The sequence below is a fragment of the Mycobacterium sp. PDNC021 genome (assembly GCF_048282635.1).
Taxonomy (GTDB): domain Bacteria; phylum Actinomycetota; class Actinomycetes; order Mycobacteriales; family Mycobacteriaceae; genus Mycobacterium; species Mycobacterium llatzerense.
This window is the reverse complement of sequence record NZ_CP182502.1, coordinates 1,315,248-1,428,700: the sequence shown is the minus strand read 5'-3', so window position 1 is coordinate 1,428,700 and position 113,453 is coordinate 1,315,248. Positions and strand designations below refer to the sequence as shown.

The 113,453-nt window shown below is 66.7% G+C and carries 108 protein-coding genes, 4 pseudogenes and 2 riboswitches (2 of these 114 cut by a window edge); of the genes and pseudogenes, 56 read left to right on the top strand and 56 right to left on the bottom strand.

Annotation, left to right across the window (positions count from 1 at the left end; genetic code table 11):
• Positions 1–606, bottom strand: partial view of a cytochrome P450 gene (locus ACNO8X_RS06615; protein ID WP_260936472.1) — the beginning only. The gene continues 642 nt to the left of window position 1, outside the view; the window shows 606 of its 1,248 coding nt (coding positions 1–606); it begins with the start codon at positions 604–606; its stop codon lies beyond the left edge, outside the window.
• A gap of 156 nt (positions 607–762) precedes the next feature.
• Here ACNO8X_RS06615 and ACNO8X_RS06610 point away from each other — a divergent pair, with 156 nt between their 5' ends.
• The 3 genes from ACNO8X_RS06610 (at position 763) to ACNO8X_RS06600 (ending at position 4,070) form a co-directional block, all read left to right on the top strand.
• Positions 763–1,914, top strand: coding sequence for a steroid 3-ketoacyl-CoA thiolase (locus ACNO8X_RS06610; protein ID WP_418004651.1), 1,152 nt, complete (start codon positions 763–765; stop codon positions 1,912–1,914).
• A gap of 16 nt (positions 1,915–1,930) precedes the next feature.
• Positions 1,931–2,425: a nitroreductase family deazaflavin-dependent oxidoreductase gene (locus tag ACNO8X_RS06605; RefSeq protein WP_418004650.1), complete on the top strand. Its 495-nt coding sequence runs from the start codon at positions 1,931–1,933 to the stop codon at positions 2,423–2,425.
• Positions 2,426–2,726: 301 nt separating this feature from the next.
• Entirely contained in the window at positions 2,727–4,070 is a 1,344-nt protein-coding gene (locus ACNO8X_RS06600) for a histidine phosphatase family protein (protein WP_418004649.1), read from the top strand.
• A 61-nt stretch (positions 4,071–4,131) separates the two neighbouring features.
• Here the strand turns inward: ACNO8X_RS06600 and ACNO8X_RS06595 are convergent, their stop codons facing one another.
• Together ACNO8X_RS06595 and ACNO8X_RS06590 are read right to left on the bottom strand one after the other, a co-directional pair.
• Positions 4,132–5,037 carry an SDR family oxidoreductase gene (locus ACNO8X_RS06595; protein WP_418004648.1) on the bottom strand — a complete coding sequence of 302 codons (906 nt, stop codon included), beginning with the start codon at positions 5,035–5,037 and terminating at the stop codon, positions 4,132–4,134.
• A gap of 13 nt (positions 5,038–5,050) precedes the next feature.
• Positions 5,051–5,815, bottom strand: a complete 765-nt coding sequence (locus tag ACNO8X_RS06590; RefSeq protein WP_043984577.1) for an SDR family oxidoreductase — start codon at positions 5,813–5,815, stop codon at positions 5,051–5,053.
• A gap of 57 nt (positions 5,816–5,872) precedes the next feature.
• Here ACNO8X_RS06590 and echA20 point away from each other — a divergent pair, with 57 nt between their 5' ends.
• From echA20 to ipdC, 4 genes are read left to right on the top strand one after another with little or no spacing between them, the layout of a single operon-like run.
• Positions 5,873–6,628 carry a (7aS)-7a-methyl-1,5-dioxo-2,3,5,6,7,7a-hexahydro-1H-indene-carboxyl-CoA hydrolase gene (echA20, locus tag ACNO8X_RS06585; protein ID WP_043400318.1) on the top strand — a complete coding sequence of 252 codons (756 nt, stop codon included), beginning with the start codon at positions 5,873–5,875 and terminating at the stop codon, positions 6,626–6,628.
• A 1-nt stretch (position 6,629) separates the two neighbouring features.
• Positions 6,630–7,529: a CoA transferase subunit A gene (locus tag ACNO8X_RS06580; RefSeq protein WP_418004647.1), complete on the top strand. Its 900-nt coding sequence runs from the start codon at positions 6,630–6,632 to the stop codon at positions 7,527–7,529.
• Positions 7,526–8,278 carry a cholesterol ring-cleaving hydrolase subunit IpdB gene (ipdB, locus tag ACNO8X_RS06575; protein ID WP_418004646.1) on the top strand — a complete coding sequence of 251 codons (753 nt, stop codon included), beginning with the start codon at positions 7,526–7,528 and terminating at the stop codon, positions 8,276–8,278. Before ACNO8X_RS06580 ends, ipdB begins: the two co-directional genes overlap by 4 nt.
• 5 nt (positions 8,279–8,283) lie before the next feature.
• Positions 8,284–9,354 (top strand): (3aS,4S,5R,7aS)-5-hydroxy-7a-methyl-1-oxo-octahydro-1H-indene-4-carboxyl-CoA dehydrogenase, encoded by a 1,071-nt coding sequence (gene ipdC / locus ACNO8X_RS06570; RefSeq protein WP_043400327.1) that lies wholly within the window; start codon positions 8,284–8,286, stop codon positions 9,352–9,354.
• 60 nt (positions 9,355–9,414) lie between these two features.
• Here ipdC and ACNO8X_RS06565 read toward each other — a convergent pair whose 3' ends face one another.
• Together ACNO8X_RS06565 and ACNO8X_RS06560 are read right to left on the bottom strand one after the other, a co-directional pair.
• Entirely contained in the window at positions 9,415–10,002 is a 588-nt protein-coding gene (locus ACNO8X_RS06565; protein ID WP_418004645.1) for a UbiX family flavin prenyltransferase, read from the bottom strand.
• Positions 9,999–10,496, bottom strand: a complete 498-nt coding sequence (locus ACNO8X_RS06560) for a TIGR02444 family protein (RefSeq protein ID WP_418004644.1) — start codon at positions 10,494–10,496, stop codon at positions 9,999–10,001. The genes ACNO8X_RS06565 and ACNO8X_RS06560 overlap by 4 nt, the downstream gene beginning before the upstream one ends.
• A gap of 99 nt (positions 10,497–10,595) precedes the next feature.
• Between ACNO8X_RS06560 and ACNO8X_RS06555 the strand changes: the two genes are divergently transcribed.
• The 4 genes from ACNO8X_RS06555 (at position 10,596) to ACNO8X_RS06540 (ending at position 15,953) form a co-directional block, all read left to right on the top strand.
• Positions 10,596–12,047, top strand: coding sequence for a UbiD family decarboxylase (locus ACNO8X_RS06555; protein WP_418004643.1), 1,452 nt, complete (start codon positions 10,596–10,598; stop codon positions 12,045–12,047).
• An 8-nt stretch (positions 12,048–12,055) separates the two neighbouring features.
• Positions 12,056–13,687, top strand: coding sequence for a UbiD family decarboxylase domain-containing protein (locus tag ACNO8X_RS06550; RefSeq protein ID WP_418004642.1), 1,632 nt, complete (start codon positions 12,056–12,058; stop codon positions 13,685–13,687).
• A 339-nt stretch (positions 13,688–14,026) separates the two neighbouring features.
• Entirely contained in the window at positions 14,027–14,860 is an 834-nt protein-coding gene (locus ACNO8X_RS06545) for a lysophospholipid acyltransferase family protein (protein ID WP_418004641.1), read from the top strand.
• Between the two features lie 100 nt (positions 14,861–14,960).
• Positions 14,961–15,953 (top strand): FUSC family protein, encoded by a 993-nt coding sequence (locus ACNO8X_RS06540; protein ID WP_418004640.1) that lies wholly within the window; start codon positions 14,961–14,963, stop codon positions 15,951–15,953.
• A 34-nt stretch (positions 15,954–15,987) separates the two neighbouring features.
• Here ACNO8X_RS06540 and ACNO8X_RS06535 read toward each other — a convergent pair whose 3' ends face one another.
• A complete protein-coding gene (locus ACNO8X_RS06535; RefSeq protein WP_418004639.1) occupies positions 15,988–17,247 on the bottom strand; it encodes an HNH endonuclease signature motif containing protein in 1,260 nt (419 codons plus the stop codon).
• A gap of 83 nt (positions 17,248–17,330) precedes the next feature.
• Positions 17,331–19,634, bottom strand: coding sequence for an FdhF/YdeP family oxidoreductase (locus ACNO8X_RS06530; protein WP_418004638.1), 2,304 nt, complete (start codon positions 19,632–19,634; stop codon positions 17,331–17,333).
• A 93-nt stretch (positions 19,635–19,727) separates the two neighbouring features.
• Between ACNO8X_RS06530 and ACNO8X_RS06525 the strand changes: the two genes are divergently transcribed.
• Positions 19,728–20,624 carry a LysR family transcriptional regulator gene (locus ACNO8X_RS06525; protein WP_418004637.1) on the top strand — a complete coding sequence of 299 codons (897 nt, stop codon included), beginning with the start codon at positions 19,728–19,730 and terminating at the stop codon, positions 20,622–20,624.
• Here ACNO8X_RS06525 and ACNO8X_RS06520 read toward each other — a convergent pair.
• From ACNO8X_RS06520 to ACNO8X_RS06510, 3 genes are read right to left on the bottom strand one after another with little or no spacing between them, the layout of a single operon-like run.
• On the bottom strand, positions 20,621–21,583 hold the full coding sequence (locus tag ACNO8X_RS06520; protein WP_418004636.1) for a cation diffusion facilitator family transporter: 963 nt from the start codon (positions 21,581–21,583) through the stop codon (positions 20,621–20,623). The two genes, ACNO8X_RS06525 and ACNO8X_RS06520, sit on opposite strands and share 4 nt — an antisense overlap.
• A 20-nt stretch (positions 21,584–21,603) precedes the next feature.
• On the bottom strand, positions 21,604–23,136 hold the full coding sequence (locus tag ACNO8X_RS06515; RefSeq protein ID WP_418004635.1) for a WS/DGAT/MGAT family O-acyltransferase: 1,533 nt from the start codon (positions 23,134–23,136) through the stop codon (positions 21,604–21,606).
• Between the two features lie 30 nt (positions 23,137–23,166).
• Positions 23,167–23,979, bottom strand: a complete 813-nt coding sequence (locus ACNO8X_RS06510; RefSeq protein ID WP_418004634.1) for an SDR family NAD(P)-dependent oxidoreductase — start codon at positions 23,977–23,979, stop codon at positions 23,167–23,169.
• A gap of 107 nt (positions 23,980–24,086) precedes the next feature.
• On the opposite strand from ACNO8X_RS06510, the gene ACNO8X_RS06505 reads away from it, so the two are divergent.
• Both ACNO8X_RS06505 and ACNO8X_RS06500 read left to right on the top strand, forming a co-directional pair.
• Positions 24,087–24,662, top strand: a complete 576-nt coding sequence (locus tag ACNO8X_RS06505) for a QsdR family transcriptional regulator (protein ID WP_418004633.1) — start codon at positions 24,087–24,089, stop codon at positions 24,660–24,662.
• A gap of 49 nt (positions 24,663–24,711) precedes the next feature.
• Positions 24,712–24,942: a hypothetical protein gene (locus ACNO8X_RS06500; RefSeq protein ID WP_418004632.1), complete on the top strand. Its 231-nt coding sequence runs from the start codon at positions 24,712–24,714 to the stop codon at positions 24,940–24,942.
• A gap of 79 nt (positions 24,943–25,021) precedes the next feature.
• On the opposite strand, the gene fadA6 is transcribed toward ACNO8X_RS06500, so the two are convergent.
• From fadA6 to ipdE1, 9 genes and pseudogenes are all read right to left on the bottom strand, one after another.
• Positions 25,022–26,176 carry a steroid 3-ketoacyl-CoA thiolase FadA6 gene (gene fadA6, locus ACNO8X_RS06495; RefSeq protein ID WP_418004631.1) on the bottom strand — a complete coding sequence of 385 codons (1,155 nt, stop codon included), beginning with the start codon at positions 26,174–26,176 and terminating at the stop codon, positions 25,022–25,024.
• 44 nt (positions 26,177–26,220) lie between these two features.
• A complete protein-coding gene (locus ACNO8X_RS06490) occupies positions 26,221–26,823 on the bottom strand; it encodes a TetR/AcrR family transcriptional regulator (RefSeq protein ID WP_418004630.1) in 603 nt (200 codons plus the stop codon).
• A gap of 143 nt (positions 26,824–26,966) precedes the next feature.
• Entirely contained in the window at positions 26,967–28,490 is a 1,524-nt protein-coding gene (locus ACNO8X_RS06485) for a DUF4153 domain-containing protein (protein ID WP_418004629.1), read from the bottom strand.
• Entirely contained in the window at positions 28,487–29,509 is a 1,023-nt protein-coding gene (locus ACNO8X_RS06480) for an ATP-binding protein (protein ID WP_418004628.1), read from the bottom strand. The genes ACNO8X_RS06485 and ACNO8X_RS06480 overlap by 4 nt, the downstream gene beginning before the upstream one ends.
• Positions 29,506–30,171 carry a response regulator transcription factor gene (locus ACNO8X_RS06475; RefSeq protein ID WP_418004627.1) on the bottom strand — a complete coding sequence of 222 codons (666 nt, stop codon included), beginning with the start codon at positions 30,169–30,171 and terminating at the stop codon, positions 29,506–29,508. Before ACNO8X_RS06475 ends, ACNO8X_RS06480 begins: the two co-directional genes overlap by 4 nt.
• Before the next feature lie 579 nt (positions 30,172–30,750).
• A pseudogene (gene ipdF, locus ACNO8X_RS06470) lies at positions 30,751–31,248 on the bottom strand ((5R,7aS)-5-hydroxy-7a-methyl-1-oxo-2,3,5,6,7,7a-hexahydro-1H-indene-carboxyl-CoA reductase); the annotation flags it as partial.
• A 159-nt stretch (positions 31,249–31,407) separates the two neighbouring features.
• Positions 31,408–32,649, bottom strand: a complete 1,242-nt coding sequence (locus tag ACNO8X_RS06465) for a CaiB/BaiF CoA transferase family protein (protein WP_418004626.1) — start codon at positions 32,647–32,649, stop codon at positions 31,408–31,410.
• Positions 32,650–32,713: 64 nt separating this feature from the next.
• Complete coding sequence (ipdF, locus tag ACNO8X_RS06460) at positions 32,714–33,502, bottom strand: (5R,7aS)-5-hydroxy-7a-methyl-1-oxo-2,3,5,6,7,7a-hexahydro-1H-indene-carboxyl-CoA reductase (protein ID WP_418004625.1); 789 nt, start codon at positions 33,500–33,502, stop codon at positions 32,714–32,716.
• Positions 33,502–34,650, bottom strand: coding sequence for an acyl-CoA dehydrogenase IpdE1 (gene ipdE1, locus ACNO8X_RS06455; RefSeq protein ID WP_418004624.1), 1,149 nt, complete (start codon positions 34,648–34,650; stop codon positions 33,502–33,504). Before ipdE1 ends, ipdF (ACNO8X_RS06460) begins: the two co-directional genes overlap by 1 nt.
• Before the next feature lie 90 nt (positions 34,651–34,740).
• Between ipdE1 and ACNO8X_RS06450 the strand changes: the two are divergent.
• The 6 genes and pseudogenes from ACNO8X_RS06450 to ACNO8X_RS06425 form a co-directional block, all read left to right on the top strand.
• A pseudogene (locus tag ACNO8X_RS06450) lies at positions 34,741–34,890 on the top strand (hypothetical protein); the annotation flags it as partial.
• Positions 34,891–36,015 (top strand): acyl-CoA dehydrogenase family protein, encoded by a 1,125-nt coding sequence (locus tag ACNO8X_RS06445; RefSeq protein ID WP_418004623.1) that lies wholly within the window; start codon positions 34,891–34,893, stop codon positions 36,013–36,015. It begins immediately after the preceding pseudogene.
• Between the two features lie 15 nt (positions 36,016–36,030).
• On the top strand, positions 36,031–36,996 hold the full coding sequence (locus ACNO8X_RS06440) for an acyl-CoA dehydrogenase family protein (RefSeq protein ID WP_418004622.1): 966 nt from the start codon (positions 36,031–36,033) through the stop codon (positions 36,994–36,996).
• Positions 36,997–36,998: 2 nt separating this feature from the next.
• Positions 36,999–37,937, top strand: coding sequence for an acyl-CoA dehydrogenase family protein (locus tag ACNO8X_RS06435; protein ID WP_418004621.1), 939 nt, complete (start codon positions 36,999–37,001; stop codon positions 37,935–37,937).
• Between the two features lie 25 nt (positions 37,938–37,962).
• Positions 37,963–39,129: a pyridoxal phosphate-dependent aminotransferase gene (locus ACNO8X_RS06430; protein WP_418004620.1), complete on the top strand. Its 1,167-nt coding sequence runs from the start codon at positions 37,963–37,965 to the stop codon at positions 39,127–39,129.
• A gap of 78 nt (positions 39,130–39,207) precedes the next feature.
• Complete coding sequence (locus ACNO8X_RS06425) at positions 39,208–40,023, top strand: hypothetical protein (protein WP_418004619.1); 816 nt, start codon at positions 39,208–39,210, stop codon at positions 40,021–40,023.
• Position 40,024: 1 nt separating this feature from the next.
• On the opposite strand, the gene ACNO8X_RS06420 is transcribed toward ACNO8X_RS06425, so the two are convergent.
• From ACNO8X_RS06420 to hsaA, 4 genes are read right to left on the bottom strand one after another with little or no spacing between them, the layout of a single operon-like run.
• Entirely contained in the window at positions 40,025–41,356 is a 1,332-nt protein-coding gene (locus ACNO8X_RS06420; protein WP_418004618.1) for an MFS transporter, read from the bottom strand.
• 7 nt (positions 41,357–41,363) lie between these two features.
• Positions 41,364–41,933: a 3-hydroxy-9,10-secoandrosta-1,3,5(10)-triene-9,17-dione monooxygenase reductase subunit gene (hsaB, locus tag ACNO8X_RS06415; RefSeq protein ID WP_418004617.1), complete on the bottom strand. Its 570-nt coding sequence runs from the start codon at positions 41,931–41,933 to the stop codon at positions 41,364–41,366.
• Between the two features lie 11 nt (positions 41,934–41,944).
• Entirely contained in the window at positions 41,945–42,847 is a 903-nt protein-coding gene (gene hsaC / locus ACNO8X_RS06410) for an iron-dependent extradiol dioxygenase HsaC (RefSeq protein WP_418004616.1), read from the bottom strand.
• 15 nt (positions 42,848–42,862) lie between these two features.
• The gene (gene hsaA, locus ACNO8X_RS06405) at positions 42,863–44,053 is read right to left on the bottom strand and encodes a 3-hydroxy-9,10-secoandrosta-1,3,5(10)-triene-9,17-dione monooxygenase oxygenase subunit (protein ID WP_133763993.1); all 1,191 of its coding nucleotides are present in this window, start codon (positions 44,051–44,053) and stop codon (positions 42,863–42,865) included.
• 154 nt (positions 44,054–44,207) lie between these two features.
• Between hsaA and ACNO8X_RS06400 the strand changes: the two genes are divergently transcribed.
• From ACNO8X_RS06400 to ACNO8X_RS06390, 3 genes are all read left to right on the top strand, one after another.
• Positions 44,208–45,269, top strand: a complete 1,062-nt coding sequence (locus ACNO8X_RS06400) for a 2Fe-2S iron-sulfur cluster-binding protein (RefSeq protein ID WP_418005799.1) — start codon at positions 44,208–44,210, stop codon at positions 45,267–45,269.
• 22 nt (positions 45,270–45,291) lie between these two features.
• Positions 45,292–45,864 carry a hypothetical protein gene (locus ACNO8X_RS06395; protein WP_418004615.1) on the top strand — a complete coding sequence of 191 codons (573 nt, stop codon included), beginning with the start codon at positions 45,292–45,294 and terminating at the stop codon, positions 45,862–45,864.
• Between the two features lie 161 nt (positions 45,865–46,025).
• On the top strand, positions 46,026–47,015 hold the full coding sequence (locus ACNO8X_RS06390) for an IS481 family transposase (RefSeq protein ID WP_418002682.1): 990 nt from the start codon (positions 46,026–46,028) through the stop codon (positions 47,013–47,015).
• Position 47,016: 1 nt separating this feature from the next.
• Here ACNO8X_RS06390 and ACNO8X_RS06385 read toward each other — a convergent pair whose 3' ends face one another.
• Positions 47,017–47,493, bottom strand: coding sequence for a hypothetical protein (locus ACNO8X_RS06385; protein WP_418004614.1), 477 nt, complete (start codon positions 47,491–47,493; stop codon positions 47,017–47,019).
• Between the two features lie 83 nt (positions 47,494–47,576).
• On the opposite strand from ACNO8X_RS06385, the gene ACNO8X_RS06380 reads away from it, so the two are divergent.
• Positions 47,577–48,194 carry a TetR/AcrR family transcriptional regulator gene (locus ACNO8X_RS06380; RefSeq protein WP_418004613.1) on the top strand — a complete coding sequence of 206 codons (618 nt, stop codon included), beginning with the start codon at positions 47,577–47,579 and terminating at the stop codon, positions 48,192–48,194.
• 10 nt (positions 48,195–48,204) lie between these two features.
• Here the strand turns inward: ACNO8X_RS06380 and ACNO8X_RS06375 are convergent, their stop codons facing one another.
• The gene (locus ACNO8X_RS06375) at positions 48,205–49,209 is read right to left on the bottom strand and encodes a bile acid:sodium symporter family protein (RefSeq protein ID WP_418004612.1); all 1,005 of its coding nucleotides are present in this window, start codon (positions 49,207–49,209) and stop codon (positions 48,205–48,207) included.
• Positions 49,210–49,280: 71 nt separating this feature from the next.
• On the opposite strand from ACNO8X_RS06375, the gene ACNO8X_RS06370 reads away from it, so the two are divergent.
• Entirely contained in the window at positions 49,281–50,135 is an 855-nt protein-coding gene (locus ACNO8X_RS06370; protein ID WP_418004611.1) for a LysR substrate-binding domain-containing protein, read from the top strand.
• A gap of 75 nt (positions 50,136–50,210) precedes the next feature.
• Here the strand turns inward: ACNO8X_RS06370 and ACNO8X_RS06365 are convergent, their stop codons facing one another.
• Positions 50,211–51,548 carry a hypothetical protein gene (locus tag ACNO8X_RS06365; RefSeq protein WP_418004610.1) on the bottom strand — a complete coding sequence of 446 codons (1,338 nt, stop codon included), beginning with the start codon at positions 51,546–51,548 and terminating at the stop codon, positions 50,211–50,213.
• A 171-nt stretch (positions 51,549–51,719) separates the two neighbouring features.
• Between ACNO8X_RS06365 and ACNO8X_RS06360 the strand changes: the two genes are divergently transcribed.
• On the top strand, positions 51,720–52,610 hold the full coding sequence (locus ACNO8X_RS06360; RefSeq protein ID WP_418004609.1) for a helix-turn-helix transcriptional regulator: 891 nt from the start codon (positions 51,720–51,722) through the stop codon (positions 52,608–52,610).
• Here the strand turns inward: ACNO8X_RS06360 and ACNO8X_RS06355 are convergent.
• On the bottom strand, positions 52,607–54,724 hold the full coding sequence (locus ACNO8X_RS06355; protein ID WP_418004608.1) for an acyl-CoA dehydrogenase family protein: 2,118 nt from the start codon (positions 54,722–54,724) through the stop codon (positions 52,607–52,609). The two genes, ACNO8X_RS06360 and ACNO8X_RS06355, sit on opposite strands and share 4 nt — an antisense overlap.
• Before the next feature lie 255 nt (positions 54,725–54,979).
• Between ACNO8X_RS06355 and kstR the strand changes: the two genes are divergently transcribed.
• On the top strand, positions 54,980–55,585 hold the full coding sequence (kstR, locus tag ACNO8X_RS06350) for a cholesterol catabolism transcriptional regulator KstR (RefSeq protein WP_197063849.1): 606 nt from the start codon (positions 54,980–54,982) through the stop codon (positions 55,583–55,585).
• A 3-nt stretch (positions 55,586–55,588) separates the two neighbouring features.
• The gene (gene otsB, locus ACNO8X_RS06345; RefSeq protein WP_418004607.1) at positions 55,589–56,332 is read left to right on the top strand and encodes a trehalose-phosphatase; all 744 of its coding nucleotides are present in this window, start codon (positions 55,589–55,591) and stop codon (positions 56,330–56,332) included.
• Here the strand turns inward: otsB and ACNO8X_RS06340 are convergent.
• The gene (locus ACNO8X_RS06340) at positions 56,329–57,429 is read right to left on the bottom strand and encodes a LacI family DNA-binding transcriptional regulator (RefSeq protein ID WP_418004606.1); all 1,101 of its coding nucleotides are present in this window, start codon (positions 57,427–57,429) and stop codon (positions 56,329–56,331) included. The genes otsB and ACNO8X_RS06340 overlap by 4 nt on opposite strands.
• Positions 57,430–57,526: 97 nt before the next feature.
• Between ACNO8X_RS06340 and ACNO8X_RS06335 the strand changes: the two genes are divergently transcribed.
• From ACNO8X_RS06335 to ACNO8X_RS06325, 3 genes are read left to right on the top strand one after another with little or no spacing between them, the layout of a single operon-like run.
• On the top strand, positions 57,527–58,426 hold the full coding sequence (locus ACNO8X_RS06335; RefSeq protein ID WP_418004605.1) for a metal ABC transporter solute-binding protein, Zn/Mn family: 900 nt from the start codon (positions 57,527–57,529) through the stop codon (positions 58,424–58,426).
• A gap of 20 nt (positions 58,427–58,446) precedes the next feature.
• Positions 58,447–59,259 (top strand): metal ABC transporter ATP-binding protein, encoded by an 813-nt coding sequence (locus ACNO8X_RS06330; RefSeq protein WP_260936327.1) that lies wholly within the window; start codon positions 58,447–58,449, stop codon positions 59,257–59,259.
• Between the two features lie 4 nt (positions 59,260–59,263).
• Entirely contained in the window at positions 59,264–60,094 is an 831-nt protein-coding gene (locus ACNO8X_RS06325; RefSeq protein ID WP_418004604.1) for a metal ABC transporter permease, read from the top strand.
• Here the strand turns inward: ACNO8X_RS06325 and ACNO8X_RS06320 are convergent.
• Entirely contained in the window at positions 60,081–60,884 is an 804-nt protein-coding gene (locus tag ACNO8X_RS06320; RefSeq protein WP_418004603.1) for a sulfurtransferase, read from the bottom strand. The genes ACNO8X_RS06325 and ACNO8X_RS06320 overlap by 14 nt on opposite strands.
• 24 nt (positions 60,885–60,908) lie before the next feature.
• Here ACNO8X_RS06320 and ACNO8X_RS06315 point away from each other — a divergent pair, with 24 nt between their 5' ends.
• From ACNO8X_RS06315 to ACNO8X_RS06295, 5 genes and pseudogenes are all read left to right on the top strand, one after another.
• Complete coding sequence (locus ACNO8X_RS06315) at positions 60,909–61,667, top strand: LamB/YcsF family protein (RefSeq protein WP_418004602.1); 759 nt, start codon at positions 60,909–60,911, stop codon at positions 61,665–61,667.
• Positions 61,667–62,602: an MBL fold metallo-hydrolase gene (locus ACNO8X_RS06310; RefSeq protein ID WP_418004601.1), complete on the top strand. Its 936-nt coding sequence runs from the start codon at positions 61,667–61,669 to the stop codon at positions 62,600–62,602. The genes ACNO8X_RS06315 and ACNO8X_RS06310 overlap by 1 nt, the downstream gene beginning before the upstream one ends.
• Positions 62,545–63,723: pseudogene (locus ACNO8X_RS06305) on the top strand (SLC13 family permease); the annotation flags it as partial. The gene ACNO8X_RS06310 and the pseudogene ACNO8X_RS06305, both read left to right, overlap by 58 nt.
• A 22-nt stretch (positions 63,724–63,745) precedes the next feature.
• Positions 63,746–64,153, top strand: coding sequence for a nitroreductase family deazaflavin-dependent oxidoreductase (locus ACNO8X_RS06300; protein WP_418004600.1), 408 nt, complete (start codon positions 63,746–63,748; stop codon positions 64,151–64,153).
• A gap of 90 nt (positions 64,154–64,243) precedes the next feature.
• Positions 64,244–65,800, top strand: coding sequence for a purple acid phosphatase family protein (locus ACNO8X_RS06295; protein ID WP_418004599.1), 1,557 nt, complete (start codon positions 64,244–64,246; stop codon positions 65,798–65,800).
• Here the strand turns inward: ACNO8X_RS06295 and rlmB are convergent.
• Genes rlmB through carD form a run of 4 tightly spaced genes read right to left on the bottom strand, consistent with a single transcriptional unit; the run spans position 65,797 to position 69,152 of the window.
• On the bottom strand, positions 65,797–66,738 hold the full coding sequence (gene rlmB, locus ACNO8X_RS06290) for a 23S rRNA (guanosine(2251)-2'-O)-methyltransferase RlmB (RefSeq protein WP_260936306.1): 942 nt from the start codon (positions 66,736–66,738) through the stop codon (positions 65,797–65,799). The genes ACNO8X_RS06295 and rlmB overlap by 4 nt on opposite strands.
• A 2-nt stretch (positions 66,739–66,740) precedes the next feature.
• Positions 66,741–68,150 carry a cysteine--tRNA ligase gene (gene cysS / locus ACNO8X_RS06285; protein ID WP_418004598.1) on the bottom strand — a complete coding sequence of 470 codons (1,410 nt, stop codon included), beginning with the start codon at positions 68,148–68,150 and terminating at the stop codon, positions 66,741–66,743.
• Between the two features lie 19 nt (positions 68,151–68,169).
• A complete protein-coding gene (gene ispF / locus ACNO8X_RS06280; protein WP_071288447.1) occupies positions 68,170–68,643 on the bottom strand; it encodes a 2-C-methyl-D-erythritol 2,4-cyclodiphosphate synthase in 474 nt (157 codons plus the stop codon).
• Between the two features lie 20 nt (positions 68,644–68,663).
• Entirely contained in the window at positions 68,664–69,152 is a 489-nt protein-coding gene (gene carD / locus ACNO8X_RS06275) for an RNA polymerase-binding transcription factor CarD (protein ID WP_043400059.1), read from the bottom strand.
• A 358-nt stretch (positions 69,153–69,510) separates the two neighbouring features.
• Between carD and ACNO8X_RS06270 the strand changes: the two genes are divergently transcribed.
• From ACNO8X_RS06270 to disA, 3 genes are all read left to right on the top strand, one after another.
• Positions 69,511–70,107 carry a hypothetical protein gene (locus ACNO8X_RS06270; RefSeq protein ID WP_192830171.1) on the top strand — a complete coding sequence of 199 codons (597 nt, stop codon included), beginning with the start codon at positions 69,511–69,513 and terminating at the stop codon, positions 70,105–70,107.
• A 50-nt stretch (positions 70,108–70,157) separates the two neighbouring features.
• The gene (gene radA, locus ACNO8X_RS06265; protein ID WP_418004597.1) at positions 70,158–71,552 is read left to right on the top strand and encodes a DNA repair protein RadA; all 1,395 of its coding nucleotides are present in this window, start codon (positions 70,158–70,160) and stop codon (positions 71,550–71,552) included.
• A 72-nt stretch (positions 71,553–71,624) separates the two neighbouring features.
• Entirely contained in the window at positions 71,625–72,704 is a 1,080-nt protein-coding gene (gene disA, locus ACNO8X_RS06260; protein WP_197063852.1) for a DNA integrity scanning diadenylate cyclase DisA, read from the top strand.
• Between the two features lie 2 nt (positions 72,705–72,706).
• Here disA and ACNO8X_RS06255 read toward each other — a convergent pair whose 3' ends face one another.
• Together ACNO8X_RS06255 and ACNO8X_RS06250 are read right to left on the bottom strand one after the other, a co-directional pair.
• The gene (locus ACNO8X_RS06255; RefSeq protein WP_043400068.1) at positions 72,707–73,504 is read right to left on the bottom strand and encodes a hypothetical protein; all 798 of its coding nucleotides are present in this window, start codon (positions 73,502–73,504) and stop codon (positions 72,707–72,709) included.
• Between the two features lie 119 nt (positions 73,505–73,623).
• Positions 73,624–74,241 carry a carbonic anhydrase gene (locus tag ACNO8X_RS06250; RefSeq protein ID WP_043400125.1) on the bottom strand — a complete coding sequence of 206 codons (618 nt, stop codon included), beginning with the start codon at positions 74,239–74,241 and terminating at the stop codon, positions 73,624–73,626.
• A 37-nt stretch (positions 74,242–74,278) separates the two neighbouring features.
• On the opposite strand from ACNO8X_RS06250, the gene ACNO8X_RS06245 reads away from it, so the two are divergent.
• Both ACNO8X_RS06245 and ACNO8X_RS06240 read left to right on the top strand, forming a co-directional pair.
• Positions 74,279–75,166, top strand: a complete 888-nt coding sequence (locus tag ACNO8X_RS06245) for an A/G-specific adenine glycosylase (RefSeq protein WP_418004596.1) — start codon at positions 74,279–74,281, stop codon at positions 75,164–75,166.
• Between the two features lie 104 nt (positions 75,167–75,270).
• On the top strand, positions 75,271–75,621 hold the full coding sequence (locus ACNO8X_RS06240; RefSeq protein WP_260936283.1) for a hypothetical protein: 351 nt from the start codon (positions 75,271–75,273) through the stop codon (positions 75,619–75,621).
• On the opposite strand, the gene ACNO8X_RS06235 is transcribed toward ACNO8X_RS06240, so the two are convergent.
• Positions 75,618–76,592 carry a GlxA family transcriptional regulator gene (locus ACNO8X_RS06235; RefSeq protein WP_418004595.1) on the bottom strand — a complete coding sequence of 325 codons (975 nt, stop codon included), beginning with the start codon at positions 76,590–76,592 and terminating at the stop codon, positions 75,618–75,620. The genes ACNO8X_RS06240 and ACNO8X_RS06235 overlap by 4 nt on opposite strands.
• 72 nt (positions 76,593–76,664) lie before the next feature.
• Here ACNO8X_RS06235 and ACNO8X_RS06230 point away from each other — a divergent pair, with 72 nt between their 5' ends.
• Complete coding sequence (locus ACNO8X_RS06230) at positions 76,665–76,865, top strand: hypothetical protein (RefSeq protein ID WP_043400075.1); 201 nt, start codon at positions 76,665–76,667, stop codon at positions 76,863–76,865.
• Here the strand turns inward: ACNO8X_RS06230 and ACNO8X_RS06225 are convergent, their stop codons facing one another.
• Positions 76,866–77,624, bottom strand: a complete 759-nt coding sequence (locus tag ACNO8X_RS06225; RefSeq protein ID WP_418004594.1) for an alpha/beta fold hydrolase — start codon at positions 77,622–77,624, stop codon at positions 76,866–76,868. It lies immediately after the preceding gene.
• 87 nt (positions 77,625–77,711) lie between these two features.
• On the opposite strand from ACNO8X_RS06225, the gene mhuD reads away from it, so the two are divergent.
• Together mhuD and ACNO8X_RS06215 are read left to right on the top strand one after the other, a co-directional pair.
• The gene (gene mhuD / locus ACNO8X_RS06220; RefSeq protein WP_043400081.1) at positions 77,712–78,029 is read left to right on the top strand and encodes a mycobilin-forming heme oxygenase MhuD; all 318 of its coding nucleotides are present in this window, start codon (positions 77,712–77,714) and stop codon (positions 78,027–78,029) included.
• On the top strand, positions 78,004–79,353 hold the full coding sequence (locus ACNO8X_RS06215) for a serine hydrolase (protein ID WP_418004593.1): 1,350 nt from the start codon (positions 78,004–78,006) through the stop codon (positions 79,351–79,353). The genes mhuD and ACNO8X_RS06215 overlap by 26 nt, the downstream gene beginning before the upstream one ends.
• Here ACNO8X_RS06215 and ACNO8X_RS06210 read toward each other — a convergent pair.
• The 5 genes from ACNO8X_RS06210 to ACNO8X_RS06190 all read right to left on the bottom strand — a co-directional run bounded on the left by ACNO8X_RS06210 (position 79,337) and on the right by ACNO8X_RS06190 (position 83,501).
• On the bottom strand, positions 79,337–79,993 hold the full coding sequence (locus tag ACNO8X_RS06210; protein WP_418004592.1) for a (2Fe-2S)-binding protein: 657 nt from the start codon (positions 79,991–79,993) through the stop codon (positions 79,337–79,339). The two genes, ACNO8X_RS06215 and ACNO8X_RS06210, sit on opposite strands and share 17 nt — an antisense overlap.
• A complete protein-coding gene (locus tag ACNO8X_RS06205) occupies positions 79,990–80,541 on the bottom strand; it encodes a TetR family transcriptional regulator (RefSeq protein ID WP_418004591.1) in 552 nt (183 codons plus the stop codon). Before ACNO8X_RS06205 ends, ACNO8X_RS06210 begins: the two co-directional genes overlap by 4 nt.
• A gap of 65 nt (positions 80,542–80,606) precedes the next feature.
• Positions 80,607–81,074: a DUF4334 domain-containing protein gene (locus ACNO8X_RS06200; protein ID WP_418004590.1), complete on the bottom strand. Its 468-nt coding sequence runs from the start codon at positions 81,072–81,074 to the stop codon at positions 80,607–80,609.
• A gap of 83 nt (positions 81,075–81,157) precedes the next feature.
• The gene (locus ACNO8X_RS06195; protein WP_418004589.1) at positions 81,158–82,051 is read right to left on the bottom strand and encodes a mycobacterial-type methylenetetrahydrofolate reductase; all 894 of its coding nucleotides are present in this window, start codon (positions 82,049–82,051) and stop codon (positions 81,158–81,160) included.
• A gap of 34 nt (positions 82,052–82,085) precedes the next feature.
• The gene (locus ACNO8X_RS06190) at positions 82,086–83,501 is read right to left on the bottom strand and encodes a short-chain fatty acyl-CoA regulator family protein (protein WP_418004588.1); all 1,416 of its coding nucleotides are present in this window, start codon (positions 83,499–83,501) and stop codon (positions 82,086–82,088) included.
• 119 nt (positions 83,502–83,620) lie between these two features.
• Here ACNO8X_RS06190 and prpD point away from each other — a divergent pair, with 119 nt between their 5' ends.
• The 4 genes from prpD to ACNO8X_RS06170 are packed head-to-tail and all read left to right on the top strand — an operon-like array spanning position 83,621 to position 90,546.
• Positions 83,621–85,126, top strand: coding sequence for a 2-methylcitrate dehydratase PrpD (prpD, locus tag ACNO8X_RS06185; protein ID WP_418004587.1), 1,506 nt, complete (start codon positions 83,621–83,623; stop codon positions 85,124–85,126).
• The gene (prpB, locus tag ACNO8X_RS06180; protein WP_418004586.1) at positions 85,123–86,043 is read left to right on the top strand and encodes a methylisocitrate lyase; all 921 of its coding nucleotides are present in this window, start codon (positions 85,123–85,125) and stop codon (positions 86,041–86,043) included. Before prpD ends, prpB begins: the two co-directional genes overlap by 4 nt.
• Positions 86,040–87,158, top strand: coding sequence for a bifunctional 2-methylcitrate synthase/citrate synthase (locus tag ACNO8X_RS06175; RefSeq protein WP_418004585.1), 1,119 nt, complete (start codon positions 86,040–86,042; stop codon positions 87,156–87,158). Before prpB ends, ACNO8X_RS06175 begins: the two co-directional genes overlap by 4 nt.
• A gap of 7 nt (positions 87,159–87,165) precedes the next feature.
• Positions 87,166–90,546, top strand: a complete 3,381-nt coding sequence (locus ACNO8X_RS06170; RefSeq protein ID WP_418005798.1) for a pyruvate carboxylase — start codon at positions 87,166–87,168, stop codon at positions 90,544–90,546.
• A 12-nt stretch (positions 90,547–90,558) separates the two neighbouring features.
• Here the strand turns inward: ACNO8X_RS06170 and ACNO8X_RS06165 are convergent, their stop codons facing one another.
• Both ACNO8X_RS06165 and metE read right to left on the bottom strand, forming a co-directional pair.
• Complete coding sequence (locus tag ACNO8X_RS06165) at positions 90,559–91,476, bottom strand: NADP-dependent oxidoreductase (RefSeq protein ID WP_418004584.1); 918 nt, start codon at positions 91,474–91,476, stop codon at positions 90,559–90,561.
• A 134-nt stretch (positions 91,477–91,610) separates the two neighbouring features.
• Positions 91,611–93,878 (bottom strand): 5-methyltetrahydropteroyltriglutamate--homocysteine S-methyltransferase, encoded by a 2,268-nt coding sequence (metE, locus tag ACNO8X_RS06160; protein WP_418004583.1) that lies wholly within the window; start codon positions 93,876–93,878, stop codon positions 91,611–91,613.
• A gap of 115 nt (positions 93,879–93,993) precedes the next feature.
• Positions 93,994–94,186, bottom strand: a riboswitch (cobalamin riboswitch).
• A gap of 164 nt (positions 94,187–94,350) precedes the next feature.
• On the opposite strand from metE, the gene ACNO8X_RS06155 reads away from it, so the two are divergent.
• The 7 genes and pseudogenes from ACNO8X_RS06155 to ACNO8X_RS06125 all read left to right on the top strand — a co-directional run bounded on the left by ACNO8X_RS06155 (position 94,351) and on the right by ACNO8X_RS06125 (position 100,995).
• Entirely contained in the window at positions 94,351–95,310 is a 960-nt protein-coding gene (locus ACNO8X_RS06155) for a metal ABC transporter solute-binding protein, Zn/Mn family (protein ID WP_418004582.1), read from the top strand.
• Between the two features lie 131 nt (positions 95,311–95,441).
• Positions 95,442–96,194: pseudogene (locus tag ACNO8X_RS06150) on the top strand (metal ABC transporter ATP-binding protein); the annotation flags it as partial.
• A complete protein-coding gene (locus ACNO8X_RS06145; RefSeq protein ID WP_418004581.1) occupies positions 96,191–97,144 on the top strand; it encodes a metal ABC transporter permease in 954 nt (317 codons plus the stop codon). The pseudogene ACNO8X_RS06150 and the gene ACNO8X_RS06145, both read left to right, overlap by 4 nt.
• Entirely contained in the window at positions 97,138–97,983 is an 846-nt protein-coding gene (locus ACNO8X_RS06140) for a metal ABC transporter permease (protein ID WP_418004580.1), read from the top strand. The genes ACNO8X_RS06145 and ACNO8X_RS06140 overlap by 7 nt, the downstream gene beginning before the upstream one ends.
• Positions 97,980–98,423 carry a Fur family transcriptional regulator gene (locus tag ACNO8X_RS06135; protein WP_418004579.1) on the top strand — a complete coding sequence of 148 codons (444 nt, stop codon included), beginning with the start codon at positions 97,980–97,982 and terminating at the stop codon, positions 98,421–98,423. The genes ACNO8X_RS06140 and ACNO8X_RS06135 overlap by 4 nt, the downstream gene beginning before the upstream one ends.
• An 87-nt stretch (positions 98,424–98,510) precedes the next feature.
• A complete protein-coding gene (locus tag ACNO8X_RS06130; RefSeq protein ID WP_418004578.1) occupies positions 98,511–98,795 on the top strand; it encodes a DUF1490 family protein in 285 nt (94 codons plus the stop codon).
• Between the two features lie 7 nt (positions 98,796–98,802).
• Complete coding sequence (locus tag ACNO8X_RS06125; RefSeq protein WP_418005797.1) at positions 98,803–100,995, top strand: heavy metal translocating P-type ATPase; 2,193 nt, start codon at positions 98,803–98,805, stop codon at positions 100,993–100,995.
• Positions 100,996–101,009: 14 nt separating this feature from the next.
• Here ACNO8X_RS06125 and ACNO8X_RS06120 read toward each other — a convergent pair whose 3' ends face one another.
• From ACNO8X_RS06120 to lysS, 6 genes are all read right to left on the bottom strand, one after another.
• Complete coding sequence (locus tag ACNO8X_RS06120; protein ID WP_418004577.1) at positions 101,010–101,375, bottom strand: YbjQ family protein; 366 nt, start codon at positions 101,373–101,375, stop codon at positions 101,010–101,012.
• Between the two features lie 58 nt (positions 101,376–101,433).
• Positions 101,434–102,342 carry a CbtA family protein gene (locus tag ACNO8X_RS06115; RefSeq protein WP_418004576.1) on the bottom strand — a complete coding sequence of 303 codons (909 nt, stop codon included), beginning with the start codon at positions 102,340–102,342 and terminating at the stop codon, positions 101,434–101,436.
• Positions 102,343–102,355: 13 nt separating this feature from the next.
• Positions 102,356–102,580 carry a CbtB domain-containing protein gene (locus ACNO8X_RS06110; protein ID WP_133759452.1) on the bottom strand — a complete coding sequence of 75 codons (225 nt, stop codon included), beginning with the start codon at positions 102,578–102,580 and terminating at the stop codon, positions 102,356–102,358.
• Positions 102,581–102,582: 2 nt separating this feature from the next.
• Positions 102,583–102,728: riboswitch (adenosylcobalamin (AdoCbl) riboswitch) on the bottom strand.
• Positions 102,729–102,784: 56 nt separating this feature from the next.
• Positions 102,785–105,307 (bottom strand): ATP-dependent protease ATP-binding subunit ClpC, encoded by a 2,523-nt coding sequence (clpC1, locus tag ACNO8X_RS06105; RefSeq protein ID WP_133759451.1) that lies wholly within the window; start codon positions 105,305–105,307, stop codon positions 102,785–102,787.
• Between the two features lie 258 nt (positions 105,308–105,565).
• Positions 105,566–105,913, bottom strand: coding sequence for a histone-like nucleoid-structuring protein Lsr2 (gene lsr2, locus ACNO8X_RS06100; RefSeq protein ID WP_043397405.1), 348 nt, complete (start codon positions 105,911–105,913; stop codon positions 105,566–105,568).
• A 108-nt stretch (positions 105,914–106,021) separates the two neighbouring features.
• Positions 106,022–107,524, bottom strand: a complete 1,503-nt coding sequence (gene lysS, locus ACNO8X_RS06095) for a lysine--tRNA ligase (protein ID WP_418004575.1) — start codon at positions 107,522–107,524, stop codon at positions 106,022–106,024.
• Positions 107,525–107,548: 24 nt separating this feature from the next.
• Between lysS and ACNO8X_RS06090 the strand changes: the two genes are divergently transcribed.
• On the top strand, positions 107,549–108,796 hold the full coding sequence (locus tag ACNO8X_RS06090; protein WP_418004574.1) for an alanine racemase: 1,248 nt from the start codon (positions 107,549–107,551) through the stop codon (positions 108,794–108,796).
• On the opposite strand, the gene ACNO8X_RS06085 is transcribed toward ACNO8X_RS06090, so the two are convergent.
• The 6 genes from ACNO8X_RS06085 to ACNO8X_RS06060 all read right to left on the bottom strand — a co-directional run.
• Entirely contained in the window at positions 108,793–109,593 is an 801-nt protein-coding gene (locus tag ACNO8X_RS06085; protein ID WP_043397400.1) for a type III pantothenate kinase, read from the bottom strand. The genes ACNO8X_RS06090 and ACNO8X_RS06085 overlap by 4 nt on opposite strands.
• Before the next feature lie 5 nt (positions 109,594–109,598).
• Positions 109,599–110,006 (bottom strand): aspartate 1-decarboxylase, encoded by a 408-nt coding sequence (gene panD, locus ACNO8X_RS06080; protein ID WP_043397397.1) that lies wholly within the window; start codon positions 110,004–110,006, stop codon positions 109,599–109,601.
• Positions 110,006–110,974 carry a pantoate--beta-alanine ligase gene (gene panC / locus ACNO8X_RS06075; protein ID WP_418004573.1) on the bottom strand — a complete coding sequence of 323 codons (969 nt, stop codon included), beginning with the start codon at positions 110,972–110,974 and terminating at the stop codon, positions 110,006–110,008. Before panC ends, panD begins: the two co-directional genes overlap by 1 nt.
• Entirely contained in the window at positions 110,971–111,897 is a 927-nt protein-coding gene (locus tag ACNO8X_RS06070; protein ID WP_418004572.1) for a Rossmann-like and DUF2520 domain-containing protein, read from the bottom strand. The genes panC and ACNO8X_RS06070 overlap by 4 nt, the downstream gene beginning before the upstream one ends.
• Before the next feature lie 80 nt (positions 111,898–111,977).
• Positions 111,978–113,045 carry a DUF6779 domain-containing protein gene (locus ACNO8X_RS06065; protein WP_418004571.1) on the bottom strand — a complete coding sequence of 356 codons (1,068 nt, stop codon included), beginning with the start codon at positions 113,043–113,045 and terminating at the stop codon, positions 111,978–111,980.
• Positions 113,046–113,112: 67 nt separating this feature from the next.
• Positions 113,113–113,453: the 3' portion of a DUF3180 domain-containing protein gene (locus ACNO8X_RS06060; protein WP_071287396.1), read on the bottom strand. 136 nt of this gene lie beyond the right edge of the window; the window shows 341 of its 477 coding nt (coding positions 137–477); its start codon lies beyond the right edge, outside the window; it ends in the stop codon at positions 113,113–113,115.

Below are 113,453 nucleotides of genomic sequence, written 5' to 3'. Positions count from 1 at the left end.
CAGCTCGAACGAGGACGCGGCCGGGTCGATATGCGAGTACTCCGGATCCTCACCGGCGGTCATTTCGTTGGACCAGTTGAACAGCTTGTCGCGGTCTTCCTGCGGCACACCGAGCAGGCCGGCGATGGCCTGCAGCGGCAGCTCACAGGAGACCTGCTCGACGAAGTCGCCGGTACCGGAAGCCGCCGCGGTCTCGGCGATCTTCTGGGCCCGCTCGTTCAGCTCGGCCTGCAGCCGGCCGATGGCGCGCGGCGTGAAACCACGCGAGATGATCTTGCGCAGCCGCGTGTGCTGCGGAGCGTCCATGTTGAGCAACACCGCGCGCTGCACGTCGACGGCGTCGCGGGTCATGGCCTGCGGCCAGACCGGAATCGCACCATCGGGCGCGCTGCCGAAGATGTCGTTGCGCTTCGACACCTCCTTGACGTCCTCGTGGCGCGTGACGATCCAGTAGCCCTTGTCACCGAAGCCACCGGTGCCGCCGGGCACGTCCACCCAGTGGACCGGCTCGGACTTACGCAGTTCGGCCAGCTCTTCAATGGGGAGGCCTTGGAGGTTGCGGGTCGCGTCCAACAAGTCGAGATCGGACGGGATCGGGCAGGGCATGGTGTCTCCTTGGGGAATCCAACGCCTCAGAACACGGTCCTGAGACAAATCCTTCTAGTTCCTGTTGCGACCATTGAAACATGCCTTCACCGCAGATCAAAGGCCCAACCCAATCGTTGCTTGTCAGACTAATGAAACGTGTTCTAGCCTGACCTCATGGGTAATCCTGTCATCGTTGAAGCCACCCGTAGCCCGATCGGCAAGCGGGGTGGCTGGTTGTCCGGCCTGCACGCAACCGAACTTCTGGGCGCGACGCAGAAGGCACTCGTCGAGAAGGCCGGGCTCGACGCCGGCGAGGTCGAGCAGCTCATCGGCGGCTGCGTCACGCAGTACGGCGAGCAGGGCAACAACATCACTCGGCAGTCCTGGCTGGTCGCCGGATTGCCCGAGCATGTCGGTGCCACCACCATCGACTGCCAGTGCGGCAGTGCCCAGCAGGCCAACCACCTGATCGCGGGCCTGATCGCCACCGGCGCCATCGACATCGGCATCGCCTGCGGTATCGAAGCCATGAGCCGGGTTCCCCTGGGCGCCAACGGCGGTGGCGCCCGCGCCGCGTCGTGGGACATCGACCTGCCCAACCAGTTCGAAGCCGCCGAGCGCATCGCCAACCGCCGGGGCATCACCCGCGCCGACATCGACGCGCTGGGCTTCGCCTCGCAGGCGAAAGCCAAGCAGGCCTGGGCCGAAGGCCGCTTCGACCGCGAGATCTCGCCCATCGAGGCGCCGGTCATCGACGAGAACAAGCAGCCGACCGCCGAGCTCAACTGGGTCAGCCGCGACCAGGGTCTGCGCGACACCACCCTGGAGGGCCTGGCCTCGCTGAAGCCGGTCATCGAGGGCGGCATCCACACCGCCGGTACCTCGTCGCAGATTTCCGACGGTGCCGCCGCGGTGCTGTGGATGGACGAGGACAAGGCCAAGGCGCTCGGCTTCAAGCCCCGCGCCCGGATCATCGCGCAGGCCAACGTCGGCGCCGAGACCTACTACCACCTGGACGGTCCGGTGCAGTCCACCGCCAAGGTGCTCGAGAAGGCGCGCATGTCGATGGCCGACATCGACCTGGTCGAGATCAACGAGGCCTTCGCGTCCGTCGTGCTGTCATGGGCTCAGGTGCACAAGGCCGACATGGATAAGGTCAACGTCAACGGCGGCGCCATCGCGCTGGGCCACCCGGTCGGTTCGACCGGCTCGCGGCTCATCACGACCGCGCTGCATGAATTGGAACGGACCGGCAAGTCGACCGCGCTGATCACGATGTGCGCGGGCGGCGCGCTGTCCACCGGCACGATCATCGAGCGCATCTAGGAGCAGGGTCGCCACCATGGCCGACGGGGAAATGAACGACAGGCAGCTGAAGATCCTGAATTCCAAGGGGATGCAGGTCGGCTTCAAGTGGATGTCGCGGATCAACACCTGGGCATTCCGCGCCACCGACGGCCGCGTCGGCGCCAAGTGGCGGCTCGGCTCCAAGCCTGTCGCCACGCCTCCTCCGGTCGGCATCCTGACGACCATCGGGCGCAAGTCGGGCGAGCCCCGCGACAGCCCGCTGCTGTACCTGCGCGAAGGCGACCGCATCGTCGTCGTCGCCTCGCAGGGCGGCCGCGACACCCACCCGATGTGGTACCTGAACCTGGTCGCCAACCCGAGCGTGAAGTTCCAGGTGCGTGGCGAAAAGCTGCAGCTGACCGCCCGCGAAGCCACCGACGCCGAACGTGACGAGTACTGGCCCAAGCTCGACGCCATGTACCCCGACTTCGTCGACTACCGCTCGCACACCGACCGGAAGATCCCGATCGTCCTGCTCGACCCGGCCTGATCACAGCCCCGAAAAGCTCCCCTGGACCGCATTCGCGCCAGGGGAGTTTTTGGATCCGCAACAAGGTTGCCCGCGTTGAACCGGCCAAGCCTGGCGATCGCGTGGTGGTCAGCAAATTTTCGGGCTAATTGACGGCGGAGGCTAGACAGATTCACAGATGTGTACATAGTGTGGCGTGGCGCACGTGCAATGCCGCATGTGCGCCCACACACAGCCTGAGCCACATCTGGAGCCGTCTATGTCATCAACGTTCCGCACGGGGATTCCCCACACTCGAACACTCAAACGCGCAGGACAGGCTGTGGCGGTCGTCGTCACCGCGGCCTTCATGTTCCTGGCCTCGGCGTTCTCCGCCTGGGCCGCGACCAACATCACCATCACATTCGTCCGCCACGGCGAATCCCAGGGCAACGCCTCGGGCCTCATCGACACCAAGATCCCGGGCCCCGACCTGACCGCGACAGGTCAGACCCAGGCCCAGACCGTGGCAGGCGTCCTCGCCAATGACGGCCTGGCGCACGACGCGATCTTCGCCTCCGACATGGTGCGTACCCAGCAGACCGCGGCGCCGTACGCCACCGCGACCGGCATGCCGGTGACGGTGCTGAGCGGCCTCCACGAGGTCCAGGCCGGCATCTTCGAAGGCCAGTCGCAGGACTCCGGCTTCGCCCGCATCCTGTACGCGCTGATCCCACTGTCCTGGGCCACCGGCAACCTCCTGATGCCGATGCCCGGTTCACCCGACGCCAACGGCGCGGTCTTCCAGGACCGGTTCAACGGCGCGGTCGACGACATCTACGCCAGCGGCGCACAGAACCCCGTCGCGTTCGCACACGGCATGTCGATCATGGCCTGGACCTTGATGAACGTGGAGAACCCCGACCTCACCCTGATGCTCAAGCACCCCCTGGGCAACACCGACATCGTCAAGGTGACCGGCAACCCCGAGGATGGTTGGACCCTGGAGAACTGGGGCGGCGTCGCCGTCACGCAGAATCCCGCGCTGCCCACCAAGCTGTTCGTCAACGTCCGCGACGCCGTCAAGGTGCCGCAGATGGCGCTGTACAACGTCGCGAAGGCCCTCGGTACCGGCAACATCGCCAACATCGCCAACGCCATTCGCGACGGCGTGTTCGACACCGCCAAGGCCGTGGTGAACCTCCCGATCAACGTGGTCAAGAGCGTCGTGAAGTCCGTCCAGACCGGCACCGTGTTCAAGGCGGCGCCGCCGCCGGCGTCGGTGCAGGCCGTCACGCCCAACGCTGCCGCCGCGGCGAAGGACACCGACAGCGCCGACAAGCCCTCGGTGACGCCGACGATCACCAAGCAGGTCTCCGCCAGGAAGCCTGCCGTGACCGGCGCCAAGGACAAGACGGTCAAGGCCACCGAGGAAACCAAGGTCGACACCACCAAGGTCGACGACGCCAAGGCCGGCGACACCAAGACCGGTGATACCAAGGCCGAGGACAGCCCGAAGCAGAACGCGGGCGACAAGGCTGCCGACGACAAGGGCACCACGGTCAAGAAGGACAAGTCGAAGAAGGACAAGTCCGAAAAGGCAGACAAGCCGAAGGTCGAGAAGCCCAAGAAGACCGAGAAGCAGAAGGAGGACAAGGCCTCCGCCGGCCACGGCGACGCCAAGTAGCAGCAGCAAAAAAGCTCCCCCAGAACGAGATTCGTTCTGGGGGAGCTTTTTTGTCCAATAGTTACGCGCCGTAGACCGGAACCGGCGGACGCTCCTTCGTGAGCAGATCGGCGACCACGGGGCCCAGCTCGGCCGGGTCCCACTTGGCGCCCTTGTCGATCTCGGGACCGTGCGCCCAGCCCTCGGCGACGCGGATCTTGCCGCCCTCGAGCTCGAACACCTTGCCGGTGACATCGCGCGACTCGACGCTGCCCAGCCACACCACGAGCGGCGAGATGTTCTCGGCGGCCATGGTGTCGAACGCCTGATCCTGGGTGTTCATCGCGTCGGCGAAGACGGTCTCGGTCATGCGGGTACGGGCCGACGGCGCGATGGCGTTGGCGGTGACGCCGTAGCGGCCCATCTCGGTCGCGGCGACCAGCGTCAGCGCGGCAATGCCGGCCTTGGACGCGCTGTAGGTGGCCTGGCCGACGCTGCCCTGCAGGCCGGCGCCCGAGCTGGTGTTGATGATGCGCGCGTCCACGGTCTCGCCGGCCTTGGCCTTGGCCCGCCAGTACGCCGCGGCGTGCTTCATCGTGGCGAAGTGCCCCTTGAGGTGCACCGCGGTGACGGCGTCGAATTCCTCTTCGGTGGCGTTGGCGAACATGCGGTCGCGCACGATGCCGGCGTTGTTCACCAGCACGTCGAGCGTGCCATAGGTATCGACGGCCTGCTGGATCAAGGCCGCGGCCTGCTCCCAGTCGGCGACGTTCGAGCCATTGGCCACGGCCTCGCCACCGGCCGCGGCGATCTCGTCGACCACGTTCTGCGCGGCGCTACCGCCACCGGCGGGCGAACCGTCCAGGCCGACACCGATGTCGTTGACCACGACGCGGGCGCCTTCGGCGGCGAACGCAAGCGCGTGCTCACGCCCGATTCCGCCACCGGCGCCCGTCACGATGACCACGCGGCCGTCGAGCAATCCCATTTGATATCTCCCTTTACTTGTTGGCGCTTGACGTTTCCAGATACTGCGGCGGCTCGCCGCCGCCATGCACTTCGAGGGACGCACCGCTGACGTACGACGCGGCCTCGGAGGCCAAAAATGCTGCGGCCCAGCCGATATCGGCCGGCTTGGCCAGCCGCTTGAGCGGAACCGTCGCGGCGACGGCGGCGACCGACTCGGCATCGCCGTAGAACAGCTCGGACTGCTCGGTCTCGACCATGCCGACGATCACGGAATTGACCCGGACCTTGGGCGACCATTCGACGGCGAGCGTCGTGGTCAGGCTGTCGATGCCCGCCTTTGCAGCGCCGTAGGCACCGGTGCCAGGGGTCGGCCGGTGGGCGCTGACGCTGGAGATGTTGACGATCACGCCGCCCTCGGGCTGCTGCTGCATCACCGCGTTGGCGTGGGTCGAAACCAGCAGCGGCGCAATCAGGTTGAGCTCGATGATCTTGGTGCTGAACTTGGCCGACGCATCAGCGGCGAGCGCGAACGGCGAGCCACCCGCGTTGTTGACGACGACGTCCAACCGGCCGTGCTTGGCGACGATGGCGTCGATCATCGCCTTGACCGCCGCGTCGTCACGAACGTCGCAGGCGTGGAACTCGTAGGGCAACCCCTCAACCTCGCGCCGCGCGCAGGTGATGACGGTCGCGCCCTGCTCGGCGAACACCGCGCTGATGCCGGCTCCGACGCCGCGCACACCGCCGGTGACCAGCACCACGCGCCCGGCCAATTGCAGATTGATTCCAGCAGTCACTGTGCTAGCGTACCAAGCAAGTGCTTGCTTAGGTACCCGTCCCCCAGGAAGTGACTGATGACCATCACCACCAAAACAGTCGAACCGGGCATCGTCTCGGTCACCGTGAACTACCCGCCGGTCAACGCCATCCCGTCGGCAGGTTGGTTCGAGCTGGCCGACCAGATCACTGCGGCCGGGCGCGACAAGAGCACCCACGTGGTGATCCTGCGCGCCGAGGGACGTGGCTTCAACGCCGGCGTCGACATCAAGGAAATGCAGAACACCGAGGGCTTCGGCGCGCTGATCGACGCCAACCGCGGCTGCTACGAGGCGTTCCGCGCGGTGTACGAATGCCAGGTCCCGGTCGTCGCGGCGGTCAACGGCTTCTGCGTCGGTGGCGGCATCGGCCTGGTCGGCAACGCCGACGTCATCGTCGCTTCTGACGACGCCAAGTTCGGTCTGCCCGAGGTCGAGCGCGGCGCCCTGGGCGCGGCGACCCACCTGTCCCGCCTGGTCCCGCAGCACATGATGCGCCGGCTGTTCTTCACCGCCGCCACCGTGCCCGCGACGACGCTGCAGCACTTCGGTTCGGTGCACGAGGTCGTCCCGCGCGAAGAGCTCGACGAGGCCGCGCTGCGCGTCGCCCGCGACATCGCCAGCAAGGACACCCGCGTCATCCGCGCCGCCAAGGAGGCGCTGAACTTCATCGACGTGCAGCCCGTCAACGCGCGCTACCGCATGGAGCAGGGCTTCACCTTCGAACTGAATCTGGCCGGCGTGTCCGACGAGCACCGCGACGAGTTCGCGGGGACCAACAAGGGAGCCAAATAGAATGGCAGACAAGACAACAACTCTCGAAGCCGCAGTCGCCGAGATCGAAAGCGGCATGACCATCGGCATCGGCGGCTGGGGTTCCCGCCGCAAGCCGATGGCGTTCATCCGCGCGCTGCTGCGCACCGACGTCACCGACCTGACCGTCGTTACCTACGGCGGGCCGGACCTCGGATTGCTGTGTGCCGCAGGCAAGGTCAAGCGCGTCTACTACGGCTTCGTGTCGCTGGACTCGCCGCCGTTCTACGACCCGTGGTTCGCCAAGGCCCGCATGAACGGCACCATCGAGGCCCGTGAGATGGACGAGGGCATGCTGCGCTGTGGCCTGCAGGCTGCCGCACAACGTCTTCCGTTCCTGCCGATCCGCGCCGGACTCGGCAGCGACGTCCGCGCCTTCTGGGGCGACGAACTCAAGACCGTCACCTCGCCGTACGAGACCGACGGTGCGCACGAGGAACTCGTCGCCATGCCGGCGCTGAACCTCGACGCCGCGTTCGTGCACATGAACCTCGGCGACGTGAAGGGCAATGCCGCCTACACCGGCATCGACCCCTACTTCGACGACCTGTTCCTGATGTCGGCCAAGCGCCGTCACCTGTCGGTCGAGAAGATCGTCTCCACCGAAGAGCTCGTGAAATCGGTTGTGCCGCAGCAGCAGGTCATCAACCGCATGATGGTCGACACCGTGGTCGAGGCCCCGAATGGCGCCCACTTCACCACCAACGAGCCCGACTACCGGCGCGACGAGAAGTTCCAGCGCCACTACGCCGAAGCCGCCGGCTCGGAGGAGACGTGGGCCGAGTTCGTCAAGACCTACCTGTCCGGAACCGAAGCCGACTACCAGGCCGCGGTCCGTAAGTTCGCCGAGGCTCAAGCAGCCCAGAAGGAGGCCGCCAAGTGAGTGACGCAACCCGCGCCGAGGTCTGTGCCGTCGCCTGTGCCGAATTGTTCCGTGACGCAGGGGAAATCATGGCCAGCCCCATGACGACCGTCGTGCAGATCGGTGCCCGTCTGGCCCGGCTGACCTTCTCTCCCGACATCGTGATCACCGATGGCGAGGCCCGCATGCTGGCCGACACCCCGGCGATCGGCGCCCCGTTCGCCGTCGAGGGCTGGATGCCGTTCAACCGCGTCTTCGAGACCCTGGCCTGGGGCCGTCGCCATGTGGTCATGGGCGCCAACCAGATCGACCGCTACGGCAACCAGAACCTGTCGGCCTTCGGCCCGATCCAGCAGCCGACCCGCCAGATGTTCGGTGTCCGCGGCGCGCCCGGCAACAGCATCAACCACGCCACCAGCTACTTCGTGGGCAACCACACCAAGCGCGTGTTCGCCGACTCGGTCGACATCGTCTCCGGAATCGGTTGGGACAAGGTCGATCCGGCCAACCCGGCGTTCCGCTTCCTGAACGTCTACCAGGTGGTGTCCAACCTGGGTGTGTTCGACTTCAACGGCCCCGAGCACCAGATGCGCGCGGTGTCGCTGCACCCGGGCGTGACGGCCGACGAGGTCGCCGACAACACCTCGTTCGCGGTGCACGGCCTGGACGCCGCCGGCGAGACCCGCCTGCCGACCGCCGACGAACTGCAGCTGCTGCGCGAGGTCATCGACCCGAAGTCGCTGCGGGACAAAGAAGTGAAAGCGGTCTAGTCCTGATGTCCAAGCTCAAGACCCCGCTGACCGAGCTGGTCGGCATCGAGTACCCGGTCGTGCAGACCGGCATGGGCTGGGTGGCCGGCGCGCGTCTGGTCGCGGCCACCTCCAACGCCGGCGGTCTCGGCATTCTGGCCTCGGCGACGATGACGCTGGAAGAGCTGCAGACCGCCGTCGCCAAGGTCAAGGCGGCCACCGACAAGCCGTTCGGCATCAACATGCGCGCCGACGCCGGCGATGCGGCTGCCCGCTGCGACCTCCTGATCCGCGAAGGAGTCAAAGTCGCCTCCTTCGCCCTGGCTCCCAAGCCCGAGCTGATCGCCAAGCTGAAAGACGCAGGCGTCGTGGTGATCCCGTCGGTCGGCCTGGCCAAGCATGCCAAGAAGGTGGCGAGCTGGGGTGCCGACGCGGTGATCGTGCAGGGGGGCGAGGGCGGTGGCCACACCGGCCCGATCGCCACCACGCTGCTGCTGCCGTCGGTGCTCGACGCGGTCAAGGACACCGGCATGCCGGTGATCGCCGCGGGTGGCTTCTTCGACGGCCGTGGCCTGGCGGCCGCGCTGTCCTACGGCGCCGCCGGCGTCGCGATGGGCACGCGGTTCCTGCTCACCTCGGACTCGACGGTGCCCGATGCGGTCAAGCAGCGGTACCTGGACGCCGCGCTGGACGGCACCGTGGTGTCGACCCGCGTCGACGGCATGCCGCACCGGGTGCTGCGAACGGGCCTGGTGGAGAAGCTCGAAAGCGGTTCCCCGGTAAGGGGTTTCGCCGCCGCGATCGGCAACGCCCAGAAGTTCAAGAAGATGTCCGGCATGACCTGGCGGTCGATGGTCAAGGACGGCCTGGCCATGCGCCACGGCAAGGACCTGACCTGGTCGCAGGTCGTGATGGCGGCCAACACCCCCATGCTGCTGAAAGCCGGTCTGGTGGAAGGCAACACCGAGGCGGGCGTGCTGGCCTCGGGCCAGGTGGCGGGAATCATCGACAGCCTGCCGTCGTGCGCCGAGCTGGTGCCCCAGATCGCCGCCGAGGCCATCGAGCACCTGCAGGCTGCCACCAGCTACATCGTGTAGGTCGCTTTCTCTGCGCGAGCAGACATAAAACTGCCCCTTTTCACGTGAAGAGGGGCAGTTTTACGTCTGCTCGGCAGGGACCACCGTCATGCCGTGCCAGCGCTTGACGTCAGGCAGGGTGATGTCGAACAGATCCAGGGCGCGGCCGACGGTCTGGTTGACGATGTCGTCGAGGGTCTGCGGGACGGTGTAGAACGCCGGCACCGGCGGCATGATGATCGCGCCGTTGCGGGTCGCCTGGGCCATCAACTCGATATGCCCGGCATGCAGCGGCGTCTCGCGCAGCAGCAGCACCACGCGGCGCCGCTCCTTGAGGCAGACGTCGGCGGCCCGCACGACGAGAGAATCGTTGTAGGACTGCGCAATTCCGCTCAGGGTCTTGATGGAGCACGGCGCGACCAGCATGCCGGCGGTGATGAACGAACCGGATGACACGGTCGCCGCGATGTCGCGTGGGTTGTGTACCTCATCGGCGAGGTCGCGGACGTACTCATGGGTGTACTTGGTCTCTTGGGCGATGGTGCGGTGCGCCGCGGTGGTGACGATGGCGTGCGTCTCCACGTCGGCGACGTCGCGCAACAACTCGAGTGCCCGGATGCCGTAGACGGCGCCCGACGCACCGGTGATCGCCACGATCAGTCGCTTCATGTGTTCCCCACTCTTGCAGCCGCTGCGGCGATCGTAGCCAGCGCCGCGTCCTCGTCGCTGGTCAATGGCCGGTCCGACTGGGCCCGCACCACCAACGTCAGGGCCTCGGCCACCCGCGCGACAGTGTCCCCATCGGCCGGCTCGATATCAGGTACCAGCGCGTCCAATTCATCGAGCTCGATCAGCTCGGAGCGGATCTCCACGGCCTTGAGCTGCTCTCGCAGTTCGGTGGTCACCGGGTTGGGTGCCGGCGGTGGCCCTGACTTGAGCCGCCGTCGCACAGCACGCAGCGGACGGACGACCTCGCTGTGCCACTGGGCCACTCGCTCGCTCGCGGCCACGAATGTGTCCGTCGTCAGCTGACCTGCGACGCCGACCCGAGCCGCGAACAACAGCAGGTTCACGTCGAGACCGAAGCGGTCCTGCAACAGCACGCACGCCTGCTCGACCCCGGCTTCGCGATGTACCCGCAGAGCAAAATCTGGTAACTGCACGGTGACCAATTGTGGTGTTCGGTGGCCCGACCTGGCTAGTCGTAGTAGACAGATATTTGCCGCGACCGAGAAAGACCAGAGTAAGGATGGCGCTGGACGATGCCCTTCGACGACTTCCGCTCGTTTCTCACCGCGCTGCGCGACGAAGGGCAACTCATCGAAGTCGACCGGCCGGTGGCCCTCGACCTCGAAGTCGCCAAGGCCATGCGCAAGAGCGCCGCTACCGGCGGACCGGCCATCGTCTTCAACAACAATGGCACCAAGTTCCCGCTGGTCGGTGGCATCTACAACTCGCGCGCCAAGGCGCTGCTGGCCTACGGCTGCACCGAGGAGAATGCGTTCGGCGACATCGTGAATCGGCTGAAGACCCGCATCCCACCGGTGTACGTCGATGACGGTCCGGTGCACGAGAACGTGATCCTCGGCGACGATATCGACCTGTCGATCCTGCCGGTACCGAAGTACAGCCCGGACGACGGCGGCCCGTACATCACTCCCGGCATCATCGTCAGCCACGACCCGGAGACCGGCGTGCCGGACATCGGGCACTACCGCTGCGAGATCATCGACAGCAAGACCATGACGCTGATGGCCATCCCGAACCACCGGTTCGCCAAGAACCAGGCCAAAGCACTTTCCATGGGGCACAAGACTTTCCGGGCGGCGCTGGTGATCGGCGTCGACCCGATGATCGCGTACACGGGCCCGATCCAGGTGCCCGAGGACACCAACGACTGGGAAGTCGTCGGCGGAATGCGCGGCGCAGCAGTGGAGTTGGTGAAATGCCGGACCAACGACGTGTCGGTGCCGGCGCACGCCGAGGTCGTGATCGAGTTCGAGGTCGACTTCACCGAGACCGTCACCGAAGGACCACTGGGCGAGTACACCGGCTACTACACCCCAGCTTCCCCGAAGCCGGTGGTGCGGCCGACGGCGATCACCCATCGCAACGACGCCTACTTCCAGGCTCTGCTGACCGGCCGCCCGACCACCGAAAACCATATCCTCAAACAGCTTTCGTTCGAGGCGTCGTTCTTCGACATGATGCGCCAGCAGTTTCCGACCATCGAGAAGGTGTCGATCCCCGCGTCGGGCGGCGTCTACTTTCGCGTGGTGATCTCCATGCGCCAGCGCTTCGCCGGCGAGGCCCGCAGCCTCATCCTGGCCGCGATGGGTAGCAACCTGCGACCGAAACAGGTCGTCGTGGTGGACCCCGACATCGACGTCTACGACTCCGAACAGGTCGAGTGGGCCATGGCGTTTCGCACTCAACCGGCGCGCGATGTCATCATCGTCGAGGGCCTGCCCGGCGGCCCGCTGGACCCGACGGCCGACGAATCCCTGCCGCAAGATCAGCGCACCGGGTCCGCCATCGGCACCGACGCGACCTATCCCTACGGCACCATCGTCAAGAAAGTCGGCGACGTGTGCGGACCTGCACTCGAGGAACACGGCGGCCGCGTCGTCGAGGTCGCCGATGTGCCCGGCTGGCGGGAATACGAATTTCCGGAGCTGGACGAAAAGACCCGTCCCACAACCACTTCTGAATAGGACGCGCGATGCCGCAGCAGACTCTGACCGAGTTCGTCGAGGAGATGGAGAAGGCGGGTCTACTGGTCCGCGTCACCGAGGAGAAGCGGGTCGACGAACTCCCCGCAGTGATGGAGGCCAACCCGCTGACGGCCGTGCTGGTGGAGAACGTCAAGGACTGCGAATTCCAGTTCCTCGCCAACGCGTACTCCAATCAGGATCAGTACGCGTGGGGACTGGGCTGCGACAAGAGCCAGAGCGGCTTCATGATGAGCGAACTCGCCAAGGGCCGCATCGCGCCGGAGATCGTCGACACCGCGCCATGCAAGGAAGTCATCCTGACCGGTGACGACGTCGACCTCACCCGGCTGCCGCTGTTCCTGCACCACGACCGGGACGGGCACGCGTACACCAACGACAACCTGGTGGTCAGCCGGCACCCGGACACCGGTATTCACGACTGGGGTATCTACCGCAGTATGTTCCGGTCAAAGACCGAGAAGATGTTCGACATGACGTGCACCTCACACCGAGCGCGCATCAATGCCATTGCGGCACAAGAGAAAGGGCAGAACCTCGAGGTCGCCATCGTCCTCGGTGGCCCGATCCTCGACAAGGTGGCGTCGCTGACGGGCGTGCCGGCCGACACCGACGACTTCGAGGTGCTCGGCAGCTTCTACGGGCACCCGGCCCGGTTGGTGAAGTGCGAGACCATCGACGTCCTGGTGCCCGCGAACGCCGAGATCGTGCTGGAATGCGAGCTGATGGCGTCTGAGGGGCTGACGCACGATGAGGGTCCATACGGCGAGTTCAGCGGCATGTACGGCGGTGGCATCAAGCACAACTACCGAGCCGTGGTGAAGGCCATGACGTATCGCAAGGGCGGCATCTTCCAGCACGCCACCATCGGCGGCGCGCACCCCTGGTACACCGACAACATGTTGCAGCTGCCCGCGGTGGAAGCAGATATCTTCGGCGCCTTGAAGTTCGCGGGCATCAACGTCAAAGAGGTCCGGTGCCCGCTCGGTGGTCTCTCGAACATCGCCTACGCCAAGATCAAACCCAACGGCGGCGGTGATGCGAAGCAGGCCCTCGGCATCATGCTGACCTGCTCCAAGCTGGCACTGCCCAAGATCGCGATGGTGTTCGACGAGGACATCGACATCTGGGACGACAACGCCGTGCAGTTGGCCATGGCGTTCCGGTACATGCCGCACCTCGACACCGTGCTGCTGCCGGGCGGAAACACCATGACGGTCGACCCGATGATCGGGTCCGACGTCGCACCCGGTACCGCGTCGAAGATCGGCTTCGACTGCACCATCCCGATGGGGCCGCAGTTCACCCGCAGCAGCTTCGACCGCAGTTCGGTGTTCGTGCTGCCGGACCCGCCGGCCGACGTCGTGACGCTGGCGGAGGAAGACCTGACCGCTGCGATGGCCGACCTCATCCGCGAGCAGCCGCGCGCGTGGAAGGAAATCCTGGAGCACTTCAACGGCCAGCCCTACCGCACGATCTACCGGGCGTTCAGCAATCTGCGACCCCAGTTGGGCCGCTGCGACGACGCGCCGTGGTACCGGTACACGTTCTCCGACGGGGACTTCGCGGTTGCCGAACCGGAGACGCTGACGCACAACTACGACCCGCGGCACCGGCCTTAGGCTGGTCCACAGCAACATTCTCCCGGTCCGTCAACTGCTGGGGATCGCGTTGGCTTCTCGCGACAACATATCCGCGCAATTGCGTCAGATCTTCGGCCGCTGGGGATGTCGCCGCCGCCATCCGATCTCCGTAACGTAGCCATCGACCACAGCGGTAAGGTTCCTACCTGCAATAACAGGCTCGACATCCGCACCAGAGAGGCGTCGCATGACTGTCATCGGTGGTGTGGCATACGTCGTCGTCACCTTGCTCCCCGTTCTGACACTTGCCGCGATCAACGCCATAGTCCGCGCGGTCGGTAGGCGCCGCGGACGGCCAGACCCCGCAAACGAGGACTCATGACCACGCTGACCGCCGCCCCGAACCCGGCCACCGCCCCGGGCGTCCCGAACCCGACCTTCATGCGGTACGTCCAGAACCCGATCTGGAACTTCCTGTGTGACCACTACTTCCGGCTCGAGATCGACGGCTGGCACAAGGTGCCCGACGAGCCGTCGCTGCTGATCGGGATCCACTCCGGCGGCTCCCTGACCATGGATGCCTGGACCCTGGTGCATTCCTGGTACCGGCATTTCGACGGGCAGCGGGTCCTGCACGGCACCGCGCACGACGTATTGATGGGCGCGCCCGGTCTCGGTGACTACTTCCGCGCCGTCGGGGTCATCCCGGCTTCGCGCGACGGTGTCACGGGCGCCTTGGCCGCCGGCCGTGACGTCGTGGTGTGGCCGGGCGGCGAGCTCGACGCGATGCGCACCTGGCGCGACCGCGACAAGGCGATCCTCGCCGGCCGCAAAGGCTTTGTGAAGCAGGCGATCCGGTCCGGTGTGCCGATCGTCCCGGTCGCGACGATCGGTGGGCACGACACCGTCTTCGTGCTGAACGAAGGCAAGTTCCTCGCCAAGTGGAGCGGCCTCGGCAAGCGCCTGCGCGGCGCCAACATGCCGATCATCGCCGGCTTCCCGTTCCCGCTCGCCGTCGAGGTGCTGCCGATGCATCTGCCGCTACCCGCGAAGATTCGCACCGAACTGCTCGACCCGATCTACGTCGACACCGACCCCGAGCGGGCGAACGATGCCGCGTATGTCGACAAGGTGTACGACGAGGTGCAGTTCGCGATCCAGTCCGGCATGGACCGGCTGGCCAAGCGCCGCAGCTTCCCCGTGCTCGGGTGATAGGCGCAGCCGATCAGTTGCTCGGAGTTTCCACTTTGACGGTCACTCCCCGGGTGCGACAACCTGATTGAGTCAGTCGTTCATCGATCGGAGTGGGCCCATGCGCACCGTCTATACGCGCGTGCGCAGGGCCATGATCCCGCCGATGGAAGACCACCGCCCGGCCTTGCGGGTGGCGCTCGGTCTGGCTATCCCCGGCATCGCCCTGCTGGCAGCCGGGCGCCCCGACCTGATCATCTACGCGGTGTTCGGTGCGATCACCGGCATGTACGGCCGCACCGAAACCCGCGGCCGCCGGTTCGCACACCAGACGCAGGGCGCGGTGATCCTGGTCCTCGGTGTGACCATCGGGGTGGTGCTGGCGAATTCCCATGTCCCACCGGTGGTCCTGGTCATCGCCGCCGTGACGTTCGCGTCCGTCGGATCGGTGGTGACCGACTACCTCGCGCTCAAACCGGAGGGTCCGTTCTACGGCGTCTTCGCGCTTGGCGCCATCGCCACGGTGCCTGCCGGCCGGGTGGCGCCGGCGTCCGCGATATTGCTCTGTGCTGCAACAGCTCTACTGTCTGTCCTGCTCGGCATTCTCGATGCGCCCCGCGCGTCGGAGCCGGTGACCCGACTGGCGTTGCCGAACCGTCGCGACGTGCTGATCCACGCGGGCCGCTACGCGCTCTCCATCACCGCGGCGGGTACCGCCGGCCTGGCTTTGGGTGTCGACCATGCCAACTGGGCCATCGCCGCGGCAGCCGGGCCGCTCGCCGCGGCGGATGCCAGCGGTCGCATCAGGCGCGGAATCCACCGCCTCGGTGGCACTTTCATCGGCCTCGCCGTGGCGGCCGCGCTACTCGTGCCCGGGCCCAGCGAGTACGTGCTGGCCATCTGTGTCATGGCGCTGCTGTTTCCCACCGAATTGTTCATGGCCCACCACCATGCGGTCGCGCTCGGCTTCTTCACGCCATTGATCATGCTGATGACCGATCTGGCCGTGCCCACCGAACCGCTTGTGTTGCTGGCCGATCGCGGCATCGACACCGTCATCGGCGTCACCGCCGCGATCGCTGTGTCGATGCTGCTGCCGGGCACGCGCGAGTAGGCGTCGCGGGTGGCCAGTTCCGTTGGCGCTCCGCCTAGTTGGTTGACGGTGTTGGTGGTGGCTCGAATGGTTGGTACCACCACCATTGGGCGCGTTCCCCGGTCGGGCCGGGGCACGGCAGCACATCAGGTCGCGGTGTGGTGGGTGGCCGGGCCAGCGATCGGTTGCTCAAGGGCCGTCCTGCCGCGTCGGTCACCACCAGCCGGTCGGCAGGTCCGGTGATGGTGATGCCACCGCGGTGATGCAACCGGTGGTGATAGGGGCACACCAACACCAAATTCCCGAGTTCGGTGACGCCACCGTCCTCCCAATGAATGACATGGTGCGCATGCAAACCCCGGGTGGCCCCGCACCCCGGAACCACACAGCAGCGGTCGCGATGCTCCAGCGCCCGGCGCAGCCGGCGGCTGATGGTGCGGGTGCTGCGGCCCGCACCGATCGGCCGACCATGCCGCTGCAGCCACACCTCGCAGGTCGCATCACACAACAACAGCCGACGTTCCTCATCGGTGAGCACCGACCCCACATGCACTGCGGCAGAGTCCTGGTCGAGGTCCAGGTGCACCACGACGGTGGTGTGCTGCCCGTGCGGCCGCCGTTGCACGTCACTGTCCCACCCGGCCTCGACCAGGCTCATGAACCCGTCCACCTGATTCGGCAACGGCGGCGCCGCCTCCGACACACGCTCGTCGTTCTCGTGGTCACGTTTCCAGTCCGCGACCAACGCATCCTGGTGCGAGGCCAGCGCGGCATCGACCTTCGCCGCCTCCAACTTCGGCAACCGAATCGTGTACGTCGTCGACCCGTCAACGTGCGTGGTCTTCTTGATCGACCGCTCAGGTTCCGGCTTCGACTCCGACTCGGGCTCCGGGCGCGGCTCGAGCTTCACGGCCTTACGCAACTGGGTGACGGTCGCACTTTCTGCGAACTGGGCATAGTGCTCATCAGAACCGTCCGCGGCGTGTTCGGCGACCACCCCGACCTGATCCAACGACAACCGACCCTCACGCATCGCCTCAGCGCACCGCGGGAACTCCTCGATCCGATGCGCGACCGCCACCATCACCTCCGCATTACGCGGCGACACACCCGTTTTCCACGCCACCAACGACGTCAGCGACCGGGCACCGGTCGCACCCCACAACCCATCGCGATCGATCTCGGCCGCAATCTCCACCAGCCGCGCATCGATCGCGTTGCGCTGACCAGTCAACTCACCGATCTCATCGAAAAACGCATCCATACGCTCACACGGCGACACCTCAACATCGAAAGCCGTTGCAGCGGTGGACATGACACCATCAAAGCAGAAGGCACCGACAAGTTTTCGCTCCTGAAAACACCCCGGGTGTGAAGCCCGGGTGCGCCGAGAAGCTTCTAGCCTCCCGCCGACTTCGTCACCGTCACCTTGACGTTCTTCATGATGGGCTGGTCGCTCTGCGTGCTGAAATCGCCGATGGCGCACAGCACATTCATCTCGGGCATGTACCCGGCTGCGTTGCCGCGCGGGATGCCGTACGGCACCGCCTTGTAGCGGCGCAGCGAGCGGACGCTGCCGTCACGCGCCGTCGCGACGATGTCAACGTCGTCGAACTCTTTGATCCCGCGGTCGCCCATGTCCCGCTCGTTCATGAAGATCAGCGTGCGCAGGTTCTTGATGCCGCGGTACCGGTCGTTGTCGGAGTAGACGGTGGTGTTCCACTGATCGTGCGACCGCAGCGTCGCCAGGATCAGGGTGCCTTCGCTGACGGTGTCGTCGGGCAACTCGACCGCGGAGAACTCGGCGCGGCCGGACGGGGTCAGGAAGATCAGCTCCCGTGCGGGCTGCTTGATCCGGAAGCCCAGCGGCAGTCGAACCCGACGGTTGAAGTCCTCAAAACCGTTGAGCACCTTGGCCATGGTGTCGCGGATGCGGTCGTAGTCCTCGACGTACCAGTGCCACGGCGTCTGGCTCTGCGGCAGCGCGGCCGCGGCGATACCGGCAATGATCGCCGGCTCGGACAGCAGGTGCGGCGATGCCGGCTTCTTCATGCCGACCGACAGGTGCACCATGCTCATCGAGTCCTCGACCGAGGTGGACTGGATGCCCTCCTTCTGGTGGTCTTTCTCGGTGCGGCCCAGGCACGGCAGGATCAGGGCCTGCCGACCGTGAATCACGTGGCTGCGGTTGAGTTTTGTGCTGACCTGCACGGTGAGGTCGCATTTCTGCAGCCCCTCGAAGGTGTACGCGGTGTCGGGTGCGGCGCTGGCGAAATTGCCGCCCATGCCGATGAACACCTTGACGTCGCCGGTGTGCATGCCCTCGATGGTGTGGACGGTGTCGAGGCCGTGCGCGCGCGGCGGATCGATACCGCAGACTTCGCCGAGCCGCTCCAGAAAGGCCTCGGCCGGCCGGTGGTCGATACCGCAGGTGCGGTTGCCCTGCACGTTGCTGTGGCCGCGCACCGGCGAGGGGCCGGCACCCTCACGGCCCAGATTGCCGCGCAGCAGAAGCAGATTCACGATCTCCCGGACGCTGTCGACGCCGTGTTCGTGCTGGGTGACACCGAGGCACCAGCTGATGATGCTGCGGTCGGCGTCGCGGTAAATCTTGGCGGCCCTGCGGATATCGCGCTCCGACACCCCGGACTTGTAGACGATCTCATCCCACGACGTGGCCTCGACCGCGGCCCGGTAGGCCTCGAACCCGGTGGTGTACCGCTCGATGAACTCGATGTCGAGCGCTTTCGGGTCCGTTTCCGACTGTTCCAGAACAACTTTGGCGATGCCACGGATCAGGGCCATGTCCCCGCCGATCCTGGGCTGCAGGTTCAGCGTGCTGGTCTTGGTGGACTTGAACGTCGCCATCCGCAGGAAGTCGTGCGGGATGATGGTCTTGGTGGCACCGGCCTCGACGAGAGGGTTGATGTGCACGATCTGCGCGCCGCGGCGGTAGGCCTCCGACAGCGCGGTGAGCATACGCGGCGCATTGGAGGCAGCGTTGACGCCGATGACGAACAGGGCGTCCGCGGCCTCCCAGTCTTCGAGATCGACGGTGCCCTTGCCGGTGCCCAGCGACGCCTGCATGGCGCGGCCGCTGGCCTCGTGGCACATGTTGGAGCAGTCGGGCAGATTGTTGGTCCCCAACTCCCTGGCCAACAGCTGATAGAGGAACGTCGCCTCGTTACCGAGCCGGCCCGAGGTGTAGTACGACGCCTGGTTCGGGTCGTCGAGATCGGCCAGGGCCCGGCCGACGAGATCGAAAGCGTCGCGCCAGCTGATGGGCTTGTACCGGTCGGTCGCGGCGTCGTACACCATCGGCTCAGTGAGCCGGCCCGTGTCTTCGAGCGCGAAGTCGCTCCACTCCGCCAGTTCCGAAACCGTGTGCTGGGCAAAGAATTCCGGCCCGCAGCGCTTGTGCGTCATCTCCCACGTGACGTGCTTGATGCCGTTCTCACAGATGTCGAGCTTGAGGCCCTTCATGTCGTCGGGCCAGGCACAGCCGGGGCAGTCGAAGCCGCCGTCCTCGTGGTTCATCTTCATGATCGCGTGCGGCCCACTGATGGGCTCGCGCTCGCGGGCCAGGAACTTCGTGACGCTGATCGCCGCGCCCCAGCCGGCGGCGGGATGATGATAGGGCTTGAACTCAGGTTCGCCGTGCTCGTCAGACTCGGTACGCTGCTCAGTGCTCCGGTCGGTCATAGGGTCAAGTCTGCTCGGCGGAGGACACCCGAGTCCAAGGGCAATTTCCGTGAGTCTGATAGGCGCCGCCTATCAGACGTGGTCGAATAGTCCATGCTCTTCCGTCAGCTCGAATATTTCGTGGCGCTCGCCCGCGAGAAGCATTTCGCGCGGGCGGCTGCGGCCTGCTACGTGTCGCAGCCGGCACTGTCCGAGGCGATCCGCAAGCTCGAGAACGAGCTCAAGGTTCCGCTGGTGCGGCGCGGGCAGAACTACGAAGGCCTGACACCCGAAGGTGAACGGCTGGTGTTGTGGGCGCGCCGGATTCTGGCCGATCACGACGCGCTCATCCACGAGGTCGCCGCGTTGCAGACCGGCCTGACCGGCGAGCTGCGGCTCGGCGTCATCCCTGCGGCCTCCGGCACCGTGGCGCTCCTGACCGATCCATTCTGCCTCGAACATCCTTTGGTACGAGTGCAATTGGAGAGCAGCCTGCGTTCGGCGGGCATCGTCGAACGCATCCGCCGCTTCGAGCTCGACGCTGGAGTCATCTACCCCGACGGCGTCGACACCGCGGGCCTGACGGTGACGCCGCTGTACGAGGAACGACAGGTGCTCATCGCCGGCGCCGAACTGCTTGCCGGCCAAGCCGATCCAGTCACGTGGGCCGACGCCCTCCAATTGCCACTGTGTCTGTTGAACACCGGGATGCGGGGCCGGCAGCTGCTCGACGACGCGCTGTCCGCCCACGACTTGACCGCGACGCCACGGCTCGAGGCCGATTCGGTGGTATCCCTGCTGGCCCACGTCAGCGGCGGCCGGTGGGCGAGCATCATCCCGCAGACCTGGCTGCACACGCTGCGAACGCCGGACGGAGTGCGGACGGTGCCGTTGGACGACCCCCAGGTGACGGCGACGGTCGCGCTCGTCACCAGCGCCGCCGAACCCGGCTCGGTGCTGGCGCGCGCGTTGGTCGCAACCACGCACCGCGCAACGATCAGCCCCGACTAGCGATACCAATCGGGCAACTGGACGGGGCGCAGATCCGTGGTGTCACCCGGGCGAGTCAACGTCAGCACGGCCCGCACGATCTCGGGGCGGGCCGCCAACGCGTCGGCGACGAGGTTGAGCTGGGCGGCCACGTTCGATTCGGCCGCGTCGCCGACGAGGTCGACGGCCGCGACGAGATAAATCCGATCCGCGCCAACCCATTCCATGTGCAGATAGCTGACCCGCTCGATGTCCTCATGGTCCAGCAGGGCGCGCAGTGCATTGTTGCGGGCGAGCGGGGTGACACTCTCCCCCGTCAGGAAATCCATGTTGCGCCCGATGAGAAACAGCGCGACAGCGCCGAGGAGTACACCAACCAGGATCGAGCCGATGGCATCCCAGACCGCATTGCCGGTGAGCTGATGCGCCAGGATGCCGCACGTCGCGATGACCAGGCCGATGAGGGCCGAGAGGTCCTCGGCGAAGACCGCGCGCAGCATAGGGTTCGACGTGACGCGGATATAGCGCAGCGGATGGATTCGTCGCTCCAGCGCGCCAGACTTGGTCTGCGACAACGCCTGCAGGAACGAGGACCCCTCCAAGACGAAGGAGACCGCGAGCACCGCATAGGCCCAGCCGTAGGACGTCGCCTCGGCCTCGCCGTGCAGTGACTGGATGCCATGCCAGATCGACACCACGGCGCCCACGGTGAACAACCCGAAGGCCGCGAACATCGACCAGATGTATCCGGCTCTGCCGTAGCCCAGTCGATGCTCGGCGTCGGCCGGCTTGTCGGACTTGCGGGTGCCGATCAGCAGGAACACCTCGTTGCCGGTGTCGGCCCAGGAATGCGCGGACTCGGCGAGCATCGAGGCGCTCCCGGTGACGACAGCCGCGGCGGTTTTCGACACCGCGATCAGAGCATTGGCACCGAGCGCGACGACGACTGTCAGGAGACTCTCGTCGCCCGGATCACTCATGCCCTGAACAGTAGAGCCCGTCAGTAGGCGTCGCCGGGCTGAACCGCCCGGACAGGTCCGCGGCGCGGTGCCGCGGGCTGCGGCTCCTGCGCCCACTCTGCGCCGCTGGCCTCCATCAGCCGGCCGATCTCCTCGATGTGCATGTCCGCCAGGTCCCACACGTCGGGCACCAGTTCGCGGTCAACGATGAAGCCGAAGTCCAGGCGGTCCAGGTAGCTCACCACGGTGATGTTGAGCCCCTGTCCTTCGGTGACGATCGACACCGGGAACTGATTGACCAGCTGCGCCCCCGCGAAGTACAGCGGCTTGCGCGGACCGGGCACGTTCGAGATCACCAGGTTGAACGGCGTAGCGGCAATCCGGTGGGCCAGCCCGAAACGGGACGCCAGCCGCATCGCCGACGTCGACAGCACCGGGGCCGAGACCTGCGCCATGTCGCCGAGCTGACTGGCGGGCACGAGGTCCAGCAGTCGCTTCGCATCGAGCATCGCCTCGCGGCAGCGGGCCACGCGATCGAGCGGGTCCTCGCAGTCGGTCGGCAGTTCGGGGAAGATCGCCGAAACCCGATTGGTCCACGGGTCCTCTTCGTCACCGGTGCGGATCGACACCGGAACCATGGCGCGCAACGGTCCGTCGGGCAGTGCGTCGTGAGCCAGGAGGTACTGGCGCAGAGCACCTGCGCAGATCGCCATCACGATGTCGTTGACCGTGCCACCGGTGGCCGTCTTGAGCTGCTTGACGTTGTCCAGCGACGCTGTGCGCATGGCGAAGCGCCGGTGTCCGGTGATGGTCTTGTTCCACGGCGTGGGAGGCGCGGATGAGGTCGGCAGCGGGATCTTCGGCCCGTCTTCCTTGCCAAGGCGGGCAAGGGATTTGATGGCCGAGCCAGCCTTGCTCGCAGCGCTGCCGACGCTGTCGATGCCGGCCGCGTCGGCGAGCTGACCGACCAGCCGCGTCTGGAACCGCAGCGCCTTGGCGGGATGACCGGCCAGGTTGATGACGGCCTTCCGCAAGAGTTCGATGCTGCCGGGCACTGCTTCGGCTTCCCAATCGGGGCCCGGTCCCGGCGGGGCTGCGTCGGGCACCGTATCGGTGAGGGCGTTGAGCATGATCTGCCCGGCGGCGCCGTCGATGGTGGCGTGGTGGTACTTCGTCAGCATCGCCCAGTTCCCGGTGTCGAGCCCGTCGATGACGTACACCTCCCACAGTGGCCTACTGCGGTCCATCGGTCGCCCGACGATGCGGGACACCTGGTCGGCCAACTGGTCGACCATTCCCGGTCGCGCCAAATGGATTTCGCGGATGTGGAAGTCCAGGTCGAAGTTCGGGTCATCGATCCAGTACGGATGGTCCAGCCCGAGCGGCACCTCCACGAGCCGCCGCCGCAGCGGCGCGAGCTCACCGACCAGCGACGCGAACTTCGCGTACACCGCGGCGTAGGGGTCGAACTCTTCGTTGGGCCGCTCGAAGATCATCAGCCCGTTGACGTGACCGAACGTCGTCGGCGTCTCCAGGTACAGGAACGTGGCGTCGAGGCCGCTGAGCTGCTTCACGAGTGTTCTTCTCCTTGATGGGTTTTGAGCTCAGCTGGTGAGCAGTCCGCCCTCGACGGGCAGGGTGATTCCGGTGACGTAGCTGCTGGCGTCGCTGGCCAGGAAGATCAGGGCGGCGCTGAGTTCCTCTGTGCGCCCGAGCCTTCCGGCGAGGGTCCGGGGCAGGATGGTCGTATCGAAGTAGCCGTCCTCGTACTGCTCGGTCATCTCCGAGGCGAAGAAGCCCGGCGCGAGGGCGTTGACGCGGATGCCCTTGCGGCCCGTCCATTGCTGCGCGAGGTCGCGGGTCAAGCCGATCAGCCCGGCCTTCGACGATGCGTAGGCGGCTTGCGGAAGTCCGGCGGTCGTCAGGCCGAGGATGCTGCTGACGTTGATGATCGAGCTGCCCGGCCGCATGTGCGCGGCGCACGCTTGCGCCATCCAGTAGCACCCGTTCAGGTTCAGGTCGATGACCGACCGGAACTGCTCGGGCGTTTCGCGCGTCGCCGGGACGGCAGTGCCCACTCCCGCATTGTTCACCAGAATGTCGACGCGCCCCAGGGAATCGACGGCAGCCTGGACCAGTGCCTTGCAGTCGTCGGGGTCGGTGACGTCGGTGCGCACCGCGACAGCCTTGCGACCTGCGGCTTCCACCAGCGCCTTGGTCTCGGCGAGCCGATCTTCGCGTCGTGCACCGAGTACGACGTCAGCGCCCGCCTGGGCCAGTGCCTGCGCGAACCCGACGCCGAGGCCACTCGAGGCACCGGTGACGACCGCGACACGGCCGTCGAGGCGGAACAGATCAAGGATCGAAGCTGCGGCGCTCTGGGTCACTCGTGCATCATATCCAGATATGTTGCACATACGAGACTGATGGAGATATATCTCACTCGAACATCAACGGCTACCATGATGCGAGGTGCCCGCGACAACACAGGAGGTGCGGCATCACCGAGACACCGCTGGGACGCATGCTCGCGTCGGCCGACCGACGCCCCGACCCGATCGAGGCGTTCCGCATCGCGCGCCGCTGGTTCCTCGAGGGTCGCCGCATCGAAATGCAGGAACTGGCAACCGAACTCGGCATCAATCGGGCCACCCTGTTCCGCTGGGTCGGCGGCCGCGACGAACTGCTCGCCGAAATCCTGTGGTCGCTGGCCGAACCCACCCTGCGGGCCTCCATCGACGCGGCACCCGGGCACGGCGCCGCACACATCGCGCGGGCCGTCGGCCACTACGCCACCGTGATCGACGAGTCCGGGTTCTTCCAGGCCTTCCTGCGGCGCGAACCCGAACGTGCGCTGCGGATTCTGGCTACCCGCGCCGGGACCTTCCAAGGCAGGTTGGTCGCGGCGATCGAAGAGCTGCTCAACGACGAGATCACGACCGGTCAGCTGGACCCGCCACTCCCGTCGCGCGATCTCGCGTTTCTCATCGTGCGCATCGTGGAGTCGTTCGTCTACGCCGACATCATCACCGGCGAACCACTGGAGGTCGGCAAGGCCGAACAGGCCATCGGCGCGCTGCTGGGTCACCGACCCGCGTAGTCAGCGCCCTACCCCGGGCGGGACGGGAACAACCGGCGCCGGCGGCACGGTGACCGTGACGGTGCTGGTGCTGGCGCGCGTCGACGGTGTCGTCGGCGGCGTCGATGGACCGACCGGAACTCCGGGGATGATCTCCGTCGAAGTCACCGTCGTACTCGTGCTGGACGTGGGCTTCGACGGCGGCGGCGACTCAGACGAACAGGCACTTGCGCTGAGGAAAGCTGCCACGGCCATGACGACGACGGATTTGAACATCCTTCCCGAATGCCCGGTCAGCTGAACGCGTAAACAATCTGGCCAGACGCAAAACTGCCCCTCTCCATAAGGAAAGGGGCAGTTTGTGCCTGCGGGCACAGGTATCAGAGGCGCTCGATGATGGTGACGTTGGCGGTGCCGCCGCCCTCACACATCGTCTGCAGGCCGTAGCGGCCGCCGGTGCGCTCCAGCTCGTTGAGCATGGTGGCGAACAGCTTGGCACCGGTGGCGCCGAGCGGGTGGCCCAGCGCGATGCCGCCGCCGTTGGGGTTCACCTTCGCCAGGTCGACGTTGAGCTCCTTGGCCCAGGCCAGCACGACGGACGCGAAGGCCTCGTTGATCTCGACGACGTCGATGTCGTCCATGGTCAGGCCGGTCTTCTCCAGCGCGTACTTGGTCGCGGGGATCGGGCCGGTCAGCATCTTCACCGGGTCGTCGCCGCGGCAGCTGATGTGGTGGATCCGGGCCCGCGGCTTGAGGCCGTGAGCCTTGACCGCCGCCTCGGAGGCCAGCAGCGTGGCCGACGCGCCGTCGGAGATTTGGCTGGCCAGCGCGGCGGTCAGCCGTCCACCCTCGACCAGCACCTTCAGCGAGGCCAGCTTCTCCAGGGTGCTTTCGCGCGGACCCTCGTCAACCTTGAAGCCGTCGATCGGGATGATCTCGTTGTCGAAGCGCCCCTCGCGGATCGCGGTGAACGCCCGCTGGTGGCTGTTGAACGCAAACAGCTCCATGTCCTCGCGGGAGATGTCCCACTGCTCAGCGATCATCTCGGCGCCGCGGAACTGCGAAACCTCCTGGTCGCCATAGCGTTCCACCCAGCGCTTCGACTCGTTGGTCGGCGAGGTGAAGCCGAACTGCTCGCCGACGATCATGGCCGAGCTGATCGGAATCTGGCTCATGTTCTGGATACCGGCGGCCAGGATCAGGTCGGCGGTGCCGGACATGATGGCCTGCGCGCCAAAGGAAATGGCCTGCTGCGAGGAACCGCACTGCCGGTCGACGGTGGTGCCGGGGACGCCCTCGTCGTAGCCGGCGGCCAGCCAGGTGAGGCGGCCGATGTTTCCGGCCTGCCCACCGATGGCATCGACGCAACCGACGATGACGTCGTCGAACGCAGCGGGGTCGATGTCATTGCGGGCGAAGATGCCGCGGTACGCCTCCACGCCGAGGTCGATCGGGTGGTAACCGGAGAGGCCACCACCCTTCTTGCCGACGGCGGTGCGCACAGCGTCGATGACGTACGCCTCAGATGCGGCCATTTCTCATCTCCTTCTTTGGGTGAAACTCATTTGGCGGCAAGGTGTTACGGCGTTACCGCAACACCGCCGAGCACAATGTTCAGGTAGTGCCGACCCACGTCCTCGGCGGTCAGCTTGCCGCCCGGCTGGTACCAGCGCACCGAGACCCACGTGGTGTCGCGGATGAACCGATACACCAGGTCGACGTTCAGATCGGACCGGAAAACGCCTTCCGCCATCCCCTGCTTCAGGACCTCGACCCACATCTTGCGCTGCTCGCGATTGCGCTCGTCGACGAAGCCGAACTGCGGCAGGATGCCCAGCCGCTTGGCCTCGTCCTGGTAGATGACGACCTGCGCGTGCCGGTGCTCGATGGCGTCGAAGGACGCCATGAAAAGGCCTTTGAAGCGGGCCAGCGGGTCGGGCTCGGTGGCGATGATCTGCTCGTACCGGGTGAACAGCCAATCGAGGAAGTCCCGCATGACCTCTTCGACCATCTGTTCCTTCGATTTGAAGTGATGGTAGAGACTGCCTGACAGGATGCCTGCCGAGTCCGCGATGTCCCGGACAGTGGTTGCCTTCAGCCCGCGCTCAGCGAACATCGCCGCGGCGAGCACGAGAAGCTCGTCGCGCCTGCTCGCGGGTTGGCTGAGCGGTTCAGACGCCATCCCCACAGCATAGCAACCAAGCGCTTGTTAGGTCGATTGTGGTGGCTAGTGACTGTCACCACTGTGCACTTGTACCGCCCAACGTGAAGAAGATGGCGAAAAATCACGGAAACCTCGCCATCTTGCTCACGTTCGGCGATCCGCTAGTAGCGGGATGACCAGTACTGATCGCAGTAGTCGGGCAGGTCGGTCCCGACCGGTCTGTCCGCGTTCGACCGGGACAGGTTGAACAGGTACCACGGGTCGTCGTGCGCGCGGTCTGCTCGCACGCACGCGCGGAGACGTTCGGGCAATCGGTGTAGTGCCGGATCGATGTCCGACGACAGCCGGGACAGGTACTCGGCGTCGAATTGGCCGGTCTGCTCGAAGCGGTCGATGTTGCGATCGGCGACGAGTCGCTCGGGATTGAGTGCCGCCAGCCCCAGCAGTGCCACCACGCCGGCGGCCAGCACCGCGTGCGGTAGCCAGCGCCCCGACATCCGCACCCCCGCAACGGCGACCAGTAGGAACACCGCACCCAACCAGAGTTCGATGGTGATCACCATCAACCGGTCGGTGCTGAATCCGTACGCCTGCTGATACAGCCACATCCGGTGGATCGCCGAAACGACCACGACAACCGAAGTGGCACAAAGAATTCCGGCCAATAGCCGAAGCACGCGTCGGTCGCCGGCGGTCACGCGGCCCGCCACGCGAATCACCCCGCTGAGCACCAACAGGGTCAGCGCCGATACCCACAGCAACTGCCAGAAGCCCTGCCGCGCGTACTCGGCGTAGGTCAGCCCCTCGGTTTCCAGCACGTGGGTGTGACCGCCGAACAGCACCGCGGCCTGCACCGCCACGAACGCGATGAACAGTGCGTCGAGCACCCCCAGCGGCACCGCCCACTCCCAGCGCGGCAGCGGCTTCATCGGTTTAGGCGCGAGGATATCCAGCCGCGGCGCGAACCGCGTCAAGTAAGAACCCCCGAGGACGAAGCCCGCCACCATGCCGAAGACCACGATGCGGGCGACGACGTCGACACCGTCGAACCGCGGCACCAGCTTGCCCACCAGATGCGCGAAGGCCGCGTCTGCCGAGGCGAACAGCGCGCCGAACACCACCGTCAGCAGCACGGTGAGCCCGATGACGGCGGCAACGCGAAGCGGGTTGGCGATACCGACCCGACCCGATACTCCGCGGCGCGCCCAACCGAGGACGCGAACCGGCAGCGCCCACGCCAGGAACGGCGCGGTCAGGACCGCGGTCCAGGTGCGCCCACCGAAGAGCGTGCACCATCCGACGATCCAGGCCGCCATGATGCACAGCACGCCCAGCCAGTCGGCCGCCAACAGCGCGGGCACCGCGAGCAACGCCAGGGTCAGCGCCATCCCGACCCACTCGGTGCGCGTCGGCCGGCGCTCCGCGGTGCCGTACACCACGGCGAACACCATCACGCCGACAACCAGGTAACCGATGCTCAGCGCCGACGGCCGCCACAGCGCGGTGCCGAGCAGACCGGCCACCGCGGCGAGCAGGACGACCCGGTGCGGCGCTGCGGCCAGCGGGCTGATCGGCCAGACCCGCCGCGGCAACATCGTCCAGCCGGGCTCACCGCGCCGCGGCAGCACCGGTCCGATCAGCGGCGGAATCACCGGCTGCCCTGGATATCCCATCAGCATCGTCATGCGGACCGCTCCTCTTGTTCCGGAATGCTCACCCTGAAGCGGCATCCCACGTTCGTCTCCACCACGTCGATCGCTCCGCCGTGCAACTCGACCGCCCACCGGGCGATCGCCAAGCCCAGCCCGGTGCCGCCGTCCGAGGTGGCGCCGCGGGTGAATCGTTCGAAGACTCGCTCGCTCTCGGCCGGCGCGATACCCGGCCCTTGATCGGCCACCTCGAGCCGCAACCCCGTGGCATCGCGCGTCGCGCGCACCGTCACTCTGCCGCCGGCCGGGCTGTGCCGAATCGCGTTGTCCACCAGGTTGACCACCACCTGTCGTAACCGTGCCGGATCGGCCAGTGCCGTCAGCCCCGGCGGTGACGCCTCGACCACCACCGGCACGTCACCGGCCGACACCGAAACGTGCTCGACGGCCGCGCGCAGGAATGCGTCTACATCAAACCGACTGATCTGCAATGGAATTGCCCCACCTTCGAGCCGGGACAGGTCCAGCAGATCGGTCACCAGCTCGCCGAGGCGCTCGGTCTGCGACAGCGCCAACCGCATCGTCGGCGCGTCGGGCTCAACCACACCGTCCACTACGTTCTCCAGTACCGCCTGCAATGCGGTGATGGGCGTGCGCAGTTCGTGGGATACGTTGCCGATCAGCCCGCGCCGGTACTCGTCGGCGGCGCCGAGGTCGGCTGCCATCTGATTGAATGCCGTTGCCAGTTGGCCGATTTCATCACGCGAGGTGGCGCGGACCCGAATGCTGTAGTCACCCTTGGCCATAGCGCGGGCGGCGGCGGTCATCTGCCGCAGCGGAGAGGTCATGCCGTGCGCCAGAAACTGGGTGAACAGCAGTGAGGTCAGCAGTGCGGACAGCAGCGCGTACCGGAACTGCCAACTCGCGCCGATCCAGAAGGTGAACGAAGCCAACAGGATTGCCCCGCCCACCAGCAGTCCCATCTTGATTTTGAATGACGCGAACGGGTCCAGCGGCCTGGGCAGCCGGTCCCACAGATCGCCAAGGGCGCTCACCGCGGCACCTCGAGGGCATAGCCAACTCCGTGGACGGTCCGGATCAGTTCCGCACCGAGCTTGCGGCGCAACGCCTTGACGTGGCTGTCGACTGTGCGGGTCTCGGCTCCCGACCCCCAGCCCCAGACGTGCTCCAGCAGAGTCTCCCGCGCCACCGCGGCCCGGGGACGCCCGGCGAGGAAGGCCAGCAGATCGAATTCGGTTCGGGTGAGATGGATTTCGGTGTCGCCCTGATGCACGCGACGCTCAGCGAGATCGATGCGGTACTCCCCCACCGACAGCGGCTGGTCTCCGGTCGCCCGGTCCACGCGACGCAGCAACACCCGCACCCGCGCAACCAGCTCGCGCATGCTGAACGGTTTGGTCAGATAGTCGTCGGCCCCGATCCCCAGACCGATCAGCATGTCGGTCTCGTCGGTGCGCGCGGTCAACATGAGCACCGGCACCGGTCGCTCCGCCTGGATGCGCCGGCACACCTCCAGCCCGTCGAAGCCGGGCAGCATGACGTCCAGCACCACCAGGTCGGGCAGCGTCGCGGCCGCCGCGGCCACCGCCGAAGGTCCGTCGACGGCCGTCTCGACCTGGAAGGATTCGGCGCGCAGCCGCGTCGCCACCGAGGACAGGATGGTCGGCTCGTCGTCGACCACCAGGATTCGCTTCACGTTTTCGACTGTATGCGCCGGTTGTGGGGCTTACCGGCAGCGATTGTGAAGAAACTGTGGAGACTTCGGACGAGCGCCCGCAACTAGGCTTCCGGTAGTGAAGGAAGCTCGTGTACCTCGTTCAACCGTCAGATTGTCGCTGACTGGGCTGGGTTTGGCCGTCACCACAGCACTGGCGGGCTGCGGGCAGACGGGCGGAAAGGCGGTTCCCGCCGCTTCAACTTCAGCCGCATCCACGTCGGTGTCGTCGACACCAACCACATCGTCAGCAGTCCCGTCATCGTCGGTCGCGCCGGCGTCGTCACCGTTGCAATCTGAGAAGGGCTTCGTGTGGATCACTGCCGCGTGCGGTAGTCCGGCAGTGATCAACTTGCACCAAACGAGCGAGATCCTCAGTCGTGCCACAGAGTGGGCTATGTGCATGGGGCCGGGATCACCGTCTACGTACGTCGCGGTTTACTCCACGCCGACTGATCTGGCCATCGACACTGACGTCAAATCAGATGCCGAACGTGAGTTTGATGGCGAAAAATCGCCGAAATCTCGCAATCTTCCTCACGTTCGGCGGGACAGCAGGACCTACGCGCGCTGGCTCGACACCGAAATGATCTCACCGGTCAGGTAACTGGAGTAGTCACTGGCCAAATACGCGATGGTGGTGGCGATTTCCCACGGCTCGGCGGCACGGCCGAACGCCTCATCCGAGGACAGCCTGTCCAGCAGCGCGGCATCAGCCGACTTCTCCAGGAACTTATGCCGCGCGATGCTCGGCGAGACGGCGTTGATCCGCACCCCGTACTCGACGGCTTCGATTGCGCTGCACCGGGTCAGCGCCATCACCCCGGCCTTGGCCGCGGCGTAGTGCGACTGCGAGTGCTGCGCGCGCCAGCCCAGGACGCTCGCGTTGTTGACGATCACACCACCGTGCTCGACGCCGCGGAAGTACCGCAGCGCCGCCCGGGTCGCCCGCATCACCGAGTTCAGCGTGACGTTCAGGACACGGTCCCACTCGTCGTCGGTCATGTCGACCAGCGGTGTCTCGCCACCGAGGCCGGCGTTGTTCACCAAAACGCATAGATGGGGTGCGCAAAGCGTCGGGCACTTCGATTCGAGCCTTATGATTGCGCGCAGCACGATTTGAAATGGATGCGACGATCTTGTCGCAACTAGGCGGGCATTTTCATGTGTGGCTGGATCGCGACCTCGCGAGCCTGACCTGCTGGCGGACCCTCTCGATCAGATGATCGCCTGCTCCTGCAAGCTCGCGATCCGCGCCGCGTCATAGCCCAGTTCGCCCAGTACCTCCGCGGTGTGCTCGCCGATCAGCGGCGGCGCGAGGCGGATCGTCGCAGGCGTCGCGCCCATGCCCGCCAGCGGGCTGCCGATCAGGTCGACCGATCCGGCGGCGGCCCACATGTGCGGAGTCGTGGCGCGCAGGCCCCGGTGCAGCACCTGCGGATCATCCCAGACCTCTGCTAGATCGTTATAGCGCGCGGCCGGGATGCCCACGCTGTCGAACTTCGCCTGAAGCTCCTCCGTCGTGAACTGCCGGCTCCACACGTTGATGATGTCGATCAACTCCGCGCGATTGATCTTGGCCCGCTTGGCGTTGGTGTCGAAGCGCGGGTCGGCGTAGAGCTCGGGCCGGCCCATCAACTCCGACATGCGCCGCCAGTGGGCGTCGCTGCCGGCCGTAATGTACGTCATGCCGTCGCGCGCATGGATGAGGTCGGCGGGTCCGCCGCCGTTGCCGCCATTGCCCAGACGCTCCGCCTGGACGCCGTTGATCAGATAGTCCTGCATGATGTGGCAGATCATCGCCACGGAACTGTCAAGCAGCGCCATGTCGATGTGCTGGCCCTCGCCCGTGCTGTTGCGATGGTTCAGCGCGGCGAGGATCGCGATGGCGCTGTTGTGGCCGGTCACGAAATCGACCAGGCTGGGACCGGCCTTCACCGGCCCGGCGCCGGGCTGGCCTTCGGGGATGCCGGTCACGGCCATCATGCCGCCGCTCGCCTGGAACAACCCGTCGTAGCCCGCGCGGGCCGCCATCGGCCCAGTCTGGCCAAAGCCGGTGATCGAGCAGTAGATGAGGCGGGGATTGATCGCCTTCAGGCTCTCGTAGTCCAGCCCGAACCGCTTGAGGTCGCCGACCTTGTAATTCTCGATCAGGATGTCCGCGGTCTTGACCAGGGCACGCAGGATGTCCTGCCCCTCCGGCTTGGAGTGGTTGACCGTGATCGACCGCTTGTTGCGGTTCGACGCGGTGAAGAAGCCGGACTGGCGAAGGTCCTTGCCATCCTTGCCCTCGACCGAGGCAAGACCGTAACCGCGCCCTTCGTCACCGCTGCCCGGTCGCTCCACCTTGATGACGTCAGCGCCGAGGTCGCCCAGTATCTGCGCGCTGATCGGGCCGGCGAAGACGCGGGTCATGTCGATGACCCGGATACCCTCCAGGGCAAGCTGTGTCGTGCTCATGATCTCCTGCTACTCCAATTGGGCGGGCAAGTGCATATATCCGAACCTCGCGGCCGGATGAAAACTACGCGCGCTGGCTGGAAACCGAAATGATCTCACCGGTCAGGTAACTGGAGTAGTCACTGGCCAAATACGCGATGGTGGTGGCGATTTCCCACGGCTCGGCGGCACGGCCGAATGCCTCGTCGGAGGACAGCCGGTCCAGCAGCGCGGCATCGGCCGACTTCTCCAGGAACTTATGCCGCGCGATGCTCGGGGAGACGGCGTTGATCCGCACCCCGTACTCGACGGCTTCGATTGCGCTGCACCGGGTCAGCGCCATCACCCCGGCCTTGGCCGCGGCGTAGTGCGACTGCGAGTGCTGCGCGCGCCAGCCCAGGACGCTCGCGTTGTTGACGATCACACCACCGTGCTCGACGCCGCGGAAGTACCGCAGCGCCGCCCGGGTCGCCCGCATCACCGAGTTCAGCGTGACGTTCAGGACACGGTCCCACTCGTCGTCGGTCATGTCGACCAGCGGTGTCTCGCCGCCCAGGCCGGCGTTGTTCACCAAAACGTCCAGACGGCCCATCTTCTCGACGGCCGCGGCGATCATGGCATCGACAGCCTCGGTGGAGGTGACGTCGCAGACGACGGCCTCGACCTTGCCCAGACCGAGTGCGGCCAGCTGATCACGGGTCTCATTCAAGCGCCGCTCGTGATAGTCCGACACCACAACGTCGGCACCTTCGAGAAGCGCACGACGCGCGGTCGACGAACCGATGCCTGTACCGGCGGCGGCAGTCACCAGAACAACCTTGCCCTTGAGCAGGCCGTGGCCCTCAATCTCGTTGGGAGCTACAGAAAGGTCCATCAGCCCTTAGCCTCTCGGGGTAGGCCGAGCACCCGCTCGGCAATGATGTTGCGCTGAATTTCGTTCGACCCGCCGTAGATGGTGTCCGAACGCGAGAACAGGAACAGGCGCTGCCACTCGTCGAACTCGCCACCGGGCAGCGTCAGCCCGGCCATGCCCTGAATCTCCATGGCGATCTCGCCGAGTTCACGATGCCAGTTGGCCCACAACAGCTTTGACACGTTGTCCTGGCCAGGCTGCTCGACGTCCATGGTCGCCATCGCGTAGGACCGCATGGCCTGCAGGCCGGTCCAGGACTCGGTCAGCTTCAGACGGACCAGCGGATCCTCGATGGCGCCGGTGCGCTTGGCCACGTCGATCAGGCCCTCAAGCTCACGCTTGTAACGGATCTGCTGGCCCAGCGTCGAAACACCACGCTCGAAGGTGAGGGTGGCCATCGCCACGCCCCAGCCCTGCCCGGGCTCACCGACCACCAGCGACGCGTCGGTACGGGCGTCGTCGAAGAACACCTCGTTGAACTCGGAGTCACCGGTCAGCTGAACGATCGGACGGATCTCGACGCCCGGCTGGTCCAGCGGCACCAACAGATACGACAGGCCGTGGTGGCGCTTGGAGCCCTTCTCGGAGCGGGCCACCACGAAGCACCACTGCGCCCAGTGCGCCAGTGAGGTCCACACCTTCTGGCCGTTGATCACCCATTCGTCGCCGACCAGTTCAGCCGACGTCGAGACGTTGGCCAGGTCGCTACCGGCGCCGGGCTCGGAGTAACCCTGGGCCCACAGCTCGGTGACGTTGAGGATGTTCGGCAGGAAGCGCTTCTTCTGCTCTTCAGTGCCGTACGCGATGAGCGTCGGCCCGAGCAGTTCCTCACCGAGGTGGTTGACCTTGTCCGGGGCGTCCGCCTTGGCGTACTCCTCATAGAAGGCGACGCGGTGCGCGACCGACAGGCCGCGGCCACCATGCTCCTCCGGCCAGCCCAGGCAGGTCAGCCCCGCCGCAGCCAGATGCTGGTTCCACGCACGTCGTTCTTCATAAGCCTCGTGCTCACGACCGGGGCCACCCAGGCCCTTGAGAGCTGCGAATTCACCGACGAGATTGTCTGCGAGCCATTGCCGGACCTCAGCCCGGAACGTCTGGACCTCTATCACCCTTATAGGCTAACCTACCAAGCACTTGCTTTGTTAGAGGGAGTTCCGATGAGTGGGTCCGACGGCACCCAGCAGCCCGGTCGGCAGACCTACACCAAAGAGCATTTGGCCAACTTCAAGACGCCGCGGTCGGTGGCGTTCCTCGAGACGCTGCCACGTAACCCTGGGGGCAAAGTGGTCAAACCGCTGCTCAGGGCGAGCGAAGCGACGGGAAAGACAAACGGAGAGACGAGTCGGTAAATGGATCTGACATTCGACGACGAAACCGAGGAATTCCGGGCCGAGGTCCGCGACTTCTTGGCGTCCAACAGGGACAAGTTCCCCACCAAGTCCTACGACATCCGCGAAGGCTTCGAGCAGCACCGGGTCTGGGACAAGGTGCTGTTCGACGCTGGCCTGTCGGTCATCGCGTGGCCCAAGGAGTACGGCGGCCGCGACGCCACCATGCTGCAGTGGGTCGTGTACGAGGAGGAGTACTTCAAGTCCGGCGCTCCCGGCCGGGCCTCCGCCAACGGCACCGCGATGCTGGCGCCGACGCTGTTCGCGCACGGCACCCCGGAGCAGATGCAGCGGGTCCTGCCGAAAATGGCCTCCGGCGAAGAGATCTGGGCGCAGGCCTGGTCCGAGCCCGAGTCCGGCAGCGACCTGGCCTCCCTGCGCTCGACCGCGACCAAGGTCGAGGGCGGCTGGAAGCTCAACGGCCAGAAGATCTGGAGCTCACGCGCTCCGTTCGGCGAGCGCGGCTTCGGCCTGTTCCGCTCCGACCCGGAAGCCCAGCGGCACAAGGGTCTCACCTACTTCATGTTCGACCTGAAGGCCGAGGGCATCACGGTTCGCCCGATCGCCCAGCTGGGCGGTGAGACCGGCTTCGGTGAGATCTTCCTCGACGACGTGTTCGTCCCCGACGAGGACGTCATCGGTCAGGTGCACAACGGCTGGACCGCCGCCATGAGCACCTCGAGCAACGAGCGCGGCATGTCGCTGCGCAGCCCGGCCCGCTTCGTCGCGCCGGCCGAACGCCTTGTCGCGCAATGGAAGGTCGACCAGAACCCGGCCTACGCCGAGCGCGTCGCCGACGCCTGGATCAAGGCCCAGGCCTATCGTCTGCACACCTTCGGCACCGTCACCCGGCTCGCCAATGGTGGCGAACTGGGCGCCGAGTCCTCGGTGACCAAGGTGTTCTGGTCCGAGCTGGACGTCGCGCTGCACCAGACCGCGCTCGATCTGCGCGGCGCCGACGCCGAGCTGTACGACCACTGGACCGAAGGATTGCTGTTCGCCCTGGGCGGCCCGATCTACGCCGGTACCAACGAAATTCAGCGCAACATCATCGCCGAGCGCCTGCTGGGCCTGCCCCGCAAATAAGAGAGAAACAGAGACGTGTTCTTTGAATTGGACGAATCGCAGCGCGATTTCGCAGCGAGCATCGATGCCGCGTTGGGTGCCGCCGATGTCCCCGCCGCGGTGCGCGCATGGGGCGGGGTCGAGAAGGCCGCCGACGCCGCGCCCGGCCGCAAGGTCTGGTCAACCCTGGCCGATCTCGGCGTCACCGCACTGAACGTGCCGGAGGAATTCGACGGCATCGGCGCGCATCCGGTGGATCTGGTTGTCGCCCTTGAGCGTCTGGGCTACTGGGCCGTGCCCGGTCCGGTCACCGAATCCATTGCGGTCGCCCCGGTGCTGCTGGCGTCGGACAAGCGTTCGGAAGGGCTGGCGTCCGGTGAGCTCATCGCCACGGTGGCCCAGCCCCCGCTGGCCCCGCGGGCCGTCGACGCCGACACCGCCGGGCTGATCCTGCTGGCCTCAGAAGGGCAGGTGCAGGACGCGACCATCTGTACCGAGCACCAGTCCGTCGACCCGGCCCGCCACCTGTTCGACGTGACCGCCACCGGCGAGGCCCAACCGGCCGACACCGCAAAGGCTTTCGAGTTCGGTGCGCTTGCCACCGCCGCGCAGCTGGTCGGTGCCGGTCAGGCGATGCTCGACATGGCTGTCGAGTACGCCAAGCAGCGCACGCAGTTCGGCACCGTGATCGGCACTTACCAGGCCATCAAGCACAAGCTGGCCGACGTGCACATCGCCGTCGAGCTGGCCCGTCCGCTGGTCTACAGCGCTGCCCTGGCCCTGGCAGACGGCTCGCCGACCCTGGCCCGCGACGTGAGCGCCGCCAAGGTGGCCGCCAACGAGGCCGCACTGCTGGCCGCGCGCTCGTCGCTGCAGACCCACGGCGCCATCGGTTTCACCCAGGAACACGACCTGTCCCTGTTGCTGCTGCGCACCCAGGCGCTGCGCTCGGCGTGGGGCGACTCGGCGTGGCACCGGACCCGCGTACTGGAAGGGCTATGAGTATGAGCGAAGAACGGGAGATGCTGCGCGCCACCGTCGCGGCGCTGGTCGAGAAGCACGCCGGCCCTGAGGCCGTCCGCGCAGCCATCGAGTCCGAGAAGGGCTACGACGAGAAGCTCTGGCAGATGCTGTGCGAGCAGGTCGGCGCCGCGGCGCTGGTCGTGCCCGAGGACCTCGGCGGTGCCGGTGGCGAATTGGGCGACGCCGCAGTCGTGCTCGAGGAGCTGGCCAAGAACCTGGTCCCGACACCGCTGCTCGGCACCACGCTGGCCGAACTGGCCCTGCTCGCCGTCGGCGAGGAAGAGCCGCTGGAGGGCCTGGCCGAGGGAACGTCCATCGGCACAGTCGTTTTCGACGCCGGCTACGTCATCAACGGCGCCATCGCCGACGTGGTGATCGCCGCGCAGGACGGCCAGCTGACCCGCTGGACCGACAACACCGTCACGCCGGCCACCGCGATGGACCCGACCCGCCGGCTCGCCGCCGTGTCGCCCGGCAGGACCGCTGCCCTCGGTGCCGACCCCGGCCTGGCGGACACCGCGGCCATCCTGATGGCCGTCGAGCAGGTGGCTGCCGCGAGCCGCTGCCTGGACCTGACCGTGGCCTACTCCAAGGATCGCGTGCAGTTCGGCCGCCCGATCGGCAGCTTCCAGGCGCTCAAGCACCGCATGTCGGACCTGTATGTCAAGGTGTCGGCCGCCCGGTCGATCGTCAACGACGCCATCGCCGACCCGACGCCCACGAACGCGTCGCTGGCCCGCTACATGGCCACGGAGGCGTTCAATGCCGTTGCCGGCGAGGCGATCCAGATGCACGGCGGCATCGCCATCACCTGGGAAAGCGACATCCAGTTCTACTTCAAGCGCGCGCACGGCAGTGCCCAGCTGCTCGGGTCGTCACGGGAGCACCTGCGTCGCCTCGAAGCCGAAGTTCTGCTCTGACGTGGTCCTGCTTTAACGTCGAAGCATGACCAATCCGGTAGCGCTGCGCGCGGGCATCCCACCGTTCTATGTCATGGACGTGTGGCTGGCCGCGGCCGAGCGCCAGCGCAGTCACGGTGACCTGGTGAACCTGTCGGCGGGACAACCCGCCGCACAGGCACCGGCGCCCATCCGGGCCGCTGCCGCCGAAGCGCTGGCCAACGACAACCTCGGATACACCGTCGCCCTGGGCATTCCGGAGCTGCGCGAGGCGATCGCCAAGTCGTACCTCGACCGGTACGGCGTCGAGGTGGAACCGGACGCGGTCGTCATCACCACCGGGTCCACCGGCGGCTTCCTGCTGGCGTTCCTGTCGTGCTTCGACGTCGGCGACCGCGTCGCGGTGGCCAGCCCGGGCTATCCCTGCTACCGAAACATCCTGTCGGCCTTGGGCTGTGAGGTCGTCGAGGTACCCTGCGGCCCCGAAACCCGTTTCCACCCAAACATTTCCATGTTGGAGCAGCTGGACCCGCCGGTTAAGGGACTGATCATCGCCAGCCCCAACAACCCGACGGGCACCGTGCTGCCGGCCAAGGATCTGGCTGCCATCGCCACCTGGTGCGACGACAACTCCGTGCAGTTGATCAGCGACGAGCTCTACCACGGCCTCATCTACGACGACGCGCCCGCGACCAGCTGCGCCTGGGAGACCTCGCGCAACGCCATTGTGGTGAACAGTTTTTCGAAGTACTTCGCCATGACCGGCTGGCGGCTGGGGTGGCTGCTGGTACCCGAGCCGCTGCGCCGGGCCGTCGACTGCCTGACCGGCAACTTCTCCATCTGCCCACCGACGCTGCCGCAGTACGCCGCCGTCGCGGCGTTCACGCCGGAGGCCATCGCCGAGGCCGACGCCCTGGTGCACCACTACGCGGAGAATCGGGCGCTGCTGCTCGCCGGGCTCGCTGAGGTGGGTCTCGACAAACTGGCGCCGGCCGACGGTGCGTTCTACGTGTACGCCGACATCTCGAAGTACTCGACGGACTCGCTCGCGTTCTGCGAGAAGCTCCTGGCCGACACCGGTCTGGCGATCGCACCGGGCGTCGACTTCGACACTCAGCACGGCGGCTCGTTCGTGCGGTTGTCGTTCGCCGGACCGAAGTCCGACATCGAAGAAGCGCTGCGCCGCCTGGGTCCCTGGCTCGCCGCGTACTGACGTGCCTGTTGCCGGCCGCTGAGGCGTTTGCCACACAACCACCGAGATCAGACGGCCGCCCGGTACCATCGGTCCGCAATGTCCCAGGAAACCGACAACCCAGAACCGGAAGTTACTGACGACTTACCGGTGAACCGCGAGGGCCTAGAACGGCACGGCATCAAGCTGTCCACGCCCATCGGGGAGATCGCCATCGCGATCTCGACGCCGCGCGGTGGTTTGGCGATCCCGAAGCGATTCGATCCGCTCGGCCTGGCCAACCGCGCCCTCGGCGTCGCGAAGTTCGGTTTCAAGCTGGCGGCCTGGGGCGGCGAGCAGATTGCGATCGCGACCAAGACCACCGTCGAGGCCATCGAGATGTCGCCGGACCGCGACCCGGCGCCGGCGCCGCAAAAGCAGCAAAAGCAGCCCGCCACCCAGTCACTGCACGGCAAGCTCGGCGGCCTGCTCGACCGTGCCCTCGATCAGAGCACTTCCGACGGTAAGACCGAGCTCTATCACCGACTGCTCGATCAGCTGGTGGCCGACGAGGCCCGCATCGTCGGCGCGCTGTCCGACAACGAGTCGTCACCGCTGGTGAACATCTACCCCCGGAACCGCAGTGTCGCGACGCTGGAGAACGCGTGCCTCATCGGCCGCACCGCCAATGTCGCCCTGCCCCTGATGGTGCCGCAGTACGTCAGTCACCTGCTGGCGCTCGGGTTGGTCGAGACCGTCCCCGAGGATCCGGATCTGAAGGCCGACTACGAAATCCTCAGCGCGGAATCGATGGTGCTGAAGGCCATCAAGGACGCCTCGCGCGGCCCCTTCCCGGCGCGCGTTGAGAAGCTTGCGCTGCGACTGTCGGAACTCGGGCGCGGGCTGTGGGAAGCCGCGATGCAGGACGGGTCCTAGCTCACCCGACCACCGCTCGCTCGCTGTCGGCGCGATCCACGTCCGCCAGGTCGATGCCCTTGGTCTCCTTGGCGAACGCCAGCGCGACCAGCGTCACCACGCAGGCCCCCGCCAGATACAGCGCGATCGGCACCGACGAGTGGAAGTCCTTCAACAGCCGCACCGCGATGATCGGTGCGAGTGAACCGGCGAAGATTGCCGTCACCTGATAGCCAAGGGACACACCGGAATAGCGCATCCGGGTCGGGAACATCTCGGACATCAACGCGGGTTGCGGCGCATACATGAAGGCGTGTGCCACCAGGCCCGCGGTGATCGCGCTCATGATGACGAAGTAGTGCTTGCTGTCCATCATCGGGAACGCGACGAAGCCCCAGACCGCAGTGAGTAGTGTCCCGATCAAGTACACAGGCCGGCGGCCGATGCGGTCGGAGAGCTTTCCCACCAACGGGATTGCCACCAGGTGCGCCGCGTGGGCCACCAGCAGGTACCACAGGATCAACGAAGTGCTCACGCCCGCATGCACTTTCAGATAGGTGATCGAGAACGTGACCACCAGGTAGTACATGATGTTCTCGGCGAACCGCAGACCCATGGCGGTCAGCACCTTGCCCGGGTAGTACCGGAGCACCTCCACCACGCTCAACGACGATGCCTTGAACGCCTCGACTTCCTGTTGCGCCGCAACGAAAATCGGCGCATCGGTCACCTTGGTCCGGATGTAGTAGCCGACCAGCACCACCACCGCCGACAGCCAGAACGCCACCCGCCAGCCCCAGGACAGGAACTCCGATTCGGGCAGCGTTCCGGTCAGAGTCAGCAGCACGACGGTCGCCAGGATATTGCCCACCGGCACCCCGGCCTGCGGCCAGCTGGACCAGAATCCCCGGCTCTGCGCGGGACTGTGCTCGGCGACCAGGAGCACCGCGCCGCCCCATTCACCACCGACCGCGAAGCCCTGGATGAACCGCAGCACCACCAGCATGGTCGGCGCCCAATAACCGATCTGCCCAAAGGTCGGCAGGCAGCCCATCAGGAAGGTGGCCGAACCGACCAGCAGCAGTGAGAACTGCAGCAGCGTCTTGCGGCCGAACTTGTCACCGAAGTGACCGAACACGACACCGCCGAGCGGGCGCGCGACGAAGCCCACCGCGTAGGTAACGAACGCCGCGAAGATCGCGTCGAGATCGCTGCCGCTCTGGCCGAAGAACACCTTGCTGAACACGATCGTGGCAGCGGTGCCGTACAGGAAGAACTCGTACCACTCCACGACGGTGCCGGCCATGGAGGCCAGGACAACCCGACGCAATCCGGACCGGATCGGCGCGCTCATGGCGCGACTATAGCCAGGTGTCCTCGGTTGTCGTGGTCAAGAACGCTTCCAAATCATCGCGCCATTGCGCCGGGGTGTTCTTGTCCGGCTCGATGCCGGTGTACTCGCCGCGGTAGAACAGCAGCGGACGGGGCTTGACGGCCGGGGGCTCAGACATCGACTGCACCGCGCCGAACACCACGAAGTGGTCACCACCGTCGTGTACGGAGTGCACTTCACAGTCGATGTGCGCGAGCGTGCCGTCGAGCACCGGGGAACCCAATTCCGAAGGGCTCCAACCGATTCCGGCGAACTTGTCCTCGGCCCGGGAACCGAACTGCGCCGACACGTGCTGCTGGTTCTCGTGCAGCATGTTGACGCAGAACTTGCCGCTGGCCTCGATGGCCTTCCAGGCCCGCGAGTGCTTCGTCGGGCAGAACAGGACCAGCGGCGGATCCAGCGACAGCGCCGCGAACGACTGGCAGGCGAAACCGACCGGCACACCGTCATGCACGGTGGTGATGACGGTGATGCCGGTACAGAACTGCCCGAGCACATTTCGGAATGTGCGGGGGTCGATCTGCGGTGTCTCGGTCATGCCGCGCGAGCCTACTTGAACCCGACGCTGAAGTCGTGGCCCCACAAGCTGATGCCGACGCTCTCGCGGGCGATCCAGCTCTCGTCCTCGACTTCGAGTCCCTCACAACCGAATTCCATGTCGAAGCCACCCGGCGTCTTCATGTAGAAGGACAGCATCTTGTCGTTGATGTGCCGGCCGAGGGTGGCCGACATCTTGACCTTCTTGCGGTTGGCGCGGTCCAGGCAGAGGCCGACGTCGTCGGAGTTCTCCACCTCGACCATCAGGTGCACGATGCCCGTCGGGTTGGGCATGGGCATGAACGCCAGCGCGTGGTGACGCGGGTTGCAGCCGTAGAAGCGCAGCCACACCGGGTCGCCATCGGCCGGGCGGCCCGCGAGCTGCGGCGGCAGCCGCATCGAGTCACGCAGCCGGAAGCCCAGGACGTTCTGGTAGAACGCCTGAGCCGCGGCATCGTCGTTGCAGGTCAGGACGACGTGGCCGAGGCCCTGCTCAGCAGTGACGAACTTGTGGCCGTAGGGGCTGACGAAACGACGACCCAGGTACTGGATGCCGTAGAACACCTCGAGGGTGTTGCCGGCGGGATCCTGGAAGCTGATCATGCCCTCGACCTTGCGGTCGAGCAACTCGTCCTTGGTGCCCTCGGAGAAGGCGACACCATTCGCGGTCAGGGTTTCCTTCAGCTGCTCGAGGGCAGGCGCATCGGCGACCTCCCAGCCCGAGGCCAGCAGCCGGTCCTTCTCGCCCGGCACGATCACCAGGCGAGCCGCGACGTCGTCCATCCGCAGGTAGAGAGCGTCAGGGTTGGTGCCCTCGCCCTCCATCATGCCGAGCACCTTGAGCCCGAACTCGCGCCAGGCCGCCATGTCGGTGGCCTCGATGCGCATGTAGCCGAGGGCCTTGATCACAGTCATTGACCGAATATCCCCTTAGACCATGGTGTCTGCGGGCGGCAGACCGAATTCGTTGTTGCCGAAGATCAGGTAGGCCCGCTCGGGCTCGTTGGCGGCGTGCACCCGACCGGCATGGGCGTCACGCCAGAAGCGCTGCAGCGGAGTGCCGTTGGCCAGCGCGGTGGCGCCGGCCGCCTCGAAGAGCCGGTCGACGGACGCGATGGCGCGGCCGGTGGCGCGCACCTGGTCGCGACGGGCGCGGGCCCGCAGCTCGAACGGGATCTCCTTGCCGGCGACCAGCAGGGCGTACTCGTCCGCGACGTTGCCGATCAGCTGACGCCACGCGGCGTCGATGTCGCTGGCGGCCTCGGCGATGCGGACCTTGGCGAACGGGTCGTCCTTGGACTTCTCACCGGCGAACGCCGCACGGACGCGCTTGCCCTGGTGCTCGACGTGCGCGTCGTAGGCGCCGTAGGCCATACCGACGATCGGCGCCGAGATGGTGGTGGGGTGCACGGTGCCCCACGGCATCTTGTAGACCGGGGCGGTGTTGGTCTGGTAGCCGCCGGCGGTGCCGTCGTTCATCGACTTGTACGACAGGAAGCGGTGGCGCGGCACGAAGACGTCCTTGACGACGACCGTGTTGCTACCGGTGCCACGCAGGCCGACCACGTTCCACACGTCGTCGATGGTGTACTCGGTGCGCGGGATCAGGAAGCTGCCGAAGTCGACCGGTCGGCCGTCCTTGATCACCGGACCGCCGAGGAACGCCCAGGTGGCGTGCTCCGAACCCGAGGACCAGTTCCAGGCGCCGTTGACGATGTAGCCGTCACCGGTCTCGGTCACGACACCAGCACCCATCGGCGCGTACGACGACGAGATGCGGACGGTCGAGTCGTCGCCCCAGACATCTTCCTGGGCCTGCTGATCGAACAGCGCGAGGTGCCAGTTGTGCACGCCGATGATCGACGCGACCCAACCGGTCGAACCGCAGGCGCTGGCGATGCGGCGGACCGCCTCGTAGAACTGAGTGGGATCAGCCTCCAGGCCGTCCCACTGGGCGGGCTGGAGCAGCTTGAAGAAGCCGATGTCGTTCAGACTGTCGATAGACTCCTGCGGCACCTGGCGCAGGTCTTCGGTCAGCTGTGCGCGCTCGCGCAGCACCGGCAACAGGTCGTCGATACCGGCCAGCACGGCCTGCACGTCGCGTTGTTCAATTGACGTCACGGATTGCCTCCCGGGGAGTGGTCATCTAGACAGAAGATTAGAACACGTTACGATTTGTGTCGAGCACGGCTCTTCTACAGCAGGTAGACCCGCAAAAGTGCGCTTCTATAACCTGTTCTAGTTACTGACCGTGGGCTGGCTTGAGAGAAGGGTGATTGTTGTGGACGAGCCGCTGGGCAGCCACGTGCTGGAACTTGTGGTGGCCGACGTCGTCGCAGAGACCGCCGACGCACGCGTGTTGGTGTTCAAGACGCCTGACGGCAGCGACATCCCGGCAGACCGGCTGAAGTACTCCCCCGGTCAATTCCTGACCCTGCGCGTCCCCAGCACCCGCACCGGATCCGTGGCCCGCTGCTACTCGCTGTGCAGCTCGCCGTACGCCGACCAGGCGCTGACCGTCGCGGTCAAACGCACCGCCGACGGCTACGCGTCGAACTGGCTGTGCGACAACGCGCACGTCGGCATGCGGATGCACGTGCTGGCGCCGTCCGGCACCTTCGTCCCCAAGAACCTGGACGCCGACTTCCTGCTGCTGGCCGGCGGTAGCGGCATCACCCCGATGCTGTCGATCCTCAAGTCCGCACTGTCCGAGGGCACCGGCAAGGTGACGCTGTTCTACGCCAACCGCAATGAGAACTCGGTGATCTTCGGCAAGGCGCTGCGCGAGCTGACCTCGCTGTACCCCGACCGGCTGTCCGTCGTGCATTGGCTGGAGTCGGTGCAGGGGCTGCCCAACCCGACCATCCTGGCCACCCAGCTGGCGCCCTACGTCACGCGCGAGGCCTTCATCTGTGGCCCGGCGCCGTTCATGGCCGCCACCGAGGAAGCGCTGCTCAAATCCGGCGCCGACAAGAGCAATGTCCATCTCGAGGTGTTCCAGTCACTGGACTCCGACCCATTCGCAGCTGTCGTGCTCGCCGAAGATGACAGCGATGAGGGCCCGGCCACCGCGATCGTCACGCTCGACGGCGAGACGCACGAGCTGCGTTGGCCGCGCAATGCCGTACTGCTCGACGTGCTGCTCGACAAGGGACTGGACGCACCGTTCTCCTGCCGCGAGGGGCACTGCGGAGCGTGTGCGGTGCTGATGAAGAAGGGCGACGTCGACATGGCGATCAACGACGTGTTGGAGCCGTCCGACCTCGAAGAGGGCCTCATCCTCGGTTGCCAAGCGGTGCCCAAGACGGATTCCGTCGAAGTCACCTACGACGAGTAGCGAACGGATTACTTTCTTGACTGTGAACCGGCTTACTGCAGCAAGTGCGGCCGCTGCGCTGACCGCGACGGCGTTGATGTCCCCCGTGACGGCTGCTGCCGCAGTCAATTCGGCCGACGCCTTCGTGCCGGTCGATGAGGGCACCAAGATTCAGATTCACGTGACCGCGCAGTGCTCGGGAGGTGCGTGCACCTTCAACACCGCCACGAACCTGGTGGTCGGCGGCAATCCGGTTCCGCTGCCGCCGAATACCTGGGCTCGCGAGAACATCACGCTGCGCAGCGCCAACCGGAACGTGTACCAGGACGTGTCGTACAGCGCACCGACCGGCGCGCCGCCCATCAACCGTGGCTCGTGGAACGGACCGGTGAACTCGCGACAGCTCAAGTCGCAGAACAGCGCTTTGGTTTCGGTCACCTTCAACGGCGGCGGCACGTTCGAGGAGTTCGCGGTCGACGGCACCTCCCTGCCGCTCGACGTCCGGACCGGCAGGCCGAACACCGAGTCCAATTTCATTGCCTGCGCGGACATTCAGGTCACCTACCCCGGGGTAAACCTCACCACGCCGACGGCCTGCGCCACCACTCATTTCTGAGTCGCCGAAAGTGAAGTAGATCGCGGACTTTCGCGATTTCTTCGGCATCTAGTTGTACTGACCACGGACGTTAGGTACGGCGTGGCGTGGTGACATGAAGAAGACCTCCGAGTGAAGTGCGAGCTGTCTAGGAACGCACCAACTCAATCTCGGAGGTCTTCGTGTCCCACCGTAATGCTCCGCTGTCGGAAACTGGTCGTCTGCGCTTGGCCCGTTGTGTCGTCGAGGACGGCTGGTCGCTGCGCCGCGCAGCCGAGCGATTCCAAGTCGCGGTCACCACAGCGGCGCGTTGGGCGGGTCGCTACCGCGAGCAGGGCCCAGCCGGCATGGTCGATCGCAGTTCACGTCCACAGCGAAGCCCCAACCAGACACCGACTCGTACCGAGCGCCGGATCATCAAAGTGCGGGTCATCCGGCGTTGGGGGCCAGCACGAATCGGCTATCTGCTGGGAATTCATCCCTCGACCGTGCACCGGGTGCTAACCCGTTACGGGGTGGCCAGATTGCGTTGGCTCGACCGGCCCACCGGCACGGTGATCCGCAGAATTCACGCCGCGCGACCCGGCGAACTGGTGCATGTTGACGTCAAGAAGCTGGGCAAAATTCCTGCCGGCGGGGGCTGGCGGATGCTGGGCCGAACCGCAGGCAATCACAACACGCGCGCCGATAAGAGTTCCGGACGCGTCAGCAAGCACGGTCACCCGATCAAGGGCCATCACTTCCTGCACACCGCGATCGATGCCTACTCACGGCTGGCCTACTCCGAGCTCCTGGCCGACGAGCGCAAAGAGACAGCGTCAGCGTTCTGGGCCCGGGCCAACGCATGGTTTAACCAATGCGGGTTCACGGTGTCGAAGGTGTTGACCGACAACGGATCCTGCTATCGATCTCACGCGTTCCGTGACGCACTCGGGGCCATCGAACACCGCCGAACACGTCCCTACCGGCCCCAGACCAACGGCAAGGTGGAGAGATTTCACCGCACCTTGGCCGATGAATGGGCCTACGCCCGGCTCTACACCAGCGACGCCGAACGCTGCGCCGAGTACCCCCGATGGCTACACACCTACAATCACCACCGCGGCCACACCGCACTGGGCGGTCAACCACCCGCCAGCCGCGTACCTAACCTCTCAGGTCAGTACAGCTAGTTCACGTTCGACGGTCAGACTCGAGCCTGACCGTCGTCTGAGACCGAATCAGCTTGTGCCACCGGCGATGCCGGTAGCGGAAGATGCCGGCTGCGCCCAGCGCGACCACACCGGTGAACCACCCGGCATCGATGTCGATGGTGTCGGCGTACCGGCACCGCCCCGGGCCGATCGACTCGGCGTGCAGAGTGTGATTCCACGACCTGATCCGCCCGCCGTACTCATGGGTGCGAATGGTGTGTGTGGCCTCGTCGACCGACAGCACTTCGATGGTGTGCCGGTAGGCGGGCAGCACGTGAAATGCCATGAGCCAGCCGGTCCCGCGCTCCCCCGCGTGTAGAGGTTCGGTGCGGCAGGCGAGCACCGGGACCCCGAACAGACCTCGGCACAGGTACAGGAAGGTCGCCGGCAGCTGCATGTCACGCCATACCCGATCCAGGTCGGCGGCCAGCTCGGACTCGATGTACACCGTCTTCACGATGACGCTCCTTTGAGTTAGGGTCACCTAATCATCAGCCGGTGAGAAGCCGGTGACTACTCGCTTTCCGCGCGGAGGTGACCGTGGCACCACCGGATCGGTTTCGCGCCCGCAAGCAGCCGAAACAACAACGATCTGCCGAGACCCGGCAACGAATCCTCGATGCGGCTGCTCGCGTTTTCGCCGAGTTCGGCTACCGCGGCGGCACCACCAATCGCATTGCCGAGGCCGCGAACATCTCGATCGGCTCGCTCTACCAATACTTTCCAAACAAGGACGCGATCCTGGCCGCGCTCACCGATGCCCACATCGATGCCGGGGCGGCACTGCTGACGACACGGGCGGCGGCGGGGTTGCCGTCCGCGCTCGAGGACCAACTGCGGCTGTTCACGCGCGCGACCATCGACAACCACCGGGACGATCCGCATCTGCACCAGGTGTTGTTCGCGGAGGCACCCCGGTCACCCGCGCTTCTGGCCCGGCTGCGCGATGCCGAAGAAACCGCGGTGGCGGCCGCATACGCTCTGCTCGCCCGACATCCCGAGGTTCGGGTCCCCGATCTGAAATTCGCGGCCCGGATGACGGTCGCGACCATCGAGTCGCTGACCCACCGGCTCATTGCCTGCGCGCAGCCCGCCGACGCACAGCAGTTGGAGGATTCGATCGTCGCGATGCTCGCCGCACATCTGCGGGGCGACTGACGAATTCGGTTCAGCTCCGCGCCGCCGCGAGGTCCCGTTCCGCTGCCGCGGCATCGGCCTGACGTCCCCACCGAGCGGCCAACGTCGCGCAGGTGATGAGCTGAATCTGATGGAAGATCATCAGCGGCAACACAATCAGGCCCACCGGGTGTCCGGCGAACAGCACGGTGGCCATCGGCAACCCGGTCGCGAGACTCTTCTTCGATCCGCAGAAGATGATCACGATGCGGTCGGCGCGGTCGAACTTCAACAACCGCGCCACCCCCGCGGTGATGCCGAGCACCACCGCAAGCAACACCACGCTGACGGCAATCACCGCGAGCACATTGGTGACCTTCATTCCCGTCCAGATGTGTTCGGCCATACCGGCACTGAACGCCGCGTACACGACGAGGTAGACCGAACCGCGGTCGACGACCTTGGTGAGGGTGGTGTGAGACAGCACCCGGTGCAGCTTGGACCGCAGCAGCTGACCGGCGAGGAACGGCAGCAACAGCTGCACGACGATCTCCAGGACGGAGTTCGCCGACACCGTGTCAGCGCCGGTGGTCTGCATCAGCAGGGTCACCAACAGCGGGGTGAGAAAGATGCCCAGCAAGTTCGAGGCCGATGCGCTCACGACAGCCGCCGCGACGTTGCCACGGGCGATCGAGGTGAATGCGATGGACGACTGCACCGTGGACGGCAGCAGGCACAGATACAGCATGCCGGTGTAGAGCTCGTCGGTCAGCACCGACGGCACCAGCAGCTTCATCGCCAGCCCGAGCAGCGGGAACAGGACAAAGGTCGCGGCCAGCACCGTGGTGTGCAGCCGCCAGTGCTTCAGCCCCTCGAGCGCCTCACGCGGGTGCAGGCGAGTGCCGTACAGCAGGAACAGCACGGCGATCGCGACCTTGGTCGCCGTCTCGACTGCCTGACCTGCGTCACCACGGGCCGGCAGCAGCACACCGATGGCCATCGCCGCGAACAGCCCGAGCAGGAAGCCGTCGATGCGGAGCTTGGCGAGCAGGTTCACGGGAAGAACGTACTGCCCTGCCAACTCATAGCGCCAGACGATAGATCTGATATCTCTAACCGGATATCGTGATGAATGTGTTCGACCCCGAACTGCTTCGCACCTTCCTCGCAGTCGACCGCGCCGGCGGATTCACTGCCGCCGGCCACCTGCTGGGGCTCCGTCAATCAACAGTGAGCGGCCACATCGCACGGCTGGAGCAGGCCGTCGGCCGCGAGCTGTTCCGGCGCGACACCCGCAATCTGGCACTCACCGCCGACGGCGCGGCGATGGTGGGCTTCGCGCACGACATCCTGGACGCACAAGCCAAAGCCGACCGCTATTTCTCCGAATCGCAACCCACGGGCCTGATCCGGCTCGGCGCCTCCGACGATCTGGTCGGCCGGATGCTCTCCGACGTGCTGGTCGAGTTCAGGCGGTCCTATCCCGGCGTCGACCTGGAGCTGGTGGTGGGCCTGAGCGAGAACCTCAAAACCCGAATGGCCGCAGGCGAATTGGACCTCATGGTGGCCAAGCGGCTGCCCGGCGAGCAACACGGCGAACTGCTGTGGCGAGACCGCCTCGTGTGGGCCGGCCGGCCCGGCCTGACCGACATCACCGACCCGGTACCGATCGTGACCTACCCACCGCCGAGCCTGACCCGGCACGTCGCACTACGTGAACTGGAACGTGAGCGCCGCAGCTGGCGGATCGCCTGCGTCAGCGACAGCCTGCTCGGCCTGCAGGCCGCGACACTTGCCGGACTCGGCATCATCGCCCATTCCGAATCGGTTCTGCCGCCAGGGCTTCAACCGCTCACCGACAGCCGACTGCCGAATCTCGGCCATCTGGAATTCGTCCTGCTGCACCGCCGCAGCACGCCGTCCGAAGCCGAGGTCGCGCTGCACGACGCCATCGTCGCCGGCGCACATCGCATGCGGCGCTGAAGAACTCGGCCGAGATCGACGAAATGGTCGCTGACCGAACGGCTTTCGCAACCATTTCGCCGATCTCGCCCCCGATCAGCCGGCGTTGGCCGCCTGAAGTGTCGACGACGCCGTCTTCCCCTGCTTACCGGTCTTCGCGACCTTCGGGGTCTTCGGCGCCTTCTGTGCTTTCTCGGCCTTCTCGGCCTTCTTAGCCGGCTTGTCCGTCTTGCCTGCCGAATCGGAGTCCGACGAGGTTGCGCCCGCCGGCTTGGCACCGGGTTCGGACTTGGTGCTGTCCTGGTGAACCGGTTTGGTGGTCTCGACCTTGGCCGGTTCGGCTGACACCGGTTCCGCAGCGGGGGTGGACGTGTCGACCTTCTTCGGCTCCGTGACCTTCACCGGCTGCGTTTCCGGAGCCTCGGTCACAACCGGGGTTGCAGGCATCGGATCCTCCTTGGCCACAGACGCTTTGACCTTGGCCGGAGTCGGAGCTTCCTTCACCGTCGCACCTGCCTCCACCGCAGCGGTGGTCGCCGCCGTGGTCGCCGGGGCCAGAGCCTTGGTGACCGAGGCCGGCACAGCTGCCGGGCCTTCCGTGGTCGCCGCGAGCGGCGGAGTGGTGGCAGGCGGCTTGATGGCGTCGGCGATGGTCTTGAAACCCTGCATGACAGCGGCGACGACCCCGGACGACCCGAAGACGCCGTACACGCCCTTGCTTCCCTCGCCGTACCCGTTCAGGACAGCCCCGAGCAGGTTTGCCGGAGCGTTGATCAATTCGCTTGCGGCAGTGGCGATATCCCCGACCTTGGCCGCGTCGACGAAGTTCTGCGCGATATGGGCGAATGCGTCCGTGCTCTGATACATAGTGTTCAGCACCGCAAACCCCACCTGCACGACAACCGGGGTGAGCGCCTTGACCACGTTGGCGATGTTCTGCGTGACCTGCTGCGGGATGTCGAGCCCCAGAGCCGGGAACATGACGCCAACAACCCCGTTCACGAAGATGCCCCAACCCGACATCACCGCATCGGAGACCTGACCGGCAGCCAGCTGCTGGGCCATCGTCCGCAAGGAATCAGGGACCGTATTGGCCCAGTTGACCAGGCCCTTGCCCATTCCCTGACCGATCGTCAGGAGCTGGTTCGCGTAGCGGACCTGGTTGGCGATCACCTGTTTCGCGAGGGGGAACGGGTCGGCGGCGAACGTCTGCCCCAGTTTCCCGATGTCGGTGACGGTCGTGGTCAGCACATCTCCCCACACCGCGAGCGGGTTGACGAACGCGGTCAGGTCCACGGTCCGGGTCGCCACGATGCTCGTCGGCGCCGGTAGCTGAAGTTCCGGTGGCGCGACCGCCACCGGACTGATGGCGATGACGCCGGCGGTCGCGACTGCGATTCCCGCCGTCGAATATCGGCGCAGCTCGAATGCCATTCGTTCTCCTTGGACTCTGAGGTGTCAGCACTTCTGGCCGCGCAGACGGTAGTTGCCAAGCCGAAAACAAACATTCGAAATCTGCAACAAGTTCTAATTTCTATTGACGTGTTTGCAGATTTCTCACAGGATGTTCGGAGAAAGCCGTCACGAGCCCGCAGACCAGAGCGCATGATCGTGGCCAAGCTGGACACCCGGAGGTTCTACATGGCCCTCAAGCCATGGAATGACGACCGCCCCATGACGCCACGCATCGTGGTGGGCGAGAGGTCCGTCGACAGTCGCGGTATGTCGCTGCGGTTCGCCACCGAGCGGATCGAACGCCCCGCCGACTGGTGTTGCCACGATTCGAGTCGACACCTCATCTACATCCACCGGCACGGTGAACTCCGATCGATGGAGACCAACCTGGACTGGGGCCCGACTGACCGCACGCTGCCGCGCATCGGCGATACCTGGGTGGTGCCTGCGGGCGTGCGCTGCACGTCGGTGGTCACGGGCGACATCTCGGGCTTCTGTGAAATCTCGATACCCGAGAACGCACTGGGCGAGGTCGTGCACGTGCCCCGACGCAAGCATCACGATCCACTGATGCTGGCGTTGGTGACCAAGATGCGCAGCGTCGCGGGCCGCGACGACGCGGTGGCCCGGCTGCTGCTCGATTCCGCCGGCGAGACACTGCGATTGCTGATCCGCGACACCTACACGGTCGCGCCACCGCCGGATACCGAGCGCGACGCCCTGCCCCCGTCAGCGCGGGCGTCGATCATCGAGTTCCTGGAAGGCAGCCTGGAATCCGACATCAATCTGGAATCGCTTGCGCGCCTTGCCCAGATGTCGGTGGCAACGTTCATCAAGGCGTTCCGGGCCGCGTTTCACACGACGCCGTACCAGTTCCTGCTCGACCGCCGCATCGACCGCGCGAAGACGCTACTGTCCTCGACGCGGCTGTCGATCACCGAAATCAGTGCCGCGGTTGGGTTTTCGACACCCAACCACTTCGCCACGACATTCCGACAGCGCGTCGGCCTGACCCCGCGAGACTTCCGTAGGGGCCGCTAGCGCGGCAGACCAAGCAGGCGCTCGCCGGCCACGGTCAGCAGAATCTGCTCGGTGCCACCGGCAATCGACAGGCAGCGGGTGTTCAGGAAGTACCGGACGTCCGGCGAATCCTCGATACCCGCACCGTCCTGGGCATCCATGATCGTCTCGGCCAGGGCCTGGCGGTAGCGCACACCGATCAGCTTGCGCACGCTCGACGGGGCACCCGGGTCGTGGCCGCCGACGGCCATCTGCGCCGTCAGCTGATCCAGCAGCGAACCAACCTGGGCCTGGGCGATCAGTGCGCCAAGGCGTTCCGCGTCGGCGGCGTCCAGCTCGCGGTCGCCGAGCACGTCCAGCAAGTGCTCCATGCCCTTGTCCAGCGCGCCACCGGCCGCCATGGCTACGCGCTCGTTGGCGAGCGTGGTGCGGGCCAGCGCCCAGCCGCCGTCGACGGGGCCGATCACGCAGTCGTCCGGCACGAACAGGTCGTCCAGGAACACCTCGTTGAACAGCGCCTCGCCGGTGATCTCGCGCAGCGGACGGATATCGATGCCGGGCGAGCTCATGTCGACGACGAAGTAGGTGATGCCCTTGTGCTTCGGCGCGTCAGGGTTGGTGCGCGCCAGGCAGATTCCCCAGTTGGCGCGGTGCGCGTTGGAGGTCCACACCTTCTGGCCGGTCAGCTTCCAACCGCCGTCGACCTTGACGGCCTTGGTCCGCAGCGCCGCCAGGTCCGAGCCGGCGCCGGGCTCGCTGAACAGCTGGCACCAGTACACGTCACCGGTCAGGGTGCCGGGGATGAAGCGGTCGATCTGTTCGGGAGTGCCGTGACCCAGGATGGTCGGCGCGGCCCACCAGCCGATCGAAATGTCCGGACGCACAACGCTTGCGGCGCTGAGCTCGTCATCGATCACCAGCTGCTCGCCCGGCGACGCGGCGCGACCGTACGGCGTGGGCCAGTGCGGCGCCATCAGTCCGGCCTCGGCCAGCGCGGCCTGGTGCTTCTCGACGGGCAGCGCGGCGATCTGGGCCACCGCGGCGGCGATCTCGGGACGGGTCAACTCTGCTTCGCCGGTGTCGACGTGCAGCTGGCGGCGCAGCCCCGAGCGGGTCAGCGCGGCCACCCGGCGCAGCCAGGTGCTGTGGCCGCCGAGGATCTGCGCGGTGGCGTACGAGCGCCGCAGGTACAGGTGCGCGTCGTGCTCCCAGGTGAAGCCGATGCCGCCGAGCACCTGAATGCAGTCGCGCCCATTGTGTTTCGCGGCGTCGATGGCGGCCGCGGCGGCCACCGCCGCGGCGATGGACAGCTGCGTGGCATCACCGTCGATAGCGGCCTCGGCGACGTCGCTCGCGGCGACCGCGACCTGCTGCGAGCGCAGCAGCATCTCGGCGCACATGTGCTTGACCGCCTGGAAGCTGCCGATCGGCTTGCCGAACTGCTCACGCACCTTGGCGTAGTCGGCAGCCGTCTGCAGCTGCCAGCGGGCCAGACCGGCGGCCTCGGCGGCCAGCACGGTCACGGCCAGGTCGGCCACCGGCGCGTCGATGACGGTCGCCGCAGCGCCGTCCAGCTCGACCCGGGCCAGCGGGCGGGAGAAATCGGTGGCCGCGAGCGGCGTGACGGTGACGCCGGGCGCGGTGGCGTCGACCAGTAGCCAGACGTCGCCGGCGGGCAGGATCAGCAGGCCGTCGGGCAGGGCGCCCAGCACGAACTTGGCGGTGCCGGTCGCGGACTGGCCGTCGAAGGCGATGTCGGAGCTCAGGGCCAGGCCGGCGGTGCGCTGCCCGGAGGCCAGCGCCTCCAGCAGCGCGGCGTCGGTGATCACCAGGGTTGCCAGAGCGGTCGTGGCCACCGGACCGGGCACGAGTGCGGCGGCGGCTTCATCGACCATCACGCACAGGTCCGCGATCGATCCACCGGCGCCGCCGAGGTCTTCGGACACCGCGACGCCGAAGGTCCCTAGTTCGACCAGACCGTTGTACGGGCCACGCCAGGAAGCTCCGGAATCCCCCGCCGCGCCTTCCATAGCCCGGACCGCATCAATGGAACCCGACGCGACAGCCCAGCTACGGACCATTTCGCGGACCTCGGCCCGCTCAGAGTCGATAGTTGTGGAAGTGATGGACACCATGCGCTCCTAGCGTTTGGGCGAGAAGAACACGCTTCTCACTAGAACGTGTTCTAATGGTGACAGCAATCAGACGTCAAGTCGATCGCCATTACAGCAGGACACTTGGGTGTCCCGGGGCGCCTGGAGGTGGGAAATTACCGCACACTTTGCGTATCGTTTTCACCCAATGCGCTACCCGAAGGAGCTGACCGCCGCATGCCGACGCCAGCAACACCTGAATCCGATTCCGCCGTTCGCCCGAGGGAGGTGACGACCATGGCTGTACTCGCCGAATCCGAACTCGGATCCGAAGCGCAGCGCGAGCGCCGCAAGCGCATCCTCGACGCCACCTTGGCCATCGCCTCAAAGGGCGGTTACGAGGCTGTTCAGATGCGTGCGGTGGCAGAACGCGCCGATGTCGCGGTGGGCACGCTGTACCGCTACTTCCCGTCCAAGGTGCACCTGCTGGTGTCCGCGCTGGGCCGCGAGTTCGAGCGCATCGACGCCAAGACCGATCGCGCCGCGCTGACCGGCGGCACGCCGTACCAGCGGCTCAATGCGATGGTCGGCAAGCTGAACCGGTCGATGCAGCGCAATCCGCTGTTGACCGAGGCCATGACGCGCGCATTCGTGTTCGCTGACGCGTCCGCGGCCGGTGAGGTTGATCACGTCGGCAAGCTGATGGACTCGATGTTCGCCCGCGCTATGAGCGAAGGCGAGCCCACCGAGGACCAGTACCACATCGCCCGCGTCATCTCCGATGTCTGGCTGTCGAACCTGCTGGCCTGGCTGACCCGTCGCGCGTCGGCCACCGACGTCAGCAAGCGACTCGATCTGGCGGTGCGCCTGCTGATCGGTGATGGGGAGCAACCTAATATCTGACCGGTGCTCCCGGCTGATCTGATCGCGGCGCTCGACACCGTCGCCGCGACGCCCCGACTGCTCGTCACCTCCGATTTCGACGGCACCCTGTCGCCGATCGTCAACAACCCTGCGGACGCGCGCGCGTTGCCTGCCGGGTCTGCCGCCCTGCTGGCGTTGGCGGACCTGCCGCACACCTTCGTCGCGCTGGTATCGGGTCGTGCGCTGGAGGTCCTGCGCGAACTCTCCGGCATGCCCGCGTCGGTACATCTGGTCGGCAGCCACGGTGCCGAGTTCGACACCGGGTTCACCCAGACCGTCGACGGCGCGCTGCTGGCCCAGATCGTCGATTCACTCACCGAGATCGCAAGTCGGTACCCGGGCGTCAATGTCGAGACCAAACCCGCCAGCGTCGCCCTGCACGTGCGCAACGCCTCGGCTGACGACGGCGACGCGGCACTGGCCGCCGCGCGCGCGGCCGGCACGCAATGGACCGCCGAAGCCACCGAGGGCAAGGCGGTGCTGGAGTTCGCGGTGATCACCACCAACAAGGGCTCGGCCATCGATGCACTGCGGGAGCGCGACGACGCGACCGCCGTGGTGTTCCTGGGCGACGACGTCACCGACGAGAAGGCCTTCGCCCGGCTGCGCGACGGCGACGTCGGGGTGAAGGTCGGTCCGGGGCCGTCGGCCGCGCAGTACCGCATCGACTCCCCCGAGGACGTCGCGGAGGCGCTGGCGTACCTGGCGGGGCGCCGCGCGCGTTAGGCCGGTGGGCCCGAGGTGCGGCCGCGGACCAGCTCGGTGTCGAGCACCTCGATCGCCGGGATCCCCGACCGCGGCGGATTGTTCAACAGGTATCCGGCCCGCCGGCCCTTCTCCAGGCTCGGCTGGGCCACGGTCGTCAGCCCGCGGGCCAACGCCTCGGGGACGCCGTCGAATCCGGTGACAGTCATCTGGCCCGGCACATAGATGCCGCGGGACCGCAGGTGGTCCATCGCCGAGAGGGCCAGCACGTCGGCGGTGCACATCAATGCGGTGATGCGCGGATTGGCTTGCAGCGCAACAGCGGCAGCGGACCCGCCGGAACTCGGCAAATGCTCGTAGGTCTCCACCACGGTCAGGGCATCGGGGTTCAGCCCGGCGCCCGCCATCGCGTCGCGGACACCGAGAATCCGTTCGCACTGCACGTGAAAACGCTGCGAGGTGAGCCGCTCCGGGTCCGCGACGGCCGACTGCGCATCGCCGTGCGGCCAGTGCCGCCCGAGCCGCATCGTCAGCAGGCCGATCTCCCGATGACCAAGTCCCACAACATATTCCGCGATCTCCCGCATGGCCGCCCGATCGTCGATGCAGACCCGGGAGGCCCCCTGGACGTCCTTGGGCTGGTCGACGATGACGATCGGGACGCCGCGCTGTTGCACCACCGCCAGGTAGGGATCGTCGTCGGAGGCGGCGTAGACCACGAACCCGTCGACCCCGGCGGAGAGCACCGCCGCGGCGCCCTCCTCGACCGACCGATTCGGGCCGGCCGCCACCAGCAGTAGGCCCTGCCCGGCCTCCTCGCACGATTCGGCAAGCCCGGCAACAAAATCCAGCGCCGCCGGGTCGCGGAACGAGTAGTTGAGCGACTCGGTGATGATCAGTCCGAAGGCGCCGGCCTTTCGGGTGCGCAGGGAGCGTGCGACCGGGTCGGGGCCGGCGTAGCCCATCTCCTTGGCCGCGGCGAGCACCCGCTCGCGCAAGTCGGCGGAGAGCTGGTCGGGCCGGTTGTAGGCATTGGAGATCGTGGTGCGCGAGACCTTCAATTCGGCAGCCAGCGAGGCCAGGGTGGCCCGACGCCTCGGGTTTGGACTCCTCGGCATCTTTGTGACGCTAGCGCATCCGATTCGCGCCGCAAGGCAACGGTGCACTAGATTTATTGCAAACGGTTTTCATTAACACTAGCCCGCAGGAGCCGCCATGACCCGGACCAGCCTCATCGCCCTGTCCGCCCTCACCGCGCTGACCATCGCCGCCTGCGGGTCGCAAGGCGACTCCGCCCGTTCGGCGAAGGTCGTCGCCACCACCAACGTGTGGGGCAGCGTCGCCACCGCGGTCGCCGGCGGGCATGCCGACGTCAAGGCGATCCTCACCAACGACGCCGCCGACCCGCATTCGTTCGAAGCGAGCCCGGCCGACGCCGCAGCCATCGCCGACGCCACCTTGGTCGTCATCAACGGCGGCGGCTACGACCACTGGGCCGACGACGTGTTGAAGAACCACAACAACGTCACCACCGTGGATGCGTACTCGCTGCTGCCCCACAGCGCGGCGGGCGAGGCCAACGAGCACGTCTTCTACAACATGGCGGTGGCCAAGGCCGTCGCCGCCAAGATCGCCGACGACCTGGCCGGGTCCGATCCCGCGCACGCCGACGCCTACCGGGCCAATGCCGCGGAATTCGGCAAGAAGACCGACGAGATCGCGGCGACCGAGCACGCCATCGGTCAGAAGCATCCCGGCAGCGCGGTGGTCTCCACCGAACCCGTCGCGCACTACCTGCTGTCCGCCGCCGGCGTCGTCGACCGCACCCCGCACGGGTTCGCCGCCGCCGCCGAAGAAGGCCACGACCCCGCCCCGGCCGACGTGGCCGCCGTGCTCGACCTGATCAACGGCCACCAGGTCGACGCGCTGGTGGTGAACAAGCAGACCGAGACCGCCGTCACCAAGCAGCTGCAGGATGCCGCCCGCAAAGCGGCAGTGCCCATCGTCGAGGTCACCGAGACGCTGCCCGCCGGACAGGACTTCCTGACCTGGCAGCGCCAGACCGCCGAGGCACTGGCACACCAGTTGGATACCGCAGCCGTTGCGGCGCGATAAGCCGAGATAATTTGTAACCCGTGCCTACTGATCCCTCGTCCACCACGGCGGTCGCCGAACTGACCGGCGCGCGGCTGTCATTCGGTGACCGCGTGCTGTGGGACCGGCTGGATCTGACGGTGCGCCGCGGCGAGTTCATCGCGGTGCTCGGCCCGAACGGCACCGGCAAGACCTCACTGCTCAAGGTGCTGCTGCGCCAACAGCTGCTGACGGCCGGCCGGATGACCACCACCGGCGCCATCGGTTATGTCCCCCAACACCGCTCGCTGGACACCGGGCTGACGCTGCGCGGCCGCGATCTGGTCGGGCTCGGCTGCGACGGGCACCGCTGGGGTTTCGCCGGCCCACGGAAGCGGGCACAGCGGCGCGCCGTGGTGACGCAGGCCCTGGGCCAGGTCGACGGCGCCCGGCTGGCCGACGTCCCGGTGTCGGTGATGTCCGGCGGCGAACTACAGCGAGTCCGCATCGCGCAGGCCCTGGCCTCCGATCCCGCGCTGCTGCTGTGCGACGAACCGCTGCTCAACCTCGACCCGGCCAACGCGAAGCTGGTGTCGGGCCTGATCGACCAGCGCCGCAAGGACGCCGGCACCGCCGTCTTGTTCGTCACCCATGAGGTCAATCCCGTGCTGCAGTACGTGGACCGGGTGCTGTACCTGGTCGACGGCCGCTTCCGGATCGGCACCGTCGAGGAGGTCATGACGTCCGAGACGCTGTCCGCGCTGTACCGCGCCGACATCCAGGTCGCGCGGATCGGCGGCCAGTACGTCGTGGTCGGCCAGGACGGTGCAGGCGTAGACAACTCCGAGCATGCGAGCGGGCATTGTCATGAATGAGGCTGTGAATGCCTTTTGGAACCCCGCGCTGACCGCGGACCTGCTGAGCCGTGACTTCGTCCAGCAGGCGGTGCTGGCCGCGGCGCTGCTGGCGTTGCTCGGCGGCCTGATCGGTCCGTTCATCGTGATGCGGCAGATGTCGTTCGCGGTGCACGGCTCCAGCGAGCTGTCCCTGACCGGCGCCGCGTTCGCGCTGCTGACCGGGCTCAACGTCGGCCTCGGTGCCCTGGTCGGAAGTGCCCTGGCGGCAATCCTTTTCGGCATCCTGGGGCAGCGGTCGCGGGAACGGGACTCGGCCATCGGCGTCGTGCTGGCCTTCGGCCTGGGCCTGGCCGTGTTGTTCATCCACCTCTATCCCGGCCGGACCGGCACCAGTTTCGCGCTGCTCACCGGGCAGATCGTCGGCGTCGGCTATTCGGGTCTGACGCTGCTGGCAGTGGTCACCGTGCTGGTGGTCGCGATCCTCGCGGCCTGCTACCGGCCGCTGCTGTTCGCCACCGCCGACCCGGAAGTGGCTGCCGCACGCGGGGTTCCGGTGCGGGCGCTGGGCATCGTGTTCGCCGCACTGGTCGGCGTCGCGGCTGCCCAGGGCGTGCAGATCGTCGGGGCACTGCTGGTGATGTCGCTGTTGATCACCCCCGCCGCCGCGGCGGGCCGGGTGTTCAGCTCCCCCATCACCACGATGGTGGCGTCGGTGGTGTTCGCCGAGATCGCCGCAGTCGGCGGCATCGTGCTGTCACTGGCGCCGGGCGTCCCGGTGTCGGTCTTCGTGACGTCGATCTCGTTCGGTATCTACCTGCTGTGCTGGGGCGCCGGAAAGCTCAGTCGCCGGTAGCCACCGCTCGGCCCGGCTCGTTGCTCCACTGCGACCACGAGCCGGGGAACAGCGCCACCTCTCGACCCGCGGCCGCCAGCGCGGCCACCGCCACGGCCGCGGTGACGCCCGATCCGCAATAGACAGCGTCCACGTCGGCGCCGTCGGTGCGCAGCGTGCCGTCGGCGGCCAGCACGCTCGGCAGATTGACCGCGCCCGGAATGTGTCCAGCCACGGGATCGATGGGTTCGACGTCGCCGCGGAACCGTTCCGGCGCGCGGACGTCACCCAAACGCGGCCCCAGCGCAGCGGCCTCATCGGCGGTCAAGGTGGGCATCGCACCGGCGTAGAGGTCCTGGTGGGTGACGGTGACGTCGCCCGGTTCCGGCTCGACGTCGCCACGGTCCAGCGGCCCGCCCGAGGTGGTCCACGCCGCCAGCCCGCCGTCCAGGATGCGGACGTTCTCGATGCCCGCGGCGCGCAGCACCCACCAGGCGCGAGCCGAGCCGGCGCGGTTCCAGTCGTCGTAGATGACAGTCGGCACGCCCTGGCGGACACCCCACCGGCGCCCGGCCTCCTGCACCGCGGCACCCGACGGCAGCGGATGACGGCCCCGCCCTGTCACGGTGTGGTCGGACAGCTCGTCCTCCAGCGAGACGTACACCGCGTCGGGAATGTGCCCGGCCAGGTAGTCGTCGCGGCCGTCGGGCTTCGCTAGCTGCCAGCGCACGTCGAGCAGCGTCACGTCGCCGGCGGCGATCAGCTGGGCCAGACCGAAGGCGGTGATGAGAACGTCGTCACGAGTGGACATGGCGGCAAGCCTAGGCTGGCAGACATGTCAGCGGTGGACCTCAATGCCGATCTCGGCGAAAGCTTCGGGGTGTGGCGCCTTGGTGACGACGACGCCATGCTCGATCTGGTCACCAGCGCGAACATCGCCTGTGGGTTCCATGCCGGCGACCCGGCCGGGCTGCTGCGGGTCTGCCGGGCCGCCGCCGAGCGCGGCGTTCGGATCGGCGCGCAGGTGGGCTATCCCGATCTGGCGGGCTTCGGCCGCCGCCACATCGACGTCGCCGCCGAAGACCTCACCGCTGACGTGATCTATCAGATCGGCGCCTTGCAGGCCCTGGCCCAGGTTGCCGGGTCGACCGTCAGCTACGTCAAACCCCATGGCGCCCTGTACAACACGATCGTCACCGACCATGCGCAGGCGCGCGCGGTGGCCGCCGCGGTGCATGCAGTGGATCCTTCGCTGCCGGTGTTGGGGCTGGCCGGTTCGGCATTCTTCGCCGCCGCCGGCGAGCTCGGATTGCGCACCGTGCCCGAGGCTTTCGCAGACCGCTCGTATCGCCCCGACGGACAACTGGTGCCGCGCACGGGGCGCAATGCGGTGCTGCACAACGTTTCGACCATCGCCGATCGGGTGGCCTCCATGGTGACCGCGGGACGGGTTGCCGCCGTCGACGGCTCCACCATCAAGATCACCGTGAATTCGATTTGTGTCCACGGCGATTCGCCTGGCGCCGTCGACATCGCCCGCGCGGTCCACGAACGCCTGACCGCAGAGAACGTACAGATCGAGGCCTTCAGCTGATGCGACTGAAACTTGGCCGGCCCGACCTGGCCTCCTATAGCCGCTACTTCGATCAGCCTGCCGCAGACGTCGGCTCGCCGCTGACCGTCACCTGGGCGGGCGTCACCACGATGCTGGTCACCGCGACGGATTCGGCCGGTTCGACGTCAGCCCTATTGACCGACGGCTTCTTCTCCCGGCCGAGTCTGCTGTCGGTCGGATTGGGCAAGTTGAGCCCGGCACTACCTCGCATTGATGGCTGCCTGCACCGGCTCGGCATCGACCGACTGGACGCGGTGCTGCCGGTGCACACCCATTTCGACCACGCCATGGACTCCGCGGCCGTCGCAGCGCGGACCGGCGCGAAACTGGTCGGCGGTACCTCGGCCGCCTTCATCGGCCGCGGCGGCGGGCTCACCGACTCTCAGCTGACCGTTGCCACCCCCGGCGAGTCGATCGCCTTGGGCGCCTTCGACGTAACGCTGTTCACCGGTCATCACTGCCCGCCGGACCGGTTCCCCGGCACCATCACCGCCCCGGTGGTGCCGCCGGTGCGGGCGTCGGCGTACAAGTGCGGCGAGGCCTGGTCGACGCTCATCGCGCACCGCACCAGCGGGCGCAGCCTGCTTGCCGTCGGCAGCGCCGGGTTCGTGCCGGGCGCCCTGGCCGGGCAGCACGCCGACGTGGTGTACCTCGGGATCGGGCAACTCGGCCTGCAGCCCGAGCGGTATCTCGTCGACTACTGGAACGAGACGGTCCGCTTGGTGAATGCGCGGCGCGTCATATTGACGCATTGGGACGACTTCTTCCGACCCCTGCACGAACCGCTGCGCGCCCTGCCCTACGTGGGCGACGACCTGGACGTCTCGATGCGGGTGCTGGGCCGCCTGGCCGCCGAAGATGGCCTGCCCCTGAATCTTCCGACGCTCTGGCAACGCGCCGATCCCTGGCTGTGAACACCGCGCTGCAGGAAGTCGGCCGACTGCTGCCCGTGGTCGGATTCCTGGCCGCCGTCCTGGTGCTCGCCAAACTCTGCGACGACGAAGGGCTGTTTCACGCCGCCGGCGTCTACATGGCCCGGCACAGCTGGGGCGCGGGACAGTCCGCAGCCCGGCGACTGCTGGCGACCGTGTTCCTGATCGCGGCCGGGACCACCGCCGTGCTGAGCCTCGACGCCACCGTCGTACTGCTGACGCCCGTCGTATTGTCGACCGCACGCACGCTTGGGGTGCCGGCGCGGCCGCACGGCTACGCCGCGGCGCACCTGGCCAACACCGCGTCGCTGCTGCTGCCGGTGTCGAATCTGACCAATCTGCTGGCGTTTTCGACCGCGGGCCTGAGCTTCACCAGGTTCACCGCGGCGATGACGCTGCCCTGGCTGCTCGCTGTAGCGGCCGAATTTGTCTTGCTGCGGTGGCTGTTCCGGCGTGACCTACGGGTCGCCATGGTCGACCGGCCGGCCCCACCCCCGCCGGAGATCCCGTACTTCGTCCTGACTGTATTGATCCTGACGCTCATCGGCTTCGGCGCGACGTCGCTGCTCGGACTGGCACCGGCCTGGGCCGCGTTCGCCGGCGCCGCGGTGCTCGCCATCCGGGCCGTCGTCCGCGGTCACGAGACGGTGTTCGGCATCGTGCGGGCAGCCAACGTGCCGTTCCTCGTCGCGGTACTGGCGCTGGGTGTGCTGGTGAGCGCGGTACTCGACCTCGGCCTGGGCCGCGCGGTGTCTGCGCTACTGCCGCACGGCACCACGCTGCCGGCCCTGCTCGGCATCGCCGCCGTGGCGGCGGTGCTGTCGAATCTGATCAACAACCTGCCCGCGGTGCTGGTGCTGCTGCCGCTGGTCGCCGGCGGCGGCCCGGTCGCGGTGCTTGCGGTACTCATCGGGGTCAACATCGGCCCCAATCTGACCTACCCGGGATCGCTGTCGAACCTGTTGTGGCGCAACGTGGTCCGCCCAGAGATGACCGCGAGGACCCGGGAGTTCACGGCCGTCGGGCTGGTCACGGTGCCGGTCACGCTGGTTTTGGCGGTGACCGGATTATGGTTGGGCTGTTCGTTGTTGGGGATGCACTGATACCGGAAGGGCTTGGCAGATCGTGGCCGACAGCTGGAACCAGCAGATCATCGATGAATTCCGCGCCAACGGCGGCAAGGTCGGCGGCCAGTTCGCGAACCTGACGCTGCTGGTACTGCACACCACCGGAGCCAAGAGCGGTCAGCCGCGGGTGAACCCGGCGGCCACCTTCGACGTCGACGGCAAGCTGTGGATCGTCGGCTCCGCCGGCGGCGCGGACGCCGACCCGGCGTGGGTGCACAACCTGCGGGCAAACCCCAACGCCCACGTCGAAATCGGCACCGACGAATACGACGTCGTGGCGCGTGAACTGCCCCGTGCGGAGCGCGACACCGCCTACGCCCACATCGTCGAGCGCGCGCCCGGATTCGCCGAGTACGAGAAGAAGACCGACCGCCTCATCCCGGTCTTCGAGCTGCAGCGCCGCTGAATCAGCGCGGTTACCTGGACGAGAACAGCGCCCGTCGATTCGTAGCCGGGCGGCGTTGCGGCCGAGCGGACCAGGCGCTTCGTAGGCAAGATGGCAGTCGTGGACGTGAGCCGCAGAACGCTGATTGTGGGAGGTACGTCGGCGCTCGTCGGCGCAGGCGTCGGAGCCGGCGCCACCGGGTACTTCGCCACCAAGCACACCGGTCCGATGCTGTGGCAGCGCGCTGACCACAGCGGCGCACCACCGGTCACGGGATTGCACACCCAGTTCGGCGCCGACGCAGCCACCGAGGCCGTGGTGTCCTGGCACACCGCCGCCGCGGTCAGGAACCCCCGCATCACGGTGGGCACCCCCGACGACGGGTTCGGCAATGCCGTCGCAGCCGAGACCGTCACCTACCGAGATGCGGCCTCCCGCACCGAGATTCGCGTCCACCACGCCCGGTTGACCGGCCTGGCACCCGACACCGACTACGTCTACGCCGCTGTACATGACGGCGCCAGTCCCGAGCTGGGCACAGTGCGTACCGCACCTCGGGGCCGGGCGCCCATCCGTTTCAGCAGCTTCGGCGATCAGTCGACCCCCATGCTGGACGCCAAGGTGGCGGCATCCTTCGGCAGCGACCACGTCGGGTCCCCGGCCGCGGGTGACATCACGACCGCCGTCGAGCGGGTGGCCCCGCTGTTCCACCTGGTCAACGGCGACCTCTGCTATGCCAACCTCGCTCACGACCGGGTCCGCACCTGGTCGGAGTGGTTCGAGAACAATACCCGGTCAGCGCGGTATCGACCGTGGATGCCGGCGCCGGGAAACCACGAGAACGAGTTGGGCAACGGTCCGATCGGCTACGGCGCCTACCAGGCCTATTTCGGGCTGCCGGACTCCGGTTCCGATCCCGAACTCCGCGGCCTGTGGTACGCCTTCACTGCCGGCTCGGTCCGCGTGATCATCCTGGCCAACGACGACGTGTGCTACCAGGACGGCGGCAACTCATACGTGCGCGGCTACTCGGGCGGAGCCCAAAAACGTTGGCTGGAACAAGAACTGGAGCGGACTCGGAGCAGCAAAGAGATCGATTGGGTGGTGGTGTGCATGCACCAGACGGCGGTCTCCACAGGCAACAAGACCAACGGCGCCGACCTGGGCATCCGCGAGAACTGGCTGCCTCTGTTCGACCGGTTCAACGTCGACCTCGTGGTCTGCGGGCACGAGCACCACTACGAGCGCAGCCATGCACTTCGCGGCACCTTACCGACCGACACCCTGACGCCGAATCCGGTTGATGCACAATCTGGTTCGATCGATACCAGCAAAGGCACAGTACATCTGGTCATCGGCGGCGGTGGCACGTCGATTCCGTCGAACGCGATGCTCTTTCCCGAGCCGCGATGCCGCGTCCTCATGTCCGTGGGCGAGGTGAACCCCGGCACCGGAAGAAAGACGCCGAACTACACCGAGGAAGTGGCGCCCTGGTCGGTCTTCCGGGACCGGGAAAATCCCTGCGGCTTCGTGGCTTTCGATGTCGATCCCGGCCGGCCTGGCGGCAATACGTCGATGGACGCCACCTACTACGCGGTGAGCGGTCCGTTCGGCGAGGTCCGGGCGGTCGACAAATTCACCCTCACGCGGCCCCGCACAGACCGCTAGTCCCTTCGCTGCCGGGCGATTTCGGCGAGCACCACACCGGCTGCCACCGACGCGTTGAGCGACTCGGTGGGTCCGGCCATCGGGATCGAGACGATGTGGTCGCAGTTCTCCCGCACCAATCGCGACAGGCCCTTGCCCTCGGAGCCCACGACGACGACCATCGGTCCGGAGGCGTCCAGCTCGTCCAGCGTGGTGTCGCCGCCGGCATCGAGCCCGACGACCGTCAAGCCGGCATCGGCCCAATCCTTCAGTGTCCGGTTCAGATTCGTGGCCCGCGACACCGGCAGCCGGGCCGCCGCGCCGGCGCTGGTGCGCCAGGCCACCGCGCTGACCGACGCCGAACGCCGCTGCGGGATCACCACGCCGTGCCCGCCGAACGCCGCCACCGAGCGCACGATGGCGCCCAGGTTGCGCGGGTCCGAGATGTTGTCGAGCGCGACCAACAACGCCGGCATGGAGTCGGTGGTCGCGGACTTCAGCAGATCGTCCGGATGTATGTACTGGTACGGCGGCACCTGCAGCGCGATGCCCTGGTGCATGCCGTTGCTGGTGATGCGGTCCAGGTCGTGGCGCTGCACCTCGAGGATCGCGATGCCGGCATCGCCTGCCCGAGTGACGGATTCGGTCAGCCGCTCGTCGGCCTCGGTCCCGAGCACCACGTAGAGCGCGGTGGCGGGCACGCCGGCCCGCAGGCACTCCACCACCGGGTTGCGGCCGACCACGACCTCGACATCGTCGGTCTTCTTGTGCCGCCCCTGATTCGAGCGCGCGGTCTTCTGCGCAACCTTGTACGCCTTGTGATTCGGGCGCTGGTCGGCACGCGGGGTTGCGCCCTTGCCCTCGAGGCCGCGACGACGCTGACCCCCGGAGCCGACGGTCGGGCCCTTCTTGGTGCCGTCTTTACGAATTGCGCCGCGGCGCTGGGAGTTTCCAGCCATCGTCAGGCCCCATCAGTCAGGGCCCATTGCGGGCCATCAGCGGTATCGGTGACCTCGATGCCGGCCAGCTTCAACTGGTCGCGGATCGCGTCGGCGGCGGCCCAGTCGCGGTTCTCGCGGGCCTCGGTGCGGCTCTTGAGCGCCCACTGCACCAGGGCGTCAACAGCATTCAGTGCGGCGGACGTCTCGTCGCGGGTTTCCCAGCGCTCATCGAGCGGATCGCAGCCCAGGATGCCCATCATGGCCCGGATCGACGACGCAGCCTCCATCGCGCCGGTGTGATCACCGGCGTCCAGTGCCCGGTTGCCATCCGCGCGGGCGGCGTGCACCTCGGCCAACGCCGCGGGCACCGCCAGGTCGTCATCCAGTGCGGCCGCGAACTTCTCGGTCCAGGTACCGACCTCGACGGCACCCACCCGGGTGCGGACCCGGTGCAGGAATTCCTCGATGCCGGTGTAGGCCTTGGCCGCGTCCTGCAGTGAGTTCTCGGAGAACTCCAGCATGGACCGGTAGTGCGCGCTGCCCAGGTAGTAGCGCAGCTCGGCAGCCCGAACCCGTTGTAGCACAGCCGGAATCGCCAGGACGTTGCCCAGCGACTTGCTCATCTTCTCGCCGCCCATGGTGACCCAGCCGTTGTGCAGCCAGAATCGCGCGAACTCGTCACCGCAGGCGTTGGCCTGGGCGGTCTCGTTCTCGTGATGCGGGAAGATCAGGTCCATACCGCCGGCATGGATGTCGAACTCGGAGCCCAGGTACTCCTGGCACATCGCGACGCACTCGGTGTGCCAGCCGGGGCGGCCCCGGCCCCACGGCGTCGGCCACGACGGCTCGCCCGGCTTGGCGCCCTTCCACAGGGTGAAGTCCCGGGGGTCGCGCTTGCCGGTCGCCACGCCCTCGCCCTGGTGCACGTCGTCGATGCGGTGGCCCGAGAGCTTGCCGTAGTCGGGCAGGCTCAACACGTCGAAGTAGACGTCGCCATTGGCGGCGTAGGCATGCCCGCGCTCGATCAGTTTGTCGATGACCTCGACCATCTGGGTGATGTGTCCGGTCGCCCGCGGCTCAGCCGACGGCGGCAGCACCCCCAGCGCGTCGTAGGCGGCCGTGAAGGCCCGCTCGAAGGTGGCGGCCCACTCCCACCACGGCCGGCCGGCGTCGGCAGCCTTGTTGAGAATCTTGTCGTCGATGTCGGTGACGTTCCGGATGAACGCGACGTCGTAGCCCTTGGCCGTCAGCCAGCGCCGCAGCACGTCGAACGCGACGCCGCTGCGCACATGGCCGATATGGGGCAGGCCCTGCACAGTTGCGCCGCACAGGTAGATGGATGCGTGTCCGGGCCGCACCGGGGTGAAGTCCCGCACGGCACCGGTCATGGTGTCGTAGAGCCGTAGGCCCTCGAGACGGTGTTCGGTCACGACGGGCCAGCTTACCGGCCTAATCGAGCGAGACCACCAGCGCCGTCGCAATCGCGGCCAGACCCTCGCCCCGGCCGGTCAGTCCGAGGCCGTCGGTGGTGGTCGCCGAAACCGAGACAGGAGCGTCCAGCAGCGCCGACAGCACCTGCTGCGCCTCTTCCCTGCGGGGAGCGATTTTCGGGCGGTTACCGATCACCTGGACCGCCGCATTGCCCACGCGGAATCCGGCAGCGGCCAGCAGCGTGGAGACATGTTTGAGCATGTCGGCGCCAGTGACGCCGCGCCATTCGGGACGGTCGGTGCCGAAGACACTGCCCAGGTCGCCGAGCCCGGCCGCACTCAGCAGAGCATCACAGAGTGCGTGCGCGGCCACGTCGCCGTCAGAGTGCCCGGCACAGCCGTCAACACCTTCGAATGACAGGCAGAGCAGCCAGCACGGCCGCCCTGCCTCGATGGGATGTACGTCGGTACCGAGACCGATACGGAAGTTCACTGCTCCGTTGGGGCTGGCGTTCAGGACGCCGCGGCGAGGACCTCGTCCAGGATGGTGGAGGCCTTCGCGTCATCGGTGTTCTCGGCCAGAGCCAGTTCACCGACCAGGATTTGACGAGCCTTGGCCAGCATGCGCTTCTCGCCGGCGGACAGACCGCGCTCCTGATCACGACGCCACAGGTCGCGAACGACCTCGGCGACCTTGTTCACATCACCGGAGGCCAGCTTCTCCAGGTTCGCCTTGTATCGACGGGACCAGTTGGTCGGCTCCTCGGTGTGCGGGGCGCGCAGCACCTGGAACACCTTGTCGAGGCCTTCCTGACCCACCACGTCGCGAACACCGACGTATTCAGCGTTTTCTGCGGGTACTCGAACGGTCAGATCGCCCTGCGCAACCTTGAGGACGAGATATTCTTTCTGCTCGCCTTTGATGGTCCGGGTTTCAATCGCCTCGATCAATGCTGCACCGTGGTGTGGGTAAACGACGGTGTCTCCGACCTTGAAAATCATCAGATTCGGGCCCCTTTCACATAGCAATGTTAGCACGGGCGTCGGACACCCGCGGATCAACAATGCAGGTCAGGGGCCATGCAGATGCGTGAAAGGGGTTGACAGGGCGGCATTTACGTGCAGTGGCGAGGGCCACAATACGGCCGAATTGCACCCGATTAACGTCCCATTCACCGGTCATTCGCGGCCGGAACCACGCCTGAACCAGGCCGATAGCGGGCCTCCGCTACCGCCGCCCACGGCCACCTACTACTCTGCATAGTCGAACGCCGGACCAGTCCGGGGAGCACAGCAGACATACCCAAGGCCGTCACGCGCATCGCCGCTGGCGCCCAAGCAGGAGGCTTGAGTGAACCGCATGAAATCGCGCACTTCTGCCGTCACGCTGGCCGCCTTCGGGCTGGCCACCGCGGTGACGCTCACCGGCTGCAGCGCTGGCCAGGTCTCGCAGAGCGCGAACCAGCTGCCTGCGGTCAACGGCACCGCCACCAGCATCGGTGACGAGAAGGCCGGTGTGGACCTGCGCAACGTGTACCTGCGCGCCCCGCAGACCCGCGACTTCGTCAAGCCCGGCACCATGGTCGAGCTGCTGTTCGTCGCCACCAACAAGTCGCCCGACAACCCCGACAAGCTGGTCGGCATCACCTCGGACACCGGTGAGGTGCTGGTCAACGGCGGCACCACCGTGCCCGCCGGCGGCGTGCTGCTGGTCGGCACCCCGGACGGCCAGAAGCAGACCCTGCCGCGCTCCGAGGACGCCACGACCTCCATCGCGATGGTGGCGCTGACCAAGCCGATCTCCAACGGCCTGAACTACAGCTTCACGTTCAAGTTCCAGAACGCCGGCGAGAAGACCATCGAGGTCCCGATCTCCGCAGGCGAAGCCCCGCGCCGCGAGGCCGGCGCCGGAGAAGCTGCTCCGGCCCCCGCCGGCGGCGGCGAGGGACACCACTAACCCCTTCGCGCCTGCGCGATTCTGTCGGTACCAACGACTAAGTTCGCGGCATGGCCAGAACCGGTTCGAAAGTACGTTCGCAGTTTCGGTGCTCGGAGTGCCAGCACACCACGGCCAAATGGGTGGGACGCTGCCCGGACTGCGGCACCTGGGGCACGGTCAATGAAGTAGCGGTTCTGAGCTCGTTGACGCCCGCGACGCACCGGGCTGTCGCGCCCACCTCCCCTGCCGTTCCGATCAGCTCGATCGATCCGGGCACCACCAGGCACTTCCACACCGGGATCAGCGAATTGGACCGGGTGCTGGGCGGCGGTGTGGTGCCGGGTTCGGTGACGCTGCTGGCCGGCGATCCCGGCGTCGGCAAGTCGACGCTGCTGCTCGAAGTCGCACATCGCTGGGCCATGTCCGGGCGACGGGCGCTCTATCTGTCCGGCGAAGAATCGGCAGGGCAGATCCGGTTGCGCGCCGAGCGCACCGGTTGCACCCACGACGACGTCTACCTGGCCGCCGAGTCCGACCTGCAGACCGCGCTCGGCCACATCGAGGCGGTCCAGCCCACTTTGGTGGTGGTGGATTCTGTGCAGACCATGTCGACCGCCGAGACCGACGGCGTCACCGGCGGCGTGACGCAGGTCCGCGCCGTCACCGCCGCGCTCACCATGGCCGCCAAGACGACGGGCATCGCCATGGTCCTGGTCGGCCATGTCACCAAGGACGGCGCCATCGCCGGGCCGCGCTCGCTCGAGCACCTGGTGGACGTGGTGCTGCACTTCGAAGGCGACCGCGCCTCGACTCTGCGCATGGTCCGCGGCGTCAAGAACCGCTTCGGCGCGGCCGACGAGGTCGGCTGTTTCATGTTGCACGACAACGGAATCGAGTGCGTCGCCGACCCGTCGGGGCTGTTCCTCGACCAGCGGCCGGCCCCGGTGTCCGGCACCGCGGTGACGGTCAGCCTGGACGGCAAGCGGCCGCTGATCGGTGAGGTGCAGGCACTGATCGGATCGCCGTCGGCAGGCTCACCGCGCCGCGCGGTCAGCGGCATCGACTCGGCCCGCGCGGCCATGATCACCGCGGTGCTGGAGAAGCGGGCGCGCCTGCCCGTCGGTACCAACGACATCTACCTGTCCACGGTCGGCGGTATGCGGTTGACCGACCCGTCGTCGGATCTGGCGGTGGCGCTGGCCATCGCGTCGGCGTACACGGACCTGCCGCTGCCGGCCACCGCGATCGCCATCGGCGAGGTGGGTCTGGCCGGCGATCTGCGCCGCGTCACCGGCATGGACCGCAGGCTCGCCGAGGCCGCCCGACTCGGCTTCACGACAGCCGTGGTGCCCACCGGAACCGAGTCGCCACCGCGCGGTCTTCGGGTCCTGCCGGCCGAGAACATCACCGCGGCGTTGCGGGTGTTGCGCAAGATCACAGAGAATGTGGACCGGACCGGGTAGAGCCCGGCCGGAAACCCGAGGAGTACACCGATGTCGGTGAAATCGGCCAATCGGTCCGGACGGGGCAACGTCGTGCACCTGGCCCGACCGACGCTGCGCGAGACGTTGGGCAAGCTGGCGCCCGGAACGCCGCTGCGAGACGGTCTGGAGCGGATCCTGCGTGGCCGTACCGGTGGGCTGATCGTGCTGGGCTACGACGACAGCGTCGAGGCCATCTGCGACGGTGGCTTCCCGCTGGACGTCCGGTTCGCACCGACCCGGCTGCGCGAGCTGTCGAAGATGGACGGCGCCGTCGTGCTCTCCAGCGACCTGACCCGGATCCTGCGGGCCAACGTGCAGCTGGTGCCCGACCCCTCCATCCCCACCGACGAGTCCGGCACGCGGCACCGCTCTGCCGAGCGCGCGGCCATCCAGACCGGATTCCCGGTGGTGTCCGTCAGCCACTCGATGAGCATCGTGACGGTCTACGTGGCCGGTGAACGCCACGTCGTACCGGAAACCCCGACCATCCTGTCGCGCGCCAACCAGACCATCGCGACCCTGGAGCGCTACAAGTTCCGGCTCGACGAAGTCAGCAAGCAGCTGTCGATGGCCGAGATCGAGGATTTCGTGACACTGCGCGACGTCATGACCGTCGTGCAGCGCATGGAGATGGTTCGCCGGATCAGCCTCGAGATCGACGCCGACGTCGTCGAGCTCGGTACCGACGGGCGTCAGCTCAAGCTGCAGCTCGACGAACTGGTCGGCGACAACGACGCCGCCCGCGAACTGATCGTCCGCGACTACCACGCCAACCCCGACCCACCGGCCGCCGATCAGGTGACCGCAACGCTCGAGGAACTCGATGCGCTGAGCGACAACGAACTTCTCGACTTCACCACGCTGGCAAGGGTTTTCGGCTATCCGTCGACGCCAGAGGCACAGGATTCGGCGATGAGCTCGCGCGGCTACCGCGCGATGGCGGGCATCCCGCGCCTGCAGTTCGCACACGTCGACCTGTTGGTGCGCTCGTTCGGATCGCTGCAGGGACTACTGGCCGCCAGCGCCGACGACCTGCAGTCGGTGGAGGGCATCGGGTCCATGTGGGCCCGCCACATCCGAGAAGGTCTGTCGCTGCTCGCCGAATCGACCATCGCCGACCGGCTCGCCTGAGATCAGTTGGCGGGTCCGGGCAGCGTCGGCTCGCCGGGCGCCGGTGCAGCCGGCGGTGGCGGAGCCTCGCCCGCGGGCGGCGCACCCGGTCCGGGCTGTTGGGCCTCGGACAGCACGAACGGCACCGGAGCCGACCGCAGGTTGCCCAGCTGGACCACCAGGTTGTAGGTGCCCGGCCCGATCGCCTGCCGCGGCAGCGGGCAGTTGGGCGCCGAGCCCATGCCGGTCCAGGTCACCTCGGTGGTCACCTGCTCGCCCGGCTTGAAGGCGCGGACCAGGGTCTCGTTCGACGGCGCGCAATCCAGGTTGGACCACAGCCGGTTGTTGTCCAGCGAGTAGACGTATGCGGCCAGCACAGCGGCACCGACGTCACGCTTGCACTCGACCAGGCCGATGTTGGTGACCACCATGGTGAACTTCGGCTGATCGCCGATCACGTAGTTCGGCTGGTTGGTGATGCCCTTGGCCGCGAGCGTGGTGTCCGGGCAGTCGTCGCCCGCCTTGAGCACCGGCGGCGGGGTGACCGCGGTGGTCGGGGTCGGCGTCGGCGCGGGAGACGCGTTCGGCGGCGGCTCGATCGGACTCTTCACCCCGGGCGTCTCGCCGGGCAGCGGTGTCGCGGACGTCGACGTCTTCGCGGTGGGCTGAGTCTGCTTGGAGTCGCCGGTGCTGTTGCTGAAGACCACGACCCCGATGATCACAACCAGGAGCAGGACGACAGCGCCGACACCGATGGCCAGCATCCGCCGTCGCCAATAGATTTGGGATGGCAGCGGGCCATGCGGTTCTAGATCCGGCACATTGTCACGGTAAGGGCACGAAACGTAGTGCGCCCTGACCCGGTGCGGCGTGTCGCCTGTGAACTGCGGTGTTGTTCGCCACGTCGGCGGGCCGGCTACTCGCCACGTCGGCGGGCCGACTACTCGCCGATGTCACCGACGTGGTCGCGCTTGGTCACCCGACCCTCGGCCAGGTGATAGGTCGCACCGACGATGGCGACCTTGCCCGATGCCAGCCGTTCGGCGATCATGTTGGACCGCTCGCTCAGCAGACGCACCGTTTCGTTGACGTGCTTGGCTTCGAGCTCGTCGACCTCGGTCAGCCCTTCGCGCCGGCCGACGAGGATCGACGGGGTGACGCGCTCGACGATGTCGCGGACATACCCGCCGGGCACCGCACCGTCGTCCAGCGCGGTGATGGTGGCCTTCACCGCGCCACAGCTGTCGTGGCCGAGGACCACGATCAGCGGTACTTCGAGGACTACGACGGCGTATTCGATGGACCCGATGACCGCGGAATCCAGGACGTGGCCGGCGGTGCGCACCACGAACATGTCGCCGAGGCCCTGATCGAAGATGATCTCGGCGGCGACGCGGCTGTCCGCACAGCCGAACAGCACTGCAGTCGGCTTCTGACCACCGGCCAACTGCGTCCGACGCTCGATGCTCTGGCTGGGATGCGCTGGTTCACCGGCAACGAATCGCTCGTTACCCTCTCTCAGTGCTTTCCAGGCGTTTATCGGGTTCGAGTTGGGCATGCCGCCCATTGTGCCCTCAACACATAGACGCTGCGCAATGAGTTCAGGGCAAATTCTCATCCCTGCCGACGAGCTCCTGGGTTGGTACCGCACTGCACAACGCGACCTGCCGTGGCGCGCCCCGGATGTGACTGCCTGGCAAATTCTGGTCAGCGAATTCATGTTGCAGCAGACCCCCGTGTCACGGGTCGAGCCGATCTGGCGGGACTGGATCGCGCGCTGGCCCACCCCGTCCGCGACCGCCGCGGCCGGCGCGGCGGACGTACTCCGGGCCTGGGGCAAGCTGGGTTATCCGCGCCGCGCCAAGCGATTACACGAATGCGCAGAGGTCATCAGCACCGAGCATGGCGACGTGGTGCCCCGCGACGTCGAGACCCTGCTGACGCTGCCGGGCGTCGGTGCCTACACCGCGCGGGCCGTCGCCTGTTTCGCGTATCAACAGGACGTCCCCGTGGTCGACACCAATGTGCGCCGGGTGGTGGCGCGCGTGGTGCGCGGCGTGGCCGACACCCCGGCGCGCACCCGCGACCTCGACGACGTCGCGGCACTCCTGCCGAAAGACGCTACGGCGCATGTGTTTTCGGCGGCACTCATGGAGCTCGGTGCGATCGTCTGCACTGCCCGCAATCCGAAATGCGGGGTATGCCCGTTGACGACGTGCGCCTGGCGGAGCGCAGGTCATCCAGAGCTGGACACGCCGACGCGTCCGGTGCAGAAATACGCCGGCACCGATCGCCAGGTTCGCGGCCGGCTACTGGATGTGTTGCGCGGCAGCGCAACTCCGGTGACCCGGGCGCAATTGGATGTGGCCTGGCTCACCGATACCGCGCAACGTGACCGGGCACTGGACTCACTGCTGGTCGACGGCCTGGTCGAGCAAACCGCCGATGACCGATATGCGCTGGCAGGCGAGGGCGAGAACTAACACCGATCGCCGCTTTACATGAGAACGGCATGAAATCACGCGCTTTCCGATGAGAACGGCATGAGTCAGTACCACACGCCGTGATCCTCGGATAGAACGGAAGCATGACCGCATACCGAATTTCAGGTGAACAGAAAGTTAACAACCGTCGTCGCGGCCTCGTCATCGCTGGAGCCGCGGCAGCCGCCTTTGCCGCAGTGGCCATCTCGCCCGCAGTGGGCACAGCGTCGGCGCTGCCGACCGGCGGAGGGTCCGCCGTCGACACCATCAATGAGCTGCAGTCCCGCGGCTACCACGTCCAGGTCAACACCAGCACCTCTGGGCCGCTGTCCGCGTGCTCGGTGACCGATGTGCACGGGTTGTCCGGCTCCAACGTCGACAACCGGGGCCAGCGAATCAACTCCGGCCAGTTCGACACCGTGTACGTCAACGTGCAGTGCCGGCCGCAGGGCTAGCCATCCCGTTGTGACGCAAGCCCGATCGGGCAGGAGAACCGTCGACGGTAATCCGACGGATTGACGCCGACAACGCGCCGGAAATGGTGCCGCAGCAGAGTTGCGGTACCAAATCCGGCCTTGTCGGCCACCCGATCCACATCGAGATCCGTCTCCTCCAGCAGCCTGCGGGCATAGAGGACACGCTGGTCGGTGACCCACTGCATGGGCGTCCGCCCGGTCTCCTCGACGAAACGTCGCGCGAACGTACGCCCCGACATGCTCGCCCGTTTGGCCAGGCTGTCCACCGTGTGTGGGACGCGCAGGTTGGTCAGAATCCAATCCAGATGGGGCGCAAAGCCTTCCGAGCACCGCACCGGGATCGGCTGCTCGATGAACTGACGCTGCCCGCCGTCACGCTGCGGCGGCACGACCATGCGCCGCGCAATCTTGTTGGTGATCTCGCTGCCCAACTCGCGGCGCACCAGATGCAGACAGGCGTCGATGCCTGCCGCGGTCCCCGCGCTGCTGATCAGATTCCCGTCGTCGACGAACAGGACGTCGCGATCGACCCGCGCGGTCGGGAATTGCCGGGCCAGCCGATCCGAGTGCATCCAGTGCGTGGTGCAGGCGCGACCGTCGAGCAGTCCCGCTGCGCCTGCGACGAAGACTCCCGAGCAGATGGTCAGGATGATCGAACCGGAGTCCGCGGCGGTGCGCACGGCATCCAGCGCCGACTGCGGATAGTTGGGACCCGCCACCGCTGGAATGGCGACCAAGTCGGCCCCCAGGAGTTGGTCGATGCCGTGGTCGGGAATCAACGATGCACCGACCGACGTTCGTACCGGCCGCCCGGCCTCCGGTCCGCACACCTTGAAATCGAAGTTGGGCACGCCATCGCCCGATCGGTCGATGCCGAACACCTCACACACCACGCCGAACTCGAACGGCGCGACCCCGTCCATCACCAGGACCGAGACACTGTTGATCATGGCAGCATTTTATCGAATGCCGTCCGAACTGCCACTGTTTATTCGGTTGCCCCCGATTCGACAATTGTTGACATGAACACCGTCCTGACCCTGGTCGCGATGGTCGCGATCATGGTCGCCCCATTCGCACTCGGCGCCGCGCTGAGCGCCATCACCCGAAATCCCGGTGCGCGCAATGGTTTCGGCAACTTCAACTGGACCGACGTCGGCGACAGCCGCGACCTGGACCGCGCCGCGCACGACCTCGCCGCGGTCCGTTCCCGATTCGACTAGTCAGACGGACGCGAGAAAATCCTCGACCGCACGGCGGTACGCGTCCGGATCGTCGTCGTGCACCAGGTGCCCGGCGCCCGGAACTTCCAGATATGTTGTCCGGTAGCCGATCTCGGCCATCTTGCGCATCTGCCCCGGCGGTGCGACCGAGTTCCCTGCCTCGATGAGCAGCGTCGGCACCCGCACTGCCGCCCACTGCTGCCAGTAGTCCCGGGTGCCCCATTCGGCGGCGATCGCCACCCAGTGCCCGGCCTCGCCGTGCAGCCGCCAGCCGGTCTCGGTGCGGTCGAAGGCGTCCAGGAAATACTGGCCGGCGATCGGGCCGAACAGGTCCAAAACCTCTTGCGCCGAATTGAATTCGGCCGGAATGGAGTGGGTCCACGGATCCCAGGCGCCGATGGTGAAGCCGACGAAGTCCGCGGCCATGTCCTCGACCACCAGCGCGGTGACCAGTTCCGGATGGGCCGCAGCCAGACACCAGCTGTGCAGCCCACCCATCGAATGTCCGATCAACCGCGCCGGGCGCCCCAGCGAGCCGACCGCGTCGGCCAGGTCGGCGACGAACCGTTCGGTGCTGATCGGCTCGGAATCGTGGACCCCGCGGCCGCGATGCCACGGCGCGTCGTAGGTGTAGACCTCGCCCAGGTCGGTCAACCAAGGCAACTGCCGGTCCCACGTCGTCCCCCGGCCCATCAATCCGTGCACCAGCACAATCGGCTCGCCGGTACCACCGCGGGCGGTGAGCAGGTCGGTCGTCATAGCCCTATATTGCCTGGCGGCAGCGCCCCTGTTGCCTGCCGGCAGCGGCCCACCCTGCCTGCGGGCCAGCGCGGTAGCCTGAACCACATGCCTGTGGTGAAGATCAATGCGATCGAAGTTCCGCCCAACGCCGGTCCGGAATTGGAGAAGCGGTTCGCGAACCGTGCTCACGCAGTGGACGGCCAACCCGGCTTCCTCGGGTTCCAGCTGCTGCGCCCGGTCAAGGGCGAGAACCGCTACTTCGTGGTGACGCAGTGGGAGTCCGACGAGGCGTTCCAGGCCTGGGCCACCGGCCCCGCCGTCGAGGCACACGCCGGGCAGCGGGCCAACCCCGTCGCCACCGGAGCATCACTTCTCGAATTCGAGGTTGTGTTGGACGTTGCCGGTTCCGACCAGCAGTCGTAAGACCCGCACTGCGCTGGCCCTGGCCGGCGCAGTCATCGTGGTACTTGGTGGCTGCAGCACGCCTGCAGCCGCCCCGCCGTTGTCGAGCGCTGCCTACGGCGCGCTGATCGACATGAGCACGCCTCAGGGCATGCGGTCCAGGCAGACGATGGACATGCTCAACTCGGACTGGTCCATCGAGCCCGCCGGGGTCAAGACGCTCGCGGCGCCTGACCAGGTGGACGACATCACCTACCGGATGAAGTGGATCTGGTGGGACCGCCCGTTCAAGCTCACGGGCATCGACATCGGCGCCGGACATTCGACCCTGCACGTCACCAACTCGTACGGCGTGAACCAGGACATCGAGCTGCACGTCGACAGCAAGGGCACCGTCGACCGCATGGAGGTCTCGCTGCGGCCGCCGCCCGTCAAGTCCTGGGCCGACGTCGACACGCAGATCGCGAAGTCCGGCGCCCACTATTCGTACCAGGTCGCCAAGGTCGTCGACGGCAAGTGCGTCAAGGTCGCCGGCACCAACGTCGACGAACCGATGCCACTGGCGTCGATCATGAAAATCTATGTGCTGCTTGCCGTTGCGCGCGCGGTGTCAGCCGGCACCCTCAGCTGGGACGACAAGGTCACCGTCACCGCCGAAGGCAAGAAGCTCGGTTCGGCCGGCCTGGACAACCTCGCCCCTGGCACGCAGGTGACGGTGCACGAGGCCGCCCAGCAGATGATCTCGGTGAGCGACAACATGGCCACCGACATGCTGATCAACAAGGTGGGTCCGGCCGCCGTGGACGAGGCGCTCGTCGTCGCCGGGCATCACGACCCGGCGAGCCTGACGCCCTACCCGACCATGCACGAGTTGTTCTCCATCGGCTGGGGCAAGCCCGACGTCCGCGACCAGTGGAAGAACGGCACCAAGGAGCAGCGCACGGCCCTGCTGCAGCAGGTGAGTTCGCGCCCGTACGAGCCGGATCCGTACCGCACCCGCACGCCGGCGTCCAGCATCGGGGCCGAGTGGTACGGCAGCGCCGCCGACATCTGCCGCGAGCACGTCGCGGTGCAGGCTGCCGCTGTCGGACCCGCCGCGCCGGTACGCGACATCATGTCCAAGGTCGCCGGCATCGACCTGGACCGAGCCAAGTGGCCCTACCTCGGCTCGAAGGGTGGCAACCTGCCCGGCGACCTCGGCTTCAGCTGGTACGCCGTCGACCACACCGGCCAGCCATGGGTAGTGAACTTCCAGCTGACCTGGCCGACGTTCAAGGGTCAGACCGCGGCGCAGTGGCTGCTGAGCATCATCAAGCAGGCGTTCAATCTCATCCCGGTGCAGTGAGCACACAGTCGCCGCAGTAACCGCCCGCGCCGTCTGCCACTTGGTAGATCAGGCAGCAGCTGTTGCGGCGGAATGCGGGCCCTGACCGCAGCACTCCCCCGTCGACCCTGGAGTCCGCGAGCACGGCGTCGGCCGCCTTTCCGGCCGGCCCGGTCAGGTCCGGCCGCGCCTGGATGATCTGCTTGGCCGCACTGTTGGCTGCCGATCCCACGTTGCCCCACAGAACTTTTGGGCTGACGCCGAATGGTGCGAACGCTTCGGTGATGTCCTCGACCGCGGGCGGGCCTGCGGTGGAGGAAGTCGATACCGCCAGCGGGTAGGGTCCGCCCAATTGGTCCTGCCACGCGAGGTCGGCCAGCGACCATGACACCGGTTCGCCGAGAGCGGCAGCGCCGATCATCGGGGCGATCAGCCGCGCCACCAGCCCGAGATGCGCGACCGACGCAGCGACGCGGCCGTCGATCTGCTCGGGCTGGCGCTGTCCACTGGCCGCCAGCGCCGACCGGACGCGGTCCACTCGCGCCGCCAAGACGCTGGGATCGTCGGCAAGCTCGGCCATCGGCCGCCACGGTGCCGCCGGTGAATCGGCCTGCCACACAACGCCGAAGAAGGGGCCGAACGCGGCCAACTGGTCGTTCACTGTTGGGGGTGCAGAACCAGCCGGCGAGCGGCTTCGGCGGCAGCGGCCCGGCGCACGGCGGCGGTTTCCGGCGACATCGGCTGATCGACGATGCGGTCGATCCCGAATCCGCCCGCGGCCAGCGCGTAGGTCATGTCGTTGAGCAACATCAGCAGGTCGATCGGGCGCCAGGACGGGTCGATGATCCCGTTGCGTTGCGCTTCGGCGATGCGGTCGAGCTTGGATTGGAAGATGCGGCGCAGCACGTGGTCACCGAACATCCCGCCGGCCGCCTCCAACTCGATCCAGCGCTGCAGACGCGCACCGACCGGATCGGCCACCATGTAGTCGAAGAGCGCGATGGTGTACGCCGGGACGTCGTCGGGCTTGAAGATCGCGTCGTACGGCGCGTCCTGAATCCACTGCTCGACGACTGCCTCGAAGAGGTTCTGCTTACTCTGGAAGTAGCTGTACAGCCGCTCTTTGCTGGCATTGGCCTCGGCCGCAATGCGATTCAGTCGGGCACCGGCAAACCCGAGGGCCGAGAACTCCGCTTTGGCTGCAGCCATGATGCGCTCACGCGTTGCATGTCCGGCCGCCCTCATAGCAATCGCCAGGGTAACAGCCAGCTACCTCACTGGTCACGTTCCAACAAGAAGTACAGGAACTTGTCGCCGGTCCGCTGGCGCTTGCCATTCATGATGCCCATCAGCGTGTCGTCATCGACCCGCTTGAAATGATCGAACACCGGCTGGCCGTCGTAGACCATGGTCCCCGTGACCTCGCCGCGAAACTCGATGTCCCACAAGGATGCTCCGCCGCGGCTCAGGTCGCGGTTCGAAAACAGCTGCCCCGCTTCGTCGTAGCAGACGATGGGCTCGACGTCGTTGACCGATTTGAAGATCTTGCCGTACCACCGGGCGGCCTGGAGCTGGCCGTTCATCTTGTGTCCCGTGTCGAACTCGTCGCCCTTCCAGTTGCCGACGATGTCTTCGGCACGGACCGGCTGCAGCGACGCCCAGATTTCGTCCAGCTCGGCCGAATCGACATGATCCTGGCCCCGCAGTTCGGTGAAGCGAGCACGAGCGGTATCGACGTCCACAAGGACCTCCCGAGTCAGTTGGTTCGGAAACTGACTGTAATCCCGAACCAACCGGTTCGGCAAGCCCTCTTTGTCGAAGAAGGCTAGGGCTGGTCGGGTGCCCAGTAGTCCAACATCGCCGCGAACGTCTCGAACGCCGGCTTGGACACCCCATACGCCGCTTCCAGATGGATGCTGATCGGGAAACCCAACTCACCGACCCCATCGATAACCCGCTTGTACAAATCGAGCATCAGCGTCCGCTTGGCCGCGGGCTCCTCGCCCGCCAGCCGCGTCACGAACTCCTGCTCGGCGGCGACCAGAGGATTGCCCGGATCCTGGATCAGCCAGTTGATCAGGCCGACCTTGGACTCCATCTTCGGCACGAACCCGAACGACAGCAGAATCTCCGGCCGATGCTCGGTGCTCGCCGCGAACTCCTTCAAGAACCCCACGATCGTGTCCGAGTACAGCAACTGGGTCATCCCGTAGGTGGCGCCCTGCTCGATCTTGAAGTTGAAACGTCCCCGCTCGCCATCACGCGTCGGAATCAGAATGACGCCGCGGTTGGGCACCTGATCGCGGTAGATCGTCAACGCATCGGTCGGGGCCACACCCGTACCCTCGCCGTCGCTCATGGTGCGCGGCACACCCACGAACGCGATGCCATCGAAGTCCGCCTCCTGCAACACCGCCAGCCGCTTGCCGAGCGCATCCTCATCCAAAAACGACGTCACCTGCGTGCACAACCCGCGCATCCCCGGCAGCTCGGGCTTCATCAACTGCCAGAAATCCAGGACGTCCATCTTCGGCTTCATCTCGACAGGCCGGTCGCCGTCCTCCTCGATCATCCCCGGGATCATCACGTGCCGGATACGGCCCTCGATACCCACCGCCGCCGCATTGAGCAGCACCTTGTGCGCCTCGTCGACCGCGACCTGTAAACCCAATGCAAGGTTGGGCGGAACCAGTTCGAGCGCAATGGTTTTCAGGGACATTCGGGAACTCCAGCTCTGAAGACAGTCGGGAAGGTCACGCCTGCGCGGCGGACGAGTATGGCAGGTCACTGCTGTTGTACGGGTCGACGTGCACGGGCCGGCCGACATACGGGAACGCCCGCTGCGGGCACGCCGGGCGGTCGCAGATCTTGCAGCCCGCCCCGATCGGCACCGCCGCGTCGGGATCTGCCAAATCGATTCCCGCCGCGTAGATAAGTTTCTCGGCATGGACCAGGTCGCAGCCCAATCCGATGGCAAAACGCTTGCGGGGGCCGCGATATCGACTCGGAGCAGACGACGTGGTGCGCGCGATCCAGAAGTACGACCGACCGTCGGGCATCTGCGCGACCTGGGTGATGAACTCACCGGGCCGCTCGGCGGCATGGTGCACCACCCACAGCGGACAGTTACCACCCACGCGGGAAAAGTGAAATGCCGTGGCGGACTGACGCTTCGAGATGTTCCCGGCACTATCGGTGCGAACGAAGATGAATGGCACGCCACGCGCATCCGGCCGCTGCAACGTCGAAAGACGGTGACAGATGGTCTCGAACCCGACGTCGAACCGCCGCGCCAGCTGATCGATGTCGTAACGCAATTCCTCGGCCGCGTCCAGGAACATCCGGTACGGCAACAGCAACGCGCCGGCGAAGTAGTTGGCCAGGCCGATGCGCGCGACTTCCGTTGCCTCGGAACTGAGTTGGTCGGCCGTGGCGACGATGGCGGAGATCAATTCCGAATGCCTCAGCAGTGCCACCTGGGTGGCCAGCTGAAAGGCGCGCTGCCCGGGATGCAGCCAGCGCGCGATGTACAACACGCCGGTGTCGGGCCGATAGGACCGTTGTGCGTTGGGGCCCAACACATCACCGTCATCGATCACCACGATGACCCCGAACTCCTCTGCCAACAGATCGGCGAGTTGAGCGTCCAGACCCCCGAGCCGCAGACGGCTCGCGACGAACAACGCTTCGGCCGCTTCGTCGAGTTCACCGATGTAGTTCTTGCGGTCGTAGAAGAAGTCTCGTACTTCCTCGAACGGCATCGGTTGTTGCGCGGCCATCGAGGTGTCCACATTCGCCCGGGTATGCATGGCGTCGAGTTCGGTTGTCGCGTCGAACAATCGGCGGTTCATGCTGACCAGCATCTGACCGACGGCCGGCATTCTCGCCACCAGCTCCTCGATCTGGCCGACGGTGGCCGCGGTGTCGACGAGGATCTCGCGCAGGTCCGACACCAACCGCGCATCCGAATCGGGCGCGAAGTAGTTGGTCGGCAGTTCGAACCGTTCAGCCAGTGCCAGCAGTACCGGCACCGTCACCGGTCGCTGGTCATTCTCGAGCTGATTGACGTAGCTGGTCGACAGATCCAAGGCGCGCGCCAGCGCGACCTGGGTCAGGCCCTGCTCTTCGCGCAGCCGTCGCAGACGGGCGCCCACGAATGTCTTCGGCATTGCCGCCAGCGTAACGCGATCCACTTACACAAAGTTTGCAAACTCCTCCGTACGAGGACACAAAATTACGCATTTACAGGGGCTTTTATGCACCCAACCAGCTGCGTACCGTGCGAACCATGCAGACACACGAGGTACGCACCCGACGCAGCGCCGAAGAGTTCCCCCGCTCGGAACACCTGGCCTGGAAGATCGCCGAGATCGCCGCCGACCCGGTCGAGGTCACGCCCGAAGTCGAGGCGATGGTCATCAACCGCATCATCGACAACGCCTCCGTCTCTGCCGCGTCGGTCATCCGGCGCCCCGTCACCGTCGCCCGTACCCAGGCCCAGGCTCACCGCACGCAGCGCGGCGCGACCGTGTTCGGCATCGACGGCACCTACTCGCCGGAGTGGGCAGCCTGGGCCAACGGGGTTGCCGTGCGCGAACTCGACTTCCACGACACCTTCCTGGCCGCCGAGTACTCGCACCCGGGTGACAACATCCCGGCCCTGGTCGCGGTGGCCCAGCAGCTCGACATCCGCGGCAGTGACCTGATCCGCGGCATCGCCACCGCGTACGAGGTGCAGGTCGACCTGGTCAAGGGAATCTGCCTGCACGAGCACAAGATCGACCACGTCGCCCACCTCGGGCCCGCGGTGGCCGCCGGTATCGGCACCATGCTGCGGCTGGCTCCGGAGACCATCTACGACGCGATCGGCCAGGCCCTGCATCTGACCACCGCCACCCGTCAGTCCCGCAAGGGCCTGATCTCCAGCTGGAAGGCCTACGCCCCGGCACTCGCGGGCAAGGTCGCCATCGAGGCCGTCGACCGCGCCATGCGCGGTGAGGGCTCCCCCGCACCCATCTGGGAAGGCGAAGACGGTGTCATCGCCTGGCTGCTGTCCGGGCCTGAGCACACCTACCAGGTGCCGCTGCCCGAGGCCGGCGAGCCCAAGCGCGCGATCCTGGACACCTACACCAAAGAACACAGCGCCGAGTACCAGAGCCAGGCTCCGATCGACCTGGCCCGCCGGATGCGTTCGCGCATCGGCGATCTCGATCAGATCGCCACGATCGTGCTGCAAACCAGCCACCACACCCATGTGGTCATCGGCACCGGCAGCAATGACCCGCAGAAGTTCGACCCGGACGCCTCGCGCGAGACGCTGGACCACTCGGTGATGTACATCTTCGCGGTCGCACTGCAGGACGGCGAATGGCACCACGAACGGTCGTACGCCCCCGAGCGTGCGCATCGCCCGGACACCATCGAGCTGTGGAACAAGATCTCCACCGTCGAGGACCCGGAATGGACCCGGCGCTACCACTCGAATGACCCGGCCGAGAAGGCATTCGGCGCCCGCGCCGTGGTGACACTCAAGAGCGGCGAGGTCATCACCGACGAGCTGGCCGTCGCCGACGCCCACCCGCTGGGTGCCCGTCCGTTCGAGCGCGAGCAGTACCGCAACAAGTTCACCGTGCTGGCCGACGGCGTCATCGCCCAGGGCGAGCAGGAGCGGTTCCTGACCGTCGTCGACGGGCTGAGCACGCTGAAGCCCGGCAGCCTCGACGCGCTCAACCTGCGGGTCGAGCAGGTCGTCTTGGACAAGGCTCCGACGATCCCCTCGGGGATCTTCCGATGAGCGCCGGCCTGCTGGGTTCGGCGGTCTCCGCGGCCGATAAGCGCGCCCATCTCCGGTCCGGTCTGAATTCCGGGCAGCTGCAACGCTATCCGGGTGCATTCTCGCCGTTGGTGGCAAAGCTGGTGTCCGAGATTGGATTCGAGGGGGTCTACGTCTCGGGCGCCGTGCTGTCGGCCGATCTCGGACTGCCCGACATCGGGCTGACCACCCTCAGTGAGGTGGCCGGCCGCAGCGCCCAAATTGCCGCGGCCACCGACCTGCCCACCCTGGTGGACGCCGACACCGGCTTCGGTGAGCCGATGAGCGCTGCCCGCACCATCACCATCCTCGAGGATGCCGGGCTGGCCGGCTGCCACCTCGAAGACCAGGTGAACCCGAAGCGTTGCGGCCACCTGGACGGCAAGGCCGTGGTGCCCGCCGCCGAGATGATCAAACGGCTGCGCGCGGCGGTCGCGGCCCGCCGGGACCCCAACTTCGTCATCTGCGCCAGGACCGACGCCGCAGGCATCGAGGGCCTCGACTCCGCCGTCGACCGGGCAAAGGCCTACGCCGATGCCGGCGCCGACCTGATCTTCACCGAGGCACTTTCCAGCCCAAGCGAATTCGAGCGCTTCCGGGCAGCGGTCGATACGCCATTGCTGGCCAACATGACCGAGTTCGGCAAGTCCGAACTGGTCACGGCCCAGCAGCTGTCCGACATCGGATACAACATGGTGATCTACCCGGTCACCACGTTGCGCCTGGCGATGTACGCGGTCGAGGTCGGCTTGCGCGAAATCCACACCGCTGGAACGCAAGCCGGCCTGCTGGACCAGATGCAGCATCGCAGCCGGCTCTACGAGCTGCTGCGCTATGCCGAATACAACGAATTCGATTCAGACATCTTCAATTTCCCCCTCCAGGACGTGAAAGCATGACCACCGAAACGTCTCACATTCGCAAGGGCCTGGCGGGCGTTGTCGTCGACACCACCGCCATCTCCAAGGTCGTCCCCGAGACCAACAGCCTGACCTACCGGGGCTATCCGGTGCAGGATCTGGCGGCGCGCTGCTCCTTCGAGCAAGTGGCCTACCTGCTCTGGCACGGCGAGCTGCCGACCGACCAGGAGCTGGCGCTGTTCTGCCAGCGCGAACGCGCATCGCGCCGCGTCGACCGGTCGATGTACTCGCTGCTGGCCAAGCTGCCCGAGAGCTGCCACCCGATGGACGTGGTGCGCACCGCGATCAGCTACCTGGGCGCCGAAGATCCCGAAGAGGACGTGAGCACCCCAGCAGCCAACTACGCCAAGTCACTTCGGATGTTCGCCGTGCTGCCGACCATCGTGGCCGCCGACATCCGCCGGCGGCAGGGCCTGCCGCCCATCGCGCCGCACAGCCACCTGGGATACGCGGAGAACTTCCTGAACATGTGCTTCGGCGAGGTGCCCGAGCCGGCGATCGTCGAGGCGTTCAGCCAGTCGATGGTGCTGTACGCCGAGCACAGCTTCAACGCGTCGACCTTCGCTGCCCGGGTCGTGACCTCTACCCAGTCGGACATCTACAGCGCCGTGACCGCTGCCATCGGAGCGCTCAAGGGGTCGCTGCACGGCGGCGCCAACGAAGCGGTCATGCACGACATGCTGGAGATCGGCTCCGCCGACAGTGCCGCGAAATGGCTGCACGGCAAGCTGTCCCGCAAGGACAAGGTGATGGGCTTCGGGCACCGGGTGTACAAGAACGGCGACTCGCGCGTACCGACCATGAAGGCCGCGCTGGACCGCGTGGTGGCCGCGCGCGGCGGTCAGCAATGGCTGGACATCTACCACGTGCTGGAACGCGAGATGTTCGTCGCAACCAAGATCAAACCGAACCTCGACTTCCCCACCGGACCGGCCTACTACCTGATGGGGTTCGATATCCCGGTCTTCACACCGCTTTTCGTGATGTCCCGCATCACCGGCTGGACCGCACACATCATGGAACAGGCAGCTTCGAACGCATTGATCCGTCCCCTGAGCGAATACTCGGGCCAACCGCAGCGTTCCATTGCCTGAGCACGCAATCCGCAAAGTCCTCGTTGCCAACCGCGGTGAGATCGCGATCCGGGCCTTCCGCGCAGCCTACGAAATGGGCATCGCGACGGTGGCGGTGTACGCGTACGAGGACCGGAACTCGCCACACCGCTTGAAGGCCGACGAGTCCTACCAGATCGGCGAACCGGGCCACCCGGTACGGGCCTACCTCTCGGTACCCGAGATCATCCGGGTGGCCCAGTTGTCCGGCGCCGACGCCGTCTACCCGGGATACGGATTCCTTTCGGAGAACCCGGAATTGGCGTCGGCGTGTGCCAGCGCCGGCATCACCTTCGTGGGCCCCGGCGCCGACGTGCTGGAGCTGACCGGCAACAAGGCCAGTGCCATCGCGGCGGCCCGGGCCGCCGGACTGCCGGTGCTCACCTCATCCGAGCCATCGGCATCGGTCGACGAACTGCTCACCGCCGCAGCCGATATGGAATTCCCGCTGTTCGTCAAGGCGGTCTCCGGTGGCGGCGGACGCGGCATGCGGCGGGTGGCCGAACGCGCTGATCTGGCCGAGGCCATCGAAGCTGCGTCACGCGAAGCGGAATCGGCGTTCGGCGACCCGATGGTCTACCTCGAACAGGCAGTCCTCAACCCTCGGCACATCGAAGTACAGATTCTGGCCGACGGCACCGGCGACGTCATCCACCTTTTCGAGCGGGACTGCAGTGTCCAGCGCCGGCACCAGAAGGTCATCGAGCTGGCACCGGCCCCGAACCTCAGCGACGAGCTGCGGACCCGCATCTGCTCTGACGCTGTGAGATTCGCCCGCCAAATCGGCTACTCCTGCGCCGGCACCATCGAGTTCCTGCTCGACGAGCGCGGCCACCACGTGTTCATCGAATGCAATCCCCGGATTCAGGTGGAACACACGGTGACCGAGGAGATCACCGACGTGGACCTGGTGGCTTCCCAGCTTCGGATCGCGGCCGGCCAATCGCTCGCCGACTTAGGACTGAGTCAGGACAGCGTCCGGATCCGCGGCGCTGCCATGCAGTGCCGGATCACCACCGAGGACCCCGCCAACGGGTTCCGGCCGGACACCGGCCGCATCACCGCCTACCGCAGTCCCGGCGGCGCCGGAGTCCGGTTGGACGGCGGCACCAATGTCGGTGCCGAGATCAGTGCTCATTTCGACTCGATGTTGGTCAAACTCACCTGCCGCGGTCACGACTTCGCGACCGCGGTCAGGCGTGCCCGCCGCGCTCTTGCCGAGTTCCGCATCCGCGGGGTATCGACGAACATCCCGTTCCTGCAAGCGGTTCTGGACGACCCCGACTTCGCCACAGGCAATGTGTCGACGTCATTCATCGACGAGCGGCCGCAGCTGCTGACCGCACATATCCCCGAGGATCGCGGCACCCGCATCCTCAACTACCTCGCCGATGTCACAGTCAACAAACCGCACGGCGTGCGTCAGTCCGCGGTGTATCCGCGGGACAAGCTGCCCGAGATCGACCTGTCCGCGCCGGCATCGGCGGGCAGCAAGCAGCTACTGACCGAGTTGGGGCCGGAGCGCTTCGCAGCCGCGTTGCGGGAATCGCCGCGACTGTGGGTCACCGACACCACGTTCCGCGATGCCCATCAGTCGTTGCTGGCCACCCGAGTGCGTACGTCGGGCCTGGTCAAGGTGGCGCCCTACGTGGCCCGAATGATGCCCGAGCTGCTGTCGGTCGAATGCTGGGGAGGCGCGACTTACGATGTGGCACTGCGGTTCCTGAAGGAAGACCCGTGGGAGCGGCTCGCCGCATTGCGGGAAGCGATGCCCAACATCTGTCTGCAGATGCTGCTACGCGGGCGCAACACCGTGGGCTACACGCCCTATCCGGTGTCGGTGACGTCTGCGTTCGTACAGGAGGCCACGGCCACCGGCGTTGACATCTTCCGGATCTTCGATGCGCTGAACAACGTGGACTCGATGCGTCCCGCGATCGATGCCGTGCGCGAAACCGGTTCCGCGGTCGCCGAAGTGGCGATGTCCTACACCGGCGATCTGTCCGATCCGAACGAGACGCTGTACACGCTGGACTACTGGCTTAAGCTGGCCGAGCAGATCGTCGACGCCGGTGCGCATGTGCTGGCGATCAAGGACATGGCGGGGCTATTGCGGCCACCGGCGGCGGCAACCCTGGTGTCGGCGTTGCGTTCCCGATTCGACCTGCCGGTGCACGTCCACACCCACGACACCCCGGGCGGGCAACTGGCGACCTACCTTGCTGCCTGGCAGGCCGGCGCCTCGGCTGTCGACGGTGCCGCGGCTCCCCTGGCCGGTACCACCAGCCAGCCAGCGTTGTCGTCCATCGTTGCGGCAGCGGCGAACACCGAGCACGACACCGGGCTGTCACTGACCAATGTGTGTGAGTTGGAACCCTATTGGGAGGCGCTGCGCCGGGTCTATGCCCCGTTCGAGGCGGGACTACCGTCCCCGACCGGCCGGGTGTACACCCACGAGATTCCCGGCGGACAACTCAGCAACCTGCGCACCCAGGCCAGCGCCCTCGGATTGGGCGACCGGTTCGAGGACATCGAGAACGCCTACGCCGGAGCAGATCACGTCCTGGGCCGGCTCGTGAAGGTGACCCCGTCGAGCAAGGTGGTCGGGGATCTGGCGCTGGCACTGGTCGGTGCCGGGATCAGTGCCGAGGAGTTCGCAGCCGATCCCGATCGCTACGACATTCCGGAGTCGGTGATCGGCTTCTTCCGCGGCGAACTCGGCGACCCGGCCGGTGGCTGGCCGGAGCCGTTGCGCACCAAGGCCCTTCAGGGTCGCGCACAGCAAAAGCCAAGTGCCGAGCTGACGGCCGAGGATCACGCCGAACTCGCCCAACCCGGGCCAACCCGCCAAGCCGCCCTCAACCGGTTGCTGTTCCCCGGGCCGACCCGCGAATTCCTTTCGCACCGAGAGCGATTCGGCGACACGTCGAGTCTGAGCGCCAACCAGTTCTTCTACGGGCTGCGCCGCGGTGAAGAGCATCGGGTCAAGTTGGGGAAGGGCGTCGAGCTGCTCATCGGGCTGGAGGCCATCTCCGAACCCGATGATCGTGGGATGCGGACCGTGCTGTGTCTGTTGAACGGTCAGCTGCGTCCGATCCTGGTGCGGGACCGGTCGATCGACAGCGCCGTCCCGGCAGCCGAGAAGGCCGACCGTGGCAACCCGGAACATGTCGCCGCACCATTCGCGGGCGTGGTGACGATCGGGGTGGCTGTCGGGGACACCGTGGACACCGGTCAGACGGTGGCAACCATCGAAGCGATGAAGATGGAAGCGGCGATCACATCGCCGAAAGCAGGCACCGTCAAGCGAATTGCGGTGGCTCCCACAGCAAGTGTCGAAGGCAACGACCTGCTCGTGGTGGTGAGCTGACCCAGGCCATGGTCACGGCACAATGGCAATCTTGCCGTGACCATGGCCCGTCGTACTCGCGGAGAGCGCGGCACCGGCTTCGGTCAGCGGGTACGTCCGACTGATCGAAACGACAAGGCGCTTGTCGGCGACAAGCGCGGCGAGCTCCCGAAGGGCAGCACCCAGCTCGCTTGCCGCGCCGCCGACGTGTACTTGGATACCAGTGCTGGCGGCGTCGAAGGCGACCAACGTGAGAACGCGAGCGGGATCTCCGGTGAGTTCGATGGACAACGGAATCTCCCCGCGGCCCGAGGCGTCGAGCACCGCATCGACTCCCTGCGGCGCGACGGCGCGGACCCTCTCGAGCAATCCATCACCGTAGGTGACCGGCGTCGCACCGAGCGACCGCAGGTAGTCGTGGTTGGATTCGCCCGCCGTGCCAATGACATTGACGCCCTGAGCCTTTGCGAGTTGGACCGCGAAGGTGCCCACGCCGCCCGCAGCGGCGTGGATCAGCAGCGTCTCACCTGCCTTGATGCCGAGCTTCTCGAGCACGGCGTACGCAGTACCGCCCGCGCCTGCCAGCGAGCCCGCCACTTCCCAGCTGACACCCTCGGGCTTACGGACGAGCTCGGCAGACTCGGCCAGTGCAAGATCTGCGAACGACCCGGTCGTCGACCGGCCCAGAACCTCGTCGCCAACCGCCCACTCGGTGACCTCGGAACCGACGGCATCGACGACACCCGCGACATCGGACCCCACACCGGCGGGTAGTTCGAGCGGCATCAGTTCACGCATGTACCCGGCGACGATCTTCCAGTCGATCGGGTTCACCCCGGCCGCGCGCACCGCGATCCGTACCTGGGTCGGTCCGGGAGCCGGCGGTGGAGCGTCGACCACCTGCAAGACCTCGGGTGCGCCGTACTCGGCGAACTGCACAATTCTCGGCATCTATCCGTCTCCAATCGGGTTCCGACAGCAGTCTCGCCGGTCTCCTGAAGACAAGCTGTCGATCGCCGGATTTATTTCATGAAACATGACGATGCCCCGGAACCTGAATCAGATTCCGGGGCATCGCCTTTGCCTTACTGCGTGGCGCGGACCAACTGCGCCGCCTGCACCATGTGCCGCAGCGATTCGGTCACCTCATCGGTCTTACGGGTCTTCAGACCGCAGTCCGGGTTCACCCAAAGACGTTCCGCCGGAACGGCATCCAGTGCGTGACGCAGTGACGTGGCCATCTCGTCGGCGGTGGGAACCCGCGGCGAGTGGATGTCGTAGACGCCCGGGCCGACGCTGTTCGAGAATCCGATGCCGTTGAGATCGTCGAGCACCTCCATGTGCGAACGTGCCGCCTCGATGGACGTCACGTCGGCGTCGAGGTCTGCGATGGCACCGATGACCTCACCGAACTCCGAGTAGCAGAGGTGGGTGTGAATCTGGGTCTCGTCGCTGACGCCCGAGGTCGACAGCCGGAACGCGTCCACCGCCCACTTCAGGTAGGCCGCCTTGTCGGCGTTCCGCAGCGGCAGCAGCTCACGCAGTGCGGGCTCATCGACCTGGATGATCGCGATGCCAGCCGACTGCAGATCGACCGTCTCGTCGCGGATGGCCATGGCCACCTGGTTGGCCGAGTCGGCCAGCGGCTGGTCGTCGCGCACGAACGACCACGCGAGGATGGTCACCGGGCCGGTGAGCATGCCCTTGACCGGCTTTTCGGTCAGCGTCTGTGCGTACCTGGCCCACTCGACCGTCATCGGCTGCTGGCGCGTGACATCCCCGAACAGCACGGGCGGACGCACGCAGCGGCTGCCGTACGACTGCACCCAGCCGTTCTTCGTCGCGAAGAAGCCGTCGAGTTGCTCGGCGAAGTACTGCACCATGTCGTTGCGCTCGGGCTCGCCGTGCACGAGCACGTCCAGGCCCAGGTCCTCCTGCAGCCGGATGACCGTCTCGACTTCGGCCTTCATCTGGTCGGTGTACTGCGCCTCGCCGATCTCGCCGGCCACCAGTGCGGCACGCGCCTTGCGGATCTCGACGGTCTGCGGGAACGAACCGATGGTGGTGGTCGGCAGCGAGGGCAGGTTCAGTCGGGCATCCTGGGCCTGACGACGCTCAACGGCCGGCCCACGCTCGATGCCGCCGGCCAATGCGGCCTGCAACCGTGCCCGGATGGCGTCGTTGTGCAGCCTGGGATCCTGTGCCCGCGACGCGACGGCCTGGTTGGACGCCTCGATTTCGGCGGCAACCTGGTCCCGGCCGTCCCGCAGCGCTGCCGACAGCGTCGCCACCTCGCGGACCTTCTCCGCACCGAACGCCAGCCAGCTGCGCAGTGCATCGTCGAGGCCGTCCTCCGGATCGAGCGAGTACGGCACGTGCAGAGTCGAGCATGATGTCGACACCGCAACGGTCTTCGCTGCCCCGACCAGCGCACTCAACCGCGCCAGCGCTGTTTCCAAGTTGGTGCGCCAGATGTTACGGCCATCGACGACGCCGGCGACCAGCAGCTTGTCGGCCAGGCCCGGAACTCCGGCAACCGGCTGATCGCCACCCGCGACGAAATCGACTGCGATACCTTCGATCTGGGTACGGGCCAGCGCAGGCAGCGCGGCGCCCAACTCGCCGAAGTAGGTCGCGATCAGGATGGCCGGGCGCTTGGCCACGCCCGCGAGCGTGGTGTAAACCTGCTCGGCCAGTTCGGCGCCGTTGTCGAGGATGTCGGTGACCAGCACCGGCTCATCGATCTGGACCCACTCGGCGCCCGCCTCGGCCAGCTGGGCGAGCAGGTCGGCATACAGCGGCAGCAGCTCACCGAGGCGCTCGATGGGTGCCGCGGCGCCGTCGACCGCCTTGCTCAGAGCCAGGAAGGTGATCGGTCCCACGATCACCGGTCGAGCCGAAATACCCTGCGCCTGGGCATCTTTGAGTTCGGCGAGCACCTTCGCCGGATTCAGCGCGAATGCGGTGTCCGGACCGATCTCCGGGACGATGTAGTGGTAATTGGTGTCGAACCACTTGGTCATCTCGAGCGGTGCGATATCCGCCGTACCGCGGGCTGCGGCGAAGTAGCGGTCGAGGTCGTCAGCCACGCCGCGCACCCGGGTCGGCAGGGCACCGAGCAGCACCGCGGTGTCGAGTACCTGGTCGTAGTAGGAGAACGTATTGACCGGAACGGAATCCAGACCGGCGGCCGACAACGCGACGAGAGTGTCTCTGCGCAGGCCCGCGGCGATTTCTTCGAGAGCGGCCCGGTCGATCCGGCCCGCCCAGTAGCGTTCGACGGCCCGCTTGAGTTCGCGGTTCGGGCCGATACGAGGCGCGCCCAGGATGGTGGCGGTGAATGGTGTTGGCAACTTCAGGGTCCTTCAAATGCGACGGAAGTGCGCACAGCCCAAGGACATCCTTCGAGGGCAGCGCGAACCGCCCTCGGCGATTGCCCATTCCACGAGGCGATGCACCGCCGGACGCGGCGCATCCGGCACAGCTGGCAGGTCTTCGGACTCGCAGGCGCGCACCCTCAAGTGCACCTAGTGGCCGTCGCTTCCCAATCCGGTGGATCAGTGCGGATGACGGCGGTCGTTCCTGCATACCGCTGCGGGACAGTCCCGGATTCTCACCGGGTTCCCTCTCATGGCGGACTACCCGCCATTCGATGCCGCAAACGCCGAAGCGCTGTTGGCAAACCAGCTGCGTACCGGAGATTACCTTGTCGCCTCTTCCTGGGGGTCAGCTGTCAGTTTGGGTGCACGGATTCCCATGCGGCAGGGCGAGTGCTAGCTTGCGAATCGCAAATGACAATCATTTTCATAAATCGGAGGCGCAACCATGCACGGCTCGCGAAATCCTGGTCTTTCCATAGCTGCGGCCGGTGCGGTGGCGGCGATGCTCCTGGTGTCGGGCTGTGGCGGTGGGAGCAGCCCGGCCACGTCGAGCTCCAACTCGGCGAGCACCGGCACCGCAGCGCCGGCCAAGTTGGCGGTGGTGGCGACGATCAACGCGTGGGGCAGTATCGCCGCTCAGCTCGGCGGCGACCATGTCCAGGAGACGTCGCTCATCACGAATCCCGATACCGACCCGCATGATTACGAGCCCTCGGCCGCCGATGGGCGAGCAGTGGCAACTGCCGCCGTGGTGATCAACAACGGAATCGGTTACGACAGTTGGGCGGACAAGCTGGTAGCCGCCAATCCCAATCCCCAGCGGGCCCAAGTGACCGTGGGCCAGGTGGTCGGGGTGGCCGACGGCGGCAACCCTCATCAGTGGTACTCGCCCCCTTCGGTCAGCAAATTCGTCGATGCCATCACAGCTGCCTACAAGAAGGCCGACCCGAACGACGCCGGCTACTTCGACCAGCAGCATGACAAGTTTGTGAACCAGGGTCTGGCCAACTACCAGAACCAGATCGCGTCGATCAAGGCCAAGTACGCGGGCACGCCCGTCGGGGCCAGTGAATCGATCTTCGCACCACTGTCAGATGCGTTGGGCCTGAACCTCATCACCCCGCCGGATTTCCTCAAGGCGATCAGCGAAGGCACCGATCCGGCCCCAGCCGATAAGGCGACCGTTGATCAGCAGATCGCGTCCAAGGCGATCAAGACGTACGTCTACAACACCCAGAACAGCACGCCGGACATCGCAGCCCAGGTGGACGCCGCACGCAAGCAGAACATCCCGGTCACGACCGTGACCGAAACGCTTGCGCCGGCCAACGCGTCGTTCCAGGATTGGCAGACCGCACAGTTGTCGGCGCTGGCCGACGCGTTGCACACCGCCACCGGCAAGTAGAAATGGAACCGGCCACCGCTCGATTCGACCACGAATTGTCCACCGCACCAAAACAATCCGTACGCAGAGTCGTACAGATGCGCGGTGCGTCGGCGACCCTGGGTGGCCGCACCATCTGGTCCGATGTCGACATCGACATCGCTGCGGGCGAATTCGTCGCCGTGCTGGGACCCAACGGGTCCGGTAAGTCGACGCTCCTGCGAGCCCTCCTCGGGCTGACGCCCGTCGGCGGCCAGGTCGAGGTGCTGGATGAACGCCCCGGCCGCGCCAATCGTCGAATCGCCTATGTGGCGCAACGCCGTGCGTTCGATGCCAACCTGCGGATCCGGGGCGTCGACATCGTGCGGTTGGGACTGGACGGCGCTCGCTGGGGAGTTCCGGTTCCGTGGCTCACCCGATTGGTGCGGCCCCGGCAGTTTCAGCAGCAGCAGCGGCTGGTGGCCGAGGTGATCGAGCGGGTCGGCGGCAGTGACTACGCACGACGGCCCATCGGGCAGTGCTCGGGTGGCCAGCAACAACGGCTCTTGATCGCCCAAGCTCTGCTGCGCCGTCCGAAACTGATGCTGCTCGACGAACCACTCGACAGCCTCGACGTACCCAGTCAGGCAGGCATCAGCGCGCTGGTGCGGGACATCTGCCGCGAGCAGGGCGTCGGGGTCGTCATGGTGGCGCACGACGTCAACCCGATCCTGGCGTATCTGGACCGGGTGATCTATTTCGCCGGAGGCACGGCGGTCAGTGGCACACCTCAACAGGTGATCACCGCCGAGCAACTCAGCGCGCTGTACGGAATGCCGATTGAAGTGCTCCGCGACAGTTCGGGCCGGGTATTCGTCGTCGGTCAACCAGACGTACCGCCGGAGCACCGGGGAAGCATGACGTGAACAGCGTGGATCCGTCCTGGGACCTGCTCGCCGACCTCCGACAGATGCTGGCGTACCCATTCATCGTCAACGCATTGCAAGCCGGCACCATCGTGGCGATCGTGGCCGGGGTCATCGGCTGGATGATGGTGCTGCGCCGGGAGAGCTTCGCCGGGCACACCTTGGCCATGGTGGGTTTTCCAGGGGCGGCGGCAGCGGCGTGGCTCGGCGTGGCGACCGGCGACGGCTATTTCGTCGCGTGTATCGCGGCGGCGATCGCGATCGTCGCGTTCTCACCCGCGAACCGGGCCGGCGGTCTGGGCGGGTTCACCGAGGAATCCGCCGTGATCGGCACTGTTCAGGCCTTTGCGCTGGCCACCGGATTGTTGTTTGTCAGTTTGTATCACGGCTTTTTGAGCGGGCTGACGAGTCTGCTGTTCGGCACGATCGCCGGGGTCACCCGGCCACAGGTACTGATGTTGCTGGTCGCCGCGGTGGTGTGCCTGGCGGCGATGGCGGTCATCGGGCGGCCGCTGTTGTGGTCCTCGATCGACCCGGATACTGCGGCCGCCGCCGGGGTCAGGAGCGGGCCACTGTCGGTGATGTTCATGGTGGTACTGGGCACCGCAGCGGCCGGGGCCAGCCAAATCACCGGCAGCCTTTTGGTTTTCGCGCTGCTGGTGGCTCCGGCGGCAGCAGCGTTCAGTATCACGGCACACCCGGGCTACGGAATCGCGATCTCGGTGGCGATCGCCCTGACCGTGACGTGGCTGGGTATCGGGTGCGCGTTCTTCTGGCCGTATCCGATCGGTTTCTGGGTCTCCACCTTTGCCTACGCGACCTATCTGATCGCGGCAGCTACCCGGGCGCTGGTCGATCGCAGTCGACGACGCAATGGCCGAGGCAGCACAATCATTGCCCCACAGCGGGTTTCGAGCTCAACGTCAACGGGAGGCACGGCACCATGCTGAGCCATCCGTTCATTGTTCATGCACTGGTCGCCGGGACAGCTGTCGCCGCGCTGTGCGGTCTGGCCGGATACTTTCTGGTGCTCCGCGGGCAGGTGTTCGCCGGTGACGCGCTCGGCCACGTGTCCTACACCGGTGCGATGGCCGCGCTGGTGGCGGGCGTGGACCTGCGGACCGGTCTCTTCGTGGCAACGATCACCGTGGGAATCGCGCTGGGCATCGGCGGCGCGCGCGGTGCGGACGACGTCGCGATCGGTTCGTTCTTCTCGTGGATTCTCGGTCTCGGCGCATTGCTGCTGACGTATTACACCACCCACGCCAGCACCGGCAATGGCGCGGCCAACGTTAATGTGTTGTTCGGCAGCATCTTTGGACTCAACTATCGGTCGACCGTGGTGGCGGTGGTGGTGGCCGTAACGCTGGGGCTACTGCTCATCGCGATCTCCCGGCCGCTGTTGTTCGCCACGGTCGACCCGGCCATCGCCGCGGCTGCCGGGGTCCCGACACGACTGCTCGCAGCAGTGTTCCTGGCGATCGTCGGCGCCACCGTTGCTGAAGCCACCCAAATCGTCGGGGCGCTGTTGGTGCTGGGGCTACTCGCCGCACCGGCAGCGGCCGCCGCCCGATTGACCACCCACCCATGGCGGGGTTTCTGGCTGGCCGGCGGACTGGCAGTCGCCTCGATCTGGATCGGCGTGACGCTGGCGTACGTCATCCCGAAAGCCCCGGCCAGCTTCACGATCATGACCACAGCCACCGTCCTCTACGTGGCCGCAGCGGCCTGGCGGCGCGCCGGCACGTCGCGGCACGAGGTCGGTGTCGTTGCCGCAGGCCAGCGGTGAGCACTGTGCCGATGGGTGCCGAATCGACACCGCGCAGGCGGCAGAGTTCGAAGCGCGAAGCGGTCATGGACCAGCTCGGGCGCAGCGAGCGGTTCCGCAGCGCTCAGCAACTGTTCCACGACATGTACCACGGTCAGCGTGGCTCCGACAGCGACAAGATGGCCTTGACCACGATCTACCGCATCTTGCGCGCGCTGTCCGAGGACGACATCGCCGAGACTCAGCGCGCCGAGGACGGTGAAACCCTGTACCGCCTGCGGCGCACCGACGGACATCACCACTACCTGTTGTGCCGGCGGTGCGGCCGCGCGGTCGCATTTGCGATGGAGGACGTTGAAGGTCACACCCGCCGATTGGCGCAAGCGCACGACTACACCGACATCACGCACTATCTTGACCTGTACGGCACGTGCCCACGGTGTCGACCCGGTCCGCTGTGATCATCGCCGCGCAGCAGGCGTCGCCACCGAGCTGCGAGCAAAACCCACAACTGCACAACACATCACACGATGGAAGGGGACGCACCGATGTCCATACACCCCACACTGGTCAAAGCCGCACAGACCGTGGTCACCGGAGTCGTCGGCGTCGCCGCATACGATGTGTTGCGTAAGGCGTTGCGCACAGCCCCGATTCACGAGGCGAGCGTGACGACCGCGTCATGGGCGTTGCGAGGCACCCGAAAAGCCGAGGAAGCCGCGGAGAGCGCCCGACTGAAGGTCGCGGATGTGATGGCCGAGGCCCGCGAACGCATCGGTGAGGAGGTCGCTCCTCCCGCGGTGGCCGACACCGACCATGCGCATGAGCACTGACGTCCTGATGGTGGAGGCCGACGCTCCGGCCACCGATGCTGTGTCAGAACTGACGGTGATATCCGTTGCAGCGGGCCGCATTCGGGTCCACGCTCCGTGGCTGCGGGGCGACGCGGTCCGGGCCGTCGCGGTCGAGGACACCATCGACAAGATCACCGGCGTCCGCACCGTGCACGCCTACCCACGTACCGCGTCGGTGGTGATCTGGTACTCACCGAAGCGCTGTGACACCGCTGCACTGCTGCAGGCGATCGCGGCCGCACGGTCCATCCCGGCCCAGCTGGTGCCGACCCGTTCGCCGCGCTCGGCCGACATTCACAACGCGGACGTCCTACGGATGGCGCTCGGCGCTGTGGCGTTGGGGCTCTTGGGAATCCGCCGCTACGGGCTTTCCCGACCCCGAATCCTCGGACCGACCAGCCGCACATTCGCCACCGGTGCGACCATCATCACCGGATACCCGTTCCTGCGCGGGGCCCTTCGGTCACTGCGGGGTGGGCGGTCGCCGGGGACCGACCTGCTGGTTTCGGCCGCCACCATCGCCAGCCTGATCCTGCGCGAGAACGTCGTCGCCCTGACCGTGCTGTGGCTGCTGAATATCGGTGAGTACCTACAAGATCTGACGCTGCGCCGGACCCGCCGAGCCATCGCCGACTTGCTGCGCGGAGCCCAGGACACGGCATGGCTGCAACTCGACGACGGCAGTGAAATCCAGGTCAGCACCGACTCGCTGCGCGTCGGCGACGTCGTCATCATCCACGAGCAGGTCGCCATCCCGATCGACGGCGACGTCCTGTCGGGAGACGCCGTCATCGATCAGTCCGCGATCACGGGAGAGAACCTCCCGGTGGCGGTGACAACCGGTGCGACCGTGCATGCCGGCTCCGTGGTGGTCCGTGGCCGCGTGGTGGTTCGCGCCCGCGCGGTCGGCCACCACACCGTGCTCGGCCGGATCGTGGCCAGAGTCGAAGAGGCACAACGTGATCGGGCGCCGATCCAGACTGTGGGCGAAAACTTCTCCCGCAGATTCGTGCCCGCTTCGTTCCTCTTGGCTGCGGCAACGTTCCTGGCAACGGGAGACGTGCGCCGAGCGATGACCATGCTCTTGGTGGCCTGCCCATGTGCGGTGGGGCTGTCCACCCCGACGGCGATCAGCGCGGCGATCGGCAACGGGGCCCGCCGCGGCATTCTCATCAAAGGTGGCTCACACCTCGAGGCCGCCGGCCGCGCGAACGCGGTGGTCTTCGACAAGACCGGCACGCTCACCCTCGGTCGGCACATCGTCACCAATGTCGTGTCGTTCCATGATGACTGGGCGCCCGAAACCATCCTCGCCTACGCCGCGAGCTCGGAGATCCACTCACGGCATCCGCTGGCGGAAGCGGTGATTCGCTCGACCGAAGACAAACACATCGTGATTCCGCCACACGAGGAGTGCGAAGTCCTCGTCGGACTGGGCATGCGGACGCGCGCCGACGGCCGCACCCTGCTGCTCGGCAACCCATCCTTGCTCGCACGTGAGAACGTGGCCATGGACGGCGAGGCCGACCAGTGGGTGCAGCGGCTGCGGCGACAAGCCGAGACACCGCTGCTGCTGGCCGTCGACGGAGACCTCGTCGGATTGCTCAGCCTGCGCGACGAAGTGCGGCCGGAAGCGGCGAAAGTGCTTGCGCACCTGCGGTCCTCGGGCGTGGAACGGATAGTGATGCTCACCGGCGACCACGCGGATACCGCGCAGGCTGTTGCCGCGGAGCTCGGTATCACCGAGTGGAGGGCCAACGCGTTACCGGAGGACAAGCTCGCGCTGGTGCGCACTCTGCACGATGAGGGCTACACCGTCGCGGTCGTCGGCGATGGCGTCAACGACGCCCCCGCGCTGGCCGCCGCGGATATCGGTATCGCCATGGGGTTGGCCGGCACCGACGTCGCCGTCGAGACCGCCGACGTCGCCCTCGCCACCGACGATCTGCGCCGCCTGCTCGAAGTTCGCGCTCTCAGCGACTGTGCCGTGGCCGTGATCCGGCAGAACTACGCCATGTCGATCGCGGTCAATGCCTTCGGATTGCTCCTCGGCGCATTCGGCGGCCTCTCCCCGGTTTTGGCCGCCATCTTGCACAACGCCTCATCCGTCGCCGTCGTCACCAACAGTTCCAGGCTGATTCAGCACGAGCTGGACCAATCCGGCCGTCCCGACCGATAGTCCGCCTCGTCGGCTCAGCCGCCGTAGCCCAGCTGCTGCGCCGTGTAGCGAGCGGCATCGGTGACCGGAACCGCCTGCACCGCAGTGCCATACGCGCAGATCTCGGTCCACACATCACCGATCTCGGTGGTGTCGAACCGCATCGCGACAATGGCATTGCCGCCGCGGGCCTGACATTCCTGAAGGAGCCGGCCCATGGCCTCGTTGCGGCTCTCGGCCAGGTTCTTGGTCATGCCCTGCAGCTCGCCGCCGAACATCGCCTTGAAGCCGGCGCCCATCTGCGCGAAGGCGTTCCGGGACCGGACGGTAAGGCCGAACACCTCACCGCAGACTCGCTGAATCTCCCACCCGGGCAGGTCATTCGTCGTGACAACCAGCATGCTGCAGCCTTTCGTTGGTCGGTACGCCTCGAACTGTAGTGCGCAGCAACCGGAATCGTCAGACGGCTGCTGCCACATCCTTTGCCGGCACGGCCTGCTTCGCGCCACCGAGATAACGCTCGACGAGCCCGCCGAACACCAGCCCGATGACCGCCCAGATCAGTGCCTGATCGAGCAGCGAGTACCACCGGAACTTCCACAGCAGGTCGGCGTCGAAGCCCGGGTAGATCAGCTGCCCAGGGGCGTAGACCTTGCCGTCGATGGTCACCGGCGTGGTGAAGGTGTTGGTGATGGGCTGCGGTGTCTCGGTTGCGGCGCGCGCGAAGCCGAGTTCGCCGGAGTGCTCGACGTTGGCGGCCAGATCCCCGAGCGACGGCAGCGCCGCCAGCAGGCCGCCGAACACCACGAAGAACCCGAGCACCGCGATCCCGACCGCACGTGCCCAGCCGACCTTCGCGGACAGCTTGCGCGCGGCGAACACCGCGAGCCCCAGCAAGGTCAGCGATCCCCACACCATGCCCAGGTACAGGAAGCCCCGGGTCTCGATGGTGAACTCGTGGCCGATGGCCGGCGGGTTCGCCGGATACTTCACGAACGGCAGCAGGTACACGCCGAGGAAACCGAAGCCGGCGACGGTCCAGCCCAGCACCAGTGGCCGCACCTTGAAGCGGCCGTGGAGCACCAGATAGGCGACGGCGACCAGCGCACCCATCGCCACCGAGAAGGCGATGATGCCGGTGGCGGCACCGACACCCGATTGGATGGAGCGGCTGAACAGCTCCGGTCCATCCGGCTCGACCGGATGGCCCATGGCGGTGTGAATGGTCGAGAGCACATCCATGCGGCCCGACTCGTAGTCGATGGCCTTGTCGATGGCGGGTTCAGCAAAAATGAGGGCAAACAGGAACCCCAGAATGCCGGCGATCAGGCCGGCGAGGGCTCCGCGCCCGATAACGCGGATTTCCACAAGAGTCCCCTGATCAGTGGCAGGGGAAGCCGAGGAAGTGCCGCGAGTCGTGCACCCACTCGTGGACCACGACGGTCTTGCCGAACATCGACATCATGCCCTCGTCGACACCGACCAGGTAGTACGCCAGCACGGCCAGAAAGATCGTCACACCCAGCAGCACCGCTACCCGAGTGGCCGAGAGTGCCCTGTGGGCCTCGGCGGAAACACCCGGCTTCGAAACCGAAATGCTCGTCATGGTCAAACCTCCTATGGGGTCACGCGCCCCTACGTGTTCGGTTTTGTACGACGGCGAAAGATCTGACTCACCCCGGGGGTTTCACAGTGGCGCAACCGTGCCGGATTCTCACCGGCTTCCATGCCCCGTCATACCGGGATCAAGATACACCCCCACCGAAAAATACCCTCCCCGAAGTTCGGGGAGGGTATTTTTCGTGATCCGTTATTCGGCGGCGGTAGCTGCGGCCTCGGCCAGGTCGGCCGATTCCTTGCGACGTCCGGCGAACGTGAACTTCGCGTCCTCGGTGTTGGCGCTCTCGCCGTCCCAGTTCTCGACATCCACGGTGACCAGCTGACCGGGGCCGACCTCTTCGAAGAGAATCTTCTCCGAGAGCTGGTCCTCGATCTCGCGCTGGATGGTGCGACGCAGGGGGCGCGCACCGAGCACCGGATCGAAACCGCGACGGGCCAGGAGCGCCTTCGCCTTCGGCGTCAGCTCCATCTCCATGTCCTTGGCCTTGAGCTGCTTGCCGACCCGGCCGATCATCAGCTCGACCATCTGGACGATCTCGTCCTGCGTCAGCTGGTGGAACACGATGATGTCGTCGATACGGTTCAGGAACTCCGGGCGGAAGTGCTTCTTCAGCTCGTCGTGCACCTTGAGCTTCATCCGCTCGTAGTTGTTCTCGCCGCCACCCTGGGTGAAGCCGAGGCCAACCGCCTTGCTGATGTCGCTCGTACCCAGGTTCGAGGTGAAGATCAGCACGGTGTTCTTGAAGTCGACGGTGCGACCCTGACCGTCGGTCAGGCGGCCGTCTTCGAGGACCTGCAGGAGGCTGTTGTAGATCTCCTGGTGAGCCTTCTCGATCTCGTCGAACAGCACCACGCTGAACGGCTTGCGGCGCACCTTCTCGGTGAGCTGGCCGCCCTCTTCGTAGCCGACGTAGCCCGGAGGGGCACCGAACAGCCGCGACGCGGTGAAGCGGTCGTGGAACTCGCCCATGTCGATCTGGATGAGCGCGTCGTCGTCGCCGAACAGGAACTCGGCCAGCGCCTTCGACAGCTCGGTCTTACCGACACCGGACGGGCCGGCGAAGATGAACGAGCCCGACGGACGCTTCGGGTCCTTCAGGCCGGCGCGGGTACGCCGGATGGCCTTCGAGACCGCCTTGACGGCGTCGACCTGGCCGATGATCCGCTTGTGCAGCTCGTCTTCCATGCGCAGCAGGCGCGTGGTCTCGGCCTCGGTCAGCTTGAACACCGGGATGCCGGTCCAGTTGCCCAGGACCTCGGCGATCTGCTCGTCGTCGACCTCGGCGACCACGTCGAGGTCACCCGAACGCCACTGCTTCTCACGCTCGGCGCGCTGGGCGACCAGCGTCTTCTCCGAGTCGCGCAGCCGGGCTGCCTTCTCGAAGTCCTGCGCGTCGATGGCCGATTCCTTCTCCCGGCGCGCGTCGGCGATCTTCTCGTCGAACTCGCGCAGGTCTGGCGGAGCGGTCATCCGGCGGATGCGCATGCGGGCGCCGGCCTCGTCGATCAGGTCGATGGCCTTGTCCGGCAGGAACCGGTCGTTGATGTACCGGTCGGCCAGCGTCGCGGCGGCGACCAGCGCACCGTCGGTGATCGAGACGCGGTGGTGCGCCTCGTAGCGATCGCGCAGACCCTTGAGGATCTCGATGGTGTGCTCGACGGTCGGCTCACCCACCTGCACCGGCTGGAACCGGCGCTCGAGGGCGGCGTCCTTCTCGATGTACTTGCGGTACTCGTCGAGGGTGGTCGCACCGATGGTCTGCAGCTCGCCACGGGCCAACTTCGGCTTCAGGATGCTGGCGGCGTCGATGGCGCCCTCGGCGGCACCCGCACCGACGAGCGTGTGGAGCTCGTCGATGAACAGGATGATGTCGCCGCGGGTGTTGATCTCCTTGAGCACCTTCTTCAGGCGCTCTTCGAAGTCACCGCGGTAGCGGCTGCCGGCGACCAGCGAACCGAGGTCCAGCGTGTAGAGCTGCTTGTCCTTGAGCGTCTCGGGGACCTCGCCGTGCACGATGGCCTGCGCCAGGCCCTCGACGACGGCGGTCTTACCGACACCGGGCTCACCGATCAGCACCGGGTTGTTCTTGGTGCGGCGGCTCAGCACCTGCATGACCCGCTCGATTTCCTTCTCGCGGCCGATGACCGGGTCGAGTTTGCCCTCGGCGGCGGCGGCGGTCAGGTTGCGGCCGAACTGGTCGAGCACGAGCGACGTCGACGGGTTGCCCGTCTCGCCACCGCGGCCACCGGTGCCGGCTTCGGCGGTCTCCTTGCCCTGGTAACCCGAGAGCAGCTGGATGACCTGCTGACGCACGCGGGTCAGCTCGGCGCCCAGCTTCACGAGCACCTGAGCAGCGACGCCCTCACCCTCGCGGATCAGGCCGAGCAGGATGTGCTCGGTGCCGATGTAGTTGTGGCCGAGCTGCAGCGCCTCGCGCAGCGACAGCTCGAGGACCTTTTTGGCGCGCGGAGTGAAGGGGATGTGCCCGGACGGTGCCTGCTGGCCCTGACCGATGATCTCCTCGACCTGACTGCGCACGCCTTCCAGCGAGATGCCCAGCGATTCCAGAGACTTGGCGGCGACGCCCTCGCCCTCATGAATGAGTCCAAGCAGGATGTGCTCGGTGCCGATGTAGTTGTGGTTGAGCATCCGGGCTTCTTCTTGAGCCAGGACGACGACCCGACGGGCCCGGTCGGTGAATCTCTCAAACATCGGTGGTTACCTGCTCTCCCTCGTAGCGCAGCTCCTGCCACGTCACTTCGCGTGTCGCGACGCTGTGCGCCTACCGTCCACTCTAATGGGCGGCGACCATGCGTGCCCTGCGGTATCCCCTAGCTCGCAAGGCCACTCAGCGCTGCGAAAACACCAACGCGCTGCGGCTTCGAAACGTTTCCCGGATCGGCCCGACCGGGCTACGCCGAAAGCGAACAGAAAAACCTCGGGCAATCCTGAATGACGTTGCCCGCAGACTCAGGTCGCGGCGTGGAACGCGTCGATGATCTCCGCCGGGATACGACCGCGGCTGGACACGTTGTGGCCGTTGCGGCGAGCCCATTCCCGGATGGCGGCACTCTGCTCGCGGTCGATGGACGCGCGGCCGCGGCCTGTCGAGCCGGTGCTGGCGCGGCCCCGACGGCGGCCACCGACACGACGGCCGGCCTCCACCCATTTCTTCAAATCATTCCGAAGCTTGGTGGCGTTCTTGGTGGTGAGGTCGATCTCGTAGTTCACCCCGTCGAGAGCAAATTCGACCGTCTCATCTGCCGCACCTTCACCGTCGAAATCATCGACAAGAGTGACAGTCACTTTCTTTGCCATCGGCCCACACTAACCCTTCTGCCTCGATAAGAACGCAGAAACGACTCTGCCACAACAATGCTGGCATAGGACTGCAATTCCTTCAACAAGTCCAGGGTTAGGCAGTGTTCAGTCGCCCTGACGGCGCACAATCGGGAACAAAACCGTGTCCCTAATCGTCAACCCCGTCAACGCCATCAGCAAGCGATCGAGTCCCATTCCTGTTCCGGTGGTCGGCGGCATCGCATACTCCAATGCGATAAGAAAATCCTCATCAAGTCGCATTGCCTCGTCATCACCGGCAGCAGCGGCACGAGCCTGCGCCTCGAAACGCTCCCGCTGAATCACCGGATCGATCAACTCCGAATATCCGGTGGCGAGCTCGAACTTGCGGACATATAGATCCCATTTCTCGGTAACCCCCGGAATACTGCGGTGGGCCCGAGTCAGCGGGGTCGTCTCCACCGGGAAATCCCGGACGAAGGTCGGCGCCCAAAGGTGCTCACCGACGGTGTGCTCCCACAGTTCCTCGATCAATTTCCCGTGCCCGTATCCACGGTCCCGGGGAATCTCGGCGCCGAGTCGCTCGGCCACCTTCCACAGGTACTCTGCAGAAGTCTCCGGCGTGATCTCCTCGCCCAGCGCTTCGGACAACGAGGGATACATTTCGACGGTCGCCCATTCACCATCGAGGTCATAGGTGGAGCCGTCCGGCAGTGGCACCATTCGGGTACCAATGGCCTCGTCGGCAACCTCCTGAATAAGCTCACGCGTCACTATCGCGGAATCGTCATATGTGCCGTAGGCCTGATATGTCTCCAACATCGCAAATTCCGGTGAATGCGTGGAATCCGCGCCCTCGTTGCGAAAGTTCCGATTAAGCTCAAAAACCTTCTCGAAACCACCGACCAGGCAGCGCTTCAGGAACAACTCCGGCGCGATGCGCAGGTACAGATCCGCATCGAGCGCGTTGGAGTGCGTGATGAATGGGCGCGCCGCGGCGCCACCGGGCAGCGTCTGGAGCATCGGGGTCTCGACTTCGAGAAAGCCGCGTCGCTCCAGCGCCGACCGCAATGCCCGCACCACGGCAATACGCTGCCGGGCGACATTGCGGGCCTCGGGGCGCACGATCAGGTCGACGTACCGCTGCCGGACCCGGGTCTCGTCATTCAATTCCTTGTGCGCGACAGGAAGCGGTCGCAGGGCCTTCGACACAATTTGCCAGTTCTGGGCAAGCACAGATAATTCTCCGCGCCGGGAACTGATGACCTCGCCCTCGATGAACACGATGTCGCCCAGGTCGACGTCAGCCTTCCAGGCATCGAGCGAATCCTGGCCCACCTTGTCCAGGCTGAGCATGGCCTGCAGCTGGGTGCCGTCGCCTTCCTGCAGCGTGGCGAAGCACAGCTTGCCCGAGTTCCGGGCGAACACGACGCGGCCGGCCACGCCGACGATATCGCCGGTCGCGGTGTCCGCGACGAGCTCCGGATACGCCGCGCGCAGCTCAGCGAGGGTGTGGGTACGAGCCACCTCGACCGGATAAGGGTCGCGGCCCTCGGCGAGCAGCCGCTCACGCTTGGCCTGGCGGATCCGGAACTGCTCGGGAATGTCGGGGCTTTCGGCGTCGCTCACGAAATGCCAGCTTAAATGAAGGTCATGGCAGCCAGTTTGGAGCAGTCCACCGTCGACGCCCTGGACCACGAACCGATCGACTGGAAATACAAGGGCCTGCCGTCCTCGTGGTGGGGCCAGACGCCCGCCCAGGTGTGCCGCCGGCGGCCCAGCCTGTTCGACGATGGCGCGGTTTCGCCGGTCGCCACGCTGCGCACCCAGCCGCTGGTGCACAACATGGTCACCATGGCGCGCTGGTGCCGACGCCGGGGCGTACAGCTCGCGCCACACGGCAAGACCCACATGGCCCCGCAGCTGCTGGCCCGCCAGCTCGGCGCCGGGGCGGTGGCCGTCACCGCCGCCACCATCAGCCAGGTCCGGGTGTTCCGGGCGTTCAGGGTCCGCCGGATCATCCTGGCCAACGAACTGGTCGACGCCACCGGCCTGCGCTGGCTGGCCGCCGAGCTGGATGCCAACCCCGATTTCGAACTGACCTGCTGGGTGGACTCGGTCCGCGGGGTGCAGCTGATGACGGCTGCCCTGACGGGCCGGCGCCGCCCGGTGGACGTCTGCGTGGAGGTCGGCCAGCCGGGTGGCCGCACGGGCTGCCGCGACGCCGACACCGTGGACGCGGTGGCGCGTGCGGTGGTGGACTCGGACCGGCTGCGACTGGTCGGCGTCGCCGGGTACGAGGCGGCCACCGGCCACGAGGTGAGCGACGCCGCGGTGACCGCGGTGGCCGGGTATCTCCAGACTCTGCGCGACGCCGTCATCCGGCTGCGTCCGATGTTCGAGACCGACGAGATCATGGCGACGGCCGGCGGCAGCACCTACTTCGACCTGGTCGCCGACATCCTGACCGGCTGGCCCGACGGCATGTCCGTGCGCACCGTGGTGCGCAGCGGCTGCTACCTGACGCACGACGACGGCCTCTATGCCCGCACGACTCCGCTGGGCCGCACCGATGACGGCCATCTGGAACCCGCCCTGAGTGTGTGGGCGCAGGTGCTGTCACGGCCCGAGCCCGACCTCGCCATCGTGGGCATGGGCCGCCGGGACGTGTCGTTCGACCAGGACCTGCCCATGCCGTACGGGCGGCCCGACAGCTGTGTCGAGAAGCTCAACGACCAGCACGGGTACTTACGGCTGGCGCCGACCGATCAGAGCCTCCAGGTAGGTGACTGGCTGGAGTTCGGGGTCTCGCACCCCTGCACGGTGTTCGACAAGTGGCAGCTGATCCCGGTGCTCGACGCCGACCACCGGGTGGTCGAGCTGGTCCGGACCTTCTTCTAGGCGCGGCGGGAAGTGCGCTGGTTGCGCTCGAAGACCAGGCGCAGGCCGTCGAGGGTGAGGTTCCTCTCGTAGTGCTGCACGGTGCGCAGATCGGGCAGCACCAGTTGCGCGGTGTGACCGGTGGCGACCACCGTGACGTTGTGGCCGTCGAAGCCGTCGACGTCCTCACGCACCCGGTTCACCAAACCGTCCACCAGGGCGGCGAAACCGAACACCGCACCAGCCTGCATGCACTCCACGGTGTTCTTGCCGATCACCGACCGCGGCCGGGTCAGCTCGACCCGGCGCAGCGCCGCCGAGCGGGCCGCCGCGGCGTCCGAAGACACCTGGACGCCAGGCGCGATGGCGCCGCCGAGGAACTCGCCCTTGGCCGAGACGACGTCGACGCAGATGGACGAGCCGAAGTCGACGACGATGGCCGCGGTACCGTATTTGTGATACGCCGCAAGGCAATTGACGATCCGGTCGGCGCCGACCTCTTTCGGGTTGTCGACCAGCAGCGGGATGCCGGTGCGCACACCCGGTTCGATCAGGACGTGCGGCACCGACGGCCAGTACTGCTCCAGCATCACCCGGATTTCGTGCAGCACCGACGGCACCGTCGACAAACCCGTTGCGCCGAGCAGGTTTTCGGCGTCGTCACCGATCAAGCCGTCGATAGTGAGCGCGAGCTCGTCGGCCGTCACCTCCGACTCGGTGCGAATCCGCCAGTTCTGCACCACTTTTGCGTGATCTCCCGAACCGGAGATCAACCCGACGATGGTGTGGGTGTTGCGGACATCGATCGCCAGCAGCACCGGCGTTACCGCGGCGACAGCAGGCCGTCGACACCGTCCGGGACGTGCGCGGCGTCGTGCGAGAAGTCGATCTGCCGGTTCTGCGCGTCGACGAAGATCACGTTCGGCTGGTAGGTACGGGCCTCGGCGTCGTCCATCGTGGCGTAGGCGATCAGGATCACCAGGTCACCTGGGTGGATGAGATGTGCTGCGGCACCGTTGATCCCGATGATTCCGGTGCCGCGCTCACCGGTGATGGCGTAGGTGACCAGCCGGTTGCCGTTGTCGATGTCGACGATGGTGACCTGCTCACCCTCGAGGATGTCGGCGGCGTCGAGCAGGTCGGCGTCGATGGTCACCGAGCCGACGTAGTGCAGGTCCGCCTGGGTCACCGTGGCCCGGTGAATCTTGGACTTCAGCATGGTGCGAAACATCAGTTCCTCCAGGGTAATTCGTTGTTACCGGTCTCGGCTCCGTCATGGCCGGCGGCAGACCCCACATTGGGGTGACCGTCGATCCCTGCGGATGCGCCGATGTCGATGGCGATGTTGTCCAACAATCTGGTCTTGCCGAGACGGCCCACGACCAGCATCCGGGCCGGCCCGGACACCGGTGCCGGACCCAGCCAGGGGTCCCGGACCTCCAGATAGTCGACGTCGATGGCGGGTACCTCGTCGAGGACCGCCCGGGCCGCATCGAGTGCGGCGGCCGCGCCGTGCGGCGCGGAGTACTTGCCGGCGAGCAGTGCCGCGGACAGCGCCCCGGCCTGCTCGCGCTGTTCGGCATCCAGGAAGCGGTTGCGCGACGACATGGCCAGCCCGTCGTTCTCGCGCACGATCGGCACCGCCTGGATGCGCACGTCGAGGTCGAGGTCGTCGACCATCTGGCGCACCAGAACCAGTTGCTGATAATCCTTTTCGCCGAAGAACGCGCGATCGGGGCGCACGATCTGCAGCAGCTTGAGCACCACGGTCAGCATCCCGGCGAAGTGCGTCGGCCGCGAGCCGCCCTCCAGCTCCGCGCCGAGCGGACCCGGCATGACCGTGGTGCGCCGGCCGTTCGGGTACATATCGGCGGCGTTGGGCGCGAAGACGATGTCGACGTCCTCGCCGCGTAGCTGCTCGACGTCGGAGTCCAGGGTGCGCGGGTAGGCGTTCAGGTCCTCCCCCGCGCCGAACTGCAAGGGGTTGACGAAGATCGACACCACCACGACAGCGCCGGGCACCTTCTTGGCGGCGCGCACCAGCTCCAGGTGGCCGTCGTGCAGCGCGCCCATGGTCGGCACCAGCATGACCCGCCGCCCGGTGGCGCGCAGCACCCGCGACACGTCCGACACGTCGGTCGGATTGGTGTAGAGGTTGAGCTCGCCGGCGGTGAACTTCGGCGGCCTGCGATCGGTCACTGCGCACTCCCAGAGTCGGTCAACACGGCGAAAACTTCGGCAGGTGCATGGGCACGTTGTGCGGTGCGTAGCGACATGGCTCGATATGCCTGCGCCAGTTCGGGATTCGTTTCTTTCATCGCGTGCAGATGGGCCGCGACCGCGGCGGCGTCACCGCGGGCCACCGGACCGGTCAGCGCGCTCTGTCCACGCTGCAGCGCGTTCTCCAGGGATGCGCGAGCCAGCGGCGCCAGAATGCGTTCGGCGATGCCGGCGGGGTCGCCGCTGACCAGTTCCTGGCCGAGCAGTTCCTGACCGGCCAGCGCGCCGCGCAGGGCTTCCACGGCGTCGAGGACGACGGTGGTGACGTGATTGCCGGCGTGCGCCAATGCCGCGTGATAAAGCGTGCGGGCGTCTTCGCGAACCCGGAATGGTTCGCCGCCGATCTCGAGAACCAGGGACTGGGCGATGGCGTAGCCGATGTCGTCGGCCGCGGTGATCCCGAAACAGGTCTCCGACAACCGGGCGATGTCCTCGTCGGCGCCGGTGAACGTCATGGCCGGGTGAATGGCCAGCGGAATACAGCCCTGCTCGGTCAGCGGGGCCAGCACGCCGATGCCGTTGGCGCCCGAGGTGTGCACGACGATGGTGCCGGGACGCACTGATCCGGTGGCAGCCAGTCCGGCGACGACGGACGTCAGCTCCGCGTCCGGCACGGCCAGCAGCAGCAGTTCGGCTTTGGCGGCGACGTCGTGAGCGGGCAGCACCTGGGTGTCGGGCAGCCTGCGCTCGGCACGTCCGCGCGACGCATGGGAGATCGCGCTACACGCGACGACGACGTGGTCGGCTTGCTCGAGCGCAACACCCAGCGCACTGCCGACCCGCCCTGCGGAAATGATTCCGACAGCGAGCCGGGCCGGACGCAGTCCGTCGAGCTGCTTCATTGCAGCGACCTCACAAAGTGGTGGTATCAGTCGTTCCAGTCCTGCCTGGCAGGTACCGGACGGTCACCGCAGAGCGTAGCTCAGTCCTCGCGGCGACGTCGACGGCCGCCGCCGCTGGTGTTGGCCTGCAGCCGCGCCAGCAATTCGGCCGCCGGCTGCCCACCAACGTGCTGACCTGCGGGTTCATCGTCGGGTTCGGCACGACGCCGACGGCCGGATGTGACAGGGGTCTCTGGCTGGGCAGGCTCTTCGGAGGCGCCGTGGCGGCCCCGGCGCGGGGGCTGCGGCGTCGGTTCCGGGGTGTACGTCGGCACCGGCGGAACGACCGGCAGGGTCATCGTCGGTTCGGGTCCGCGGTCCTGGACCGGCGGCACGGGCGGCTGCGCGGGTTCCGGCGCCGCGGGTGCCCAGTTGCTGCCCGGCTGGCCGGCCGGGATCCACTGGCCTTCGGCCGGGGAGGGTTGCCAGTCGGACGGTGCCGGCCGCGGGGTGAGGCGGTGCGCCCCGCCGAACGGTGGCTGCGGCGGCGGAGGCGGCGGTGCCCACGGGTCCGGCGGCACATGCGGCTCGGCCGCCACGTCGATGATGGGGCTCTCTTCGGTGTTCGGCTCCGACATCAGGTCCGGCCGGTCTTCCGTGTCGATCCGGCTGGCGACGACGCGGCCGACCGGCACGGCCTGGCCACTGCGGTCGGTCTCGAGCGCCGGGCGGTGCGCCAGATCGGCGTCGAAGTAGAACTCGAGGTTCGCGCGCAGCGCGGCCAGCTCCGCGCGCAGCGCCGCGACCTCGTCGGCCGACTGGGCGCGCAGTTCGGATGCCAGCTCACGGCGCAGATGCGATTCCAGCGACAGCTCGTATTCGCGGCGCGCCGAAATCTCGCGGTCCAGCTGTAGGTCGTAGACGAGCTTGAGGTCGCGGGCCCGGGCCTGGTCCAGATCGGCCTGACGGCGGTACACGAACGACGCGAATGCCGCCGCCACCGCGGCCCACAAGGCAATGACCACAGCCAGTTTCAGCAACTCGACCTGATCGGTGAACACCAGCGCCGAGCTGGCGACGATGGCCAGCACCAGCAACGCCGTCAGCAGCAACCAACCCGGCCTGCGGTTCGCGCGCCTGCCGCGCGCCGTCCGGGTCGGATCAATCATGCGCTGACTGTACCGTTCTGCGTTCCCCTCGCAGGTTGACCGACACCCGGTCCGGTCGGATCGTTACCTATTCGGTTGCGCCGTCAGACTTCTCCTGCGGGTCCAGCGGAGCGCGGCAGCAATGCTGCAGCCACAGCGCCGCGACCACGAGCGCCAGCGCGCTGATCGCCGCAACCACAGCACCGGGCGTCGCGGCCGCGGGATACGCAAATTGCGACCGTCGCGGAAGCAGGTAGCCCAGCACGCCGAGCCACCAACCCAGCACCATCGCGCCGACCCACGCCGACGCCTTGGCCACCACCACCGATCGCGCCACCGCCAGCGGATCGATCCGGCCGCCGCCCACCCCGATGTGACCGGCACGGATCTTGGCGCGCACGTAGAACGCCCACCCCGCTTCAGCGCCGG

Bases quoted from the DNA above. Each gene is read 5' to 3' on its own strand.
- ACNO8X_RS06610 (WP_418004651.1), top strand. From the start codon at position 763: ATGGGTAATCCTGTCATCGTTGAAGCCACCCGTAGCCCGATCGGCAAG.
- ACNO8X_RS06605 (WP_418004650.1), top strand. From the start codon at position 1,931: ATGGCCGACGGGGAAATGAACGACAGGCAGCTGAAGATCCTGAATTCC.
- ACNO8X_RS06595 (WP_418004648.1), bottom strand. From the start codon at position 5,037: ATGGGATTGCTCGACGGCCGCGTGGTCATCGTGACGGGCGCCGGTGGC.
- echA20 (WP_043400318.1), top strand. From the start codon at position 5,873: ATGACCATCACCACCAAAACAGTCGAACCGGGCATCGTCTCGGTCACC.
- ACNO8X_RS06580 (WP_418004647.1), top strand. From the start codon at position 6,630: ATGGCAGACAAGACAACAACTCTCGAAGCCGCAGTCGCCGAGATCGAA.
- ipdC (WP_043400327.1), top strand. From the start codon at position 8,284: ATGTCCAAGCTCAAGACCCCGCTGACCGAGCTGGTCGGCATCGAGTAC.
- ACNO8X_RS06565 (WP_418004645.1), bottom strand. From the start codon at position 10,002: ATGAAGCGACTGATCGTGGCGATCACCGGTGCGTCGGGCGCCGTCTAC.
- ACNO8X_RS06555 (WP_418004643.1), top strand. From the start codon at position 10,596: ATGCCCTTCGACGACTTCCGCTCGTTTCTCACCGCGCTGCGCGACGAA.
- ACNO8X_RS06550 (WP_418004642.1), top strand. From the start codon at position 12,056: ATGCCGCAGCAGACTCTGACCGAGTTCGTCGAGGAGATGGAGAAGGCG.
- ACNO8X_RS06545 (WP_418004641.1), top strand. From the start codon at position 14,027: ATGACCACGCTGACCGCCGCCCCGAACCCGGCCACCGCCCCGGGCGTC.
- ACNO8X_RS06540 (WP_418004640.1), top strand. From the start codon at position 14,961: ATGCGCACCGTCTATACGCGCGTGCGCAGGGCCATGATCCCGCCGATG.
- ACNO8X_RS06535 (WP_418004639.1), bottom strand. From the start codon at position 17,247: ATGTCCACCGCTGCAACGGCTTTCGATGTTGAGGTGTCGCCGTGTGAG.
- ACNO8X_RS06530 (WP_418004638.1), bottom strand. From the start codon at position 19,634: ATGACCGACCGGAGCACTGAGCAGCGTACCGAGTCTGACGAGCACGGC.
- ACNO8X_RS06525 (WP_418004637.1), top strand. From the start codon at position 19,728: ATGCTCTTCCGTCAGCTCGAATATTTCGTGGCGCTCGCCCGCGAGAAG.
- ACNO8X_RS06520 (WP_418004636.1), bottom strand. From the start codon at position 21,583: ATGAGTGATCCGGGCGACGAGAGTCTCCTGACAGTCGTCGTCGCGCTC.
- ACNO8X_RS06510 (WP_418004634.1), bottom strand. From the start codon at position 23,979: ATGTGCAACATATCTGGATATGATGCACGAGTGACCCAGAGCGCCGCA.
- ACNO8X_RS06505 (WP_418004633.1), top strand. From the start codon at position 24,087: ATGCTCGCGTCGGCCGACCGACGCCCCGACCCGATCGAGGCGTTCCGC.
- fadA6 (WP_418004631.1), bottom strand. From the start codon at position 26,176: ATGGCCGCATCTGAGGCGTACGTCATCGACGCTGTGCGCACCGCCGTC.
- ACNO8X_RS06490 (WP_418004630.1), bottom strand. From the start codon at position 26,823: ATGGCGTCTGAACCGCTCAGCCAACCCGCGAGCAGGCGCGACGAGCTT.
- ACNO8X_RS06485 (WP_418004629.1), bottom strand. From the start codon at position 28,490: ATGACGATGCTGATGGGATATCCAGGGCAGCCGGTGATTCCGCCGCTG.
- ACNO8X_RS06465 (WP_418004626.1), bottom strand. From the start codon at position 32,649: ATGAGCACGACACAGCTTGCCCTGGAGGGTATCCGGGTCATCGACATG.
- ipdF (WP_418004625.1), bottom strand. From the start codon at position 33,502: ATGGACCTTTCTGTAGCTCCCAACGAGATTGAGGGCCACGGCCTGCTC.
- ACNO8X_RS06445 (WP_418004623.1), top strand. From the start codon at position 34,891: ATGGATCTGACATTCGACGACGAAACCGAGGAATTCCGGGCCGAGGTC.
- ACNO8X_RS06435 (WP_418004621.1), top strand. From the start codon at position 36,999: ATGAGCGAAGAACGGGAGATGCTGCGCGCCACCGTCGCGGCGCTGGTC.
- ACNO8X_RS06430 (WP_418004620.1), top strand. From the start codon at position 37,963: ATGACCAATCCGGTAGCGCTGCGCGCGGGCATCCCACCGTTCTATGTC.
- ACNO8X_RS06425 (WP_418004619.1), top strand. From the start codon at position 39,208: ATGTCCCAGGAAACCGACAACCCAGAACCGGAAGTTACTGACGACTTA.
- ACNO8X_RS06420 (WP_418004618.1), bottom strand. From the start codon at position 41,356: ATGAGCGCGCCGATCCGGTCCGGATTGCGTCGGGTTGTCCTGGCCTCC.
- hsaB (WP_418004617.1), bottom strand. From the start codon at position 41,933: ATGACCGAGACACCGCAGATCGACCCCCGCACATTCCGAAATGTGCTC.
- hsaC (WP_418004616.1), bottom strand. From the start codon at position 42,847: ATGACTGTGATCAAGGCCCTCGGCTACATGCGCATCGAGGCCACCGAC.
- ACNO8X_RS06370 (WP_418004611.1), top strand. From the start codon at position 49,281: ATGAATGTGTTCGACCCCGAACTGCTTCGCACCTTCCTCGCAGTCGAC.
- ACNO8X_RS06365 (WP_418004610.1), bottom strand. From the start codon at position 51,548: ATGGCATTCGAGCTGCGCCGATATTCGACGGCGGGAATCGCAGTCGCG.
- ACNO8X_RS06360 (WP_418004609.1), top strand. From the start codon at position 51,720: ATGATCGTGGCCAAGCTGGACACCCGGAGGTTCTACATGGCCCTCAAG.
- ACNO8X_RS06355 (WP_418004608.1), bottom strand. From the start codon at position 54,724: ATGGTGTCCATCACTTCCACAACTATCGACTCTGAGCGGGCCGAGGTC.
- kstR (WP_197063849.1), top strand. From the start codon at position 54,980: ATGGCTGTACTCGCCGAATCCGAACTCGGATCCGAAGCGCAGCGCGAG.
- ACNO8X_RS06340 (WP_418004606.1), bottom strand. From the start codon at position 57,429: ATGCCGAGGAGTCCAAACCCGAGGCGTCGGGCCACCCTGGCCTCGCTG.
- ACNO8X_RS06335 (WP_418004605.1), top strand. From the start codon at position 57,527: ATGACCCGGACCAGCCTCATCGCCCTGTCCGCCCTCACCGCGCTGACC.
- ACNO8X_RS06320 (WP_418004603.1), bottom strand. From the start codon at position 60,884: ATGTCCACTCGTGACGACGTTCTCATCACCGCCTTCGGTCTGGCCCAG.
- ACNO8X_RS06315 (WP_418004602.1), top strand. From the start codon at position 60,909: ATGTCAGCGGTGGACCTCAATGCCGATCTCGGCGAAAGCTTCGGGGTG.
- ACNO8X_RS06310 (WP_418004601.1), top strand. From the start codon at position 61,667: ATGCGACTGAAACTTGGCCGGCCCGACCTGGCCTCCTATAGCCGCTAC.
- ACNO8X_RS06295 (WP_418004599.1), top strand. From the start codon at position 64,244: ATGGCAGTCGTGGACGTGAGCCGCAGAACGCTGATTGTGGGAGGTACG.
- rlmB (WP_260936306.1), bottom strand. From the start codon at position 66,738: ATGGCTGGAAACTCCCAGCGCCGCGGCGCAATTCGTAAAGACGGCACC.
- carD (WP_043400059.1), bottom strand. From the start codon at position 69,152: ATGATTTTCAAGGTCGGAGACACCGTCGTTTACCCACACCACGGTGCA.
- ACNO8X_RS06270 (WP_192830171.1), top strand. From the start codon at position 69,511: ATGAAATCGCGCACTTCTGCCGTCACGCTGGCCGCCTTCGGGCTGGCC.
- radA (WP_418004597.1), top strand. From the start codon at position 70,158: ATGGCCAGAACCGGTTCGAAAGTACGTTCGCAGTTTCGGTGCTCGGAG.
- ACNO8X_RS06250 (WP_043400125.1), bottom strand. From the start codon at position 74,241: ATGCCCAACTCGAACCCGATAAACGCCTGGAAAGCACTGAGAGAGGGT.
- ACNO8X_RS06245 (WP_418004596.1), top strand. From the start codon at position 74,279: ATGAGTTCAGGGCAAATTCTCATCCCTGCCGACGAGCTCCTGGGTTGG.
- ACNO8X_RS06240 (WP_260936283.1), top strand. From the start codon at position 75,271: ATGACCGCATACCGAATTTCAGGTGAACAGAAAGTTAACAACCGTCGT.
- ACNO8X_RS06235 (WP_418004595.1), bottom strand. From the start codon at position 76,592: ATGATCAACAGTGTCTCGGTCCTGGTGATGGACGGGGTCGCGCCGTTC.
- ACNO8X_RS06230 (WP_043400075.1), top strand. From the start codon at position 76,665: ATGAACACCGTCCTGACCCTGGTCGCGATGGTCGCGATCATGGTCGCC.
- ACNO8X_RS06225 (WP_418004594.1), bottom strand. From the start codon at position 77,624: ATGACGACCGACCTGCTCACCGCCCGCGGTGGTACCGGCGAGCCGATT.
- mhuD (WP_043400081.1), top strand. From the start codon at position 77,712: ATGCCTGTGGTGAAGATCAATGCGATCGAAGTTCCGCCCAACGCCGGT.
- ACNO8X_RS06205 (WP_418004591.1), bottom strand. From the start codon at position 80,541: ATGGCTGCAGCCAAAGCGGAGTTCTCGGCCCTCGGGTTTGCCGGTGCC.
- ACNO8X_RS06195 (WP_418004589.1), bottom strand. From the start codon at position 82,051: ATGTCCCTGAAAACCATTGCGCTCGAACTGGTTCCGCCCAACCTTGCA.
- ACNO8X_RS06190 (WP_418004588.1), bottom strand. From the start codon at position 83,501: ATGCCGAAGACATTCGTGGGCGCCCGTCTGCGACGGCTGCGCGAAGAG.
- prpD (WP_418004587.1), top strand. From the start codon at position 83,621: ATGCAGACACACGAGGTACGCACCCGACGCAGCGCCGAAGAGTTCCCC.
- prpB (WP_418004586.1), top strand. From the start codon at position 85,123: ATGAGCGCCGGCCTGCTGGGTTCGGCGGTCTCCGCGGCCGATAAGCGC.
- ACNO8X_RS06175 (WP_418004585.1), top strand. From the start codon at position 86,040: ATGACCACCGAAACGTCTCACATTCGCAAGGGCCTGGCGGGCGTTGTC.
- ACNO8X_RS06165 (WP_418004584.1), bottom strand. From the start codon at position 91,476: ATGCCGAGAATTGTGCAGTTCGCCGAGTACGGCGCACCCGAGGTCTTG.
- ACNO8X_RS06155 (WP_418004582.1), top strand. From the start codon at position 94,351: ATGCACGGCTCGCGAAATCCTGGTCTTTCCATAGCTGCGGCCGGTGCG.
- ACNO8X_RS06140 (WP_418004580.1), top strand. From the start codon at position 97,138: ATGCTGAGCCATCCGTTCATTGTTCATGCACTGGTCGCCGGGACAGCT.
- ACNO8X_RS06130 (WP_418004578.1), top strand. From the start codon at position 98,511: ATGTCCATACACCCCACACTGGTCAAAGCCGCACAGACCGTGGTCACC.
- ACNO8X_RS06125 (WP_418005797.1), top strand. From the start codon at position 98,803: ATGGTGGAGGCCGACGCTCCGGCCACCGATGCTGTGTCAGAACTGACG.
- ACNO8X_RS06120 (WP_418004577.1), bottom strand. From the start codon at position 101,375: ATGCTGGTTGTCACGACGAATGACCTGCCCGGGTGGGAGATTCAGCGA.
- ACNO8X_RS06110 (WP_133759452.1), bottom strand. From the start codon at position 102,580: ATGACGAGCATTTCGGTTTCGAAGCCGGGTGTTTCCGCCGAGGCCCAC.
- clpC1 (WP_133759451.1), bottom strand. From the start codon at position 105,307: ATGTTTGAGAGATTCACCGACCGGGCCCGTCGGGTCGTCGTCCTGGCT.
- lsr2 (WP_043397405.1), bottom strand. From the start codon at position 105,913: ATGGCAAAGAAAGTGACTGTCACTCTTGTCGATGATTTCGACGGTGAA.
- ACNO8X_RS06090 (WP_418004574.1), top strand. From the start codon at position 107,549: ATGGCAGCCAGTTTGGAGCAGTCCACCGTCGACGCCCTGGACCACGAA.
- panD (WP_043397397.1), bottom strand. From the start codon at position 110,006: ATGTTTCGCACCATGCTGAAGTCCAAGATTCACCGGGCCACGGTGACC.
- ACNO8X_RS06070 (WP_418004572.1), bottom strand. From the start codon at position 111,897: ATGAAGCAGCTCGACGGACTGCGTCCGGCCCGGCTCGCTGTCGGAATC.
- ACNO8X_RS06065 (WP_418004571.1), bottom strand. From the start codon at position 113,045: ATGATTGATCCGACCCGGACGGCGCGCGGCAGGCGCGCGAACCGCAGG.